A 115,343-nucleotide genomic window follows, 5' to 3' on the forward strand; every position below is an offset into this window, starting at 1 on the left:
ATGGCAGCGGCTATGAGGGGTTGATCATCCGCGGCGGCGGTTTCCGCGACCGCCATCCGGACAACCCGCGCGATCTTGCGCTGGAAATGGACGGCGCGGCCATCTTCAATTTCACCATCAAACGCGTGCCGGCGCTGATCCGCGACGCGCTGGCATTCGCCGGCAAGCAGGTCGAGGACGTCGACCAGTTCGTATTCCATCAATCCAATCGTTTCATCATCAAGCACCTGGCCAAGAAATGCGGACTGCCGGACGAGCGCGTGCCGATGACCATCGAGGACACCGCCAACTGCGGCGGCCCGTCGGTGGCGGTGACCTTGACCCGCTGCTCGCCGCAGCCGCCAGCGGCACAGACGGTGATGCTGGTGGGTTACGGCGTGGGGCTGTCGTGGGCTTCGGCGCTGCTGACGCTGGAGGCGCAGGCGCCGTTGCTGCATGCCGTGTACAGCGGCGAAGGGGTTCGCGCATGAGCGCCGCAAGGATCACCATTGCCGAGGCGGTACAGATGCTGGCCGACGCCTTCGCCGAACCCGCCGATGAACTGGCGCCGGAGCGAAGTCGCGACGACATCGGCGGTTGGGATTCGATGGGCGCGCTGATGCTGATGGCGGAGCTGGACGAACGCTTCGGCCTGCAGCTCGATGCCGAGCAGTCCAAGGCGATGCGCAGCGTCGGCGATGTGTTGGCCTACCTGCGCGCGCACGGTGTGCTGGATGAGTAGGCCGATGGACAGCGGGCCCGTGCGGACGCCGGAGTTCGAAACCACCACGCGGTTGTTCGCGCGTTCGCTGGGGTGGACCCCGCAAGCGCTGCTGGAGGCCTTGCGTCCGGCGGTTCCGGAAGACCTGCCTGCGCTGGTCGCTTTCCGTGCCCGCCGCGGTTGGGACGACGAGGCCTACCTGCGCTGGCGGTACGGACTGGATTCGGCGGACGGCAATGGCCATGGCCGGTTGTGGCTGCTGCGGCGAGCGTCGTCGGTGATCGCGGTCATCGGCGTGGAGAAACAGCCGATCCGCTATCGCGGTGCCGTGCACGATGGCCAGCTGTTGATGGACGTGCAACTGGACTCCGCCGCGGAAGGGGCGGGGGGCGGCGTGTGGCTGAACCAGGCGATGTTCCGCAAGGCCCCGATTACCCTGGCGGTCGGCGCCAATACGCATTCGCTGGGACTGGTCCGGCGGTTGTTCCTGCCATTGCCGCCGCGCAGCTACTACGTGCTGCCGCTGGATGCCGGCGCGATGCTGCGCCAGCATGGCGTTCCCGGACTGCTGGCGGGCGTGGCCGGTCCGGTGATCGGCGGTGCCTGGCGACTGCGTGCCGGCTTGTCCGGTCCGCGCGATGACGGCGGCACCGAGGTCCGCGAAATCGCCGGCTTCAGCGATGCGTTGCTGCAACCGCTTTACGCCGGGTTGGAGGCCGATGAGGCCAGCATCGCGCCAGCGGCGGCTCAGTTGAACTGGCGATTGCAGGACAATCCGCGCGCGCAATACCGTGTGCTGGCTGCCTTGCGCGATCGGCGCTGCGTCGGCTATCTGGCCATGCGGCGGCTGGTCGACGCCAACGGCATGACAGGCATGCATATCATCGACTGGAAAACGGTGGCCGAGCGTGCGGACGACATTCTTGCCTGCCTGCTGCGCCAGGCGGTGGCGATGGCAAGGCAGGAGCGTTGCCAGCGCCTGTTCACCACCGCGCTGGATCGGCGCGCCGGTCCGTTGCTTGGGCGCATCGGCTTTCTGCGCGGGCGGCCGAGCGAGCACCTGCTGACCGGTATCCGCACCGAGCTGCCGCTTCCCGGCGCGGGAGCGCCCGGCAGCTGGCGCATCACCGATCTGAGTTTCGACAACGATGGCTGCTACTGAACCGCGTCATCCGTTCGTGCAGGCAGGATCGCCATGTGCGGTATAGCCGGGATCATCGCTGCGGCATCGGCGGCGCCTCCGGAGCAAAGCGAACTGCGTTCGATGATCGCGGCCTTGCATCATCGCGGGCCGGACGGCAGCCGGATACGTGCGGATGGGCAGGTCGGGCTGGCCCACGCGCGGCTTTCGATCATCGACCCGGAAGGCGGCTGGCAGCCTATCCATAACCCGGGCCGCGATGTCTGGGTGATCTTCAACGGCGAGATCTTCAACCACATCGAGCTGCGGACGGCGCTGGAACGCCAGGGGCACCGGTTCTACACCGATTCGGATACCGAAGTGATCGTGCATCTGTACGATCGCTACGGCGAGGCGTTCGTGGAGCATCTCAACGGACAGTTCGCGATTGCGCTGCACGACATGCGCCGGCAGCGCATGGTGTTCGCGCGCGACCGCGTCGGCATCCGGCCGCTGCACTACCGGCGCCTGCCCGGACGGCTGGCGTTCGCATCCGAAATCAAGGCGCTGTTCGCGTTGCCGGGCCAACACCGCGCTTTCGATGTGCAGGCCTTGGGCGAGATCTTCAGTTTCTGGGGTACGCTGGACTCGCGCACCGTGTTTCAGGACGTGAGTCAGCTGCCGCCAGGCCACCGGATGGTGGTGGACCTGCGCGATCCGGCGCTGCAGCCGCGCATCGAGCGCTATTGGGCCTGGCAGCACCTGTCGGCAGACGAGCCGGGCCGCAGCGAGGACGATTACGCCGCGGAGTTGCATGCGTTGCTGATCGATGCGGTGCGACTTCAGTTGCGCGCCGATGTGCCGGTCGGCGCGTACCTGAGCGGCGGTCTGGATTCGGCGGTCATCGCCACCCTCATCGCCCGGCATACGCAGACGCCGTTGCGGACGTTTTCGCTGGGTTTTTCCGATGCCGAGTTCGACGAGCGCATCCATCAGCGCACGCTGGTGGACGCGCTGGGCACCGAGCACAGCGAGATCCTGGTCGACCGGGCAGATATCGCCGCCGCCTTCGCGCAATCGGTCTTCCACGCCGAGTCGCCGCTGGTGCGCACCGCGCCGACGCCGCTGATGCTGCTGGCCGGGCATGTGCAGGATGCCGGCTACAAGGTGGCACTGACCGGCGAGGGCGCCGACGAAGTATTCGCCGGCTACGATCTGTTCAAGGAAGCCAGGGTCCGGCGGTTCATGGCGCGGCAACCCGGCAGCCGCTGGCGCGGCCGCATCCTGGAACGGCTGTATCCGTACCTGGATCATTCGCCGGTGCGTTCGCCCGGCTTTGCCGAACGTTTCTTCCGCGAGGGCGCCGAGCAGCAGGCACAACCGTGGTTCGCGCATCTGCCGCGCATCCGCAGCACGCAGCGGGTACTGCGCTTCCTGCATCCGGATCTGCGCCGGCAGTTGCAGGGCTGGCGCGCCGAAGATGCGCTGCAGGCGGGATTGCCGGCCGGGATCCGCGACTGGCCGCCGCTGGCCCGCGACCAGCAGGTCGAAGCGACCACCTTGCTGCCGGGCTATCTGCTGTCCTCGCAGGGGGACCGCATGAGCATGGCGCGTTCGGTGGAGGGGCGATATCCGTTCCTGGATCACCGGGTTGTCGAATTCGGCAACCGGCTGCCGGCACGTTTCAAGCTGCGCGGCCTGTGCGAGAAGTACCTTCTCAAGCGGGCGATGCGCGACGAGTTGCCGGCATCGATCCTGCAACGGCACAAGCAACCGTACCGGGCGCCGGACAGCGGCTGCTTCTTCGCGCAGGGCCAGCCGCTGCCGTGGGTGGCAGCGGCGCTGGCGCCGGATCGCCTGGCCGCCAGCGGTCTGTTCGATACGGCCGCGGTTGCGCATCTGGTCGAAAAATGCCGCAGCGGCCGCGCCATAGGCTTTCCCGACAACATGGCGTTCGTCGGCATCCTGTCCACCTTGCTGCTGCACGAACGGTTCGTGCAGACAGCGCCGGGAGCGTAGTGATGCTGCTGCACAGGCTGTTCGACGCCACCGTGCAGCGCCAGCCGGACAGGCTGGCGCTGGTATGCGCCGATGCGCGGCTCAGCTACGCGCAGCTCGACCGGCGCAGCCGGCAACTGGCCCGGCACCTGCGGGAACAGGGCATCGCGACCGGCGAACGGGTCGGCCTGTTCCTGGACAACGGTCCCGACATGGTCGTGGCCATTCTGGCGCTGCTGCGGCTGGGTGCGGTCTGCATGGCCTTCAATCCGCAGACCAAGGCCGGCAAGCTGGGGGCGGTGCTGGCCAGAACCCGCGCCTCGGCGTTGCTGACCCAGGCGACGCTGGCAACGGTGTGGCGCCAGGCTGCGGCAGCCGCACCGGAGCTGCGTCTGCAACTGATCAGCGGCCATGGCTGGCAACCGGCATCGGCCCGCGAGCTGCCCTGGCCCGACGGCACGGTCGATGACGGTTGCGAACCGCCCGATATCGACGCGGACATCGATGCGCACGCATTGGCCTTCATCAGCCATACCTCCGGCACCACCGGACTGCCGAAAGGGGTGATGCTCACGCACCGCAACCTGGCCAGCATCACCGGTACGATTGCCCAATACCTGGCCCTGCGCCAGGACGATGTGATCCTCAGCGCGCTGCCGCTGAGCTTCAACTACGGACTGACCCAGTTGCTGACCGCGTTCGCCACCGGCGCCACCCTGGTGCTGGAGCGTTCCTTCGCGTTCCCGGCCAAGGTGCTGGAGACCTTGTCGCGCGAACGTGCCACCGTATTTCCGGCGGTGCCGACGATGTACGCGATGCTGATGGGGCTGCAGGATCTGTCGCGCTGGGATCTGTCGTCGCTGCGGCTGATGACCAGCGCCTCGGCACCGCTGCCGCAACCGCTGCTGCAGCAGTTGCGGCAGCGGCTCCCGTCCGTGCGGCTGTATGTGATGTACGGGCAGACCGAGTGCACCCGCATCAGCTACCTCCCGCCCGAACAGTTGGACAGGCGGCCGGACAGCGTCGGCCGCGGACTGCCCGGCCAGGACTGCTGGCTGATCGACGAGCACGGACAACGGCTGCCGCATGGCTCGAGCGGCGAACTGGTGGTGCAGGGCGATCATGTCATGGCCGGTTACTGGGACGACCGCGAGCGGAGCGCCGAGAAACTGTTCCGCGACCCGGCCAGCGGCCGTATCGCGATGCGCACCGGCGATCTGTTCCGCAGCGATGCCGACGGCTGGCTGTACTTCATCGCCCGCAAGGACGACATCATCAAGACCCGCGGCGAGAAGGTCAGTCCGCATGAAGTGGAGCAGGCGATCCTGGACATCCCCGGCGTGCGCGAGTGCGCGGTCAGCGGCGTTGCCGATGCGCTGCTGGGCCAGGCCATCCAGGCGCATGTGGTGCTGGAGGAAGGCGCCACGCTGGGCGAACGCGACATCATCCGCCATTGCCTGGCGCGGCTGGAAAGCCACATGGCGCCGAAGCATGTGGCCTTTCTGGATGCCTTACCACGTACTGATAGCGGCAAGGTCAGCAAACATCTGCTGGCGTGATCCTCTCCTTCGACATGGAACCACAGATGCAGGCAATCAAGACCTCCGTCCGCCAGTACATCCAGGACAACTTCCTGATGGGCAGCGCCGAAACCTATGCCGACGATGCCTCGTTCATGGATGCGCAGTTGCTGGATTCCACCGGCTTCCTCGAACTGGTCCATTTCCTTGAAGACAGCTACGGCATCAAGGTCGAAGACGAGGAAATGATGCCGGAAAACCTGGACTCGCTGGACGCGGTGGCGCGGTTCGTCATGCGCAAGCAGGCCGCATGAACGCGCTGGGTCCGCAGGTACTGGACATCGATCTGGCCGCCGAAGCCGACCGCATCGCCGGCTGGATGCGCGGCACCACCCGCCAATTGCGCCGGCGCGGTCTGGTGATTGCGATGTCCGGCGGCATCGACAGCTCGGTCTGCGCAGCGCTGGCGGTGCGCGCGGTCGGTGCGGACAAGGTATTCGGACTGCTGCTGCCCGAGCGCGATTCCAGCGGCCAGTCCAGCCGGCTGGGAAGGCTGCTGGCCGAACACCTGGGCATCGCCCATGAACTGCACGACATCGCGCCGGCGCTGGACGCGCTGGGCTGCTATCGCGACCGCGATGCGGCCATCCGCCAGGTATTTTCCGACTACGGCGATGGCTGGAAGAACAAGATCGTGCTGCACGGCGGCCTGCAGGGCGGCATCAACTATTACAAGCTGGTGGTGCAGTCGCCGGAGGGAAACATGCAGGAGGCGCGGCTGCCGTTGCAGGCCTATCTGCAGATCGTCGCGGCGACCAACCACAAGCAGCGCCTGCGCAAGACGCTGGAGTACTACCACGCCGACCGGCTCAACTATGCGGTGATCGGCACACCCAACCGGCTCGAGTACGACCAGGGCTTCTTCGTCAAGAACGGCGACGGTTCTGCCGATCTGAAGCCGATCGCGCACCTGTTCAAGAGCCAGGTTTATGCGATGGCGCGGCAGTTGGGATTGCCGGAGGAAATCTGCGCCACCACGCCGACCACCGACACCTACAGCCTGCCGCAGGGGCAGGACGAGTTCTACTTCGCATTGCCGTATGCGGCGATGGATCTGGCGCTATGGGCGCACGACCACGACCGGCCGGCGGCCGAACTGGCGGCTGCGTTGCAGATGCCGGTGGCGCAGGCCGAGGCGGTGTACGCGGATATCGCGGCCAAGCGCCGCGCCGCCGTTTACCTGCACGCACCGCCGGCGAGGATGGAGCCGCTCTGAAAAGGTTCTTCTCCGAACGTCGACATGGAAGCCGATGGCCCTAGCGTTGCGGGACACGCTGCAAATACTCGCTACGCGGGGCCGGCCCGCCATCGCAGATGGCGAGCGTTCGGCTGCCCGCGAAGCGGTGCTTCGCAAGCGCTTGCCTCACCCATGTAAGCTCTTACGCGGCGTCCATGCCGCGTACGGTCCCGCAACGCTGGGGCCATCGGCTTCTGGACAGGTTACCGGCGTGCGGGCAAAAAATTGTGGGAGTGGCGTCGGCATGCCGGCGCCGGTGAGTCGCGATTGAGCGTTACAAGGAAACGCTCTACTCGCGTTCGTGTTCGTAAAAAGCGACGACGCTTTCAGAAGCCGCTGCCTTGAATCTGGAAAACCAAAAAGATCAGCTCAGCGCAGCCACTCGTCTGCGGCTTCCAGCATCGCCTTGCGCGAGAACAGGAAATCCCAGTAGCTGCCGCCCAGTTGCCGCCACAGTACCGCCGAACGCACCGCCGCCAGCAGAATCGCGCGGATTTCCGCGACCACCCCGGGCTGGCCCAGGTAGTGCGGATTGCCCTGGACCATCACCCGCGGGCGCAGATGGCTGATGGTGTCGGCGTACAGGCCGCCAAGCGCGGCCAGCACTTCCGGATGGGTGCTGCCCTGGGCCTGCGCTTGCGGCGCGATTTCGCTGATACCCGAACCGACCGCGTTGACGGTATTGGTTTCGCGGACGAAACGGCGCTCCAGTTGCAGCACCGACAATGCCAGCTTGGGCAGCGCTTCGTCGCGCGCCTCGTTGCCCAGGTAGCTGCGCAGCAGCCGCAGCCCCGAAGAGACACCGGCGACCTGTCCGTAGACCTCGATAGGCGAAGCCGCGTCGATGCGGAACACGCTGTCCAGCGAGGCCTGCACCACGGCCGCTTCCGACTGGCCGGTTTCGGCGATGCGCCTGACCTGTTGCAACGCCTGGGCCAGGCCGGCCAGCGCCAGTACGCGTTCGGAAAATCGGTTGCTCAAGCTGCTTGCTCCGCGATACGTCGTTCAAGAGGGGCGTCGGTGCGGGCGATGATCGCACCGCCCAGACATTGTTCGCCGTCATACAGCACCAGCGATTGGCCGGGCGTGACGGCGCGCTGCGGGCGCGGGAAGCGCACCGCCAGCGTGCCGTCGTCGGCCACCGTCACCGTGCAGGGCTCGTCGCTCTGGCGGTAACGGGTCTGCGCCGTGCATTCGAACGCCCGCGCCGGCGGCGCGCCGGCAACCCAGTGCGCGGCTTCCGACCACAGCTGCTGCGATTGCAGGAACGGGCTATGGGTGTCCTGATCGACGTACAGCACGTTGCTGGCCACATCCTTGCCGACCACGTACCACGGCGCGGCCGGGCGTCCGCGCACGCCGCCGATCTGCAGGCCTTCGCGCTGGCCCAGGGTGAAGTAGAAAACCCCGGGGTGCTCGCCGATCTTGTGGCCCTGCGGGTCGCGCATCTCGCCCGGCTTGGCCGGCAGGTAGCGGCCCAGGAACTCGCGGAAATCGCGCTCGCCGATGAAGCAGATGCCGGTCGAGTCCTTCTTGTCGTGGGTCGGCAGGCCGGCCTCGCGGGCAATCCGGCGCAGGTCGGACTTCTGCAGATCGCCAATCGGGAACAAGGTCGCCGACAACTGCGACTGACCCAGTTGGTGCAGGAAATAGCTCTGGTCCTTGCTGCGGTCCACGCCGCGCAGCAGCCGCCAATGGCTGCCGACGCGCGCCACCCGCGCATAGTGGCCGGTGGCGATCTTTTCCGCGCCCAGCTCGCGTGCAGCGTTGAGAAAATGCTTGAACTTCACTTCCCGGTTGCACAGCACGTCCGGATTGGGCGTGCGGCCGGCGGCGTATTCGGCCAGGAAATGCTCGAACACGCCTTTCCAGTATTCGGCCGAAAAATCGCGGAAATGGAATGCGATGCCCAGCTTGCCGCAGACCGCGACCGCATCGCGGCGGTCGTCTTCGGCGCGGCAGTCGCCGCTGGCCTGCGCATCGCCGTCGTCGGCCCAGTTCTGCATGAACAGGCCCGCCACCGATTCGCCGGCCTGGACCAGGCGCAGCGCCGCCACCGACGAATCGACGCCGCCGGAAACACCCACAATGATCCGAGGGCTGGACGTCATACGGTCACCGCACCGCTTGCGCAACCGGACCCGCACGGCGCCAACGCACCTCCCCGGCATGCGAAGGAGGTAGGGCGGGGCCGTCGTCGGAGACCAAGCAGCCTCATGCCAGGTGCTGCAGCATCGACAGCGGGTAGCGGCGTCCGGCCAGGAAATCCTGCACCGCCTGCCAGACCAGCGGGCTGCGATGGCGTTCGCGCTGGGCCTGCAGCTCGGCCGGGGTCAGCCACAGCGCCTGCACGATGCCGTCGTCCAGCGGCCGCGCCGGATCGTGGCTGACCGGCTCGGCGGCGAACGCGAAGCGCAGGTAGTGGCGGCCGTTGCCGCCGTCGGCGCTGCCCTCGGCCTGCCACTGGTAGGCGCCGACGAACCCGGTCAGGCGCACGTCCCAGCCGGTTTCCTCGCGGGTTTCGCGCAATGCCGCGTCCTGCAGGCTCTCGTCCGGTTCCAGATGCCCGGCCGGCTGGTTGAATACCAGCCGGCCATTGGCGCGCTCCTCTACCATCAACAGCCGGCCGTCGCGCACCACCACGGTCGCCACGGTCACATCCGGCTGCCAGAATCGGCCTTCGCGGTAGGTCATCGGCGTTGCGCTCAGAACTCGTCGGCGGCCGGGTCGGCGGCCAGTTCCAGTTCCATCTCGTCGGCGGTGGCGACCGCCGCGCCGATGGCCTCGTCCAGCACCTGTGCGCCCGCATCGGCCGGAAGCTTGATCACGAACACCGCGCTCTGGCCCTGCTTGACCCAACTGCCCAGGATCAGATTGTGCGATGCCTCCAGCAGGCGGTTGGCGACCAGCGCCGGGAACGATTCGCCCGGGGCGCGGTAGGCATACGACCATAGCTCGCGGATCTTCATCTGCCCGTAGGTTTCCACCGCCGAGCGGATGAATACCAGCTGGCTGCGTTCGTCGTCCCCGCCCACGGCCATCAGCAGCTTGTAGTCGCCGTCGTCGTCCACCTCGTACTCGTATTCCAGTTGCTTGAGCAGCATCGCGATACCCGGATCCGGCGCCACTGCAGCTTGCGCCGGCGCCTCCTGGGCAGCGACGGGGAGGATCGCCCCGGACAGGGCAAGCAGGGCGGCGAGCAGGGCTGGTTTCATGGAAGTATCCGTTGACTGGAACGTGAATTGTGCGGGCAGCAGCCCAGCCCGTCCAATCCGTATAATTGCCGCATGCCCCGCAAGCACGAAAACGAACGCGACCACGGCGTGATGGTCGAGACCGGCAAGCCCGAGGTCGCGCCGCCGCCGCTGTACCAGGTCCTGCTGCTCAACGACGATTACACGCCGATGGATTTCGTGGTGGTGGTCCTGCAGCAGTTCTTCGCCATGGACCTGGAAAAGGCCACCCAGGTGATGCTGCATGTGCATACCCGCGGGCGCGGCGTCTGCGGCGTCTACACCCGGGAGGTGGCCGAATCCAAGGTCGCCCAGGTCAACGAGTTCTCGCGGATCAACCAGCACCCGCTGCTGTGCACCATGGAAAAATCCTGACCGGTCCGGCCCCTGGAACGAGTTATACCTAGTGGGGCAAGTGCGAAAAACGCTGCAGCGGCGCCAGGCTCGCCTTGGAACGGCGCCGGCGGCCATGCTGCGCCGGCGCGCAACGCATCTCGTCCCGGAGTTCATGACACGCTGCAGGTGAGGGCCGTTGCTGCCGGGACAAGGCAACACCGGCTGAACAGTGAAATTCATCCAGGAGATGGAATTTTCACCCGCAAGCCGCATATTGTTGGCATCGGCCCCGGAGGCGAACCATGTTCAGCAAAGATCTCGAGCAAACCATCGGCCAGTGCTACAAGCGCGCCCGTGAGGCGCGGCACGAGTTCATGACAGTGGAGCACCTGCTGCTCTCGCTGCTGGAAAACCCGTCCGCGCAGGCGGTGCTGAAGGCCTGCGGCGCCGATTCGGGCCGCCTCCAGCACGAACTGGAACAGGCCATCGAGGCCTCAGTGTCGCGCCTGGCCGAAGACGACGGCCGCGATACCCAGCCGACGCTGGGTTTCCAGCGCGTGCTGCAACGCGCGGTCTACCACGTACAGTCCTCGGGCAAAAAGGAAGTCACCGGCGCCAACGTGCTGGTGGCCATTTTCGGCGAGAAGGACTCGCATGCGGTCTATTACCTGACCCAACAGGACGTGACCCGGCTGGATATCGTCAACTACCTGTCGCACGGCATCGCCAAGCAGGGCGATGAGCACGAGGCGCAGGGCCAGGCGGACGGCGAGGGCAAGGCCGAGGGTGGCGACGGCGACGGCAAGGGCGATGCGCTGGCCGAGTTCGCCAGCAACCTCAACGACCTGGCGCGCCATGGCCGCATCGATCCGCTGGTCGGCCGCGGCGACGAGGTCGAGCGCACCATCCAGGTGCTGTGCCGACGGCGCAAGAACAACCCGCTGTACGTCGGCGAAGCCGGCGTCGGCAAGACCGCGCTGGCCGAAGGCCTGGCCAAGCGCATCGTCGACGGCGACGTACCGGAAGTGCTGCTGGACGCCACCATCTATTCGCTGGACCTGGGGGCGCTGGTCGCCGGCACCAAGTACCGCGGCGATTTCGAAAAGCGCCTGAAGGCGGTGCTGAGCGCAATCAAGAAGCACGATGGCGCCATCCTGTTCATCGACGAAATCCACACCATCATCGGCGCCGGCTCGGCCAGCGGCGGCACCATGGACGCCAGCAACCTGATCAAGCCGGCGCTGGCTTCCGGCGATCTGCGCTGCATCGGGTCGACCACGTTCCAGGAGTACCGCGGCATTTTCGAGAAGGACCGGGCGTTGGCGCGGCGCTTCCAGAAAATCGACATCGTCGAGCCGACCGTTGGCGAGGCCTTCCAGATCCTGCAGGGCCTCAAGCCCAAGTACGAGGCACATCACGGCGTCACTTACGCCGACGAGGCCTTGCAGGCTGCGGTCGATCTGTCGGTCAAGCACATCGGCGACCGCTTGCTGCCGGACAAGGCCATCGACGTGATCGATGAAGCCGGCGCGCGTCAGCGCCTGCTGCCGGAAAACGTCCGCAAGGAGCTGATCGACGTCGAGGAGATCGAGACCATTGTGGCCAAGATGGCGCGGATTCCCGCCAAGCAGGTGTCCTCGTCCGACAAGGACGTGCTGCAGCACCTGGAGCGCAACCTGAAGATGGTGATCTTCGGCCAGGATCCGGCCATCGAGACGCTGGCCTCGGCGATCAAGCTGGCCCGCAGCGGCCTGGGCAATCCGGACAAGCCTATCGGCAACTTCCTGTTCGCCGGCCCGACCGGCGTCGGCAAGACCGAGGTGACCAAGCAGCTGGCGCTGCAACTGGGCATCGAACTGGTCCGCTTCGACATGAGCGAATACATGGAGCCGCATTCGGTCAGCCGCCTGATCGGCGCGCCCCCGGGCTATGTCGGCTTCGACCAGGGCGGCCTGCTGACCGAGAAAATCGTCAAGACGCCGCACTGCGTGCTGTTGCTGGACGAGGTGGAAAAAGCGCACCCGGACATCTTCAACATCCTGCTGCAGGTCATGGACCGCGGCGTGCTGACCGACACCAACGGCCGCGAAGCGAACTTCAAGAACGTGATCCTGGTGATGACCACCAATGCCGGCGCCGCGCAGGCGGCGCGCCGGACCATCGGCTTCACCCGCCAGGACCACTCCACCGATGCGATGGAAGTGATCCGCAAGAGCTTCACCCCGGAGTTCCGCAACCGCCTGGATGCGGTGGTGCAGTTCCAGGGCCTGGGCTTCGACCATATTCTGCGAGTTGTCGACAAGTTCCTGATCGAGCTGGAAATGCTGCTGCAGGAGAAGCACGTCAGCCTGTCGGCCACGCCGGCCGCGCGCGACTGGCTGGCCCAGCACGGTTTCGACCCGCTGATGGGTGCCCGCCCGATGGCGCGGCTGATCCAGGACAAGGTCAAGCGCCCGCTGGCCGACGAGCTGCTGTTCGGCAAGCTGCTCGGCGGCGGCCGCGTCAGCATCGACGTCAAGGACGGCGAGCTGGTCGTCGAAGCGCAGGCCGAACCGGAAAAGCTGCTGCCGGCGACGGTGTGATTGCGCCAACAGCATCAGCGAAAGGAGCGGGGAGCTGATGAGGCTCCCCGTTTTTTTGTGTCTCCCAGGAGAGGGAACGTCCAGAGGGAAGCCGGTGGCCACGGCCGCTGGCTTCTGGGCAGGCAGTCGGCATTCGGGAATGCCATCCATGGTCGCGAACAGCCACGCTGGCGAAAGGCGACGGCTCCTTCCGAAACCGCTATCCCCGGAAATCGGAGAAGAACCTGTCTTGCGCTCCGGTAGCGTCCAGTGCGTGCGGCCCGAACCGGCGGCCATTGATGGTACGCCCTAGCGATTGGCGCGGGCCTGGCGGCGCGCGAAATCTTCGGCGCTGATGGTCGTGACCTGATCGACCCTGCAGATTTCCCGGTTGGTTTTGACCTTGCTGCCGCTGGGGCACAGGCGGTTGGCGTTGCCGTCGGTGCTGAGTTCGATCTTCGAAGCAATCGCCAGCGAGCCACAGCCCCGGCCCAATCCGATCCGGTAATGGTTGTCGCCATCCTTGAGGTAGAACTGCTCGCTGCTGCCGGCCCGGACGATCTGCTGGTGATTGCCCAGAGCCACGCATTCGGCCAACTCGGTTCCATCCGCGGCCGACGCATTGCCGGCAACCAGGGCGAGCGACAGGCTTGCCGCGGCAAGGGAGAGGAAGATTTTCATCGATAGCCTTCGGGTTTGGCCCGTCATTGGGCCAGCGAACCTTATGGCTGCCGCATCCACGGCGAATCTGGCGAAAGTCCGCGTGACCTGCGTCATGCGTGACTTCTGGCGTGCGACGTTTTCGCGTACGCGCGCATCGAACAGCCCGCCTGAGAAGTAGGCTGCGTCAGCGGACCCAAGAGGTTTCCAGAGCAAACCCCGCGGGGAAGCTGGCGGCCAGGCAACACGGGACACGCGGTGATGCCGCTATGCGGGCCTGGCTTGCCACCGCAGGTGGCCGGCGCGTGAAGCCATGCTTTGCCAGCAGCTTGCCTCACATGCAGCTTGATACGCGGCGTCCTGCCGGGAAGGTCCCGCACCGCATGGCCACCGGCTTTGGGACAGAGGTTGCAGGCGCTTCGGGGAGTCGCCTCCGAATCGGGTCTACTGCAGGAGTGGTACCGGAGCCGGCACGGTTTCTGCATCCGGTACCGCACTCTCCCCGCAAATCGGAGAAGAACAAAAAGGCGGCCAATGGCCGCCTTTTAAAACAATTATTTACATGAATTACTTCATGCGATAAGTGATTCGACCTTTGGTCAAATCGTAGGGCGTCATTTCCACCTTGACCTTGTCGCCGGTGAGGATACGGATGTAGTTCTTGCGCATCCGGCCGGAGATATGGGCAATGATTTCGTGCCCGTTCTCCAGCTTGACCCGGAACATGGTGTTGGGCAGCGTCTCGGCGACGGTGCCTTCGAATTCAATGGAATCGTCTTTCGACATGTAGACCTGTGGGTTGCCGCGGGAAGGCCGAAGCCATAAAACGGGGATTGTACGCCTGAGTGGACCGGCGTGCAAAAAACCCGTTAAGGCGGACGCACCGCCGCCAGCTCTTTCGCCGCCATGGTACCGAACGACCGCGTCCAGGCGCCGACCGGGGCAGGTTGGCCGACCAGCGCGCGGGTCTCGGCCAGAAAGCGGCTGCGTGGCCAGCTTTCCGCACCCAGGCTGAGCAGGTGCGGGTTTTCGACCTGGGCGTCGATCAACGGCCAGCCCCAGCCGGCCAGCCGCCGCGCCAGCGCCGACAGCGCCGTCTTGGAACCTCCCGAGGCGGCGCTGAACATGCTTTCGCCGAAGAACATGCGGCCAATGGCGACCCCGTAGATGCCGCCGACCAGCCGTTCTCCATCGAAGACTTCCACCGAATGCGCGTATCCGAGACGGTGCAGCTCGCAATAGGCGCGTTGCATGCCGGCGGTGATCCAGGTGCCGTCCTGGCCCGGCCGCGGCGAGTGCGCGCAGGCAGCGACGACATCGGCGAATGCGCTGTCGGCGCGGATACGCCAGTCGCAGCCGCGCAGCCAGCGGCGGAAACGCGAGGAAAGATGGACGCCATCGGTGCGGAACACGATGCGCGGGTCCGGCGACCACCACAGCGGCGGCTGGCCTTCCGAGAACCATGGAAAGATGCCGGCCCGGTAGGCATTGAGCAGGCGCTGCGGCGACAGATCTCCGCCGATGGCCAGCAAGCCGTCGGGATCGCGCAGCGCATGCTCCGGCGATGGGAAGGGCGCATCGGGATCGGGCGGCAGCAGGAAAGGGCGTCTTCGCATCGCGGCAGCATATCCAATCGCTGCCGGGTATTCGTTGCCGTTGTTTCCTTCAATTGCTGGTAGGAGCGACGCAAGTCGCGGAGGCTTTACCGGTGGCGCCTCATCGCGACTTGACCAGCCATTCAGCTGTTGAGAGCCGTCGCTCCTGCAGGAAGAGAGCGGCCGCCTGCCTTGAACGGAGAATGCGCGGCCAGCGTGGCGGCGTAGCGCTGCAGCGCACGGGTCTCCTCGGCGCACCAGGGCCCCAGCGCTGCGGCAAAATCGGGGTCGGCGATCCAGTGCCGGCTGCGGACGAAAGCCGGCAGGAAGCCGCGTGCGATCTTGTGCTCGCCCTGGGCGCCGGGCTCGAACACCCGCAGGCCTTCGCGCAGGCAGTAGTCGATGCCCTGATAGTAGCAGGTTTCGAAATGCAGCCCGGGCAGGGACTGGTCGGCGCCCCAGTAGCGCCCGTACAAGGTATCGCCGCCGCGCAGGCAGAGCGCGCCGGCGATCGGCCGGCCTTCCTGTTCGGCCAGAAAAATCACCAGCGAGCGCGGCATTGCGGTGGCCAGATGGCGGATGAACCCCAGGGTCAGCGCAGGGGAATTGCCGTAGTCGAGGAAGGTGCGCAGGTAGAAGCCGAACATCGCCTCCAGGTCCGCGTCGCTGGCCTCGTCGCCATGGAGCACCCGGAAATCCACCCCGGCGCGCTGCACCTTGGCGCGTTCCTGGCGGATGTTCTTGCGGTGCTTGTGGTCGAAATCGGCCAGAAAGCCGTCGAAATCCTTCCAGTGGCCCGGGTTGCGCCAGTGGTACTGGATATCGCTGCGGGCCAGCCATTCGGGCCCGAAGCTGGGGTCCTCCTCGCTGGTGTGGAAATTGACGTGCGCCGAGGACAATCCCAAGCCGGTCGCCTGAGCGGCGATGGCCTGCAGCAGCGCTTGCCGGTGGGCCGGATCCGGCGCCAGCAGGCGCGGCCCGGTCACCGGCGAGTAAGGCACCGCGCCCAGCCACTTGGGGAAGTAGTCCAGGCCGTGGCGCGCGTAGGCGTTGGCCCAGGCGTGGTCGAACACGAATTCGCCATGCGAATTGGTCTTCAGATAACCCGGCGCGGCGGCCACCAGCGCGTCGCCTTCCCACAAGGTCAGATGCTGCGGGGTCCAGCCCCAGTCCGGGCGCAGGCAGCCCTGCATTTCCAGCCCGGACAGGAAGGCGTGGCGGACGAACGGATTGCGGCCGTCGTGCAGGGCGTCCCAGTCCGCCGCCGCGACAGCGGACAACGATGCCAGCGGTCGCGCTTCCAGGCTCATGCCGGGGTGGGGCGGCGATACACGTCCGGGTCGTGCTTTTGCATGTGCTGCTCTGGCTGGGCGAGTTCGCTGAAACCGAGTCCGCGGTAAAGCTGATGCATGTCGCGGGTGACCAGATGCATCCGCCGCAGCCCCTGCAAGCGCGGATCCGCGAGCAGGGCCTGGACGATGGCGCGGCCATGGCCCTGGCCGCGGAACTCATCCAGCACAAACACGTCGGCAATGTAGGCGAAGGTGGCCTGGTCGGTCACCGCGCGGGCGAATGCCACCTGGCGCTCGCCCAGGTAGCCGCCGATGCAGAGCGAGTTGGCCAGCGCGCGCTCCAGCGTCGGCCGCGGAATGCCCGCGGCCCAGTACGAATGGCGGCCCAGAAAATCGTGGATCAGCACGACATCCAGGTCGGCCGGATCCGTGCTGAATCGCAGCATCAGGCGTCCTTGTCGAGGAAGCGTTCAGCGTCCAGCGCGGCCATGCAGCCGAAACCGGCCGAGGTGATGGCCTGGCGGTAGTGCTGATCGGTGACGTCCCCGGCGGCGAACACGCCCGGGATGGTGGTTGCGGTGGCATTGCCTTCCAGGCCGGAACGGATCTTCAGGTAGCCGTTGCTCATGTCCAGCTGGCCTTCGAACAGGCTGGTATTGGGCGTATGGCCGATGGCCACGAAGAAGCCGTGCACCGGCACATCGCGGGTGCCGCCGTCCTGCACCGACTTGACCCGGATGCCGGTCACGCCGGCCTCGTCGCCGAGCACTTCGTCGACGGTGTGGTGCCAGATGGGTTCGATCTTGCCGGCCTGGATCTTGGCGAACAGCTTGTCCTGCATGATCTTCTCCGCGCGCAGGGTGTCGCGGCGGTGGACCAGGTAGACCTTGCGGGCGATGTTGGCCAGGTATAGCGCTTCCTCGACCGCGGTATTGCCGCCGCCGATCACTGCCACGTCCTGATCCCGGTAGAAAAAGCCGTCGCAGGTGGCGCAGGCCGATACGCCGCGGCCCTTGAACGCTTCTTCCGACGGCAGGCCCAGGTACTTGGCGGTGGCGCCGGTGGCGATGATCAGCGCATCGGCGGTGTACTCGCCGTTGTCGCCGATCAGCTTGAACGGCCGCTGGGACAGGTCGGCGGTATGGATGTGGTCGAAGATGACTTCGGTCTCGAAGCGTTCGGCGTGCGCCTGCATCCGCGTCATCAGGTCCGGGCCCATCAGGCCATGCGCATCGCCGGGCCAGTTGTCCACCTCGGTGGTGGTCATCAGCTGGCCACCCTGCTGCAGGCCGGTGATGACGACGGGCTTGAGGTTGGCACGGGCGGCATAGACGGCGGCGGTCCAACCAGCGGGGCCGGAGCCCAGGATCAACAGGCGGCAGTGCTTCGAAGTGCTCATGTATACTCGCGAAAAGTGGGAGATGGCCCCGCGAGCGCACCACAGGGTCCGTCATCGCAGGCGCATAGAGTGGCGGTGCGGCTGGGTTGGATCAAGGCACGCGGATGGAATGCGCTGATGCGAAACGAACAGAACAAGGCTCCGGAAGCGCCGCCGCGGTTGCGGCGTTTTTTCTGCGGCCCACCCGGGAAACGGCAATAGCCCCTGGCCAGGGCGGGCTGCTTGGGCCAGCGCTTGTTCCGATGCTGAAATCAGGTGCGGACTCGTTTACTATCAAAGACTAACGAAATATTCCTAAGGTCTGGTCGAAAGGTGGCAAAACAGCTTCCGGAAAGCGGCAAATCCAAAGGCGCCAATGCGGCCGCCCGCAAGCAGGCGGCGCCACCGAACCCGCGCCGGCAGCGGCTGTGGCGAGATCTTGCGTTGATCGCCATCGCTCCGTTGCTGCTGTATCTGCTGGCCAGCCTGTTCACGTTTTCGCCCCAGGACCCGAGCTGGTCGCAGGCCGGCAGCCTGACCGCACCCATCCACAATCTTGGCGGACGGGTCGGCGCATGGCTGGCCGACATGCTGTTGTACCTGTTCGGTTATGTCGCCTTCCTGCTGCCGGTGGTGCTGGGCGCGGTGGCCTGGATCGCGCTGTTCGGCATGGACAGCGATGGCGATGGCGAAGCCGACCTGGGCCCTGCATTGCGGCTGGTCGGCATGGTCGGTTTCCTGATTTCGGCCACCGGGCTGCTATACCTGCGCGGCGTGCCGGCGGCGCATTTCTCGGCCGGGCCCGGCGGCATCCTGGGGACGCTGGTCGGCAAGTCGCTGCTCAGCGGCTTTGGCAGCCTGGGCGGCAACCTGTTCCTGCTGGCGCTGTTTCTGGTCTCGGTGACCCTGGCCACCGGCCTGTCCTGGTTTGCGGTGATGGAACGCATCGGCAAGTACGTACTGATGATGCCGGCGCTGTTCCGCCGCGGCAGCCAGCAGGCCAACGAATGGCAGCAGACCCGGGCCATGCGCGAGGAGCGCGAGATCGTCCGCAAGGTCGAAGCGGTGGCGCGCGCCAAGCGCGAGCCGGTGCATATCGAGCCGCCGCCGGCGCCGATCATCGAAAAGAGCGAGCGCGCCAAGCGCGAGCAGCAGATTCCGTTGTTCCACGGCACCGGCGGCGACGATTCCGGCATCCCCCCGTTGTCGCTGCTGGACGATCCCAAGCCGCAGACCAAGGGCTATTCGGAAGAAACCCTGGAAACGCTGTCGCGCCAGATCGAATTCAAGCTCAAGGATTTCCGCATCGACGTGCAGGTGGTCGGCGCCTATCCGGGCCCGGTCATCACCCGTTTCGAAATGGAGCCGGCGCCCGGCGTCAAGGTCAGCCAGGTCAACTCGCTGGACAAGGACATCGCCCGCGGCCTGAGCGTGAAGTCGGTACGCGTGGTCGACGTGATCCCGGGCAAGTCGGTGATCGGCCTGGAGATTCCCAATACCAGCCGCGAGATGATCTACCTGAGCGAGCTGCTGCGCTCCAAGGAATACGACAAGTCGCCCAGTCCGCTGACCATCGCGCTGGGCAAGGACATCGCCGGCCGGCCCACGGTGGCGGACCTGGCGCGCATGCCGCATCTGCTGGTGGCCGGTACCACCGGTTCGGGCAAGTCGGTCGCGGTCAACGCGATGGTGTTGAGCCTGCTGTACAAGGCCAGCGCCAAGGATGTGCGCATCCTGATGATCGACCCGAAGATGTTGGAACTCTCGGTCTACCAGGGCATTCCGCACCTGCTGGCGCCGGTGGTCACCGACATGAAGGAAGCCGCCAACGGCCTGCGCTGGTGCGTGGCGGAGATGGAACGGCGCTACAAGCTGATGAGCGCGGTGGGCGTGCGCAACCTGGGCGGCTTCAACAAGAAGGTCAAGGACGCGCAGGACGCCGGCCAGCCGCTGATGGACCCGCTGTTCAAACCGAACCCGGACCTGGCCGAAGCGCCGCGGCCGCTGGAGCCGCTGCCGTTCATCGTCATCTTCATCGACGAGTTCGCCGACATGATGATGATCGTCGGCAAGAAGGTGGAGGAGCTGATCGCACGGCTGGCGCAGAAGTCGCGCGCCGCCGGCATGCACCTGATCCTGGCCACCCAGCGTCCGTCGGTGGACGTGATCACCGGCCTGATCAAGGCCAACATCCCCACCCGCATCGCCTTCCAGGTGTCCAGCAAGATCGACTCGCGCACCATCCTGGACCAGTCCGGCGCGGAAACCTTGCTCGGCATGGGCGACATGCTGTACCTGCCGCCGGGCACGGCCATGCCCGAACGCATCCATGGCGCCTTCGTCAGCGACGAGGAAGTGCACCGCGTGGTGGAACACCTGAAGGCTACCGGCACCGCCGACTATATCGAAGGCGTGCTGGAGGAAATCCAGACCATGGGCGATGGCGTGGTGGTCGGTCCCACCGGCCTGCCGGAGACCAGCAGTGCGAGCGGGGATGAGTCCGACCCGCTGTACGATGAGGCGGTGCGCATCGTCACCGAAAGCCGGCGCGCCTCGATTTCCGGCGTGCAACGGCGGTTGAAGATCGGCTACAACCGCGCGGCCCGCTTGATCGAAGCGATGGAAGCGGCCGGCGTGGTCACCCCGCCCGAACACAATGGCGACCGCCAGGTGCTGGCGCCGCCGCCGCCGAGGAATTGAGCGGCCTTGGCGGTCCGTGTGGGAGCGACGTAAGTCGCGATGGCGCCCCGATAACCATTCAGAGCGCGCGATGAAGAACGCGCCGCAGCGCGTCCGGATGGCGAATAGGCGGCTTCAACCGCTCTTCGGGATGCCATCGCGACTTACGTCGCTCCCACAAACACAAAGAATGGGTTATCAAGCCCGGCTGAACGCCGTCCGCCGGTTCCGCCTTTCCTCCACTCCCATTCAGTTTTTACGCGCCACACTCGCTCCAGCCTGTCCATTCCGGAAACCCGCATGATTCGCATCGCCCGCTACGCCGTCCTCGCCACCGCCCTGTTCGCCGGAACCGCGTTTGCCGGCGCCCGCGATCAGCTGAAGAGCTTCACCACGGGACTGAAGGGACTGGACGGGCAGTTCACCCAGCAGGTCTTCGACGGCGGCGGCAAGCTGAAGGAAAGCTCCAGCGGCCGGGTCGCACTGTCGGCGCCGCGGTTGTTCCGCTGGGAGTACGTCAAGCCATATGAGCAGCTGATCGTCGCCGATGGCAGCAAGGTGTGGGTGTACGACCCGGACCTGCAGCAGGTCACCGTGCGCGAGCAGGGCGTCGAGGAACAGAACAGCCCGTTATCGGCGCTGATCGACCCGGGCAAGCTGGACCAGCAGTTCAACGTCAGCGACGGCGGCAGCCGCGACGGCCTGGAATGGCTGGCGCTGACGCCGAAGAACGAGGGCGATGCCAGCTTCCAGTCGGCCCGGCTGGGTTTCGACGGCAACGGCCTGGCGCAGATGGAAGTGGTGGATGCCGTCGGCCAGCGCACTGCGATCCGCTTCAGCGGCTGGAAGCGCAACCCCGCGTTCGCCGCGACCACATTCAAGTACAGCCCGGCCGCCGGCGTCGACGTGGTCGGCGATCTTTGATGGCGTAGGGCGGGCCCAGGCCCGCCACTTCGGGTGCGTGGCTAATACAAAGATGACCGCGATGTCGCCGTTGACTTCGCTCGTTGTCACGGTTAGCGGAAGGATGGTGATGGTGGGCCAGGGCCTGAGGTCTCCCCACGTTTTTCCGAAGATGGTCGTCTCCCCTTTGAAAAGATTCTTCTCCCAAGTGTGGGAATGTCTATGTGGAAGCCGGTGACCAGGGCAGTGCGGGACACGCGGTAAACACGTCCATGTGAGCTCTTCCGCGGCATCCATGCCGCGTACGGTCCCGCACTGCCCTGGTCACCGGCTTCTGGACACCTGGTCGGCGCTCGAAGAAGGGCCTTCCGAAGTCGCGATCTGCCATCTCGCGAAAGGCGACGGCCGGCGGGCTGGGGGTGCGGAGAGCAGGCCATGGATGGTCTGCGGCCCGACGTAAAGACACGACGTCGTCAGGAGGGCGGAGCACCCCCAGCCCGCCGGGCGGCGGCTCCCGTCGACGCCGATCCCGCCGACGCCGACATCCCGAAAAACGGGAAAAGAACCTTTGAGAAATGGAGGAAATGCAAGCGTGGCGTCAATTTGTTGAATATCTGAAAGAATTTGTGGGGAGACCTCAGGCCAGGGCCTGCCCTACGAATCCTCGTGAGCGGCCGCGTTAGAATGACGCGTGGCCAAAGCCAAGACCCGACTCCCTGACGAAGCCGATCTGCTCAGTGTGGATCGCGATGCGATGCGACCGCTGGCCGAGCGCGTGCGCCCGCGCACGCTGGACGAGATGGTCGGCCAGCGCCGGTTGCTGGCGCCGGGGACCGCGCTGCGCCGCGCGGTGGAATCCGGGCATGTGCATTCGATGATCCTGTGGGGGCCGCCGGGCTGCGGCAAGACCACGCTGGCGCTGCTGCTGGCGCAGTACGCCGACGCCGAGTTCAAGGCGATTTCCGCGGTGCTGTCCGGTTTGCCGGAGGTGCGGCTGGTGCTGGCCGAAGCCGCGCAGCGATTCGCCGGCGGGCGCCGCACGGTGCTGTTCGTCGATGAGGTGCACCGCTTCAACAAGACCCAGCAGGATGCCTTCCTGCCGCATATCGAACGCGGCACCATCCTCTTTGTCGGCGCCACCACCGAGAATCCTTCGTTCGAACTGAATTCGGCGCTGTTGTCGCGTTGCCGCGTGCATGTGATGGAGGCCGTTTCCGGCGAGGACATCCGGGCCGCGCTGCAACGCGCGCTGGAGGACGAGGAGCGCGGACTGGGCGGGCAGGGCCTGAAGGTTTCCGACGAAGCGTTGGGCGAGATTGCCGGCGCTGCCGATGGCGATGTCCGCCGCGCATTGACGTTGCTGGAAATCGCCGCCGAACTGGCGGCCGACGAGGGCAACGAAATCACCGCGCAGACGCTGGTGCAGGTGCTGGCCGACCGCACCCGCCGTTTCGACAAGGGTGGCGAGCAGTTCTACGATCAGATCTCGGCGCTGCACAAGTCGGTGCGCAGTTCCAATCCCGATGCCGCGCTGTACTGGCTGACGCGGATGCTCGATGGCGGCTGCGATCCGGTGTATCTGGCGCGGCGGATGACCCGGATGGCGGTCGAGGATGTCGGCCTGGCCGATCCGCGCGCCCTGCAGATGGCGATCGAGGCCTGGGATACCTACGAGCGCCTGGGCAGCCCCGAAGGCGACCTGGCATTGGCGCAGCTGGTCATCTATCTGGCCAGCACCGCCAAGTCCAATGCCGGCTACAAGGCCTTCGGCGCGGCCAAGCGCGACGTGCGCGAATACGGCACCCAGGAAGTGCCGATGCATCTGCGCAACGCGCCGACCAAGCTGATGAAGGAACTCGGCTACGGCACCGGCTACCAGTACGACCACGACAGCGCCGGCGGCATCGCACTGGACCAGACCGCGTTTCCCGATGCGATGGGCGAGCGGGTCTATTACGAACCGGTCGAGCGCGGCATGGAGATCAAGCTGAAGGAAAAACTGGACCGCCTGCGCGAGGCCAGGCGCAATGCCCAATCCGGAAAACCGCGCAAGGGATGAGCGGCCTCTGGCTGCAATGGCTGATGGTGGCGGCCGGCGGTGCGGTCGGCGGTGCGTTGCGCTACTCGGTGTCCGGCTGGTTTGCCCGGCGCATCGGTGAGACCTTTCCGTGGGGAACCCTGATCGTCAACGCCAGCGGCGCGGGCCTGCTGGGCGCGCTGATGGGCGGGTTGGCGACAGGCTCCCCCGCCACCGACGGTCTGTGGTTGCTGTTGGCAGTAGGCGCCATCGGCAGCTACACCACGGTTTCATCGCTGAGCTTGCAGACGTTGCTGCTGCTCAAGGACCGGCAACGGCCGCGTGCGCTTGCCTACCTGGGCTTGTCGCTGTTCGCCGGCCTGGGCGCAGGCGCGCTGGGTCTGTGGCTGGGCGGCTTGTGAGCGGTCCGCGCCTACCGATGGTCGCGTGGGTGGCGCTGGGCAGCGCACTGGGCGCGTCGGCACGCTGGGGGCTGGGCCACCTGCTGGGAACCTCCGCGCAGGTGGGCTTCCCGTGGGGCACGCTGGCGATCAACATCATCGGCTCGGCGTTGATTGGCTGCTACGCTGCCATCGTGTCCGCCGACGGCAGGTGGCTTGCTTCGCCACAGCAGCGGAATTTCGTGATGGCCGGTTTCTGCGGCGGCTTCACCACGTTTTCGTTGTTTACCGCAGAAGTATTGGCCAGCATCGCCAGCGGAAAGCCGCTGCTGGCCGCTGCCATCATCGTGTTGTCCGTGCCGGCCTGGCTGGTTGGCGTCTGGGGTGGTTATCTGGCTGGCCAGTATTTCAACCGGGTTGGTCCGCGTCATCGAGGAGATCTGCCATGAATCTGCCAGAGTCGGCCATGCTGCTGCGAATCCACATCGGCGAAAGCGATCGGTACGGCGATCGCCCGCTCTACGAGGCCATCGTGCTGAAAGCCCGCGAACAGCAGATGGCCGGCGCCACGGTGCTGCGCGGACCGATGGGGTTCGGACGATCCAGCCGTCTGCATACGGCCAAGATCCTGCGGCTTTCCGAGGATCTGCCGATCGTGGTGGAACTGATCGATTCGGAAGAGAGCATCCGCCGTTTCCTGCCGCTGCTGCAGGACATGGTCGGCAGCGGCCTGGTCACGCTGGAAAAGGTCCAGGTGATCAGCTACGGCGATGCGCAGCAGCCATAGGCGGACGGTCGCCGGAATACCGGGCCGCACCTCCCCGTGAACATCAATACCGGGTAACGACAACTATGTAGGCCACTGTTTTCGGTGCGTTTTTTCCGATGCAGACGAGCGGTTTCTGTTTAACGAATTTCAAACAATTCTCCCTCGGTCGGATAACAAAGGCCGTGCAAATGTGACGCGCGTCTTATTTTCTGGGCCTCCCCTGGGCTCCGGGAAGACGCGCAGGAGAATAAACATGTGCATTAGAAAAACGCTGATTGCATCCGCGGTGCTGGTGGGACTCGGTCTGACGGGACAGGCATTCGCGCAGGCAACCAATACGGAAAACGGGCCAGGTGCAGATACGCTGACGGCCATCGATCTCGAACTCACGTTTACCAATACGGACAGTAGCGACAACAGCGACAACAGTACGCACGACGGCGACAACCGCGACAACCGCGGCCGAGCCAACGCCGATGGCTTCGGCACCGCGGCCGCCAACAACGGCGGAACCGCAACATCCAGCTTCTCCAATTCTTTCAACCACAGCAAAGCGGTTGCGGAGACCACGCTGAGCGGCAGCGTATCGGGCATCACGGTCCATGACATCGGCAACGTCGCCAACAACTGGGGCGACGCCAGCGGTGGCAGGGGTGGACAGGGGGGTGATGGCTACGGTGGCGACGGCTACGGTGGCGACGGCTACGGCGGCAATGGCGGAGATGGCGGCAACGGCGGCAACGGCGGTAATGGCGGCTCGGCCAACAACGGCAGCGCCATGGCCGGCGATTCCAGCAACGGCAGCGCTTCGATCGGCGACGCTGTCGCCGGTAACGGCGGCCGTGGCGGCGACTCCGAACGCAATCGCGGCGGACGCGGCGGCGATGCCGTCGGTGTTGGCGGAGCGGCCGGCGGCCTGAGCGCTGCGGCCGGTGGCGACGGCAGCAGCGGCAGCAGCGATGCGGGCGCGCTGGATGCGGCGGCCGGCGGCGATGCGAGCACCGGCAATGGCTTCGTCCTGGGCAACGCGGATGCGGCCGGCGGCGACGGCACCTCCGGCGGTGCCAGTGCGACCGGCGGCGCCTCCAGCGGAACCGGTGGCGACGGCACGGCCGGTTCGGCCACTGCCAGCGGCGGTGCCGGCAGCGGCAACGGCGGCGAGGGCGGTGCCCTGGCCAGTACCGGTGGCGACGGCGGCGATGGCGGTTCGGCCAGCAACGGCGATGCCAGCAATGGCAGCGCTTCGTCGATGGCATCGAATGGCAGCGCCAATGCCGGCGATGGCGCGGTAGGTGCGGTCGGTGCCGACGGCGGTGTGGGCGGCGACGGCAACGGCGGCGTCGGCAATGGTGGCGTCGGCAACGGTGCGACCGGCGGAGCCGGCGGCAACGGCGGTACGGTTGGCAACAGCGCCGGTGTGTTCGACATGTCGAGCAACATGACCAGCGTCGGCCAGTCGGCCGCGGGCATCATGGTCGCCGCGCAGAACAGCGGATTCGCTTCGCTGATCCAGCAGGGCGTCACCGTGCAGGCCAACCTGACCGTAGGACCGTAAAGCGTCCGCGCTGCGCCGGGCTGAGGTTTCATCCCGGCGCATCACATGCGAAGGGGCGGCGGTCCAGCGGATGGGCTGCCGCCCCGGCAGCGTGGCACCGCAGGGAAGGGAGAAGATCATGCGTAGCCATTCATCGGGCATGCCGCGGGCGACCGCGGCCGCCTTGCTGTTCGCCGTTGCCGCGGTAGCGGCGGCAAGCGAAGCCGGGCAGCAGCCAATCGATAATTTTCTGACGTTTACGGCATCACCCGTCGAAATCCAGGCATCTTTGCCGCCGGCGGACGACAGGCTGGCGGCCTCGGCATTCGGGACTCCGTTGGATGCGGTTCGTCTGCATCAACTGCGCGGCGGCGACAGCCAGGTGAACAACGACATCCTGGTGGACGGTGCGGTCAACGACAACACCGCCGACCGAATCGTCAGCGGCGCCAACACCATCAATGGCGGTTCGTTCGCCAATGCCAGCGGCATCAACACGGTGATCCAGAACACCGGCAGCAACGTGCTGATCCAGAACGCGATGATCGTCAACGTGCAGTTCGCGGACCCGGGCCCGTGAAACGCGCCGCGTCGGTCGCCGCCGCGGTTGCCGGCCTGGTATTGGGGCTGGCGCCGGTGCTGGCCTGCGCCGCGGATATCCGCGTGCCGCACGGCGGCAGCTACCGGCTGGCGGTGACCAGCCTGAAACAGGCGCGCTTTGCCACCACCATTCCCCAGCAATACGACTTCAGCTGCGGCTCCGCGGCCACCGCCACGTTGCTGACCTACCAGTACGGGCTGGCGGTCAGCGAGGCCGACGTGTTCGTGCAGATGTACAACAACGGCGACCAGAGCAAGATCCGGCGCGAAGGATTCTCGCTGCTGGACATGCGCCGCTACCTGAATTCCAAGGGCTTCGAGGCCGACGGTTTCGAACTGCCGCTGGACAAGCTGCTGGAAGAAGGGCTGCCGGCGATCGTGCTGCTCAACGATCGCGGCTACCGCCATTTCGTGGTGGTCAAGGGGCTGCGCAACGGCCGCGTGCTGTTGGGCGACCCGGCGCGCGGCACCCGGGCGATGCCGCGTTCGCGTTTCGAGGCGTTATGGGACAACCGCGTGCTGTTTGTCGTGCACAACCGGCGCGAGATGGCGCGGTTCAATCACGTCAGCGACTGGCGTACCGCACCGCCGGCGCCGCTGGACATGGGCATCCAGCGCGACGGACTGCGCAATATCGCCATGCCCAAGCGCGGGCCGGGAGACATCTGAAGCCATGGACATCCGAGGACTCTCTTCGGCGCTCTTCATCTGCCTGGCGATGTCGCTGCCGATGGCCGGTGCCGCCTTCGCGCAGCAAGCGCCGGTTTCCGTGCCGGCTCCGGCGCCGTTGGGCAACGAATGGACAGCGATCGACCCGGCCCGGTTGGAACGGATGCGCGGCGGCTTCGAACTTCCATCAGGATTGTCGCTGTCGTTCGGCATCGAACGCGTGGTCTACGTCAACGGCCAACTGGTCGCCAGCGTGGTGGTCAATATTCCGGACATTGCGCGCATGACTGCCGAGCAGGCCCAGCATCTGGCCGATTTCAAGCGCGGCATGACCGTGCAGATCGGCGGCGGCAACCATTTCGACGCCAGCGGCGCCGGCTCCGGCGCGCTGGTGATCCAGAACACCCTCAACGACCAGGATATCCGCGCAGCCACCCGGCTGAGCATCGGCGTGGACACTCTGGGCGCGTTCCAGAACCTCAATACTTTTTCCGCGCTGGGCGATGCGCTGAACGGCGCGCCCGGTTCGCCGTGAACCGATGATGGCTTTATGAGGAATCGCCAATGAAAAGGACGTCGATTGCCGCGCTGTCGCATATGGCGCTGGCTCCCTGTCTGGGCATGGCGCTGGCCGGGCCGGTGCTGGCGCAGGAAGTCCTGCCGCAGGTGGATGCCGAGGGCGCTCGCCTGGATGCCCTGCAGCGGGAAATCAACCAGCAGACCGCGCAACTGCAGCAGATGCGGCAGTCGCTGGAACAACAGCAGCAACGCATCTCGCAATTGCAGCAGGCATTGAACGAGGAACTGCTGGCCAATGCGCGCGCGCGTGGCGCAACGGCTACGCCGTTGGCGCCGTTGCTGGCGCAGCAATCAGGCGGCCAAGCGGTGGCGCCGCCACAAGCGCCACAGCCATCGCAACAACCGCAACCGGTAGGGCAGGCGCCTGAGTCGGATTCGCGCCCGCCGGAAGTCGCGCAGATCTTCGACCAGCCAGGCGTGCTGACGCCGCGCGGAAAATTCGTGCTGGAACCCTCCCTGCAGTACGGCTATTCGGCCAACGACCGCGTCGCGTTGGTCGGTTACACCATCATCCCGGCGCTGCTGATCGGGCTGATCGACGTGCGCCAGGTCAAGACCACCACTGCCACGGCTACGTTGACCGCACGCTACGGACTGAACAACCGGTTCGAGCTGGAAGCCAAGCTGCCCTATGTGTACGTCAACAGCGATACGGTCAGTCGCGAAATCTTCACCGGTTCTGCGGTCGACAACGTCTTCAACGCCAACGGCAACGGCATCGGCGACGCGGAAGTCACCGCCCGTTACCAGATCAATCGCGGCGGGCCGGACAAGCCGTTCTTCGTCGGTTGGCTGCGCTACAAGAGCCGTACCGGCAAGGACCTGTTCGAAGTGGTCACCGACTGCGTGACCCGCTGCGTGGCCAATACCACCGGCACCGGCCTGCCGCTGGAACTGCCCACCGGCACCGGTTTCGAGGCCATCCAGCCGGGCCTGACCTGGCTGTATCCGTCGGACCCGGTGGTGTTCTTCGGCAGCCTCAGCTACCTGCACAACTTCAAGCGCAGCAACGTCTCGCGCACGCTGCTGGGCGGGGTGACGGAATCGCTGGGCGAGGTCGAGGCCGGCGACATCATCGGCTTCAACCTGGGCATGGGACTGGCGCTCAACGAGAAGGCCGCCATCAGCCTGGGCTACGACCAGAACATCGTCGGCAAGACCAAGCAGAACGGCGAGGAAGTCGCCGGTGCGGTCCGTGTCACCCTGGGAACGCTGCTGCTGGGCGGCACTTACCGCTTCAACGAAAAGGTGTCGCTGAATGTCGCGCTGGGCGTTGGGGTGACCCGCGATACGCCGGATGTGACCTTCACCGCGCGGGTGCCGGTGACGTTCTGAGAGGCTGGCCGGTTTCGGCCAGTGCCAGTGCGGGGTAGGTAGTGGCCAGCTGGATCATCAGTCGCGCCAGTGTCACCACATCCTGATCGTTGTGCTGCAGCACGCGGCACAAGTTGCGCGCCGAACCGCCGCGCAGATAATCCAGCCATGCCGCCGGCGCCTGCGAGCCCGGCAGATCGTCTTCGCGGACGATTTGCAGCAGCTGCCGTTCGATGGTGGCAAGCCGGCAGTTTTCCCATACGCCGCGGTAGCGGCGGCGGGTCGGATACAACAGGTCCACATGGGTCAGCCCCGCCAGCGGATTGTCCATCCGGCACAGCCGGTAGCGCGTGGCCAGCAGCGGGGCGTCGTAGCTTTTGCCGTTGTAGCTGGCAAGCATGGTGTCCGGCGTCAGCCAGTCGCGGAACAGCTCCAGCATCGCCCGCTCGCCGGACATTGCGGTCAGGTACAACTGGCGGATGCGCAACTCGTCCGCGACCCAGTCGGCCGCGCCGATCATGAAGGCACGGGTGCCGGTGCCGCCGGCCAGGCCGGTGGTCTCGGTGTCGAAGAAAAGCAGCCGCTGGGTATCGATGGCATCGCGGCGGTCGAAGGCGCCATCCAGCAGCGCCGGAACATCCGCAGCGGGCAAGGTCCGCTGCACCAGTCGCACCGCCGGCGCGATTTCGATGCCGGGCAGTTCGCGTTCGGCCGCGCCGGCGCGCACCGTCGGCGTTGCCGGGCGTGCCCGCAGCAGGCGCCGCAGCATTTCCAGCGAAGTTTCGCCGCCTGCCGCGGCAACGGGAGCGACAGCCGGTGCAACACCGCCGGCCTGCGCCTTCAGCCGTTGCAGTCGTGCCAGCGACAGGCTCATGCGCTTCTCAATGCCGCCAGCACCTGCAGTGCGATCTGCCGCGGCGTGATCGCGGCATCCTCGTCGGCCGCCAGCACCGGCCCCACGCAGGCCGGGCAACCGGCCCTGCAGTCGCAGCGCTGCACCAGTTCGGCGGCGTGTTGCAGCAGTTCCTGTTGGCGCCGCCACAGCGGTTCGCTCAGGCCGACGCCGCCGGGGAAGTTGTCGTACAGGTAAATCGTCGGCACGAAGCGGTCGCCTTGCTCGGGATCGAGCAGGCTGCCGTCGGCGCTGCGCAGCTGGCCGCGGCCGCGGCCATCGGCGGTGGCGAACCAGGCGCCGTTGCCGTCGCCGACGGCCTTCTGCAGATCCGCCGCATCGGCCATCACCGCCACCTTGGCCACCACCTGCAGCGCGTAGCCGGCGCCGAGGAAGCCATCCAGCGCCTGCTGTCGCGAATCGAACAGCGCGGCCAACCGGTCCTGCGGCAGCTGCCACCAGACGCTGGTGGTGTGCAGTTCCTGGTCCGGCAACGTCACCGGGCCGTAGCCGATGTTCTCGTGCGTGTAGTAGCGGATCTTCTTGTAGCCGGCCACGCGCCGGACCACGTGCACTTCGCCGTGATGGCAGGTGCCGTCGCCGGCGATGGCGCCGTCGAAGCGCTCCAGCACCTTCAGCTTGCTGTAATCGATGGCGTCGGTGTAGTAGTCCGCGTGGGTGCGGGTGACATAGGCCTTGCGGCCTTCCCAGTCCAGCCGTTCGACCTGGAACGGCAGCGACTGCACCATGTAGATGGCGCCTTCGTACAAGGTCAGCGGCGCGGAGGTGAAGTCGACCTCGGCGATGATGGTCTGCCGGCCATCGCTGCGATCGACGACGACGAAGTTGCCGTCGGCCACCGAGCGCAGGCTGACCGCGTTGGCCGGGTAGCTGTCGGCCACCCATTCCCAGCGCTGGTTCTCGGCATGCACCACGCCGTCTTCGGCCAGCAGTTGCAGGTACACCTCGGGATCGACCGGGCCGAAGCGCTCGCCCTGCTGGAACGCCAGTTCGAACGCGGCGCAGCGGATGTGATCGAGCAGGATCACCGGCTGATCGGCATGGATGCGCGCGTGCTCGGGCGAGGCGGCGGCGAAGAACTCCGGATGGCGGACGATGTACTGATCCAGCGGGTCCGAACTGGCCACCAGCACGCCCAGCGATGGCTGCTGGCGGCGGCCGGCGCGGCCGACCCGTTGCCAGGTGGCGGCGATGGAGCCGGGATAGCCGTTCAGCACCACCACGTCCAGGCTGCCGATGTCCACGCCCAGTTCCAGCGCCGAGGTCGCAACGATGCCATCGATGCTGCCGGCGCGCATCGCCCGTTCGGCCTCGCGCCGCTCCGTGGGCAGATAGCCGCCGCGGTAGCTGCGGATGCGTGCCGGCTTGCGCGGGTCGTGATCGAAGACGTCCTTCAGGTATTTGGTCAGCACTTCCACCATCAGCCGCGACTGCGCGAATACCAGCGTCTTCAGGCCGCTGCGGATCGCCAGCCGCGCGATCAGGTTGCTTTGCGAACGCGCCGAGGCGCGCAGGCCCAGATCCGGATTGACTACCGGCGGGTTCCACAGCAACAGATGCTTGTCGCCGGTCGGCGCGCCCGACTCGGTGATGGCGGTGACCTCGCGTTCGATCAGCGCCTCGGCGTGCGCCTGCGGATTGCCGATGGTGGCCGAGCACAGGATGAACTGCGGCCGCGAGCCGTAGAACGCGCAGACGCGTTGCAGCCGCCGCAGCACGTTGGCCACATGCGAACCGAACACGCCGCGGTAGGTATGCACTTCGTCGATCACCACATAGCGCAGGTTCTCGAAGAACTGCGCCCACTTGGTGTGGTGGGGCAGGATGCCCTGGTGCAGCATGTCCGGGTTGCTGACCACGATATCGCCGTGCAGGCGGATGGCCTGGCGGGCATCGCCGGGCGTATCGCCATCGAAGGTGAAGCTGCGCACGCCAAGCCCGCCGGCCTGGTTGAGCTCCAGCAGTTCGGCCACCTGGTCCTGCGCCAGCGCCTTGGTCGGGAACAGGAACAAGGCCTTGGATTGGCGGCTCATCGTCGCGGCCAGCACCGGCAGCAGATAGCACAGGCTTTTGCCGGAGGCGGTGGCGGTGGCGATTGCAACGTCTTCGCCGCGCTGCACCGCGTCCCAGGCCTGGCCCTGGTGCGAGTACAACTGCTCGATGCCGCGGCTGCGCAGCGCCTGTGCGATCTGCGGCGGCAGCGCCGCCGGCAGCGGCACCCTCCGCGCCGGCCGCCCCGGCAGCAGTTGGCTGCCGGTCACGCGTGAAACGAATTTGCGTTCCAGTTGCGCGGACAGCCGGGCGCCGTCCAGCCGGGCCGGCAATGTTTCGGTTTCGGCTTCGAACAGGCGGGCAGGACCAGGCGCAGGCATCGGCAAACTCCACAGGCAGCGCCGTGTTGTACGGGCTGGCGGTCTCAGCGGGTGAGACCGCGCGAACCCTCAAGACGGGCATTGCGATATTCTTTGCGCTCCGCCGCCGTGCGACCGTGGCTGCCGGATCCTGCCTTTCGCCTCAGGAGAACCTGTTTGCTGGCCATTCGCATTCGGCGCTCAAGCCGATATCGCCTGATTGGGCTTGCGCTGTTTTTTGCCGCCATCTCGCCGGCGGCAGCCATGAACGCCGCTGCCGAAGCCGCCAGTACCGCACAGGTCAGCACCGATGATGTGACGCGCTTCTTCCGGGTCTACGATGCCGCCAACGGCAAGCCCTCGGTCGTGCAATTGCAGACGCAATATATTGAAGCCGGCAGCGCCGGCCTGCGTCAGTTCGCGGCCTTGCGCATCGGTTCCGCGGAAAGGCTGGCGCAGAAGATCGCCGCCGACCCTGCAATGTTCGAGGATGCGCGCCGCTGCGCCAGCGCGCTGCCAGAAATCCGCAACCGCATCGGAGCATCGCTGGACAAGCTGGCGGGACTTTATCCGGCAGCCTCTTTTCCGCCGGTCACCGTGCTGATAGGACGCGGCACCACCGGCGGCGTGACCACGCCGGCCGGCGTGATCATCGGGTTGGAAATGTTGTGCAGGGCCGACTGGCTGCAAGCCGATGTCAGCGACCGTTTTGTCCATCTGGCCACGCACGAGTACGTGCATGTCCAGCAACCTGGCGCCGCGGTCGATACGCCCGATGCGAGCCTGTTGTATCAGGCCCTGCTGGAAGGCGGCGCGGAATTGGTCGGCGAGCTGATTTCCGGCCAGGTGGCCAACATCCATTTGCACCGATGGGCTCAGGGGCGCGAGTGCGCCATCGAACGAGAATTCCAGGCCGATGCAGATGCCACCGATCTGTCGCGCTGGCTCTACAACGGCCGGGGCGATGCCGAGCGTCCCGGCGATCTTGGCTACTGGGCGGGTTACCGCGTAGTGAGTGCCTACTATGCGCAGGCAAAGGACAAGACCCAGGCCATTGCCGACATCCTCGACGTCACCCCGGAAAATGCCAGGCAACTGCTTCAGGCCAGCGGCTGGCAACCGGCGTGTCCGCCATAGGGATCGAAGGCACCGCGTGCCATTGCACGATGCTTGCGGAAGGCTTGCACCACGGGGCGATCTGGTCGTTCAAGCCACAGATGCCTTCGTGTCCACGGCTGGCTCGCCCTGGCAGCTGGCGAGCCAGTGCCTGAACTTCTGCATCGCCGGCGTTTCGGCCTTCGAACGCAATCGGGTCAGCCAATAGCGTCCGACATCGACCTCGGTATCGAACAGCCGCACCAGCCGCTGCGCGGACAGATCCTGCTCGAACATCGCAAACGGCAGCAGCGCCACGCCGGCGCCGGATGCGGCGGCGCTGGCGATGGCCAGCGACGAATCGAACATCGGCCCGCGCGCGCCGAAGTGCGGCAGGCCCGCCGCATCGCACCAGCGCGGCCATTCGTCCGGGCGGTAGGAGCGCAACAGCGGCACGCCGGCCAGGTCGCCGGGCTGGCGCAGGCGCCGGGCCAATGCCGGCGAGCACAGCGGCGTGAACGGCGCCGCCGCGATCTCCGTCGCCTCGCATCCCTGCCAGACGCCATCGCCAAAACGGATGGCGAAGTCCAGCCCTTCGCCGGCCAGATCGATGCGGTTGTTGTTGGTCAGCAGCCGCAGGTCCACCGTGGGGTGGGCGGAAGCGAAATCGTCCAGGCGCGGCAGCAGCCAACCGGTGGCGAAGGTGGCGACGACGCTGATGGTCAGCACTTCATGAAAGCGCCCGCCGGCAAACCGGTCCAGGCTGGCGCCGATGCGGTCGAAGGCCTCGTTGAGCACCGGGAACAATGCTGCACCTTCATCGGTCAGCGCCACCCCGCGCGGCAGCCGCCGGAACAGCACCACGCCCAGGCGCGCTTCCAGTCCCTTGATCTGATGGCTCAATGCGGCCTGGCTGACGCACAGCTCCAGTGCCGCACGGGTGAAATTGAGGTGCCGGGCGGAGGCCTCGAAGGCGCGCAGGGCGTTGAGCGGCAGTTGCGGACGAACCATTTCAGCAATTAGTAAAATTTATGGCTTGGATTAAATATCCTCGTTTGTGGACGAGCGTCAAGCGGCCAATACTCGCCTGAAACAGGAGGCACGACATGATTGAACGACGGGATTTTCTGCGCGCGGCCATCGCCGCGTTGGCGTTGGCTGGATTCGGCGCAAAGGCAGGCGCAGCCAGGGAAAAGGACGGGTCGGCATTGCCGAAGCGGCTGCGCGCCATCGAGAAGGACAGCGGCGGCCGGCTGGGCGTGGCGGTGCTGGACAGCGGCAGCGGCCAGCAGGCGAACTGGCGCGGCGATGAGCGCTTTGCGATGTGCAGCACCTTCAAATTTCTATTGGCTGCCGCCGTGCTGGCGCGGGTCGAGAAGGGCGAAGAGGCGCTGGAACGGCGGATACCGATTCTGGCCTCGGACCTGGTCAGCCATTCGCCGGTGACCGAAAAGCTGGTCGGCGGCGAAGGCGCCAGCATCGCCCAGTTGTGCGAGGCGACGATGATCGTCAGCGACAACGCCGCCGCCAACCTGTTGTTGCCGCTGGTGGGCGGACCGGAGGGCCTGACCCGATTCGTGCGCACGCTGGGCGACACCCGCACCCGGTTGGACCGCACCGAGCCCAGCCTCAACAGCGCCATTCCGGGCGACCCGCGCGATACCACCACGCCGCTGGCCATGCTGCACAGCATGCAGCGGCTGCTGCTGGGCGATGCGCTTGCCGATGCATCGCGTCAGCAACTGCTGGTATGGCTGCGCGGCAACCTCACCGGCGACAACCGCCTGCGCGCCGGGTTGCCGGCCGGATGGCAGGCCGGCGACAAGACCGGCACCGCCAACAACGGCAGCAACGGCACCAGCAACGACATCGCCATCCTGTGGCCGCCGGGCAGGGCGCCACTGCTGCTGACCTGCTACCTGACCGAGTCGCCGCTGGCCTCTGCAGCGCGCGACGGCATCCACAAGGCCGTCGCCGCGGCAGTGGTGGAGGCGGTCGCATGAGCCACCGGCGTGATCAGATCCTGGGAGCCTCCTCTGCGCGGCTTATGCCGGATGTGCGGATGGGCGCGTCGATCCACGGTTGCATTGCCGCAAGCAGGTTGCCCTGTGCGGCGGAGAACTGCATCGGTCCGCCAGCGGGCGCCGGTGCCTGCCAGGTGGGATAGCGCGCAGGGGTGGCCGCATCGGCAACGTTGTTGGCCAGGGCCGCCAGGCGTGGATGCGGCTGGATGGCCGTCAGCGAGGTATGGCGAACGCCATGGGCGAGGGCATCGGCCACCAGCGATTCGGGCATTCCGCGTTCGCGCCAGCGTTCGGCCAGGCGGCTGCGCTCGGATGGCGTGACCGGCGAACCGCGCTCGCTGGCCAGCAGGACCGAGCCGCGCAGGCAGCCTTCGGCCAGGCACATCGCAATCTCGCGCGCATGCTCGCGCGCTTCGGTGCTGGACAACGGGCAGCCCAGGTAGCGCATGGCATCGGTCAGGCCGATCACGCCGATCGACAGGGCAACCGGCAGGCGTGCGGAGGAAAACAGCGTTAGCGCGTTGTCCAGAAGATGCACCGCCAGCCCGGCCGTTGCCATGAAGCTGTCCCGATCGAACCGGGCAAGGCCGGTGAGCGGCGAGGACACGAACGCGGCGACGTTCAGCACGGCGGCAGGACTGTCCAGCTCTTCGATACGCGTGTCGGTGCCGGCGTACTGCAGCAGGCGCTCATCGGGCAGCAGCGACCAGCGGCAGAAGGCGTTGACGAGGTGGCGCACCAGCAGCGGAGAGAACGGACCCTCCACGACGGCCAGCGCGTTGGCCACGCGCCACCATGTGGCATCGATGTCCAGATCGCGCAGGCCGCTGCCGTCGCGCCACCGGAACCACGAATCCCAGGCTTCCACCGCGGCCGGATCGGTGAATCGGGTGGTCGGCAACATGCGTGAACTCGGCGAAACGGGTCGCGCCGTAGTGTGTTGGCCCCCGGTGGCGGCTTTATTGATCGGCGTCAACATGCCTGCGCTTTGTTACACAGTGTTACCAAGTGTTGCGCAACTATCGTCGTGGGAACGCCTACCGCGGTTACCGTGGCTGGCATTCCCGCCGCAGGCCGACAATCATGTTCGACGCAGCCGAAAGCCCTACCGAATCCGCGCCGTCCCCGCTGCTGTGCGCCGGCGGTTCGCAGCCTGCCACCAGCCACCGCCTGGAATCCCTGCTCAGCGGCCTGCCGCTGCAGCGCCGGCGCCTGCGCAGCCGCCAGTACGTTTTTCATGCCGGCCAGCCCAGGCAGCACCTGTACCTGGTGCACGCCGGCTTCTTCAAGACCTGCCTGGGCAGCGAGGACGGGCGGGAGAGGATCACCGGCTTCCGGATGCGCGGCGATCTGCTGGGTATCGATTCGCTGGACCTGGCGAGCCACAGCTGCGACGCGGTGGCGCTGGATTTCGGCGAAGTCTGGGAGATCCCGGTCGCCCAGTTGCAGAACGGACTGCCCGGTTTCCAGGAATGCCTGACCGCGGCGCTGGCCAATGAAATCCGGCGCGACTGGAGCTGGATGCTGGCGCTGGCCACCTTGAATGCCGAACAGCGTGTGGTCACCTTCCTGCTGGATTTTGCGGTTCAGATGGAACGGTTGGGCTTCAGCCCGCGGTGCCTGCTGCTGCGGATGTCGCGTGCCGACCTGGCCAATTTCCTGTCGCTGCAACTGGAAACGGTTGCCCGGGTGCTGTCGCGGTTGCAGGGCAGGGGATTGATTGACGTGGCCAGGCGCGAAATCCGTATCGAGGATCGCGCCGGCATGCTGGCGCTGCTGTCGGGCCTGCACTGACGCCGGGCCGGATAGATTGTTGTAATCACTCCGGCACCAGCACGGCGGCTCCCTGGAAACGGCCGGCGCGCAGTTCGGCCAGGGCCAGGTTGGCGTCCTGCAGCCGGAACCGCCGGACCTGGGTATGCACGTCGGCGCGGCCGGCCGCTTCGAAAAAGCCCGCGGCGTCTTCACGGGTCAGGTTGGCCACCGAGACCAGTTGCCGTTCGCCCCACAGCAGGCGGTAGGGAAAAGCGGGGATATCGCTCATGTGGATGCCGGCGCATACCACCCGGCCGCCCTTGCGCACCGCGGCCAGAGCGACCGGAACCAGTGCGCCGACCGGCGCGAACAGAATGGCCGCGTCCAGGCTGACGGGCGCGGCCTGATCGGAACCGCCGGCCCAGCAGGCTCCCAGCGAGCGCGCGAAGGCCTGGCTGTCCAGATCGCCCGGGCGGGTGAACGCATGGACCTGGCAACCCTGCCAGCGGGCGATCTGGGTTGCGATGTGCGCGGCCGCGCCAAAGCCGAAGATTCCCAGGCGCTGGCATGCGCCCGCGGCGCGCAGCGCACGCCAGCCGATCAGTCCGGCACACAGCAGCGGCGCGGCTGCCACCGGGTCGCTCCAGCGCGCATCAAGCGCAATGCAGTAGTCGGCCGCGGCCACGACGTGGGTGGCGTAGCCGCCGTCGTGCGTACAGCCGGTGAATTCGGGCTGATCGCAGAGGTTTTCCTGGCCGTGGCCGCAGAAAAAACAGTGCCCGCAAGTGTGGCCCAGCCACGGTATTCCGACCCGCATGCCAAGCGTAAGCCGGGGCGTTGCCGGTCCCAGCGCCTCGACGATGCCGACGATTTCGTGCCCCGGCACGATCGGGTAGCGGGCCTGGGCAAGTTCGCCATCGAGCAGATGCAGATCGGTGCGGCAGACGCCGCAGGCCTCCACCCGTACCCGCACCTGGCCAGCGCCGGGGACCGGGAGCGGGCGCCGGGTCGGAACCAGCGCCGAACCGGCATGCGGCAGCAGCATCACCAGATTTTCGTCACCCATGGTAGGCCAACCCCAGCGCCGCGCGTCTGCCGGCGATGGCCGGTGCGCTGCTGCGCATCGGTTGCTTACAGGCCGGCAGGACGGGTGTCCGGCAGTTCATGCGCCATCCAGCGTCCGGCGACTTCCCGCGGCCCCGTCGCAGCGGTACGGTCCGGATGGTTTCCATGGTGGGCGCATGGCGGGCAGACATTCGACTGAACCTTGCTTCTCGGCGGTGCGATGCCACATCAAGTGTCGCGGGTAAACGGACAGGAACCTTGATGCAGATCAACGGGCGCTCCGGCAACCGGCGCATCGTAGCGACAGGGTGCGATGCGGCCATTGGCCGCAAAACGCAACAGGAGGTGCACCATGCCGCTACTGCCATTCCGGGACCGCGAAGAAGCCGCCCGTTATCTGTCCGAAGCGCTGTCCCGCTATCGCGGCCAGCACCCGATCGTGCTGGCCATCCCGCGCGGGGCGGTGCCGATGGCGCGGAGGGTCGCCGATGCGCTGGAAGGCGAACTGGACGTGGTGCTGGTACGCAAGCTGGGCGCTCCCGGGAATCCCGAACTGGCCATGGGATCGGTGGACGAGGCGGGCAGGGTGTGGCTGAACGACATCGCAGAGCGGATTGGCGGCAGCGATGCCTATGTCCGGCAAGAGACGCAGCGACAGCTGGCGTTGATCCGCGAACGCCGCCAGCGCTACGCGGCTGGCCAGCCCGGGCTGGATCTGGCCGGACGGATCGTCATCGTACTGGATGACGGGCTGGCCACCGGCGCCACGATGACCGCCGCGCTGCGCGCTGCCCGCAGCCAGCGGCCTGCGCGCCTGGTATGCGCGGTACCGGTGGCTGCGGCCGACAGCCTGGCCGAAGTGGCCGGCCTGGCCGACGAAGTGGTCTGCCTGGAGACGCCTTCCCCGTTCTATTCGGTAGGCCTGCACTACCGCCGTTTCGATCAGGTGACCGATGACGATGTGGCCAAGGCGCTCGGACCGGTGCGGACCGCAAACCCGGCCGCAACGGCGGCGCCCGGCTATCCGGTCCGGATTGCCTGCGCAACGGTAGCGATGGAAGGCGAGGTGCGTTCGCCGCCGTCGCCGCGCGGAATGATCGTCTTTGCGCACGGCAGCGGCAGCAGCCGGCACAGCCCGCGCAACCGCGCAGTGGCGGAGGCGTTGAACCGGCGGGGTTTTGCCACGTTGCTGTTCGATCTGCTGACGCCAGCGGAAGACCGCGACCCTGCGTGCCGCTTGGATATTCCGCTGTTGGCGCAAAGGCTGGACGCGGCGGTTGCCTGGGCGCAAGGCGAAGCGGCCCAGCGCGACATTCCGCTGGGATTGTTCGGCGCAAGCACCGGTGCCGGTGCGGCGATGGCGGTCGCGGCGGCCCGTCGCGGCGAGATTGCGGCGGTGGTTTCCCGCGGTGGCCGGCCGGACCTGGCCGGCCGGGCAACGTTGACGAATGTCAGGACGCCGACGCTGTTGATCGTAGGCGGCAACGACCCGGAAGCGCGTTCCTTGAACCGACTGGCGGAAGTCATGATGCGGCCGTGGGCGGTGATTGCCACCGTCCCCGGCGCCACCCATCTGTTCGAAGAACCTGGCGCGTTGGAGCAGGTGGCAAAGCTGGCAGCCGACTGGTTCGACCGCTGGTTCGCCAAGGACGCCATGCATGGGCGCGACAACGGGAACGCATCAGGGGCGCGATAGCCGCAGCTTCCACCTCCGCCATCGTTGCCGTTGCCGTTGCCGTTGCGTCAGCGGAACTCGAAGAGTTCGTGGCGAAGGCGGCTGTCCGGCACGCCGGTTTCCCGCATCAGCTCGCGCACTTGCCTGAGCAGGCCCCTGGGGCCGCAGAAACTGATTCGGACCTGCGCAGGCCCTGCCTGGGCAACGACCTCGGCGAAACGGTGACGGAACTCCGGCGCGCCGGGGCCGGTGGCGATGTTCGCCAACGCCACGCCGCGCCGGTCGGCCAATGCCTGCAGATCGATCGCCTCGGGCAGTTCGCGCCCGGGAGTGAAGAAGTGGAAGAACGTCACCTGGCCGGAGCGGCTGTCATTGGCCTCCTGCAGCCAGGCGAGAAAAGGCGTCACTCCCACCCCGCCGGCGATCCAGATCTCAGCGCCGCCGTCGGCCGTACGCTGAAAACGCCCGAACGGCGCATAGACCTCTGCCATCAACCCGGGCCCGGCTTCTTTCACCAGGCGCGCCGTGTAGTCGCCCAGCGAACGGATCATGAAGGCGATGCTGCCGTCCTCATTGGCGGCGCTTGCGATGGTGAAAGGATGCGGCTCGCGCAGGCCGTCGCGCTTGAAGGAAACAAACGCGAACTGGCCTGGAACGAAGGGGATCTTCCTGCCCACCGGCATGAGCTGGAGATGCACGGCGCTGGCATTGGCGGACACCGCCTGCAGGCGGTACTCGGCGTGCTGCGACAGCAGGGGATACAGCAGCAGCTTGTACGCGGCCGCAATCACGCCCAGGGCTGACAGCGCCGTCAGCCATATGCCCGCCGGGCTGACCAGCGCGATGGGCGATTTGAAGCTCAACCAGTGCGCGATGACTATCAGGAACAACGGCCCGGACAACTTGTGCCACCAGCGCCAGACGCGGTAGGGGATATTGCGGTTCAGCGCCAGCACGACGATGAGCATCAGCGCCACGAAGCTCAACTGCCTGACCAGCCGTGTTGCCGGGCCCAGGGTCACGATGGCCGCGGTCTGCCATTGCGCGTCCCCGGCCTTGAAGACGAAATGGATCGAGCCGAATACCAGCGCCCAGACGCCCAGCCATTTATGCGTTTCGTAGATCCTGTCCAGACCGCCGAAAACCGGCTCCATCCACTTCCAGCGCGCACCGAGTATGGCCGCCATCGCCATCAACGAAACCGCGGCCACGCCGGAACCAAGGCTGAGCGCTGCCGTGCTCCACCAGGTGCCGGCTGGTATCGCAGGCAGCAGCGCCGCGAAACTCGCCAGGACCAGGAAAACCACCAGCGGGCCGGTACCGAGTCTCAAGGGGCTTGCCGCAATCGATAAGTCCGTACCATTTTTCACGATGCTCCACCTTGCCTGTCGGCTGCTGCCGTCGCGTCGCAAAACGCGGTTGATCGCGTTCGGAGCGACAGCCGGAGGCCGCCCGCGCGGTTCCATGGGCCCAGTTTGCGCCAATGACCCGTTCTTTCATTGATCGCAGTCAATTGCCGGGACCGGTCAGGCGCCCGCAGCGGGCGCCGCTGCAACGGCGCTGGCGCGCAACGCATCTCATCCCAAAGGTCATAACACGCTCTATGCAAGCCCCGCCGTGCCGAACAGCTTGCCGATGCCTGCGGTAATCGCCATCGCCAGCGCGCCCCAGACCATTACCCTCAGCGCGCCGCGTACGATCGAGGCCCCGCCCATGCGGGCCGCAGCACCGCCCAGGATTGCCAGCAGCAGCAACGAAACCAGCGCGATGACCAGGGTGACGCTGCCAGTCCAGAATGCCGCCACCAGCAGCGGCGGCGCAGCTCCCACGCAGAACGACCCCGCCGATGCCAGCGCGGCCTGCAGCGGACGGGCCTGCGTGGCTTCGTGGATGCCCAGTTCATCGCGCAGATGCGCCCCAAGCGGGTCCGCCGCCGTCAGCTCCTTGGCCACATCCAGCGCCAGGGAAGGGCTGAGCCCGCGCTTTTCGTAGATTCCTGCCAGCTCCTGCAATTCGGCTTCCGGCTGGGTGGCCAGTTCGCGGCGTTCCTTTTCGGTGTCGGCGCGCTCGGTGTCCGATTGCGAACTGACGGAAACGTACTCGCCGGCGGCCATCGACAGCGAGCCGGCCACCAGGCCCGCCAACCCGGCGAGCAGCACGCTGCGTACGGACGCATCCGCCGCGGAGACGCCGACAATCAGGCTGCTGGTCGAGATCAAGCCGTCATTGGCGCCAAGGACGGCGGCGCGAAGCCACCCGATTCTCTGGTTCCTGTGCCGTTCTGTATGGCGCATGGCAAATTCCTGGCGGGCCGGTACGCGCGACCTGGCGTTGGCGAAAGCGCCGCACCGGTCGCCCCGGCTCCTGTTTACCCGATTCGTGCCGCTTGCGGCAGAGTGATTCTCAGTACCTGCCAGGCCTGGCGCCCGGGAACCGCCGAGCGCCACCGGAATCGCCCGGTCGCGGCAGCGCGTGCCTGCATGCAAATCATTGATCGAGCGGGCGCTAGGCCATTCGCCTTATGGCCTGGCAGGGGCCAGTCCTCCAAAGTCGGGCCGGTCCCTTCTCGTGGAGATTCCTCATGCTAACGTTGCCTGTCTACGATTGGCCTACCCGCATTTTCCATTGGCTGTTTGCGGCATTCTTCGTGACGGCCTTCGCCATCTCCAATCTGCTCGACGACGATTCAGCCGGATTCCCGCTGCATATGCTGGCGGGCATGGCGCTGTGCGGCGTGGTTCTGCTGCGGCTTGTCTGGTCCCTGGCAGGCACCCGTCATGCGCGACTCTCGGACCTCAAGCTGGGTCCGGCACAGCTGATGTCGTACCTGAAAGGAACGTTCGGCGGCACCAGCCAGCGCTGGGTTGGGCACAACCCGGCTTCCAGTTGGGCGGCGGTCGTCATGGTGGGGCTGGGAATCGGGCTGGGCACCACCGGCTATCTGATGGCCAGCGGTTCCGGAAGCGAAATCCTGGAGGATGCGCATGAATTGATGGCCAACGCATTCCTTGCCGTCGTGCTGCTGCATATCGCTGGGTTGATCGTGCACGCGCTACGGCATCATGACCGTCTGGCGGCCAGCATGGTCACGGGCAGGAAACAGGCGCTCTCCAGCGATCGGCAGGCGGTGCGTTCCCATCCGTTCGTCGGGCTGGCGTTCGTTGCGCTGACGGGGTTGTCCGTCGTTTACCTGCTGAAGCACTATGATGCGCAGACGCGTTCCTTGGACCTGTTTGGCCAGGTATTGCAACTGGGCGAAGACGAAACAAGCCACAGCTCCGGCGCAAAGGATCGGGACAGGCATGAGGGCGCGAACGAGCACGAATGAGGCCTTTGACGGGCGGGGCCGGCAGCGATGATCGAGACGAGCGATACCGCGGAAACCCCAGGCCCGGGTATGGGGGCCAAGGAGCGTGCCGTCACGGCCACCGTGCTTGTCCTGATCGCATTGCTGGCCGCGGTCGATCTTCTGATCGATCTGCGGGACGGCGTAACCGCATGGCATGTCCTGGCCGAGGCCCTGGTGGCGACTGCGGCCTGTTTCGGTGCGTTCTATCTGCTGCGCGGTGGCTGGGAACTCCGCCGCCGCCTGGATGTGCAGGCCCATGACTTCTCGGTCTTCCGGCAACAAGCCGAGGCCTGGCGCGCCGAATCGCGAAACCACGTCGAAGGGCTTTCGCGCGCCATCGCCAGGCAGTTGGATCAATGGCAGCTGTCGGACGCCGAGAAGGAAGTGGCCTTCCTGTTGCTCAAAGGCCTGAGTCTCAAGGACATCGCCGCCGCGCGCCGCACCACGGAGAAAACCGCACGGGTGCAATCCAGCGCGGTCTACGCCAAAGCCGGCCTCGCCGGTCGTTCCGAACTGTCGGCGTTCTTTCTGGAGGACCTGCTTCCGCCAGCTGCGGCTTCGTCTTCGGTCGACCGGCGCTGACGACCGCGCCCGGTTTCGGCGCCGCAAGGAAACTCTGCGCGCCGGCGGTGGCTCAGATCCGCGTCTGCATCTCGCGGACCTGTTCGCGGGTGAGGGCCTGGCCGAGCTCGCTCAGGTGGGCGCCGATTGCGCCATAGATGTCGTCGGCGGAAACCATGCCGGTCAACTCGCCAGCGGCATCGAGCACCGGCAGCCGGCGCACGCCGTTGCGCCGCATGGTGCCGATGGCATCGAAGAGATCCTGATCCTCGCCGCAGGTGGCCACTTCCCGGGTCATTACGTCCGATACCTGCAGCGTGTCCGGGTCGACCCCTTCCACGACCAGCGAAACCACGATGTCGCGGTCGGTCAGGATGCCGACCGGGGCGCGGTCTCCGTTTGCCGTGCCGAGCACGACCAATGCCCCTACATGGCGGTGGCGCATCAAGCTTGCCGCGTCCCGCACCGAAGCGGCGATATGGATGGGGTTGCTGGTGCAGATGTCGGCGATACGCATGGGCTCTATTCCTTCGCATGGCCGCGGGATGGGGCTCGCAACGGCCGTGAATGATGACCTGGCTTTCTTCGACAAACTCGATGGCCGCGCCGGAGTCCGCTACGGCGGCGGAGATGCCAGCGAATGTCGCTTGACGTCGCCGCGCTGGATCCTCACGAAGTCTTCCAGCTGCCGGCGCAAGGCCGTAAAGGCGTCGCGGACGGCCACGTAGGGGTCTTCATGGCTGCGGTCCGGCGCCGCGGTATGGCCAGCCTCGATCTCGCCGCCGGGCAGCGTCGCGTGGATGCGCACCAGATAGCGGTTGCCTTTCTGGTGCCTGCGCTCGCTCTGCTGTACGCTGACGCTGCAGGCCGTGAGCCGGGGCGCGAAGCGCTCCAGCTTGGCGGCGTGTTGTTCGATGTCGGCCTGCAGGGCAGGCGATGCGTCCATGCCTTGAAATGTGATTTTGAGTGGGAATGGCGTCATGATTTCTCTTGTCGTGCGAGGTTGATGGCGCGCGGCCCGTGCCGGCGAAGGCGCCGTTGCCTGTCGTGCGGCAGGTGTCAGTGGGAATAGAGCACCGGCAGCGGGCTTCTTACCAGCATTTCCCGGGTCATTCCGCCGGCCACCCATTCGCGCAGCCGCGAATGGCCGTAGCCTCCGATCACGATCATCTGCGCTTTCGCTTTCTGCGCGTGCTCGATCAGGATCTGGCTGAGCGGATTGTCGTGCGATGCCTTCTTCACCAGCTTGACCGCAATGCCATGGCGGGCAAGATGATCGGCGATGCCGCTGCCCGGATCCGGCGATTTGTCCGGCTGTCCGGCAGGCGCATCGATCATCAGGATATCGACCTGCTCGGCATCGCCAAGCAGCGGCAGCGCATCGTGGACGGCGCGGGCGGCATGGCTGTTGGCGGTCCAGCCGATGACGACCCGCTTCAGCGGCAACGACAGCTTGCCGCGCGGCGGCACCAGCAGCAGCGGGCGCCCGGAGCCGAACAGCAGTTCGGAAAAGAATGCGTTGGCGACCGCGTCGCCCACCGGGCTGCCGGCGGTGCCGGCCAGCACGGATAGGTCGGCGCATTGCGCAAGGCTTACCGCCATCTCCGGCGGCGGGCTGGACAGCGCTTCGACCACGCGCACTTCGGAGTCCACCGCTTCCTTTTGCAGCCGGTTGCGCAGCTTGGCCGCATTCGCCCGCGCCTGCGAGCGCAGCCTGTCGTGCACTTCGCCCATCGCCATTGCCGGCGCCAGATCCCACGGGCCGGTGACCGGCGCCTGGAGGTTCACCAGCTCGGCGATGGTCAGATGGGCCTGGTGGTGCGCCGCCAGCGCCACGGCGACATTCAACGCAGCGCCATCGGCCGGTGCGCCTGTCATGGGGATGAAAATGTCCTTCAGCATGACCTTGCCCTGGATTGCGGCCGCTGCCCGGCCGCGACCATTACAGACCTGCCCGGTAGCCGCAGCATTGATCCAGATCACAACAAGCCATCAAAAACTAGTCGTTGCCGAACATGTCGGCGCTGGCGTGCCCCAGCAGCGTGGCGATGGGGATGGCATTGGACGCATGGGCAATCGAATCGGTACTGGCCACCCGTGCGACGCCTGCGGCAAGCAGCTGCTCGTAGGCGCCCGGTGCGAACACCGCGTGGATGGCCACGCATACCGGCGCCGGCAGGTGCAGCGCTTTCAGCTGTCCCGCGGTTTCGATCATGGTCCTGGCGGAAGAGACGATGTCGTCCACGATGACCGGCGTGCGTCCGCCGATGTCGGCGATGTCGGGCGCGCCGACTTCCACTTCGCGGTCGCCGCGGCGGATCTTGTTCAGCACCAGGTACGGCACTCCGGCACGATGGGCGATATCGGAAACCCATTGCCCGCTTTCGCTGTCAGGTCCGATGACGACGGCGTCGGCAACGTTTTCGCGTATCCACCCGGCCACCGCCGGCGCCGCGGCAACGCGGCGGGCGGGAATCCGGTACAGGCTGGGGAGGTCGGGATTGCGGTGCAGATGCGGGTCGACCGTCACCAGCCAGTCGAAGCTTTCCTCAAGGAAGCGCGCGAACAGCGTTGCGCTGATCGCTTCGCCGGGATGGAAGCGCTTGTCCTGGCGCATATAGGCCAGATACGGCGCGATCAGCCCCACCGAGCACGCGCCGAATTCGCGCGCAGTCGCGGCGGCGAAGCGCAACGCCATGGCCATCTCGTCGGGGTGGTGCAGGCTGGCCAGAATGGCGACATCGGCCGCGTGCAGCGCTTCGTCGACTGTCACCAGCGATTCGCCATCGGGAAAGCGGCGCCACTGGAGCCGGCCGATGCGCGCGCCCACGCGCGGGGCCAACGCATCCGCAAGCGCGGCCTGGGCAGGGAAGGGCAGCAGTACGCGGTTCATCACCGATCCTCGATGGAGAAGATGTCCGGGTGCTCGGCGGCGTACTCCAGCGCGTACTGCAGTTCGCCGCGGCTTTGCGCGTGCACATGGAACAGCGGCTCGCCGGCGCGAACCTGCGTGCCGAGCCGGAACCGGCAATCGATGCCCGCAGCGACCGCGCGGGGCGCTCCGGCCAGCTTGGCGATCCTGGCCAGGCGGCGGTTGTCGACATCCCACAGCCGGCCGCTGCGCATGGCCAGCACCGGTTGCGTATGCGCGGCCATGACCGGTTCGGAAAACCCGCCCTGGGCCTGGCAGATGGCCATGAACTTGCGCAGCGCTTCGCCGCTGTCCAGCAGTTCTTCGGCGCGGGCGCGGCCCTGGCCGGGGACCGCGCCGGGGGCGATATCGAGCAGGGCGCCGGCCAGGTGCAGCGAGCGTTCGCGCAGATCGGCCGGCGCTTGCGCGTCGCCGCGCAGGACCTGCAGTACATCGCGCGCCTCCAGTGCCGGGCCGATGCCGTGGCCGACCGGTTGCCGGCCATCGGTCCGCAGCACGGCTGCGGTCAGCCCCAGCATCCGCGCCGTGATCGCCAGGCGCGCCTCCAGCGAATCGGCCGATTGCGGCGAACGCACTTTGGCGGTGGCTCCCACCGGCATGTCGATCAGCACATGCGAGGAGCCCGCTGCGATCTTCTTGGACAGCACGCTGGCCACCAACTGCCCGTCGCTGTCGAAGTCCAGCGGGCGCTCGATGCGGATCAGGATGTCGTCGGCAGGACTCAGGCGCACGTTGCCGCCCCAGACGATGCATCCGCCTTCGCGCTCGACCACCTGCCGCATCGTGGCCAGATCCAGCACCACCGGCGCCATCACTTCCATCGTATCGGCGGTGCCGGCGGGCGAGGTGATGGCGCGCGATGATGTCTTGGGAATGCGATGCCCGGCCGCGGCCACGATGGCGACCACGATCGGCGTGGTGCGGTTGCCGGGCAGTCCGCCCACGCAGTGCTTGTCCAGCACCGCGCCGCCGCCCCAGTCGATGCGCTGGCCAACCGCGACCATGGCGCGGGTCAGGCCTATCGTTTCCTCATGGTCCAGCCGTTCGCCAGCGCATGCGGTGACGAAGGCCGCCAGTTCGATATCCGACAGCCGGTCATCGACCGTGTCGCGCATCAGGCCGAGAAGATCGCGATCGCTCAAACGCTGGCCGAACACCTTGGCGCGCAATGCCTGCGTCGAGGCGGGCGGGTCTGGGTGGCTGAACACGGCCCACGCATCCGGTTCCGGTTGCAGCGCCGCCCAGGCCTCGTCCGACAGCGCCGCAACGTCCAGCCCCAGCCAGTCGCCGGTGACCACGTTGAGGGTGGCGACCAGTTCGCGGCCACCGCTGCTCACCAGGATTCGGGTCAGCGCGGTGAAGCCTTCGGACCGGCAGATGTCGCAGTCGCGGTGCATGTAGACCACCGGCTGCTGGTAGGTGTCGATGCCGGCCGGGACCAGCCGCATCCGCTTGTGGCCGTCCAACGTCATCGTTGTGCGTCTCCGGTGGCGGGCGCGTTCGGGGCGGGGAGCTTGTCATCCGGATTCATGGCGGAAGCATGCGCCAACGTCCTTCAGCGTCCTTGATCTGAATCAATCAAAGTCGGAACGGGACGGCGTAGATTCCATTCCGTTCCCGCATTCCCTGCGCCATTGCAGGCGCCCCAGGAGTAGTATCCGCCTCATGCCCCGACGTACCCGCCAGCGCATGCGCATCGCCCTAGCGGCGATTCTGTGCCTGCTGTTCCAGCAGTTGGCGATGGCGGCCTATGCCTGCACGTTGACCCAGGCGCCGCCGGAGCCGGCAGCGGCTGCGGGGCACTGCGCCGAAATGGGCATGGCGCAGCAGCAGGACAATCCGGTGCTGTGCCAGAAGCACTGCAATCCAGACCGGGTGGTCGCCGCCGACATCGTCAAGCTGTCGGTGCTGCCGCTGGCGTTGCCGCCGGCGCCATTCGGGCCCGTCCTGGCGCAACCGCTTTCCCATGCGACCGTACAAACCCGGGCCGCCGCCGCATGTGCGGATCCGCCCCCGCGACTGCGCTACTGCAGTCTGCTGATCTAGACCCCGAAGCGATCTGACCCATCCGCGCCGGCGCGCTTGCGCTGCGGCGCCTGTTCGGTTGTCGTTTCGGAGGTCGCAATGTTCTTCCATTCCCTAGCCGGCGCCATGCGCACGGCTGTGCCATGCCTGATCGCCGCGGCGCTCGCGGCGCCCTTCGCCACCGTTGCCGCGGAGGTATCGCTGCAGGAGGCGGTCCAGCGTGCGGTCCAGAGCGCGCCGCTGCTGGAGGCTCGCCGCGCCGCGGTCGAATCGGCCCGGCAGGAGTCGCAACGTGCCGGCGCCCTGCCGGATCCGATGCTCAGCGTCGGTATCGACAACCTGCCGGTCACCGGCGCCGATGCGTTCGATACGCGCATGGACGGTATGACGATGAAGAAGATCGGCCTGCGCCAGGACATTCCCGCGCGCGCCAAGCGCGATGCCCAGCGGGCCCTGGCCGGGCGCCAGGTCGATGAAGCGCAGGCGCAGTCGCAGGCCGAAGCGCTTGCGGTGCGCCGCGCGGCGGCCGAAGCCTGGATCGACCTGTGGGCCGCGCAGCGCGAACTCGCCGCGCTGCAGGCATCGGGCGAGGAAGCGGCGCTGGCGGCAAGGCTGGGCAAGGCCCGCGTTGCCGGCGGTGCCGGAACGGTCGGCGATGCGCTGGCGGCCGCGGCCGCAGTGCTGGAACTGGACAACCGTGTCGAAGCCGCGCTCGCCAGCGAGCAGGCAGCGCAAGCGGCGCTGGCGCGCTGGCTTGGCGGGGGAGCGGTCCATGCCGGTATCGGCATGCCGGATTTCGATTCGTTGCCGATAGCCGCGGAACGCCTGCTGGCCGCGGTCGAACGCGTGGGCCCATTGCTGCCGGCCAACGCACAGGTGGAATCGGCGGCGGCGGCGATCGACGCCGCTCGCGCCGACAAGCGGCCGGACTGGAGCGTGGGCGCATCATATGGCCAGCGCAGCGGCAACCGCAGCGACATGCTGATGCTGGAGGTCGGCATCGGACTGCCGTTGTTCGTGCGCAACCGCCAGGACCGCGGCATTGCAGCCCGCGAGGCGGAGTACCGGGCGGCCCTGGCCAGTCGCGAAGACCTGCGCCGGCAGGAAACCGCACGCATCCGTGCCGACGTGGCGCGCTGGGAAGCGCTCAAGCGGCAGGCGGCGCGGTACGGCAGTGGGCTGTTGCCGCTGAGCCGCGACCGCAGCGCCGCCGCGCTGGCGGCCTATCGCGCCGGCGGCGAACTGCAGCCATGGCTCGACGCGCGCCGCGACGAACTCGATACGCAGGTCGCGTACGCCCGTTCCTTGGGCGAACTCGGCCGCGCCTGGGCCGCGTTGGCCTTCCTGTTGCTGCCGGAGACCCAGCCATGAACCGCAGTTATCGCATTGCCGCCCTGCTCGCATCGCTGGCGGTGGTTTCGGCCGCCGTGGCACTCGGCTACCGATGGGGCCAGTCGCGTGCGGCCGCGTCACCGGCTGCCGCCAGCGCGGACATGCCGGAAGAACGGAAAGTCCTGTACTGGTACGACCCGATGGTGCCCGACCAGCGCTTCGACAAGCCCGGCAAATCGCCGTTCATGGACATGCAACTGGTGCCGAAGTATGCCTCGGACTCCGATCCGGGGGACGCGGGCGAGGTGGGTATCGCCATCGACCCCGGACTGCGCCAGAACCTGGGCGTGCGCACGGTGGTGGTGGAACGCGGCCGGCTGGCAAGCACGCTGCGGGTACCTGGCACCATCGGTTGGGATCTGCGCCAGGAACATGTGGTCAGTGCCCGCCTCGACGCGATCGTCGATCGTCTGCACGTCAAGGCGCCGTTCGAGCCGGTGCGCGCCGGGCAGCCGTTGGCCACCATCCTGGCACCGGCATGGAGCAGCGCGCTGGCCGAAAGCCGCTCGCTGGGTCGCGCGCAATCGGCTTCGGCGCGCGAGCTGCAGGCCGCCTCGCAACAGCGGCTGCGTGCGCTGGGCGTTCCGGCCGGCGCTACCGGCAACGGCCGCATCACATTGACGTCGCCCATCGCCGGCGTGGTCAGCGAGATCGGCGCGCGCCAGGGCCAGGCCGCGCCCGCCGGCATGACCCTGTTCCGCATCAACGGCACCGCCACGGTCTGGCTGGAAGCGGCGATTCCGCAGGCGGCCGTTTCCACGGTCGCCGCCGGCACGCCGGTGGAAGCCATGGTCGATGCGCGGCCCGGGCAACTGTTCCGCGGCCATGTCGAAACGTTGCTGCCGCAAGTGGATGCCGGCAACCGCACGCAGCCGGCGCGGATCGTGCTGGAAAACCCGGACGGCGCACTGGCGCCGGGCATGTTCGCCCAGGTCGCGCTCACGCCGCGCGAAGGCGACGAATGGCCATTGGTGCCGTCGGATGCGCTGATCGGCGGCGGCGCGCAGGCGCGGGTCATCGTGCTGGGCGAGGACGACCGCTTCCGTCCGGTGCAGGTGAAAACCGGCCGCAGCGGCAACGGCATGACCGAGGTGATCGCCGGCCTGCAAGGCGGCGAACGCATCGTCGCATCGGGGCAGTTCCTGATCGATTCGGAGGCCAATCTTTCCGGTGCGCTGCAGCGCATGGATTCAGGCGCCGCCGCGCTGCCGGCTGCCGCGGCCGAAGACGGATCGCATGGCGCGCATGACTCGCGCGGGTCGGACGATGCCGACGCGGACGGCAGGCCGGCAGCGACAAAGAGCGAAACGCCGGCGCTCCCGCCAGCACCTGAACCCGCACCCGCATCGGATCAGCGGTCCGCACCGCCTGCAGCGCGCCGTTGCCCGGTGCTGTACTGGTACGACCCGATGGTTCCGGAGCAGCGGTTCGAGCAGCCGGGCAAGTCGCCGTTCATGGACATGCAACTGGTGCCGAAGTTCGCCGCCGATGCCGATCCCGGCTGCACGATCCGCGATGTATCCGCCGCCGCTGCGGAGCAGCAGCCATGATCGCCGGCATCATCCGCGCATCCATCGCCAACCGGCTGTTCGTGCTGGTTGCCGCGCTGGCGCTGGCGGTGGCCGGCGTCTGGTCGGTGTCGCACACGCCGCTGGATGCCTTGCCGGATCTGTCCGATACCCAGGTGATCATCCGCACCGAATGGCCCGGGCAGACCCCGCGCATTGTCGAGGATCAGGTGACCTACCCGCTGACCACGACCATGCTGTCGGTGCCGGGCGTAAAGGCCGTGCGCGGCTTTTCGTTCTTCGGCGATTCGTTCGTCTATGTGCTGTTCGACGACGACACCGACCTGTACTGGGCGCGCTCGCGCGTGCTGGAATACCTGAGCCAGGTGCGCGACCGCCTGCCGGCGCAAGTCAGCCCGTCGCTGGGACCCGACGCCACCGGGCTGGGCTGGATCTACGAGTACGCGCTGGTCGACCGCAGCGGCAAGCACGACCTGGGCCAGTTGCGGGCGTTGCAGGACTGGTTCCTGCGCTACGAGCTCAAGACGGTGGCCGACGTGGCCGAGGTCGCCAGCATCGGCGGCATGGTGCAGGCCTGGCGGATCGAACCGGATCCGCAGGCGCTGGCAGCCCGCGGCATCGGCATCGAACAGCTGGTGGAGGCCATCCGCGATGCCAACGGCGCCACCGGCGGCTCGGTCATCGAGCAGGGCGAAGCCGAGGTGATGGTGCGCAGCGAAGGCTATCTGCGCACGCGCGAGGACTTCGAGCGGGTGCCGGTGGCATCCGCCGGCAATGCGGTGCCGGTGCTGTTGCGGGACGTGGCCAGCGTGGGCCGCGGCCCGACCTTGCGGCGCGGCATCGCCGAACTCGACGGCGAAGGCGAAGTCGCCGGCGGCGTGATCGTGCTGCGCTCGGGCAAGGATGCGCTGGCGGCCATCGAGGCGGTCAAGGCCAGGCTGGAGGGTCTGAAGGCCAGCCTGCCGGCCGGCGTGGAAATCGTGCCGGTCTACGACCGTTCCGAGCTGATCCGCGAAGCGGTGCGCAACCTCACCGGCAAGCTCGGCGAGGAATTCCTGGTCGTGGCGCTGGTATGCGCGCTGTTCCTGTGGCATCTGCGCTCGGCGCTGGTGGCGGTGGTCAGCCTGCCACTGGGCGTGCTGGCGGCCTTCATCGTCATGCATTACCAGGGCATCAGCGCCAACCTGCTGTCGCTGGGCGGCATCGCCATCGCCATCGGCGCAATGGTCGATGCGGCGGTGGTGATGATCGAAAACGCGCACAAGCATCTGGAGCACTTCCATGACCAGCACGGCCGCGAGCCCGACGGCAACCAGCGCTGGCAGCTGATCACGCAGGCATCTGCGGAAGTCGGACCGGCGCTGTTCGTCAGCCTGTTGGTGATCACGCTGTCGTTCGTGCCGGTATTCGCGCTGCAGGCGCAGGAAGGCCGCCTGTTCTCGCCGCTGGCCTATACCAAGACCTACGCCATGGCCGCTGCCGCCGGCCTGGCGATCACGCTGGTGCCGGTGCTGATGGGCTATCTGATCCGCGGCCGCATCCGTCCGGAGAAGCACAACCCGCTCAACCGCGGCCTGATCGCGCTGTACCGGCCGGCGCTGGAGGCGGTATTGCGGTTCCCGAAACTGACCCTGGCGCTGGCCGGCGTGGTGCTGCTGGCCAGCCTGTTGCCGATGTCGCGCCTGGGCAGCGAATTCATGCCGCCGCTGGAGGAAGGGACGCTGCTGTACATGCCGACCGCCTTGCCGGGGCTGTCGGCGGGCAAAGCGGCCGAACTGCTGCAGCAGACCGACCGCATGATCATGAGCGTGCCGGAAGTCGCGCACGCGTTCGGCAAGGCGGGCAGGGCGGACACCGCGACCGACCCGGCGCCGCTGGAGATGTTCGAGACCACGGTGACGTTCAAGCCGCGCGACCAGTGGCGGCCCGGGATGACGCCGGAAAAGCTGCGCATGGAACTGGACCGTGCAGTCAAGGTGCCCGGCCTGACCAACCTGTGGGTACCGCCCATCCGCAACCGCATCGACATGCTGGCCACCGGTATCAAGAGCCCCATCGGCATCAAGGTATCCGGTCCGGACACGGCGGTGCTGGCGCAGTTGGGCGATCGCATCGAACAGGTCGCCCGCACCGTGCCCGGAGTCAGTTCGGCGCTGGCCGAACGCATCGGCGGCGGCCGCTATCTGGATGTCGCCGTGCGCCCGGAGATGGCCGCGCGCTACGGCCTGAGCCAGGCCCAGGTGCAGCGGCTGATCGCCACCGTGGTGGGCGGCGAACCGGTGGCCGAGACCATCCAGGGCCGCGAACGCTACCCGGTGGTGGTGCGCTATCCGCGCAGCATTCGCGATTCGCCGGCCGCGCTGGCGCAACTGCCGCTGATCGCCTCGGGCGGGGTGCAGCTGACCCTCGGCCAGGTCGCCGATCTGGCCTTCAGCGAGGGGCCGCCGATGCTGCGCAGCGACGACGCGCGACTGAGCAACTATGTCTATGTCGATGTGGCCGGGCGCGACCTGGGCTCAGTGGTGGCGGATCTGCAGCGCGAGGTCGGCGAACAGGTGGAGTTGCCGCCCGGCTATGCGGTCGGCTGGTCGGGACAGTACGAGTACCTCAAGCGCGCCAGCGAGCGCCTGCGGGTGGTGGTGCCGGCGACGCTGGCGATCATCTTCGGCCTGATCTACCTGGTGTTCCGGCGCGCATCGGAGGCGGCCATCATCATGCTCAGCCTGCCGTTCGCGCTGGTCGGCGGCCTGTGGCTGATCTGGGCAATGGGCCATGCGGTGTCGGTGGCCACGCTGATCGGTTTCATCGCCCTGGCCGGCGTGGCGGCGGAGTTCGGCATCATCATGCTGCTGTACCTGCGCCAGGCATGGGAACGGCAGCTGGCGCTCAATCCGGATGCCGGTCCGCTCGAACTGGATGCGGCAATCCGCGATGGCGCGGTGCAACGCGTGCGGCCCAAGGCGATGACGGTGGCGGTGATCCTGGCCGGCCTGTTGCCGATCCTGCTCGGCGGCGGCGCCGGCGCCGAGGTGATGCAGCGCATCGCCGCGCCGATGGTCGGCGGCATGCTCAGCGCGCCGCTGCTGTCGATGCTGGTGATCCCGGCGGCGTACCGGTTGTTGCAACGGCGTCAGCTGTCGCGCCCGCACCGGCCTTCATCGCCGTAAACGGGGGCGGCAGGATTGAGCGCCCAGAAGGAGAGCAGGTGATAACCGACCGCCAGCCACGACCGCAGCAATGCCGGCGAGGGATACCCAACGTCCGGGATTCGAGGTGCCAGGAGCACAACCGCGATCATCGCGAACGTAGCCGCGTCCAGAACGTTCTGCAATGGCCATATCGCTGGTTGTAGACGGCTAAGACTTCAAAGGACCACGCCTGCGTGAAGGGAAGCTTCATCTCCGGAGCCGGCAGTGATGGCGATACGATTGTCCCTGGCTTCGGACTCCCAGCCTCGACTCAGATGGGCGACGGCGTCTTCGGCGGGAATGGATTTCCCATGTGCAAGCTAGATCAGCACGGCTTGCATCGGACGCCGCAGCGAGCGAGGCATCAGCTGGCCGCGGCCGAAGCGCACAACCAGATCCGCCCTGCGCTCGCCGATACCAAGAAAGCCGCCGAACTGCGGCCGCAGCGCTGCAACTTCGACGGGCTGATTGAGGAACGCATTGCGAATGCCGAGCGCCGTGGCTTGCAGCGCAAAGCGCTGATAGCAACGTCCGGCTTCGATCCAATGCTCCCTATCATCGTGCTCGGAAACAAAAACGGCGATTACCGCCGAGCTACGCACCTGCGCTGCGTACTTGTCGTTTTCGCGCTGCGGCGTAAGGAATAGATCGAACAGGCGGCTGCCCAGCCAGCGTGGCGCGGTCGGATTTCCCGTCGCGCCGGTGAACAGGCCATCGCCGGTGCGTACCGCCTCATCTTCGTTGAACCGTATCCACGCCTTCAGTTCATCGATGAAGGCGGGATCATGCATCTGGGCAGTGTTGCCCTGAACGACGTAGTCCAGGATGTTGTCCGTGGCGGAGCTTTCGGTAAAGAGCAGGACCTGCACGCCTTCGCCGCTGCCTGCGAGCTCGAGCTTCGTCAGCTCCGGGCCGGAGAGCGGCGTTCCGTCGTACGGCGAGCGCGTGCATTGGCGCTCTGGAATAGCCTGGAACAACGGCGAGACGATGGCGCGGGTCGGCATCAGCGCGAAGTCGAGCGCGCCGTCCAGTTCCGAACGGAAGCGGCTTTCGGCCATCAGGCCATGGGCCATCGCCGCCTGCGCCAGGTTTTCTGCGGCGCATCCGAGCGAGACGAAGAGGTGATGATCGTCTGGGTCGACGGCAGGACACCGTCGCGAGAAGTCCGGCAGTATTGCCACTGCGCCATCGCCGATGCTGAACTTCCAGCATTGCGTGTTGTGACTGGAAGGCGCCAGCGTCGCATAGCGGACGAGCTCGCGTAGCACGGCAGTGGGATCGCCCGGATGCCCATCGCGGTGGCGCCAGGTTCGCTGGACTGCGGCGTCGTAGCTTTCGCTTTCGCTTTTTACCGTGCAGCCGGATGCCGCTACCGAAGCGGCTGCTGCGGCGGCGTTACCAAGAAAGAGTCGTCTGCTGAGCATCAGTGGCTCCTTGTCCGGCAAGAGCGGATGTCCGATCGTCGGACGATAGTGTCTGGCTTACCATGGCGTGTCCTTGATCTCGCAGCTCTAGGGCAGCGGCTCGTGGCAGCCAGGGCGGTTATGGAAAGGCAGGCCTGGGCCTGCGGAGATTTCGACCGTGCATGACCAGCATTGGCCGACCGGGGCCAGACGATCGTCGTGGCGTAACGTCGGGACCTCTATTCCCAAGGCGCGCAAGGCCTGCAGCACGCTCAGGCCGGCCGGGAACTCGCGTTCCTTGCCGTCGACCACGACCTTCAGCCGTGCCACGTTCATGCAGGCATCTTAGCGGCGTATCGTTTGCCGAACCGTTGATCCCGATCAACATCGCGGCGGTGCAGGTGCCCGCAGTGGGTGCGCGTGTTGTCGGGATCCACGCCGCGAATCGGCTGATGTCCCGGCGGCGTACCGGCTGCTGCAGCGGCGTCAGCTGTCGCCTCGACGGGACGCCTCGCCCGCGCCAACGGTGATGCCAAGTTAGTGGCCCGATGATGGTGGCGCCGCTTAGTTCTGCCGCAGCCGCTGCCCCGGTTGCGCCAGGTCCGCAAAGAACTGCTCGCGCACCAGCTGCCGGCCAGCTCCTGGCATGCGCAGGATCGCCGCCGGGTGCCAGGTCGCCATGGCCTGCGCGGATCCACGCGGCTGCCAGCTGCCACGCTCCTGAGTCAGCCGCAAGCATAGGCGTGCAAAGTGAACGCTTTCGCCACCTCACTGCCCATAGCGATTCGTTCACACCGTCTTGCCGCTACGGTGGCAAAGCTTGTTGCGTGCAACTCTGGTTCAACGCCCCTACGACAGGTTTTCCCGCGACGACATGAACGCCACAACGGCCAGCGCTGTTTCCGCCGAACGCACTGCCGCGACAGCGGTCGGGCGCATGGATGCGGTGGATCTGGCGCGCGGCATCGCGGTGGCGCTGATGATCCTCAGCCATGGCGTCAACGGGCTGCTGCCATTCGACGATTTCACCGACTGGGGGTTGGTGCCGGTGCATGCGGTCACCAAGGTCGCCTCGACGCTGTTCTTCATCGTGTTCGGCGTTGCGCTGGGGATCGCGTTCGTACCCAAGACCAACCGGCCCGACTGGGCGCAGCGCCGCAACCGGCTGCTGCTGCGCGGACTGTTGATACTGTTCTGGTACAAGGCGCTGACGGTGATCGAGATGTATGGCCAGCACAGCCGCGGCGAGATCGCCGACACCTTGCTGTACCGCGATTTTCCTTCCTATGTCGAGGTTCTTGGCTTTTACGCCGTTGCGCTGCTGTGGCTGCCATGGCTGCTGCCGCTGTGGGCGCGCACGCCGGCCTGGTTGCGCTGGAGCAGTCCGTTGCTGCTGGCGGGGCTATCGTGGTGGCTGCTGCGTCATTTCGATTTCTGGGGAGTGCCGCAACTGCAGGCACTACTGGTCGAGCATCCGGACTACTACACCTGGGGGCAGCTGGCGCGCGGGCCGCTGGTGCTGCTGGGCCTGCTGATAGGCGGCCTGTTGCTGCCACGTTACCGGGATGCCGGCCAGCGGATCGCATTGGCGGGGGCGCTCGCGGCGATCGGTGCCGTGCTGCTGGTGCTGTTCCAGCAACTGGCGGGCGCCGGGCGTGAGGAGGTGCTGCAGAGCATCGCCCGCAATGCCGGCAAGCACCCGCCGGAGCTGATGTTCATGCTGTTCAGCATGGGCGGTGCGCTGTTGTTGCTGGCCTTGTCCCTGGCCGGCGGGCAGGCGCTGGCGCGGCTGCTGAGGCCGCTCACCATCATCGGCACCAACGCGCTGATGGCGTTCATTTTCCACATCACCGTGATCTTTGTGCTGTTCCGCGATGCGCTGGGCTACCTGCATGCGGTTTCCTACCCGTATGCGCTGGCGTTGACGCTGCTGCTGATCGCGGCGACTTCGCTGTGGATCTGGTTGTGGGAGCGGATGTGGGCGATGTGGCGGAGGAAGCGCTGATGCTGCGGTTCTGGCTGCGGGTTTCGCTGGCGGCATGGCTGCTGACCGGAACATCGCCGGCAGGGCAGGCCGCGCAGGCGCCTGCGCCGCCGGCCAGGCCCGCGGACGACAGCGCCGCAATACTGGCGCCGTCGTGGGCACCGGCGCTGCAGGCGCGGCTGCAGGCGGTTGAAAAGCGCTTCTCCGGGCGGATAGGGGTGTACCTGCACCATCTGGGACGCAACGAATCTCTGTCCTACCACGCCGATGAGCCGTGGTATCTGGCCTCCGGCGTCAAGGTGCCGGTTGCGATCGCGGTACTGCGTGAAGTCGAACAGGGCAGGCTGGCACTGGATACGCGCGTGCGCCTGCAGGAAAGCGACTTCGTCGATGGCGCCGGCCAGACCAACAGCTATCCGGCAGGCACCCGGCTGCGGGTGTCGTTCCTGCTCGAGCAGATGATCATCCACAGCGACAACACCGCAAGCGATGCGTTGATCCGGACCGTTGGCCTGGACCAGGTCAATTCGGTCGCCACCGAACTGTTGGCCACCAACAAGCTGATCGTCACTTCGCTGTCGGACGTGCGCCGGCTTACCTATGCCATGTTCGATCCGCGCGCGGCCGGACTGAGCTCGCAGCAGCTGCTGGCATTGCGGCGTACGCCCGCCGGGGAAGCCAGGGTGCGGCAACTGGCGACGATACTGGGCGTGTCGGCCGAGGACTTTCTGCTGCCGGATCTGGACAGCGCGTTCGAGGCGTACTACGCCACCGAGGTCAATACCGCTCCGCTCAGCGATTTCGGCCGCATGCTGGCGACGCTTTCCGATGGCCTGGCGCTGAATCCGGAAGGTACCGCCTATCTGCTGAACCTGATGTCGCGGGTAAAGACCGGCGAGCAGAGAATCAAGGCGCGGCTGCCGGTGGCGTCGCGGTTCGCCCACAAGACCGGCACCCAGCACCGCCGCGTCTGCGACCTGGGCATCGTCGCCACGCCGGTGGGCCGACGGCAGGAACGCGTGGTCATCGCGGCATGCGCGCGTGGCGGTACGCAGGCTGCAGGCGAACGGGCGCTTCGCGAAATCGCCGCTGCTGTGACCGCATCCGGTCTGTGGACGCTGCCCAGCCCCACTGGGCGGGTGCCGCGATGAGCCGCTGGCTTGGCCGCACCGTCGCCATCGCGCTGATGCTGGCGCTGGTTTCGACCGCCTGCCAGCGCCAGGATCCGGCGCAACGCGAGGCGGTGGCAACGGATGTTCCGGCCGATGCGCCGGCGTGGGTGGCAGCGCTGGCGGAGCGGGTCGAACGCATCGATCGAGCCATGCCGGGCGAATTTGGCGTCTACGTGAAACGTCTTGGCGAGAATGATGGCATCCTCGACCGCGGTGGCGACCGCCGCTGGTATCTGTCCTCGACCATCAAGGTGCCGGTGGCCATGGCCGTGCTGGAGCAGGTGGATGAAGGCGAGCTGGCGCTGCAAGACCAACGCGTGCTGGCCGAGTCGGACTTCGTTGACGGCTCGGGCGACCTGATCTGGCAGAAGCCCGGCAGCCGCTACACGGTCGCCGACCTGCTGGAAAAATCGTTGCAGGACAGCGACAGCACCGCCACCGACATGCTGATCCGGCTGATCGGACAGCGCCGACTGAACCAGCGCGTCCAGGCCTGGAGCGGTGGTGGTTTCGGGCCGCTGACGACGATCCAGCAGGTTCGTTACGACGTCTACGGGGCGGCACATCCGGGCGTGGCGAAACTGTCGAACATGGATCTGGTCAGGCTGCGCAATGCCGAGGCCGGCGAACCGCGGCTGCAGGCGCTGGCGCAGGCGCTGGGCGTGCCGCGCAGCGAACTCGATGCTGGAACGCTGGATGCGCTGTTCGAAAACTACTACCGCCGCGGCGACAACTCGGCCACGCTGAGGGCATTTGCGGCGGTGCTGGAGCAACTGGCCGCCGGCCAGTTGCTCGGCCCCGAATCGCGCCAGCGCGTCCTGGGCCATATGCGCCGGATCAGTACCGGTGCGCGGCGCATCCAGGCGGGTCTGCCGGAAGGCGCCGATTTTGCCCAGAAGACAGGTACCCAGATCGGACGCGCCTGCAATCTGGGCATCATCGATCCTGACCGTGGCCGCGATGGCGCGGTTGTCGTCGTCGCCTGCGCCGAGCGCTTCGATGCCCTTGCCGAGGCCGAACAGGCTTTCGAACAGCTTGGAACCGCGTTGGTTGACGTTGGGCTGGTGCAAGCCGGCGCAAGATAGCGCTGCTGTTGTCCATGGCTGGCCTGGCGCCGGCCACCGCGGTTGCATCGAACCTTTGCGCTCAGGAAGCAACCGCCAAGCGCTTCGCGACCGTCCCCGGCTTTGCCGGGGACGGTCAGCGGCTTTGCTGGGCTCAGTGGGCAGGCGCTGCGCCGGGCAGGCGGAAAACCCAGGCGTAGGCGTTGGCGGTCTGCTTGCGCAGCGATGCCGGGACCTCGACCACCGTCGCATCGCCCTCGCGTCGCCACGCCAGCGGCGCGTCGCTGCCGAGCAGTTTCACTTCCGCGCCGGCGGCAGGTGCCGGGCCCGGAATGCGCAGCGTCGCCGGCAACCTGGTTTCATCGGCATCGGGCAGGTAGAACGCGTGTACGGTGCCGTCCTTCAGCCGCGTATAGCGGAACTTGCCGTCGCGGTAGGGGGCGATGGAGCGGCTGGCGTAGACCGCCTCGCCGTTGACCTTCATCCATGCGCCGATTTCCTGCAGGCGCTGCACCGCGACCGGCGGCAGCTCGCCGTTGGCGTCGGGGCCGACGTTGAGCAGGTAGTTGCCGCCCTTGGCGATCACGTCGACCAGCATCTGCACCACGCTGCGCGCGGATTTGTAGTTGTCGTTGGGCGTGTACGACCACGAGTCGCCGAGGGTCATGCAGGTTTCCCACGGGTAGGGCAGCGGCTGGTCGGGTATCTTCTGCTCCGGCGTGCGGTAGTTCTCGTAGCGTCCGCCCACTGCGCGGTCGACGACGATCAGGCCGGGCTGGTGCTTGCGCGCCATCGCCGCCAGTCCCGGCATGTCGATGTCCTGCGGCCACGGCACGCCGGCATTGCCTTCGGCTATGTTGTCCAGGGTGTCGGTCGGGCGCACCCAGCCGCCGTCCAGCCACAGGATGTCGACCGGGCCGTATTGCGAGGTCAGTTCGCCGATCTGCGCATGGGTGAAATCGACGAAGCGCTTCCACATGTCCGGATGCTTGCGCGTGTCGTAGTTGTTGTGGCGGTTGGGCGTGGCCCAGCGCGGCGACCAGTAGTCGTCGTTGTGCCAGTCGGGCTTGGAGAAATAGGCGCCGATGCCGAAGCCTTCGGCGCGGAACGCATCGAACACCTCGCGGGTGATGTCCGCGCGCGGGTTGGCGTGGAAGGGCACGTTCGGTGCGGTAATCCTGTAATCGCTCTGGCGCGTGTCGTACATGTTGAAGCCGTCATGGTGCTTGGTGGTGAACACCACGTACTTCGTTCCCGCGTCCTTGGCGATTTGCGCCCACAGCTCCGGGTCGAACTTGACCGGGTTGAACGTCTCCGGCAGCCGTTCGTAACGTTTGACGTAGTCGACATAGGCTTCGCCCTCCGGGCGCTCGCACCACTCCACGTCCTCGGAGCAGATCGACCACGATTCGACCACGCCCCACTGGCTGTACGGGCCCCAGTGCATCATGAAGCCGAACTTCCAGTCCTGCCATTGGTCCAGCTTGCGCACCACCAGCGGGTCGGTTTCCGGTACGTACTCGCCAGGGCTTTCGGCATGCGTGGCGGAGAATGGCGCCGCGCACAGCAGCGCGGCCAATACGAGTCGTAGTGGGGTCATTCGTCGTTCTCGATTGGTGGATTGTTTTTGCCGCAAGGCTGGACCGGCCCCGCAGGATCGTTGTCTGCAACCGCAACAGCGGCGCTGCCGGCTTGCGCCTCTTCGCCGACGAATGCCGCAGGTAATGGCATCATCGTCATCCGAACCAGAACCGGGAGCCGGCACGTCGTGGGAGCAACCTCAGTGGAACAGGAACGCGCCAAAGCGTACGTCGTCGAGATCGCCGCCAATTCGCTTGCCTCGGCGCTGGCCGCGCAGGAGGGAGGCGCTTCGCGCATCGAACTGTGCACGGCGCTGGAACTTGGCGGCCTGACCCCGTCTCCAGGGCAGATCGCACTGGTGCGCGAGCGCCTGTCCATTCCGGTGCATGTGCTGGTGCGGCCGCGCGCCGGCGATTTCGCATACGCGGACGAGGAGCACGCCACCATGCTGGCCGACATCGCATACTGCGCCGCCGCCGGCTGCGACGGTGTGGTGGTCGGTGCGCTGACTGCCGATGGCCAGGTGGATGTGGCGCGTTGCTGGGAAATGGCCGCCGCCGCTGGCGGGCTCGATCTCACGTTCCACCGCGCCATCGATGTCTGCCGCGATCCGGCGGCGGCGCTCGAGGCCATCATTGGCCTGGGTTTCACCCGCGTGCTCAGTTCCGGCGGCGCCGCCAGCGCGATGGACGGCAGCGCCAATCTGCGGCGCCTGGTCGAGCAGGCCGCCGGTCGCATCGAAGTCATGCCCGGTGCGGGCATCGACGCGGACAACGTCGCCTCGCTGATGGCCGCGACCGGCGCGCGCCAGTTCCATGCCTCGGCCAAGCGCGCATTGCCTTCGCTGATGCGGTTCGCCCCGGCCAGCGCACTGGGCATGGCCGGCGGCGAGACCCGCAGCGATGCCGCCGAGGTGCGCCGCCTGGTCCAGGCGCTGGATGCCGCCGCCAGGGCGGCATGAGCATGCGGTAGTTGCCGCGAAAGCAACGGCCCGACACCGCCGCCGACCGCAATCCGCCGCGCCCGCTTGGCGTCGGGTGCGGGCGGCGGTGAGGCGCGGGCAGCTACCCAATGCATGACGCGCCCTAGGCTTCCACCGCAACGGCGCCCAGCAGCGCGCTCGCTTCCAGATGGGTCGGCAGCGCGGCGAATGCGCCATGCCGGGTCACTGCCAATGCGCCGCAGGCCGAGGCATAGCGCAGGCAGCGTTCGAGTTCTGCCGGCTGGCCCAGGAATGCGTCGAAGCTGCGCGCATCCACCCGTTCGCGCTGAAGCTGCGACAGCAGGCCGCCGATGAAGGCATCGCCGGCGGCGGTGGTATCGACCGCCTTGACCTTGAACGCCGGCAGCTCGCCGCTGCGACTGCGCGTGAACCAGCGCAGCGGCGCGGCACCGTCGGTGACCAGCACCAGTCGTGCGCTGCGCAGCAGGCGGGCGACGACGTCGCGGTCGCCAAAGCGGCCTTGCTCCTTCAGGTATTCCAGCTCCTCGCGCGCCAGCTTGATCAGGTCGGCGGCCTCAAGCGCCTGCCATAGCACCGGCAGCGCAGGCGTCGCGTCCGGCCACAGCGCAGGACGCAGGTTGAGGTCCAGGCTGACCAGCGCACCGGCGGCGCGCGCGCGGGCCATGCCGGACAGCGTGGCCGCGGCGATACCGGTATCGGTCAGGCTGTTGCTGCAGGCATGGAACACGCTGGCGGCGGTGAAGCAACCGGCGTCGAAATCCGCATCGCGGAACAGCAGGTCGGCGGCAGGCGGGCGGTAGAAGCTGAAGCTGCGTTCGCCGTGCGCGTCCAGCGAGACGAAGGCCAGCGCGGTCTTGGCCGCGGCGGTGCGGCGCACGTAGCGTACCCCTGCGCCGGCCTCGCTCAGGCTGTGCAGCAGGAAGTCGCCGAACATGTCTTCGCCAAGCATGCCGACGAATTCGCAGCGGCCCCCCAGTTTCGCCACCGCGACTGCGGCGTTGGCCGGAGCGCCGCCGGCGAACTGGCGGAATGTGCGCGCTTCGCCCGGTGCGGGTTCGCCGGCAAGGAAGTCGATCAGCGCTTCGCCGAAGCAGAGGATCGTGCTGCTGTCCGCGCTCATCGAACGGCGGCCAGAAGCTGCGGACAAGGGGATTCAGGCGCTCGGCGCATGCGGGGTGCTCTCTCGTTCGGTCAGCAGCACGGGCACGATGATCGACTGTCGTGGCGACGACGGTGCGGCGGCGCGCTGCAAAAGAAGTTCGGCGGCCTGACGTCCGCGCGCGCGCGGGTCGGCGTTCAATGTGGTCAGCGGCGGGACGCCGACCGCGGCTTCAGGAATATTGTCGAAGCCGGTAATGGCGAAGTCCACGCCCGGATGGCGGCCCAGGCGCGCCAGTCCCAGCATCAGGCCCAGCGCCACCGCGTCGTTGTAGCAGACCGCAGCGGTAGGCGCCGTGTCGGCGGCGAACAGCTCCGCGGCGTGCGCGTTGGCCTCCAGCCGGGTAGGCGCGGTTTCGATCATCCAGTGTGGTTCGACCGCGATGCCGGCTTCGGCCAGCGCGTCCAGGTAGCCCAACCGGCGCTCGCGGCAGGAACTGGAACTGGCGTGGCCGCCGTAGAAGGCGATACGGCGGTGCCCCAGCGCCAGCAGCCGGGCGGTCGCGGCGCGCGCGCCGGCGCGGTTGTCCAGGCCAAGGAAGTCGTATTCGAAACCCGCAACCGGCGCGCCGGTCAACTCGCGGTTGAACACCAGCAATGGCGCATGCCGGCCGATCGCCAGTTCCACATCGGCGATGTCGCTGTTCTCGGCCGGCGACAGAATGATTCCGGCCGGATGGTGCTCGATCATCGAACCCAGTACCTGACGCTGCCGGGCCGGCGATTCGTTGCTGCTGCCGAGCAGGGTGACGAAGCCTTTTGCGCCGAGCGCTTCGTCGACGCCTGCGGCAAACTCGGCGAAGAACGGGTTGGACAGATCGTTGATGACCAGCGCCACCGTGGAGGACACGCGCTGGCGCAGGTTGGCGGCGGCGCGGTTGTAGATATAGCCTTGGCGCTGCATTTCCGCCTCGACCCGGCGACGCGTTTCGGCATGCACCAGCGGGCTGCGGCGCAGTACCAGCGACACCGTCGCGCGCGAAACCCCGCAAGCGCTCGCGATGTCGGTCAGGGTGATCCTGCGTGGCTTTTCCAAGGCGTCACCAATCCGGTTTTAGATCGATCCAACCGCCATATCCTGCGGCAAAGCGGACATACCTGCAAGTCGCAAAGCCTCGCTTTCTGCAATTGCGCGCCGGGTGCGCATGTGGCGTGCGCCATCGGCCAAACGGGCCGCGCGTGGCCGGGCCCGTCGGCAAAGCATAACTGCCGGCCGGGTCTTCGCGCATGAGCGCGCTACCGGTCATCCGCCCTCCGACGCCGGCGATGGCAACCAACGCGGGTCCAGCACCACATGCTTGATCCGCTGGCGCTTCCAGGTGTAGCTGACATGCACCCGCCCATCGCGCGTCTGGATCACGGCCGGATAGGAGAACTCGTCCTTGGGACTGTTTTCCAGCGTCAGCACCCGCCGCCATTGCACGCCATCGTCCGACAACGCCACCGCCAGCACACCACGGCCGTCCCACCAGTCCCTGCCGGCGACGGCCGGGTTGTAGACCAGCAGTGCGCGACCATCGTGCAGCATCACCGCATCGGTGCCGGCGTTGGGGTTTTCGATATCCAGCAATGTCATCGGCTCCCAGTTGGCGCCGCCATCATGGGAGAACGTGCTGAACACCCGGTTCTGCCTGCTGCGCCCCAGTGCCTGCAAGCGCCCATCGCGGTGGCGCAGCAGGCTGGGCTGGATGGCGCCGATCTGTGCCGGGTCGTTGAGCGCGGGGCCCGTGCGCCAATGCCCGCCGCCGTCGTCGCTGTACTCGATGTGCACGCGCCAGCCGTCGCTCTCGTCTTCGCGGCTGCTCGGGGCCAGGATACGGCCATCGGGCAGTTGCAGCGGTTTGTTCTTGATCGGGCCCAGAACGCCGTCGGGTAGGCGCCGGGGCGTGGACCAGTGCATGCCGCCGTCGGAGGAAACGGCGCGCAGTCCCCACCATTGCCGCGGATTGGGACCGGCCTTGTAATACAGCTGCAAAGGGCCGCGCGCGGGCTGGAACAGCACCGGGTTCCATGCCGGTTGCGGGCGCCCGTCATGCTGGCCGCCATCGGCCACGCGCCGCGGCGGTTGCCAACCTTCCGCATCGCGGCGGGCAAGCCAGATGCCGACATCGGCGGCGCCTTCATGTTCGCCGCCGAACCACGCCGCGAGCAGGGCGCCGTCGCGGGTTTCGACCAGGGTGGAAGAATGGCTTTGCGGCGTGGGCGGATTTTCGGCGACGAATTCCTCCAGCACGACCGGGTCGCGGTTGGCTGGGACATCGCAGGCGGCGACGGCGGTGGCAAGCAGCAGGGCGGGCATGGCACGGGTTGTTGCTGAGGGAAGCAGATGGAAATCCGGACTGCGCGGCGGCGTCCGGTTTAGTGCATTGCGGCGTGGCGCGTTCATCATGTAGTCCGGTTCCTGCCGGCATTGCCCGTCCACGCTGCGGCGGTCGGCGTCGAGGCAAGCGCCGGCTTCGCCAGCGGCTGCAGCGGCAATGGGAGGCGATACGACATCGGGCACTACCTCAAGGGGGAAGGCGCGGCCATCGCCGCACGGCTGGGAAAGCGGATGGGAAGCGCAGTCCTGCGGGCATGCCTCCGCTGTCGCCCAGGGTGCGGGGCGGAACTCACTCATGTCCGCCGCCGCTCCAGCGCGGATCCGGCACGCCGCGTACGCCGGCGGCGTTGGCGCTGTCCAGGTCGAACACCACTACCAGGTTGTCGCCTTGCCGTTGCCAGGGGGCCGGGAAGTACAGCGTGCGCTGCGGGCCGATGTTCCAGTGGCGGCCGAGGTTGCGGCCGTTGACCCAGGCAAAGCCCTTGCCGAAGGCCGCCATGTCGAGCCAGACGTCGGCCGGGGAAGCGATGCGCACGTTGCCGCGATGGAATGCCGGGCCTTCGATTCTGGCCGTGGTCCAGCCCTGCAGGCTGTCGGGCGAACGCATCGGCAGCGGGAACGCCTGCCAGTCCAGCAGTTGCTCGCCATCAAGCAGCACCGGGTCGACCAGCCCGGCGCGGCCGTCCGCCATGCGCGGGCCGTAGTTGATGCGCCCGCTGTTCTCCACCAGCACATCGAGCGTGTGTTCTCCCGCTGGCACGTCCAGTGTCAGCGACACCTGCTGCAAACGGCGCTCGACGCTGCCGGCAAGCTTGCGGTCGAGATAGACGCGGGCGTAGTCGCGCACTTCGCCCAGGTAGAGATCGCCCTTGCGCGGGCCGGTCACGGTGGTGCGGTACAGGATGTAGCCGTAGTCCTGGCCGTAGGCTTCCATCGGCAGCGGCGTGTCGCTGGCGATGGGCGCGGGCAGGTTGTCCCATAGCGAGGCCGATTCGCGCAGCGTGGCCTTGGGCAAGGCGGAAAAGCGCAGCGGTGCCGGCAGTGGCGGCGGCTGCACCCCGGTTGCGCGTGCGATGGCATCGCGGAACAGGGCGAACTTGGGCGTCGGCCGCCCGGCCTCGTCCAACGCCGCGTCGTAGTCGTAGCTGGTGGTCTGCGGTGCGTAGTGGTCGCTGGGATTGCCCTGCAAGTTGGCGCCGTTCATGAAACCGAAACTGGTGCCGCCGATGAACATGTACAGGTTCACCGAATGTCCTTGCCGCAGCATCCATTCCAGTTCCTCGGCCTGCTGGCTGGCATCGGTGCTGGCGTGCGGCTTGCCCCAGTGGTCGAACCAGCCGGCCCAGTATTCGCCCACCATGCGCGGCCGGTCCGGCTGAAACTTCTCCAGCTTCCCGAATGCGCTCTTGGCTTCGCCGGGGGCGAAGTTCACCACCGCCAGCGTGTCGGGCAGCGCGCCGTTGGCCAGCATGTCGGCGCCGTCGGAGGTGAACAGCAGCGCTTTGCCGAAGCCGGCCTGCACGAACAGGTCGCGGTTGGCCTGCATATAGGCATGATCGTCGTCGTAGGAACCGTACTCGTTCTCGACCTGCACCGCGATGATCGGGCCGCCGTTGCCGTTGAGCAGCGGGCGCACCTGTTCGGCGACAGCTTGCAGATAGGCGCCGCTGGCGGCCAGGAAACGCGGATCGCGGCTGCGCACGCGCATGCCCGGCACGGCGAACAACCAGGCCGGATAGCCGCCGGCTTCCCATTCGGCGCAAACGTAGGGGCCGGGGCGAAGGATGACGTTCAGACCCTGCGCGGCGGCTTCGCGCACGAAGGCGGCAATGTCGTTGTCGCCGGTGAAGTCGAATTCGCCGCGGCGCGGTTCCACCAGGTTCCAGAAGACGTAGGTCTCCACGGTATTCAAACCCAGCGCCCGCGCCTTCTGCAGGCGGTCTTTCCAGTATTCGCGCGGTATGCGCTGGAAATGGATCGCGCCCGAAACGATCTGGTAGGGCTCGCCGTCGCGGGTGAAGTGGGTGGTTTGGGTGGAGAAGACCGGCCAGGCGTCTGCAGCGATGCCATCGACCGGTGCGATTGGCGCGAGCGCGATGATGAGCGAAGCGAAGATGTTGCGAAACATGGGAGTCTCTTTGATGTATGGCGCCAACAGGAGCGCGGTGCCGAACTTTGTCTCCTTCTCCCTCCGGGAGAAGGTGGCGCGCAGCGACGGATGAGGGCGTGAAGCTTCCGCTTGTAATGAAGTCGGCTTGCGGCTCATTGCCATTCCCTCATCCGCCCTTTGGGCACCTTCTCCCAAAGGGAGAAGGGAAATGCAGACTTTGACGATTCCAGATTCCCCATTCTCGTGTCCATGCCATCAAACAAACGACGGCGGCAGATCTTCTTCGGCTGCGCCGAATGCAAGGTTGGGTTTCGGCCCCATCTCGAACTCCAGGGTGCCGCCCGCGGCCAGATCGGCGTGGCGTATCCAACTGCGCGTGTACGGTTGGCCGTTCCAGCGCACGCGCTGCACGTAGACATTCTTCGCGCTGGTGCGGCGGGCAACGATGCGCAGCACGCGGCCGCCGCCGACGTCCAGTTCGGCACGAGGAAACAGCGGGCTGCCCAGCACGTAGTTGCCGCTGACAGGATCGACCGGGTAGAAGCCCAGCGCGCTGAGCACATACCAGGCGCTCATCTGTCCGCAATCCTCGTTGCCGGACAGTCCGTCGCGGGCGTCGCGGTATTGCTCGCGCAGCAGCCGGCGCACCATGGCCTGGGTCTTCCATGGTTGTCCGGCGTACGCATAGAGGTAGGCCACATGGTGGCTGGGCTCGTTGCCGTGCGCGTACTGGCCGACCATGCCGTCGATGTCCGGCGGCGCGCCGGCCGGTAGCTCGGAGCTGGCGCTGAACAGTTCGTCGAGCTTGTCCACGAAACCGTCGCGGCCGCCAAACAGATCCATGTAGCCGTACAGGTCGTGCTGGTTGAGGAAGGTGGCCTGCCACGCATTGGATTCGGTGAAGTCGTGCCAGCACTTCATGTGGCCGAGCGCGCGCGGGTCGAACGGGGTGGCCCAACTGCCATCTTCCCGCCGCGGCTGGATGAAGCCGCTGTCGCGGTTGAACAGATGGCGGTAGTTGCGCGAACGCTCCCGCAGAACGCGGTAGTCGTCCCCGGCGCCGGCCGCACGCGCCAGATGCGCGCAGGCCCAATCGTCGTAGGCGTACTCCAGGGTGCGGCTGGCCGCTTCGCTGACCTTGTCGCTGGGAATGTAGCCGAGCCGGCGGTAGTACGGCAGGCCGTGGAAATCGTCGTCCATCGCGCGCTTGCGGAACAGCGGCCAGGCCGCGGCGTAGTCGATGCCTTCGAAGCCCTTGCTGTGCGCCTCGGCCAGCGCAACCGCCGAGTGGTAACCGATCATGGTGTCGGTCTCCACGCCCTGCAGCGGCCAGATGCCGACGCCGTCCGGGCATTCGGCCGCGCCGCGCACCAGGCCCTGCATCAGATCGGGGACGCGCTCTGGCTGCACCAGGGTCAGCAACGGGTGCAGCGCGCGGTAGGTGTCCCACAGCGAGTAGGTGCTGTAGTTGCGGTAGCCCTCGGGCAGCGTGTGCACCTGCAGGTCCATGCCGCGGTAGCGGCCATCGACGTCGCTGAACAGCGTCGGCGCCAGCAGACTGTGGTACAGGCCGCTGTAGAAGATGCGTTGCTGGGCCTCGTCGCCGGTGTCGATACGCACCCGCGCCAGTTCCTTTTCCCATGCGGCGACCGCTTCGGCATGCACGCGGACGAAATCGAAGTCGGGCAACTCGGCATCCAGGTTGGCCAGCGCGTTCTCGGCACTCACCGCGGAGATGCCTACCTTGACCAGCAACGGCGCATCGCCGGCGTCGGGGTAGTGCAGGGCGAGTTTGAGCCGGGTGGCATCGCTCGCCTGGCGCGCGTCTTCGGCCAGCGGCTGATCGTCGGCGTAAAGCTGCGCGCGCGCGAACGGACGCGACAACCGCATCGCGAAGAACAGATAGCGCCCCTTGGCCCACTGGTAGACGCGCCGGCCGCCGACCACGGTGCGCTGATCGACGATGCGCAACTGCGCGTCGCTGAGCCGCGTCGGCGTGGACGGGTTGTCCTGGTAGCCGTGGCACAGGTCCAGCAGCAGGTGGCCGGGCTGGCCATCGGGAAAGCGATAGCGGTGCAGGCCGGCGCGCGCGGTGGCGGTCAGTTCGGCATGGATGCCGGTGTCCTTCAGCAGCACCCGGTAGTAGCCGGGGGAGGCGGCCTCGTCGGCGTGGTCGTAGCGCGAACGGTAGCCGGTGTCCGGCGCATCCAGGGCACCCGGTTGCAGTTTGACCTCACCGGTGCGCGGCACCACCAGGAAGTCGAGCATGTCGCCGATGCCGGTGCCGGACAGATGGGTATGCGAGAAACCCATGATCGAGCCGTCGGACTCGTGGTAGCCGCTGCACCCGTCCCAGGTGGTGTTGTTGGTGTCCGGGCTCAGTTGCACCATGCCGAACGGCAGTGTGGCGCCGGGGAAGGTATGGCCATGGCCGCCGGTGCCGATGAACACGTCGACATGGCGGGTCAGGTCGGCCTTTGCGCGCGCGTCGGCGGGCAGCGCGAAGTTGCCGGCGCGTGCGAACGCGAGGCCGGGCAGACCGCCGCTTCCGAACAAGGCCAGGGCAATGGCGCCTTGCAGGAATCCGCGTCGGGAGGGGGCGAAGCCGGGACCGGAGAAGGGCGCCATAGCTGTCTTGGTGTTGGAACGATCATTGGACATGCAGCAAATTCCCGATTGAATGCGCCGGATGCGAAGCTTTTCCGGTCCCCGGTCCCCAGTCCTTACAACAGATGCGGCTTGCGCTGCGCCAGATCGACGATCAGTTCGCCGAACTGGGTATTGGCCCAGGCGAACCAGTCGCGGGTGAATTTCGCCGGGTCGTCCTGATCGAAGGCCTCGTGCATGAAGCCGGTGCCGGCGTGCGTCGTCTTGAGCCAGTGCAGGCATTGGCGGATCTGCGCATCGTCGTCGCTGGCCATCGCGTACTGGATGAGCGCCATCGGCCAGATCGTGCGCAGGCCGGTGTGCGGACTGCCTACGCCCTCGGCGGCGCGGCCGCGCCAGAAGTAGGGATTGCGCTCGCTCCAGGCCAGTTGGCGGGTACGCCGGAATACCGGGTCGTTGCGATCGCAGCAGCCCAGATAGGCCAGACTGAGCAAACCCGGCGCGTTGGCATCGTCGATGAACAACTGGTTGCCGTAACCGTCCACCTCGTAGGCCCAGAATGGTTGGCCATCGGCATCGCGCATCAGGCCATGCTGGCGCGTGGCTTTTTCCACTTCATCGGCAAGCGCGATGCAGTCGGAAGCGAAGTCGATGTCGCGGTGGATGGTCCGGCTCATCTCGGCCAGCAGCCGCAGCGCCGCTACCGCAAACAGGTTGGCCGGCACGAACAGCGGGAACAGGCAGGCGTCGTCGGAAGGCCGGAACATCGAGTGGATCATGCCGTTGGGCCGGGTCGGCTGGCCGTAGCCGCCCAGCACCAGGGTTTCGGTGGCGAAGGGCGAGGGCCGCTGGAATTTGTACGGGCCGCGGTCGTGCAGGCGCTGCTGTTCGCGGAAGGTGCGCAACACGGCGCGCATCGCCTCGCGCCAGTCGTCATCGAACGGCGCGACATCGCCCGTTGCCCGCCAATAGCCGTGCGCCAGGCGGATCGGATAGCACAGCGAATCGATTTCCCATTTGCGTTCGCCCACGCCGGGCTTCATCTCGGTGATGTCGTTGACCGACCACTCCAGCAACTCGGTCACGCCGTCGGGCAGAAAGGCGTTGGCGTAGGGGTCGAGCCGGATGCAGTGCGCCTGACGCCGGATCAGGCCATGCAGCATCCGCCGCAGCGCCGGGTCCTGCTTCGCCAACGGCAGATAGGGATGCACCTGCGCGGAGGAGTCGCGCAGCCACATCGCGTCGATGTCGCCGGTGACGATGAAGGTGTCCGGCTTGCCGTCGCGGGTGCCGGTCTGCACGGTGGTGTCCAGCGTGTTCGGGTAGCAGTTCTCGAACAGCCAGGCCAGTTCCGGATCGCCGATGCGTGCCTTGACTTGCGCCAGCTGGCGTTCCACCGCCGCACTGACGAACTTGCGTTGCGATTTGGGCGGGCGGCGGCTTGGAAAAGCGGCGGTACCGGCGGCAAAGGCGGGCAGCGTGGTGGCGAGCAGGCCGGCGCCAGCGCCGGCACCGAGGAACTGGAGGATGTCGCGGCGCGTAAAGCCGGGACCGGGGACCGGCGACCGGGGACCAGGGAAAGGCGCCTTGGCGGCCCTGGAGTAGAAACGATCATTGGACATTCAACAAACTCCCACACGTGCGAATAAGGATGATGCTTTTCCCCGGTCCCCGGTCCCCGGTCCCCGGTCCCCGGTCCCCGGTCCCCGGTCCCCGGTCCCGGCTTCATTTCGGCAGCGGCGCGTGGCCGATGATCGAGAACGCCGCAGCCTCGCCCGGCGCACCGGTGCCGGGCTGGCCGCCGCCGACGAAGAGGCGATAGTCGCCGGCCTCGACCGCACGCTGGCCGGCGCGGTCGACGTTGCTGAGGCTGCGCGCATCCAGTTCGAACCTCACCTCACGCGATTGGCCGGGTTTCAGCGTTATCCGCCGGAATCCGACCAACGTGCGGATCGGCGGCTGCTGCTGGTGGGGCGCCAACTGCGGCCGCTGCTCCGTAGCGTTCGGCTCCAGATAGACCTGCACCACTTCATCGCCGCTGCGTGAACCGCTGTTGCGCACCCGCACGCTGACGCGCAGCGGCTCGCCCGCTTTCAGCATCTGCGTCGACAGCCGGGGCGTGTCGTAGGCGAAGGTGGTGTAGCTCAGGCCGTGGCCGAACGGGTACAGCGGCGTGCCGCTGAAGTAGCGGTAGGTGCGCCCCTGCATGTCGTAGCTGACGTAGGGCGGCAGATCCTTGGTGGAGCGGTAGAAGGTTACCGGCAGGCGGCCGCCGGGATTGAAATCGCCGGCCAGCGCCTGCGCGATGGCGGTGCCGCCGGACTGGCCGGGGTACCACGCGGCGAGGATCGCGTCGGCGTGTTCCTGCGCCCAGTTCAGCGCCACGGCGCTGCCGCTCATCAGCACCACGATCAGCGGCTTGCCGCTGGCCTTGGCGCGTTCGAGCATGGCCTGTTGCATGGGCGGCAAGCCAATCGCATTGCGGTCGCCGCCGTCGAAACCGAGCACGTCGACCTTCAGCTCCTCGCCTTCCACATCCGGCGACAGGCCGACGAACGCGACCACCGCGTCGGCCTGCGCCACCGCGCGCTCGGCTTCGGCCAGTTGCGCCTCCGCCGGCGCCAGCCATTCCAGGCGCAGCCCCTGGTCCTGGCCCTGGTGCTCGATTTCCAGACGGATGCGCCGCGGGCGCGCGTCTTCAAAACGCAGCTGAGCTTCGACATTGCGGCCATCGGCGTTGTGCACGCCGGCGGCAACCCGCCTGTCTTCGGCGTTGCCGGCAATCACCAGTTGGTCGTCCACGTACAGACGTACGGGGTCGTGGCCGCTGCAGTCGAAACAGCGCGCCACGCGCACCGCCAGGGTGTAGTCGCCAGGACCGGGCGGCAGCAGTTCGCCGCTCCAGCGCACCGAGTAGCGATCCTTGTCCACGCCTGCTGCCGGCGCCACCTGGTCCCAGTTGAAGCTGACCACGCGGTCCTGGCGCACCACGCGCGGGGTGCCGGCCAGATCCGGGTTGTCGAAGTACTCGCCCTTCAGGCCGGGCTGCCCGTCGCTGCGCAGCGCGGTTTCCGGAATCGTGACCGGCACTCCGGCCGACAGCGGCGCGCCCTGGGCATAGCTGATGCGGTCGCTGCCGAAGCGCTGGCGCAGGCCCGGCAATGGCGTCACCGGGTCGACCGAAGTGCCCTGGTAGTTGGCTTCCAGCGCGGCAAGCGCATCGGCATTCGGGCCGATCACCGCCAGCCGGGTGTCCGGCTTCAGCGGCAGCGCCGCATCCTGGTTCTTCAGCAGCACCAGCGATTGCAAGGCGGCCTCCAGCGCCAGCTTGCGGCTGGCAGGCGTGCCGATGTCGTTGGCACCCAGGCGCGCATAGGGGTCGTGCTTCGGCCGCTGCAGTTCGCCCAGGCGGTAGCGCGCGGCGAACAGCCGCACCAGCGACCGGTCCAGCCGCGCTTCGTCGGTTTCGCCGCGGTCCAGCGCCTCGCCGAGCTTGCGGTAGGTGTTGCCGCAGTTGAGGTCGTGCCCGGCATTCAGTGCGGCGGCGGCCGAGCCGGCTTCGTCGGCCCGGAAATAATGGAAATAGGTCATGTCGTACAGCGCGTCGCAGTCGGACACCACGAAGCCCTTGAAACCCCAATCGCCGCGCAGGCGGCCGTTGAGCAGCCAGTCGGCGGCGCAGGCCGGGGTGCCGTGCAGCGAGTTGTAGGCGCACATCACCGCACCGGCGCCGCCGTCGACCAGCGCCGCGCGGAACGCCGGCAGGTAGGTGGCTTCCAGATCGCGCGGGGAAACGTCGACATCGAAGCCATGGCGGCCCGGCTCCGGGCCGCTGTGCACGGCCAGGTGCTTGGGTGTGGCGATGGTGCGGAGGTGTTGCGGGTCATCGCCCTGCAGCCCGCGGATGAAGCCCACCGCCAGTTGCCCGGTAAGGTAGGGGTCCTCGCCGTAGGTTTCCATGCCGCGGCCCCAGCGCGGGTCGCGAAAGATGTTGATGTTCGGCGACCAGACGGTCAGCCCGTGATAGCGCTTGTGATCGCTGCCCGGGCCGCCGGCCAGGTTGAACTTGGCGCGCGCCTCGGTCGAGGTCACCGTGCCGACCTGTTCCAGAAGATCGGTATTCCAGCTCGCCGCCAGCCCGATCGCTTGCGGAAACACGGTGGCGTGGCCGCTGCGGGCGATGCCATGCAGGCCTTCATTCCACCATTCGTAGGCCGGCACGCCCAGGCGCGGGATGGCCGGCGCAGCATTCATGGTTTGCGCGATTTTTTCTTCGCGGGTCATCTTGGCCACCAGCGCGGCGGCCTTGTCCTCGGCTTCATCTGCGTGGACAGGCGCGATAGCCGCCATTGCAACCAATGCCGTCATGACCAGCCGTCCGGCTGTTGAAAAAGCGCTTCCGGCGAACGCCGGGACCCGTTGCCTTTTGTTCTTCCCGCGCGCAAAGCCGCTGGGTCCCGTCGTTCGCCGGGATGACGGATAGACCATCACTTTGCCTCCTCAGGTTCGGCCGGGGCGCCGGCAAGCGTCGTGGCGAGATCGCGAATTTGCAGCGCCGCGCGCAATTGTTCCTGCGTGGCCTGGCTATCCACGCGTACGGTCAGCGGTTCGCCCGGCAGCAGGTCGAAGGCGTTGTCGGAGAGCTGCGCGTCGAGATCGCCGAACGACAGCCAGACATCGCGTGCCAGCGCGTCGCTGGACAGGGTCAGCGCAAGACCGTCGCCGTCGTTGTTCCATTCGCTGCGGACCTGCGGCGCGGGCAGGGCGAGCTGCTTGGCCGCATCGAAGAACACCAGCTGGCGCGACAGCACGCCCGCGCCATTGAGGCGCTCGCCGTCGAGCAGTTCGAACACCGCAAAGCTCCGCTTCGGGTCGGCGCCGCTGAGCAACTGCGCGTCGCTGAACCGGCCCACGCGGGTGCTGCTCAGCGGCGGCAGCGTTGTCTTCTGCTCGCGGCGACTTAGCTCTCTTCCGTCGAAGTCCAGCACACGCAAGCGCCACCGCGCGGCCAGCGGCGCGGTGCGGTCGGAGACCAGCGACAGCGTGGTCGTGCCGTCCTTGCGCAGCGCGGCAGCCAGTTCCGGCGCGTAGAAGCGGCGCGCGTGGTAGTTCAGCGCCTTCCAGCGGCCGTAGTAGTCCACGCTGGACCACGAGGCGCCCGGCCACACGTCATTGAGCTGCCAGTACAGCGACCCCATCGCCTGCGGACGCGAGGCGCGCAGGTGCGAGGCGGCCAGGCCGATGCCCTCGGCCTGCATCAGCTGGCTCAGATAGACGAAGCTCTCGAAATCCTTCGGTTCGCCGAATTCGCGACGGATGTACAGCAGCAGGCGCTGATTGCCGTTGCCGTTGTCGAATTTCTGGTGCGCGCGCATCACCGCCGATTCCGCCTGCATGTCCTGCGGCTGCGCGAAGGCGCGGATGGTGCGCATGTCGGGGAAGGACTGCAGGCCGTACTCGGACAGGAAGCGGGTATCGACGTCCAGGTAGGCTTCGGCCGGTTTGGCGTCGCCGCCCCAGACCTGCCAGTAGTGCATGTCGCCGTCGTCGCTCACGTCCGCATCGCCGTCGAAGTCGGTGCCCGGCGAGGTGGCCCAATACGGCACGTCAGGATGGTAGCGGGCGACGACCTCGCGAAACACGGTACCGAACAGCGTCACCATGCCGCGTTCGATGCGGCTGCGCTCCTCGGGATCCAGCGAGCGCTTGAAGTTGACCCGGTCGCCCCAGTGCTCCCAGCCGGTCTGCACTTCGTTGTTGCCGCACCACATGACGATGCTGGGGTGATCGCGCAGCCGCTTGACCTGTTCGATCGCCTCCTGGCGGGTGTTCTCGCGGAACGCCACGTCGTAAGGCGGAATGGCGCCGCCGAACATGAAGTCCTGCCAGATCATCACGCCCAGCTCGTCGGCCAGCTCGTAGAAGCGGTCGTCCTGGTAGTGGCCGCCGCCCCACATGCGCAGCATGTTCATGTTGGCATCGCGCGCGTCCAGCAGCGTGCGGCGCAGGCGCGCCTCGTCCACGCGGGTGGAGAAGCTGTCCAGCGGGATCAGGTTGGCGCCCTTGGCAAAGACAGGAATGCCGTTGATCACGAATTCCATGCTCTTGCCCCACCGGTCCTTCTGGCGCCGCAGCTCAACCGTGCGCAGACCGGTGGTGCGCTGGACCGCGTGCGAGTCGCCGCCTGCCTCGCGCAGCGTCGCGGCGAAGGTGTAACGGTCCTGGGCGCCATAACCGTACGGAAACCAGCGCTTCGGGTTGGCGATGCGCAGCGGCAGGTCGATGCGGTTGCTGCCGGGGTCGACCACCGCATCGCGTTCGATCCGCGCCACCGTGGCGCCGTCCGGGTCGCGCACTTCCAGCACGACCTGCACCGGCCCGCTGGCGCTGGCCTCGAGTTCGATCTGCGCTTCGAGCTGCGCCGCACCGGCGTCCACCCGTTGCTGGGCGATGTGCAGGCTTTCCACGCGCACGGTGTCCCAGGCTTCCAGGCGCACGTTCTTCCAGATGCCGGCGGTGACGATGCGCGGCCCCCAGTCCCAGCCGAAATGGTAGGGCGCCTTGCGGACGTAGGTGGTGCTGAGCCGTCCGGCCGGTTCGTCGCCGAACGCCGAGTCGTAGCCGCCGGGCAGGGCATACGGTTGCTGCGCCAGCCACGGCTGGATCTTCTTGATCGGCGAATAGAACGTCACTTCAAGCACGTTTTCGCCGCGCCTGAGCAGCGGCTTGGCGTCCACCCGCCAGCGCCGGAACATGTTGTCCGCCTGCAGCAGCGGTTTGCCGTTGAGGCGGACGTCGGCGAAGGTGTCCAGCCCGTCGAACACCAGTTCGATGCGTTTCCGTTTCAGGGTGGCGTCATCGACCTTGAAACGGCCGCGGTACTGCCAGTCGCTCAGGCCGGCCCATTGGATCGCGCCTTCGTTGCTGGCCACGAAAGGATCCGGTACCAGCCCGGCGGCGATCAGATCGGTCTGCACCGTGCCCGGCACCTGCGCCGGCAGCCACGCGGCCGCCTTGGGATGTTCCTTCGCCTGCGGCTGTCCCGGTACCAGCCGGATCTGCCAGCCCTGGTCCAGGTCGATCGAGGTGGGCGGCGCGGCCCAGGCCGGCATGGCCAGGACAAGCAGCGCGATCAGCGACGGCAGCGGGACCAGGCAAGAGAGGCGGCAGAAACGGGAACGGCGGCGTGGCGGGAACATACAGACTCCTTTCAGCGTTGAACGGGTGGCGACTGCGCGGTGGCTTCGATCAGCTGGACGGCGCCTATCGCGTACAGCGGGCCATCGATGGCTGCGGTGAAGCGCAGGCACAGATCATGGACGCCTTCGCGCGGCGGCAACGGGACTTCCAGCTCGAACTGTTCGCCCAGCGCCGAGCCTTCCGGCAACGGCATCTGGGCCAGCATCTCGCCATCGCAACCGCGCAGCACTTCAAGCTCTCCAAGAGCACGTTCGCCCCGGGGCAAACTGGAAGGATACTGATGCACCTTGGACTGGTCGTGCGCCAGGCCGTAATTGCGAGCCAGCCGCGCGGCGTCGATCCGGATTGCTGCAATACCGTCCAGCCGCGCCTGCGGGTAGGTCCAGCACGCGTAGAACAGATCCACGTTGTAGACCGGCGTGTCCATGCCGGGCATATCCGGCAGCAGCGGTACGCGCAGACCCAGCGGACCGCCATTGTGGCAGTTGCGCAGGCCCTGGGTGTCGACGCTCAGCAACGTCTGACGATCGAAGTGGCGACTGCGCGTGGCGGCCAGCGGTTGCCCGTCTTCGGTGAACACCGCGGCCTTGACCGTCACCGGCAGCGTCGCCGCGAACGGCTTCTGGTAGCGTAGGGAATCCAGCGTCGGCTCGCTGCCGTCGGTGGTGTAGCGGATCTGGCCGGCGCCGGTCTGGTTGCCCAGCGCGATATTGGCCTTGCCGCCGTCCAGCGCCGTGTGGGCGCCGCCATCGATCCCGATGTCGGCGGCGAAAGCCCCGTCGCTATAGCCGATTCCCAGCGCCTGGTAGCGCTGCAGTTGCGCCGGCAGCCGCGCAAGGAAGCCGTTCCAGTCACGCGCAGCCATCGGCGACCAGGCCACTTCGGCCACCGCCGCCAGGCGCGGGAACAGGGCATGGTCGATGTGGCGGCGCGAGGGAATGTATTCGCTCCACAACGCACCTTGCGCACCCAGTACATGCCGGGCCTGTTCGGCAGTCAGTTCCGCCGGCACCGGATCCAGTTCGTAGACGCGCGACAGCGGCAGTACCGCCAGACGGCCATTCGGCTCGTCGCTGCGTTCGGTCTGCAGATTGTCCAGATACATCCAGCCGGCCGGCGCCAGCACCACGTCATGGCCCAGCTTGGCCGCGGTCACGGCACCGTCCACGCCGCGCCAGGACATCACCGATGCGCTTGCCGGCAGTCCGCCTTCCAGTATCTCGTCCCAGCCGATCAGGCGCCGGCCCTTGCTGGTCAGGTAGTCCGCCAGTTGCTCATTGAACCAGCCCTGCATGGCATGCGCGTCCTTGACGCCGAGCCGCTGCATCTGCGCGCGGACAGCCGGCGACGCCTCCCACTGATCCTTCACCGCCTCGTCGCCGCCGATATGGATGAAAGGCGAGGGGAACAGTTCCAGTACTTCGTCGAGCACGCCGCGGATGAAGGCCAGGCTGCGTTCGTCGGTATCGAACAAGTAGGGATTGACGCCCCAGTCCACCGCCACCGGCGGACGTTCGCCGGTCACGCCGATTTCTTCCGGATAGGCCGCCACCGCCGCCTGCGCATGGCCGGGCATGTCGATCTCGGGCAGGATGGTGATGTGGCGTGCGGCGGCATAGGCCACCAGTTCGCGGATCTGATCCTGCGAGTAGTAGCCGCCGTAGCGTTGCGGCGTGCCGTGGCGGCCTGCGCCCGGCGGGGTGCGCCAGGCGCCGATCCCGGTGAGCTTGGGGTAGCGCTTGATCTCGATGCGCCAGCCCTGGTCGTCGGTCAGGTGCAGGTGCAGCACGTTGAGCTTGTGCTGCGCCATCGCGTCGATTACATGCTTGACCGTATCCACGTCATGGAAGTGGCGGGCCACATCCAGCAACTGGCCGCGCCAGCCAAAACGCGGCCAGTCGCGGATCGTTACCACCGGTATGTCGATGGCACCGCCTTCAACGCCATCGCGGCCGGTGTCGGCGCCCGCCAGTTGCCAGGCGCTGATTGCGCCGTAGAACAGGCCGGCGGCGTCGCGCGCGCGGATGCGCAGGCCCTGCGCATCCGCGTCCAGCGCATAGCCTTCGGTTTGGCTCACCGGCGACTGGGCATCCAGCTGCAAACGGATACTGGCCGGCGACGGTGTGGTTTCCTCGCGTACGGAAAGGTCCAGACCACGCGTATCGCGCAGCAGCCGGACCAGGTGATTGGCGGCATCGCGCGCCGGCTCATCGCCCGGCGCGATCGAAACGATGGTTCCGGCGGCGATCCGGAACCGGCCTTCGCCGCGCTCAGCCTGGACCGGTGCGGGAATCAGCGGCAGGGCTTCGGCGGATGTGGCGGCGGCCGTCGGCGCAGTGCGCTCGGCGCAGCCTGGCAGCGACAAGACGGCAACCAGCAGCGCGAACGCGCGCACCAGCGTGCCGATGCGTGTGGAACGGGCAGGGGGCGTGATCATTCAGTCGCTCTCTTCGTCGTTCTTGTAAGGGCCAACGGCAGACAATCGCCAGGGCCGGTATCGGTTGCGCATGTCAGGGGTCCGCGTTGCCGGGCATGCCCGGCGTTGGAGCCGGTCTCTGTCTGTCGCAGGAACAATAGCGTGACCGCGGTCTGCGCAGCGGGCGCCCCTGCCGCGGTGGCGAAAAAGGGGAGAAGTGCGGGCAGCGATGCCGGCATTCGACGCATGGCTGAAGCATGGCCGCGCAGCGGAACTGCCGTGCGACAGCGGCTATCGGACGTCATCGGGTACAGCACTGGCGCTCCTTGTGGAAAAGTTGCGGGGCCGCCTATCGCGGCCCTGCAAAAAAGACGGGCCATCGTGGAGAGAACGATGGCCCGCCCGTACCGCATCAGAACTTGAAGTTCAACGTCACCTGGTAGCCGCGACCGGTCTTGTACGTGCCCAATGGCGCGTACTTGACCTGGTTATACCAGTAGTACGTCGAGTCAAGCAGGTTGGTCGCGCTGAAGTTGATCCCCATCCAGTCGTTGACCTGGTAGGCTGCGGTGAAATCCAACTGCTTGTAGTAGTCGGTGAACACGTTGGAGTCCAGCCGGCCGACCTGAGTGAAGTACTCGGAGCGATAGCTGTAGTTGAGGCGGGCGCTGAACGGTCCATTCTCGTAGTAGGGGATGAAGTTGTACGTGGTCTTGGACACGTACGGCAGATTCAGTCCCTCGCTGGTGTCGGTATGGGTGTAGGTGTAGTTCGCCTGCACGCCGAAGCCGTAGGCGATGTCCTGCGTATAAGACAGCGCCAAACCGCTGACCTTTGCATCGGCCACGTTCACTGGTGAGCTGACCTGGTAGAGATCCGTATTTCCGGTGACGGGATCGGTCAGCCGTTGTTCGGTCGTCGTGTTGACGATGTAACTGCCGATGTCGCGGTAGAACACCTCCGCCGCCAGCATGCTGGACGGGGCGAAGTACCACTCGAAGCTCAGTCCGTAGTTGGTAGCCTCGTACGGATCCAGATCCGGATTGCCGCCGCCTGCAGTCTTTGTGGTGGTGTCGAGAGTGACTGCACCAGCCAGATCGCCGTAACGCGGACGCGCGATTACCTTGGCTGCGGAGAAGCGGGCCACCTTGGTGTCATCGATGTCGTAGGCCAGGTTGAAGCTCGGCAGCGGCTTGTAGTAGCTCTTCTTGTCCATGGTCAGGACATAGCCGACGCCGTCGACATTGCGCCAGTACAACGACTTGTCCATCGTGTCGACATAGCGCACGCCCAGATTACCGCGCCACTGGCCGGACTCGAAGTTCAGCTGTGCGTATAGGTTGTTGGTGATTTCCTTGACGTCGAACTGCTGGCCATATTTTGTCTCGAACTCGCCCTGCGGCTGCGACTTGAGGTAGGCCAGGATCGAATTGAGATCGGCGGTCGGCCAGCCGATGAGGTCGCCGCTGGCACCCAGACCGTCGTAAAGACCGTTCGGCGCGGTGCCAGGGTTGAACTGCGTCAGTAGAATCGGATCGGTGGCATCGATGCGGTTGCCGCGCGAACTCTGGCCGTTTTCATGGTTGATGTACTTGTAGCCCACCAGCAGCTTGCTCAGCGGGCCCCAATCGAGGTCGCGCTCGGCGTCGAACTGGAAGTATTTCTCCCGATCATCGGTGGTGGTGTACTCGATGCCGCCGGCCTGCTGGCCGGTCGCCAGCCCCCAGTTGGAGGCGCTGCCATCGTCGTAGTGCACGCTAGCGTTCTTTCCGTCGTAGCTGAAATCGTAGCCGCCGGACTGAAGCAGGAACTTCATCAGGTACTCAGGATCCTTGCCGCCCTTGGCGCTGGTGGTGCCGGCCTGGGTGGTGAAGGTCCACTTGTCGCCGAAGAAATCGTGGCGGAGGTTGAGGCTCTTGGTTTCCACCTCGCTCATGCGGTAATTGGCGTCGAACTGCGCATAAGCATCCCCGCCCACGGTACCGGAAGTGATGTAGCCATTCTCTATGGTCACATCAGTGAAATTGCCGACCGAGCAGCCTGGGCAAACGTAGCGCGACTCGCTGAAATTGTTGTATTTGCCCTTGACGTAGAGACCCGTGAGGTTGAATTCATTACGGTCGTTCGGCCTCCATTGCATTGCTGCCTGGATGCCATCGCGCTCACGCTCCTGCTGGAAGAAGGCGCTGTTTTCGCCGAACGGATAGAGCGCTTCGTTGGGGTCGCCGCTTCCGGTAACGTTAACATCGTCAGGCAAACCTCCCTTGGCATAACCCCAGTACTCGATGCCGGCGCGCCAGATTTCCTGCTTGTCGTGGGTGGCCGTAGCCAGGAAACCGAACGTCTCGTCGGCGTTCTTCCAACTCCACAGCACCGACCCGCGCGGGTTGCCCTGCTCGGAACGGTCGTTGTAGCTGTAGCCGAGCGAACCGCGCAGCGTATTCGCCGGCAGGTCGAGCGGTTTGCGCGTATGCACGATCACGGTGCCGCCGATGCTGCCTTCGTCGATGCGCGCTTCCGACGACTTGTAGACTTCCATCAGGCCGATGATTTCCGGCGACAGCAGGGTGTAGTTGAACGTACGGCCGCTGGTATCGGTGGGATTGCCGCCCCAGTCGCCTGAAGCGATGGTCTGGCCATTGATCAGGATCCGGTTGAGCGCCGGGTCGGTGCCGTTGATGCTGACCTTTTCGCCTTCGCCGAACTGGCGATCCACGCTGATGCCGGGCAGGTGCGAAAGCGATTCGGCTGCATTGGTGTCAGGGAACTTGCCGATGTCCTCGGCGCTGATTGCGTCGACGATGGCGTTGGCCGAACGCTTGACTATCTGGCTGCGCTCCAGCGAGGCGCGGTAGCCGGTAACGGTGATGGTGTCCAGTTGCGTGGCGTCGCCCTGGCTGCCGGCTTCCTGCGCGTGGGCGCTGAACGCGATGCTGGCGACGATGGCTGCCGATAGTGCTGACTTGCGGTATTTCATGCCACTCTCCCGATCAATACTGTTGGTTGCTGCGTTGGTTGTGGTGTCCCTGAGCGGTTGTTGCGTCCACGATTTCTCCCCTGGTGCCGCGTGCGCCCCCTTGGCTGCGGTATTGCGTTGCGAAAAGCCTGTATTGCCTAGTTCAGATACCAATGCGCTGCGCCGACCACGCCAAGCTGGCCGTGTTCGACCAGCCGCACCGGAATGCGCTCCAGCGCCGCGCGCATCGGCCCCTTGTTGAGGTAGCGCCCGACGAAAGCGCTGTTGAGCAGGAAATCGCGGATTTGCGGCAGGATGCCGCCGGCCAGGCGGATGCCGCCCTGCACGCCGTAGGTCAGCGCCATATCGCCGACCACGCTGCCAAGGAAGCCGCAGAAGATTTCCAGGGTTTCGCGCGCCAGCGCATCGTTGCCGGCCTGCGCCGCCGCGGTGATCTGGCTTGGCGTGGATAGCGCCGGTCTGGCGCCACGCAGCGCTGCGAGCGCGCGGTACAGGTTGAGGATGCCGGGACCGGACAGAACGTGCTCAATCGTCACATGCCGGTGCTGCTTCAGCAGTTGCGCCAGCAGCGCCAGTTCGAGTTCGTTGTTGGCCGCCAGTGCGGCCTGGCCGGCTTCGGTGGCCAGCACGAACGGGCGGTCGTCGCGGGGAATCCATAGCGCCGCTCCCAGGCCTGTACCTGGGCCCAGCACCAGTACCGGCCCATGCACCGCGGCCTGGTCCGGCCCGGTGATGCGGACGGTTTCGGCAACGGGCAGGGCGGCCGTGGCATAGGCCACGGCTTCGAAGTCGTTGACCAGGCGCAGGTCGGCGAAACCGAGTTGCTCGCGGGTCTCGCGGATCGACAGCGGCCAGGGCAGGTTGGTCGTGATGACCGTGCCGTCGTCCAGCGCGTAGCCGGCGCTGGCGACGACTCCGCGGTCCACGCCGCCGCCGCCATGCGCGGCCAGGAAGTCGGTGATGAAGTCCACCAGCGACGGGTGATCGGTGCAGTCGTACTTGCGGAAGGCCAGCACTTCAACCGGCTGCCCCGCGCGTCCGGCGCGCACCAGGGCCAGGCGCGCGTGCGTGCCGCCGACATCTGCGGCAAGGAACGGCATGCCGTTCACCAGTGAAGCCGTTGTAGCTGGACCGACCATTGCGAACACATCCCTCCCATACGCTGTATCCGCCGTGGCGCCGGGTAGGCACCTCGATATGGCTCGAGTTTGGATCGATCTAAACAACGTTGTCAATCGATCGTCACCGGAGTGTGCTAGCCCCGCCCAAATAAGCGACAGCCCCTCCTGTTCAGCTTGGCAAAAGTCCTGGATTAGCGCCAATTTTGTTGGTATTTTGCCAATTTGGAACGTTCCAAACGGCATCTGTGGCGCCGGAGGGGCGGTGAAGCGGACGGGCGTTGGAGGAGGGTCAAAGCGGGTGAATCCGGGAATCCATGACAACGCAAGCCAGGTCCACCCTGCCGCGGCGCTCCCGCGTGTCCTGCCGCGCGCAGCGGCACTGCCTGGGCAGCCTCGGGAGCCGGTTGAACGCACGCTCGCATGCGGCAGCGACCGCGTGCCGTTCCTGCGGCATTCCTTCCGGCCAGAACGGCAGCATGGTCCGCGGCCGGCGTTCCTGCTGCGGACCTATGTGCACATCCTTCACACCGTGCCCGGCCATCGTGCCGTCGTGCGCGCATGAACCGAACAGGGAGGCAGAACGACGCCATGCGCAGAGCAACCATCAAGGACGTCGCCGAACGCGCCAATGTCTCGTTGAAGACCGTGTCCCGGGTGATCAACAACGAACCGTCGGTGGCGCAGGCCACGCGCGCGCGGGTGACGCAGGCTATCGCCGAACTCGACTACGAGCCCGATCCTTCCGCGCGCAACCTGCGCAACGGTTTGTCGTTCGTGATCGGGCTGGTCTACGACAACCCCAACCCGCATCACATCATCGCCATGCAGAAAGGCGTGCTGGCGGCCTGTCGCGAAACCGGCTTCGGTTTGCAGATCCAGCCGGTGGACTCGACTTCGCCGTTGCTGGCCGACGAACTGGCCGAGTTCGTCCAGCGTTCGCGCCTGGCCGGACTGGTGCTGACTGCGCCGATGTCCGAGCGCAAGGAATTAGTCGATGCGCTGGCCGAACGCGGCATCGCATTGGTGCGGATCATCGCCGCCACCGAGGACCCGGACGACGGCCTGCCGTGCGTCTACGTCGATGACCGTGGCGCCGCCTACGAGATCACCGAGCACCTGATCCAGCTCGGCCATCGGCGCATCGGTTTCCTGTGGGGCGGGCCGCAGCACCGTTCCAGCAGCGAGCGCTATGCGGGTTACGAAAAGGCGCTGAAGGATTACGGCATCACCGTCGATCAGCACCTGGTCGTGCCGGGCGACTACACCTTCGACGAAGGTTTCCGCGGCGCGCGGCGGCTGCTGGCGCTGCAGGAACCGCCGACCGCGATCTTCGGCAGCAACGACGAGATCGCCGCCGGCGTGCTGGCGGCGGCCAAGTCCGCAAGCGTTGACGTACCGTATGAACTGTCCATCGCCGGCTTCGAGGACAGCCCGTTCTCGCGCCAGTCATGGCCGCCGCTGACCACCGCCAAGCAGGCCACTGCGGATATCGCCAGGCAGGCGACGCGCCTGCTGATCGCCGGCCTGCGCCAGTACGCCTACGTCGACAGTCCGACACCTCCGCGCAACCAGGGCTTTCTGCCGCAACTGGTGGTGCGCGGTTCGACCGCGCCGTTGCGTCCGCGCTAGCCTGCTACCGAGCTCACGAACATCCCGATTGAATCGGTTCCATGAAGCTGGTTCACTGGCTCCTGACCAACAAGATGGAGTCGTGCGGTGATGAGACCTCAGGAAGCTGGCCAAGCGCCGCTGTTCCATGCTTCAACCTGCAGGAGCATGCCGCTGCGAACCGTTGGGGATTGCGGGTACGGCCGCCGGGTCGCCCGCCAGCGGAGACCCGCATGACCACGCGCCGCCAGTTTCTGCAATCGTCCCTGTTGGCTGGCGGTGCGTTGGCGCTGCCGTCGAGCGCCAGTGCCGCAATCGCGCCGCCGCGCCTGCGGGTGGTGTCGACCTGGGACTTCGGCGTTGGCGCCAATCAGGCGGCGTGGCCGGTGCTGACGCGCGGCGGCAGCGCGCTGGATGCGGTGGAAGCGGGTGCGCGCTGGGCCGAGGGCACGCTGTGCAACAGCACCGTGGGCCGCTGCGGCTACCCGGACCGCGACGGCGTGCTGACGCTGGATGCCAGCATCATGGATGGCGACGGCCGCTGCGGTGCGGTGGCGGCGCTGGAAGATATTGCGCATCCGGTTTCGGTGGCGCGCGCAGTGATGGAAAAGACGCCGCACGTCCTGCTGGCCGGCGATGGCGCGCAACAGTTCGCGGTGGAGCAGGGCTTCGAGAAGAAGACGCTGCTGACGCCGGCGGCGGAACAGGCGTGGCGCGAATGGCTGAAGGATGCGGAGTATCGGCCGCAGATCAACGCCGAACGCGCGAAGCTGCCCGGCAACCGTGAAAACCACGACACCCTCGGCATCCTTGCGCTCGACGCCGATGGCCGTCTCGCCGGCGCCTGCACCACCAGCGGCATGGCCTGGAAGCTGCACGGCCGGGTCGGCGACAGCCCGATCGTCGGGGCCGGGCTGTATGTCGACAACGAGGTCGGCGCCGCAACCGCTTCCGGCGTGGGCGAAGAGATGATCCGCAACGCGGCCAGCTTCCTGGTGGTCGAGCTGATGCGCCAGGGCCGTTCGCCGATGGACGCATGCCGCGAGGCAATCGAGCGCGTGGTGCGCAAGCGCCCGGAGGCAAGCAAGACCCTGCAGGTGTGCTTCCTGGCGATGAACAAGGCCGGCGATGTCGGCGCGTTTGCGCTACATCATGGCTTTGTCTATGCGGTGTGCGATGCCGACAGCCAGGACGCATTGCTGGATGCGCGATCTGTTTATGGCGCGAAGCAGGGGTGAGCTGGTCGGCCTCCGTCTGTTGCCGGAGCGGCCGGCCGCCCGCCGCCGGTTTTTCCCGTCGGATCGCGCGGGAAGCGAACAGCGGTTGAAATCTATCGTTCGCCCACTGGACGCGCCGCGGCGCGTTCTTCACCGCGTGCACTGAGCAACGGTCGGAGGTGCGGCGCGGCCTGCGGTTTCTTGCTGCCCGGTTGCGACGGACGCCAAAAATCCGCGCCGGGACGGCGGGGCGCTGCAGGTACCCGTGGCCAAGCCGTAACGGCCGATGGGCCTTCGATTCGTCGCCATCGCCGGCGGAGCGAAGACGCAAGGACGCATAGATTGCTTGGGTTGTCTGTATACGCCGCGTGACGGGACACGGCGGCGCCGATCTGCGAAATATCCCTGATTTGGATCGTTCCAAAAAAGTGATGCGAGCCACATCTTTGCATCGATTTTGTCGCGTATGGTCCCAGCGAGGCCATCGATGTCATACGGCTTCATATCTCGGCACGCCAAGCGAACGCGCTGGTTACGGGAGCGCAATCGGCTCATCGCGCTTGGACCATCAGGCCTATTCAACGACCGGAGAGGGGTACCCATGCAGCAATCAGTCTTTCACCGCAATGTCCTGGCGAGCGCGCTCGCGCTGGCGATGTTTCCGCCGCTTGCGGCGTTGGCCCAGGCTCAGGACCCGCCGCCTGCGGAACCGCCCAGCCCATCCGGGACCGCTCAGGGCGCCAAGACGCTAGATGCGATCAGCGTGACCGGTTCGCGCATCAAGCGCGCGGAGGTCGAGGGTCCGGCGCCGGTAACCATCATCACCGGCGATCAGATCCGCAAGGAAGGCTTCACCACCATCTACGAGGCGCTCGGCTCGCTGACCGAGGTCACCGGCACCGTGCAGAACGATTACGACTGGGGCCAGAGCTCGGTCAACGCCAGCCCGCTCAACCTGCGCAATCTAGGCCCCGGCCGCAGCCTGCTGCTGATCAACGGCCACCGCGTGGCCGACTACCCGCTGCCGTACCAGGGCAAGAGCAACTTCGCCAACTACAACAATATCCCCACCGGCATTGTCGACCGGATCGAAGTGCTCTCCAGCGGCGCTTCGGCGATCTACGGTTCCGACGCGGTGGCCGGTGTGGTCAACGTCATCCTGAAAAAGGACATCGAAGGCGATACCTTGCGCGCACGCTACGGCACCACCACCGAAGGCGGGCGCTCGGTGCGCGATGTCTCCTGGTCCGGCGGCCGGCACGGCGAGGACTGGAGCGTGGCCTATACGCTGCAGTTCTTCGACCGCGAGCCGCTGTGGTCGCACGAACGGCCGTTCATGGATGAGGAGAACGATGCGCCGCGCCGTACCTGGAGCTACGGCGGCGTGCGGGAAGGCGGCGCGACGAACACGCCGCAAGTCGGCATCCGTCTCTTCGACGTGACCAACAATGTACGGATCCGGCCGCCGACCGGCGCCTGCGATCAGTTCGGCGGCGCCTTCTACGAGCACAACCGCATCCTGTACAACGATTTCAATGGCGCGCAGACCGACACCGGTTGGCAGTGCGCCAACCGTTCCGTGTTCCAGCACTGGACGCTGCGCAATGCCAGCAAGGACCTTTCGCTCTACCTGTACGGCACCAAGCAGTTCGGCAATGTCGAAGCCTGGGTGACCTATGGGTACTGGGATTCGACCGGCAAGAGCAATACCTTCATGCCGGCGTGGGGTAGCCAGAATTACATCGACGCCAACAGCGGTCGGGAGATGAGCCTGCTGCGCTATTTCGTGCCGGGCGAAATAGGCGGCGAAGACCGCGCACTGACCAAGTCCAAGGAAACGAACTGGGATTTCAGCGCCGGCCTGCGCGGCACCGTCTTCAGCGACCGCTTCGACTGGGAGGTCATGGCCGGCCGCGCCGAATACGAGATCCGGGAGCTTTTCCCGACCATCCACAACGCGCGTGCCACGGAGTTCTTCCTGGGTCAATCGCTGGGCACCGATCCGGCGAGCGGCCTGGAGATCCACGCCCCCGACTACAACCGGCTCTGGAACCCGGTGTCACGCAGCGACTACGAAGGCGTTCGCGCGCTTGGCGACAAGCGGGCGCGCACCTGGCTCACCCAGGCCAGCTTCGTGCTCAGCGGCGATCTGTTCGAAGGCTGGGCCGGCCCGATCGGCTTTGCCGGCGTGCTGGAAGCCGCGCAGCAGGGCTACAAGCTGAGCCCCGATCCGAACACCATGGGCACCGATCCCGCCTACGAAACGCCCTTCGGCAATATCGAGACCGGCGGTGGCGAGCGCGACCGCTACGCGGCGGGCCTGGAATTCAAGATCCCGTTGCTCGAGAACCTGACCCTGTCGGCGGCGGGCCGCTACGACCGCTACGACGCGGTCGCCGACGATGCCGCCACCACCTACAACCTGGGCCTGGAGTGGCGTCCGTTCGCCAACCTGCTGCTGCGTAGCAGTTATGCCACCAGCTTCCGCGCGCCGGACATGCATTATGTCTACGCCGAGCCCAGCGAAAGCGTGGCCGACCAGGTCGATTACCTGGCCTGCCTGACCGATCCCAACCGGCAGACCAGCAACTGTCCCGGCGGTGTGGGCGATCCGTACCACATCGACAATCCGCTGATCTCCCGGCAGGGCACGCAGGACCTGTTGTACGAAACCGGCGATTCGCTGACCTACGGCTTCGTCTGGGACGCATTCGACGGCTTCTCGCTCAGCGCCGATTACTGGCGCATCAACATCGAGAATGCGATCGACGATGTCGGCCCCGATCAGGTATTGCTGGATGAGGCCTACTGCCTGACCGGCCAGGCGCCAGCGGACAAGCCGGCCCGGACTCCGCCCAGCCAGGCGCTGTGCGATCTGCAGATCAGCCGGGTGACACGCGACGCCAACGGTATGGTCACCGGCGTCGAAATCGGCCCGATCAACCGCGCCAGGCAAAGCGTGAGCGGCGTCGATGTGGCCTCGCGCTATCAATTGCAGACCGCGCGCTGGGGAACGTTCGACTTCGCACTCAACTACACCCGCCAGCTGACCTACAAGATCGCCCAGTTCCCGGGCGATCTGTTCGAAAACACCCGCGACCAGGATCGGCAGATGCGCTATCGCGGCCGCGCCAGCGCCAGTTGGAGCCTGAATCCCTGGACCGCTGTGCTGTACGTGGATTGGACCGCGGGCACCCGCAGCGACCGCTATGGCGGCTGCACCGCGTTGCCCAACGGGTTCCGCCCGGACGTGGCCACCGACTGCACGGATCTGCGCGAGAATGCGGCAGGCGAGCGCAGCATCAGCTACGGCCAGCAGAGCGAGCTGGTGAAGTATTACAACCAGGACCGGATCTACTGGAATGCCAGCGTCGGCTACCAGGCCACCGACGCGCTGCGCCTGAACTTCTATGTCAACAATATCTTCGACGATCACTATCAGGACAAGTGGTGCGGCGGCTTCGCCTACTGCGTGGCCAATCCGGTCGGTCGTGAAGTGGCGGCGGAGGTCGTATACCGGTTCGACTGATCCGCTCGCCAGGACGGCTGTTGCGACAAGAAGGCCCGGCGCGAGCCGGGCTTTCTTGCTCTTGCGGCGGCGCTCACCAGCGCTTGGTAAGGGTCAGCCGGAGGGTCCTTGGTGGCTGGGAGTAAAGCTGCGAGAAGCCGCCGGTGATGTAGTAGCGCCTGTCGGTCACGTTGTCGATGTTCAGCAGCACGTCCAGTCCGTTGCCGAAGGCATAGCGGGCATTGAGATCGAGGCGGGTGTAGCCGGGCAGATACAGGGTGTTGGCCGTGGTCGCTGCTTGGTCGCTGGCGTGAAAGATGCCGCCGCCGACCGTCAGGCCGGACAGTGCGCCGTCGAAGGCCCAGGATGTCCATACGCTGGCCTGATGCCGGGGAATCCCGGCCAGCCGGTTGCCCACCAGACTCGCGTTGGAGTCCCTGCGGATGGTGGCGTCGATGTAGGCATAGGAGGCGACCAGCGTCCAGGCATCCACCGGCCGCATCGAGACTTCGGCCTCGGCGCCGCGCGAGCGAAGTTCGCCGGCCTGGATCACGAAGTTCCAGTCGACCGGGTCGGCGACGACAGCGTCTGTCTTGCGCAGGTCGAAGGCGGCCAGCGTCGCTTCCATCCGGCCCTCCATCAGGATGGATTTGACGCCCAGCTCGCGTTGTTCTCCGCGCGTAGGCTTGGGCGTGATGCCGCTTTCCAGCAGACCCACATCGGCTTCGTTGCGGAACGAGCGCGCCCAACTGGCGTAGACCGACAGGTCGGGATCGATCAGCCAGGTCAGGCCGGCACGCGGCGAGAACGGCGAGTCGCGCCGGGTGACCGCCGGATCGACCCCGCCGGTGTAGAACGACAGCGTTTCGGTGCGCTCCTGGCGGCCGCCGAGCAGCAGGCGCCAACGGCCCCAGGACATTTCGTCCTGCGCGTAGACGGCAAGCGTTTCGAACTCGTAGCGGCTGTTCCCGGTGTCCAGGTAGTTGTCCGGACGGCCGCTGGGCACGGGCTGGTAAAGGTCGATGGGATTGCCGTAGGAAATCTTGCCGTCCAGATAGGCCAGGCGGTCGATGGTGCGTTCGGCCCCGAACATCAGCCGGTGCTGGACCGGTCCGGTGACCCAACGGCCGTAGATCTCGGCCTGAAGCGTGCCGTCCTTCTGGCGCTCGCGATAGCTGACGAAGTTGCGGTTGACCGTGGTGCCGCTCAGGGCAGGGAAGCCGTAGTTGAAGAACTCTTCCTCCGGCACATCCACGTCGGACCAGAATGCGCCCAGGCGCAATCGCCAGTCATCCGACAGCATCCGGTTGAATTCCAGGCTGGCGGTCTTCTGCTTTTTGCGGATGCGCATGAAGTCCTCGCCGTAGTTCCGGCTCGGCGGCACCTGCAGGAACAATGGGTGATTGCCCAGGCCGCGATCGAACGCAGCGTCGCGCTCCAGATATTCCACCCTGGCGAGCAGACTGGTCCTCTCGTCGGGGCGCCACTCCAGTGCGGGCGCCAGATAGGTCTGGCGGTTGTCGATGCCATCCCGATAGCTATTGGCATCCTCATGGGCGGCATTGACGCGAGCCAGCAGCGTGCCGGCGCTGTTCAGAGGCCCTGTCGCGTCCGCGCCCAGACGGGTGTAGTCGTCCGAGCCGGCGGTCAGGTTGGCCGAGGCGGAAAAAGCCTCCTGCGGCCGTTTGGAAACGAAGTTGATGACGCCGCCTGGCTCGAACCGGCCATACAGGGCAGAGGCCGGCCCTTTGAGCACTTCGATGCTCTCCACGCCCTGCAGGTCGATCTCCGGTTGCGACACGCTTTGCCGGAAACCGTCGCGCAGCGTGCTGATGGCCTGGAAGCCGCGAATCCGGAAGCGCTGGTTGCCCGAAAAGCCCATCGTTCGCTGCACGCCGCTGATCGTTTCGGCGGCCTGGCCGATGTTGGCCACGCTGCGCAGGTCCAGCAGTTCGCGCGGCACGATGTTCACGCTGAAGGGGGTTTCCAGCACGGGCGCGCCCGACTTGGTGGCTGTCTCGCCGGGAATTCTTCCCAACGGGCGTCCGTAGACGGTGATGGTGTCCAGGTCGGTCGCGCTTTCCTGCGCGGTGGCCGGGTATGCGGCCAGCAGCGCCGTCGCAATTGCGGCAGTCAGGGTTGTTTTCATTCGCAAGGGGTAGCGGCGGATATGAATTGATATGCTATAACATACCGATAGCAATCCATAGCCGTTCCGGTTTCAACGCGAGGAAGCAGTCCCATGTCATTGCGCGCGCCGCTGTTGGGTGGACTGTTGGCGGCACTGGCCGTCACAGGGTGCCAACCCTCATCGACGCCATCGCCGGCAACCCCGAATGCCCTTGCCGGCGAGGCAATCCCGTTGCGTCATGCCAGGTTGCTGACACTGGAGCGGCACCAAGGTTTTGTCGTGGCCCGTTTGAAGGGCGCAGCCGATGGCGCGGACGCGCGCGCCAAAGCGCTGGCAGGCGAGGTCCTGGTTCTGCTGCCCCATGAGTCGCCGGTGCCGGCGCTGACGGGCGATCTGCGCGACGCGACCGTCATCCGCACTCCGGTGCAGCGCATTGCCAGCAATGCGGGCTCGGACGAAGCGTTCCTGACCCAGCTGGGTGTCGAGGAACGTCTGGTGGCGGTGGGGGGACTGGCTTCCTACGACGACGGCATACGCCGGCGCGCCAAGGCCGGCGACATCGGCCAGGTTGGCTACAACTGGCATTCGCCGCCCAACCTGGACGTGCTGATCGCCAGGCAGCCGGACGTCTTCCTGATGCGTCTGAGCGATCCCGCGCATACCCCGATGCTGGAGCGCGCCAGGACATTGGGGTTGACCGTAGTGCCGACCCTGGCCGAGGAGGAGCAAGGGTATCTGGCGCGCGCCGAATGGATTCGGCTGTACGGTCTGCTTACCGGGACCGAAGCGCGGGCCGATGCGATTTTCGCTGAAGTCGAACAACGGGTTGCCGACCTCAAGGCCAAGGTGGCGGACCGTCCCGAAGTCAACGTGCTCTGGGCCTATCCGAACGGTGCCGACCGCTGGATCGCCACCGTACGCGGCGCCGAAGCGGCCTATGTCGCCGATGCCGGCGGCATCAACCTGCTGGCACGGCCCGAGGACCCGCAGCGCTATTCGGCGGAGACGCTGTCCACCGAGGCATTGCTTCCGCTGGGCGAGCGCGCCGATGTCTGGCTGATCGGCGATATCCACGCGGTCGCACCGCGCAATACGGAGGTCGAACGCGGCTTCCGGGCCTGGCGCGAAGGCCGGCTGTTCGGCAATACCGGGCGCACGGTGGCGGCCGAGAACGCCTACGACTGGTATCAGACCGCGCTGGTGCGCCCGGACTGGGTGCTGACGGACTTCGTCAAGGCCTTGCACCCGGATCTGGTGAGCGAACCGTTCCGTTTCCTCAAGCCGCTGGAACAGGGCGAATACCGATGAGTGCGGCGGTTTCTGTCCCGTCCGGGCCGTCGTGGCACCGCACATGGCGCACCCCGGGATTGCTTGCGGCGCTGGTGGCCTTGCTGATCGTCGCCGCGATAGCCGGCCTGTGCATCGGCCAGGTGGTCCTGAGCCCGGCGCAGGTGATGCAAGGACTGCTGGGCGCGGGGGAGGGTTCGATCGAATCGCGGATCGTCGTCGAGCTGCGGTTGCCGCGCGTGGTGGCGGCCGTGACCGGCGGCAGCGCGTTGGCCTTGGCCGGCCTGTTGATGCAGGCGCTGTTCCGCAACCCGCTGGCCGATGCGTGGTCGCTGGGCCTCATGGCAGGCGGACAGCTGAGAGCGGCGCTGGTGGTGGTTGCCGGAGCGGTAGTCGGCCCGGCCGCCCTGAGCGTTCTGGCTGGATTGGAAGGCATTGGCGTGGTGTCCGGTTCGGCATTGGGCATGCTGCTGATTGCCACCGCCATGGCGGGCCTTGCCCGGCGGGTGGGAACGGTCACGCTGCTGGTGCTGGGGCTGATGCTGGGCTTCATGGCCCAGGGCCTGATCAGCGTGCTGCTGCATTTCACCAACCGCTCGCAGGCCAGGGCATTCGCGTCCTGGAACGACGCCACCTTCGCGTCGGTGGTCTGGACCGATTTCGCCACGCTGCTGCCGCCGTTGCTGCTGGGACTGGCGCTGGCAGTGGCGCTTTCCAAACCGCTGACGGCGTTGTTGCTGGGCGACACCTACGCCGAGAGCCTGGGCGTCAATGTGCCGCGCCTGCGCCGCCTGGTGCTGGTGGCGGTCATCCTGCTGGCCGCGCCGATCACCGCGTACTGCGGCCCTGTCGCATTCATCGGCCTGATCACCCCGCATCTGGCCCGGGCCGCCATGGGGTCGGCGCGCATCGGTCCGCTGGTCGCGGTCACCGCGGCGATGGGCGCAACGCTGGCCCTTGCCGCCGACCTGGTCGTGCACCTGCCGTGGAGCCAGCATTTCCTGCACCTCAACGCCATCCTGGCCATCCTGGGCGCGCCGGTGGTGATCGTGCTGCTGCTCGGCTCGCGCGCAATGCGCGAGGGAGGCTGACGTGCTGTCGTTGAACGGACTGGGTATTGGCTATGGCCAGCGGCGGCTGGCCAGCATCGCCGATACCGGCGTGCGGGCCGGCGAGTTCATCTGCCTGCTGGGCCGCAATGGCCAGGGCAAATCCACCTTGTTGCGGACCTTGGGCGGTTTCATTCCGACCCTTGCCGGCGAGGTGCGGCTCAACGGAGTCGCTGTGCGCCAGATGTCCGGACGGGCCAGGGCGCAGAGCATCGGCGTGGTGCTCACCGACCGGCCGCAGGCGGCAGCGTTGCGCGTGTGCGAACTGGTGGAGATGGGGCGGCAACCGCACACCGGCTGGAGCGGCGCGCTCAGCCGCCAGGACAGGCGCATCGCCGCGCACGCGCTGGAGCAGGTCGATGGCGCGCATCTGGCGATGCGGACGGTGGACAGCCTGAGCGACGGCGAGCGTCAGCGCGCGATGATCGCGCGTGCGCTGGCCCAGCAGCCGAAGGTGATGCTGCTCGACGAAATCACCGCGTTCCTGGATCTGCCCAGCCGCGTCACCATCATCGATCTGCTGCGCCGGATCGCCGCAGAGCAGGGCGTAGCGGTCATTCTCTCCAGCCACGATCTGGAGCTTTCGCTGCAGACGGCCGACCGGCTATGGCTGCTGCCGGGCCAGGGGCGGTTCGTGGACGGCGTGCCGGAAGACATCGTGCTGGCCGGCGAGATTGGCCAGGCCTTCGATCAGCCGAATCTGGTGTTCTCCGTCCGCAGCGGAAGGTTCGAACGCCCCGCTCACGGTGCCCGGGCTGTGCATGTGGACGGCGACGACATCGCCTCCCTGTGGCTGAAGCGGGCGTTGCGGCGGCGCGGCTTCGCCCTGGCGGGGCGTCCGGAAGAGGCCAGCCATGCGCTGATACGCAGCGGTCCCGGCGGCTGGACCTCCACCGGCGGCAGGGCTGCCCGCTCCATCCAGGAGGCCCTGGCCTTGCTCGCCTGACGCCTCCGGCCTGCCGGCCGCGCTGATTCCGCGATTTTCCACCACCTTCCAGAAGAGCATCCAATGACCATGCATGATCTTTCCCGCGGCCTCGCACTTGCCGTGGGAAGCATCGCCACGCTTCATGCCGCCGTCGCGCACGCCGGCGGCGAGGCCACCGACTTCTCCACCATCGTCGTTACCGCCACGGCGACCGAACGCAATCTGGCCGACGCGCCGGCATCGATGACGGTCATCACGCGCGAGGAACTGCAGCAGCGGTCCATCCTGGATCTGTCCGATGCCTTGCGCGGTACGCCTGGAGTGACGCTGAGCGGGGTGGGCATGACGCGCCGCGGAATCCGCATCCGCGGCATGGACAGCGAGTACACGCTGGTGCTGGTCAACGGTAGGCGCATCAATGCCGCCAGCGATGCGATCGCGCATGCCGATTTCGACCTGGGCTGGGTGCCGGTGGAGGCGATCGAGCGCATCGAAGTCGTGCGTGGGCCGATGTCCTCGCTGTACGGTTCCGAAGCGCTGGGCGGCGTGGTCAACATCATCACCCGCCAGGCCACCGATGAGTGGAAGGGAAGCCTGAGCTTCAATGGCGGCGTCGTGGATGGACGCCTGGGCGGCGATACCTATCAGGCCGGCGTCTATGCCGGCGGCCCGCTGATCGCGGGCAAGCTGGGGGTTAGTTTCTATGGCGAGAACCGCCGCAAGGATGCCGCTGCCGATGCGCTGGACGAGCGTCTGACCGAACAGGAAGGGCGACGGGCCGACAGCGGCAACCTGGTGCTGTCGTGGACGCCGGTTGAAGGGCAACGCATCGACGTCTCCCACCTGGAGGGCAACGAAAAGCGCTGGCGGAATGCACTGCAGGCCGGCGCGGTGCCTTACGTCTACGAAACCGTCGATCGCATCGACCGCAGCCAGAGTTCGTTGTCCTACCGCGGCCAATGGCAGTGGGGCGAGAGCGCGCTGCGCGCCTACCGCTCCACGCTCGATCGCAGCAACGAGCGTTCCCGCGGAACGGCCACCGGCCCGCAACGACTGACCGAAGACGCCGTCGACGGCCACGCCAGCCTGTGGTTCGGCGAGCGCCATCGCTTCACGCTGGGCGGCGAATGGCGCCGCGAACGGTTGGAAGACGTCACCGTCAATCCGGCCGGACATGACCAGGCCGTGGGGAGATCGTTCTTTCTTCAGGACGAGATGGAACTGGCGCCGCGCTGGTCGCTGGTGGTGGGCAATCGTTTCGATCATCACCAGCAATTCGGCTGGCATCAGAGCCCGCGCGCCTACACCGTTTACCGCCTCAACGATCGTTTCGCGTTGAAGGGCGGGGTGGGTAGCGGCTTCAAGGCGCCCAGCCTGAAGCAGCTCTCGCCGGGGTATTCGGCCGTCGGTGGCGGCGGGCTGTTCACCATCTACGGCAATCCCGATCTCAAGCCGGAAACGGTGACCACGTACGAGCTGGGCGCCGACTGGAACGCAGGCGAGTGGTCGCTGGCAGCGACCGCGTTCCAGAACGATCTGGAGGATCTGATCCAGACGCGCTGCGTGGCCGACTGCGGCATCCGCGGCCGCGAAGTGCGCAACTACATCAATGTCGCGCAGGCACGCCTGCGCGGCGTGGAAGTGACCGGCAAGGCCGCGCTGGCGGCGGGCTTTTCGCTGGACGCCAATTACACCTGGCTGCAGGCGCATGATCGCGTCAGCGGTCTGCCGCTGGTCGAGCGCCCCCGGCATAGCGGCGCAACGACACTGGCGTGGCAGCACGCGCGTTTCAGGGCGGCATTGCGCGGGGAATACAAGGGCACGCAACGGCAGACCTCCGGCTCCCGCCAGGTCGATCTGCCCGCCTATACGCTGTGGTCGCTTGACCTGGGTTACCGCATCAGCGACCGGGTGAGCGTGCGCGCCGGGGTGGAAAACCTGCGCAACGAGCGCCTGAGCGACAGTTCCACGCTGTACTCCTATCGAGAGGTCGGGCGCTACTACAGCGCCGGCATCAACCTGGCGTTCTGACATGCGGCCTTTGCGATACGCGCTGGCGGGCGCGCTGCTGGCAGCGGCATCTGTCGCGCAGGCGGCGCTGGCCCAGTCTCCGCCAGGGGCTGTCCAGGCGGCTGCCGAGCAGGCCGAATGCCTGCAGGTCCGCGTGGTCAGCAACGATTTCGTGCTGCCGGCCAAGGCCGCACGCCTGGATCGTTGGGGGCGCCCGTTCGGGGTGTGCGTATCGCACCGGTCGGTCGACGGCGACGATGATCCTTCGCGGTTGTTCGCCGGAGCGCAGTTGCTGGTGCTGGACACGCCGCGCCCCTCGGATGCGGCCGAGGTCAAGCAACGGCTGCAGCCTGCGCTGGCGGCAGCCGGCCTGCCGTGGGTGCAGGTGGGGGGCGGTCCTCCGGCTTCGGCGCAGTTGCCGGCAGCGGTCGCGCGCCGCATCGGCGGTTACTACGCTGCAGGCGGTGAAGCCAATTTCCATCGCTTTCTGGAGTACCTGGGGCGCTGGCATCGCGATGACGATCCCGAGCGCGTTCCAGCTGCGGAACCGCTGCCGGCCACCGGCTACTACCACCCGCAGGCCGGGCAAGCTTTCGCCAACGCTCAGGCGCTGGCGGCGTGGTGGCAGGCGCGCGGCGTGGCCGGAATGCCCCGGGTGGCGGTGCTGGTGGCAGCCAATGCCATCGGCTCTATGGAAACCGGTGTGCTCGATGCCGTCATCGACCGGGCGGCGGCGCACGGGGTGCAGGCCTTCGGACTGTGGTTCGACGCCAGCGACGAGCGCGGCCTGTCTGCTGCGCTTGAACCGCTGATGGTGGATGCCATCGTCAATCTGACCCATCTGCAGAACGGACAGGCGCGCCAGGCGGAGTTTCTTGAACTGGATGTGCCGGTGATCCAGACCTTGAGCTCGCGCCAGGGAACGGCCGAGGCCTGGCGCTCGGCCAGCAGTGGCGTGGCGCCTGCGCTGGTGGCCACCTTTATCGCCGTACCCGAAGGGTGGGGGATGAGCGATCCCATCGTGATCGGAGCGGTGGAAGAGGGCGAGCAACGGCCCATCCCGGAACAGGTGGATGCGCTGGCGGCCAAGCTGGCGCGGCTGGCGGCGCTACGACGAAAACCTGATTTGGAGAAGCGCCTGGCGCTGATGTTCTGGAACTATCCGGCCGGCGAGAACAACCTTTCGGCGTCGCATCTGAATGTGCCGCGCAGCGTGGCATTGCTGTCCGAGCGGCTGGCGGCCTCCGGTTACAAGGTCAGGCCCACGACCGAGCAAGGCTTGATCATGGCAGGGCAGGCCATGCTGTCGGCCTATCATCGCCCTGAGGTGCTGCAATCGCTGCTCGACCGCGACCTGGCCGAAGCGTTCCCGGTCGAGCGCTACCGGCGCTGGTTGCAGGCGCTGCCGGCGCTGCAACGCGAAGCGCTGCTGGCGCGGTGGGGACAGCCCGAACGCCACCCTGCCGTGCGCACGATCGACGGCGAGGCGGTTTTCGTGATTCCGCGCCTGCGCCTGGGCCACCTGCTGGTGATGCCGCAGCCGCCGCGCTCGGATCGGCTGGGGCAGTCGTCGCACGATCAGCAATCGTTGCCCAGCCACTATTACCTGGCCGCGTACCAGTTCATCCGGGAATCGTATGGCGCCGATGCGCTGATCCATTTCGGCACCCACGGCACCCAGGAGTGGACGCCTGGCAAGGACCGCGGCCTGTGGGTCAACGATTACCCGTATCTGGCGCTTGGCGATCTGCCGGTGTTCTATCCGTACATCCAGGACAACATCGGTGAGGCGATTCAGGCCAAGCGCCGCGGGCGCGCGGTCATCGTCAGCCACCAGACGCCCGCCTTCGCCCCGGCCGGCTTGTACGACGAGCTGCGCGACCTGCATGCGCAGGTCCATGAGTACATGCAACTGGACGAAGGCGGCGTGCGCGAACGCACCGCCGCGCTGATAGGCGCGGCGGCGGTCGATGCCGGCATCGCCGCCGACATGGGCTGGACGGCCGATGCCATTGACGGCGACTTTCCGGCATTCTTCCAGGCGCTCCACGATCATCTGCACGAACTCGCGCGCAGCGCCATGCCGTTGGGGCTGCATACCTTCGGCCAGCCGGCCGCGGCCGAGCACCGGCTTTCCACCGTGATGCAGCAGCTGGGCGAGCCTTACTATCTCGCGCTTGGCCTGGACCCTGCGGAGGTTTTCGCGGACGACTACGCCGACCTGCAACGCAGCGAACCCTATCGCGTGCTGCATCGCCACCTGCGCGAAGGCGTGCCGCCGGAGCAGGCGGCCTCGCCAGCCCTGCGCGAGCAGATCCAGCGCGCCCTGGAACGGGATGCCGCATTGGCGGACACGCAGGAAATCGAGTCGCTGCTGCGCGGGCTGGCAGGAGCTTTCGTACCGCCGGGCGCCGGCGGCGACCCCATCCGCAATCCCGAAGTACGCAGCGGCCGCAATCTGTTCGCTTTCGAGCCCAACAAGATTCCCACCCGTGCGGCCTATGCCGCCGGCGGCGAGGCGCTGGCCCAACTGGTGGCGGCTTACCGGCAGGAACATGGCGGGCAGGCACCGGCCAAGCTGGCCTTCAGCCTGTGGTCCTCGGAAGCCATCCGGCATCTGGGCGTGCTGGAGAGCCAGGTATTGCACGCCCTGGGCCTGCGCCCGGTATGGGATGAGGGCGGCCGCGTGACCGCGCTTGAACTGCTGCCGGACGCCGAGCTGGCCCATCCCCGTATCGACGTTGTGCTGCAGGTAACCAGCGTCTACCGCGATCAGTTCGATGGTTTCATGCGACTGCTGGCCGAGGCCATCGACCGCGTGGCGAACCTGGACGACGGCAACCCGGTGGCCCGCAACCGCGAAGCATTGGCGGCGCGGTTGGTGGAGCGCGGCCTTGCATCGCCGCGCGCGCAGCAGTTGGCGGCGTTGCGGATCTTCAGCAATGCACCGGGCGAATACGGCAGCGGGCTGACCGATGCCGTACTTGAAGAGCGCGAGGACAAGAGCGACGAGGCATTGGCCGAAGGCTTCCTGGCGCGCCTGCAGTACGCCTACGGCGCCCGCGAATGGGGCCTGGGTTCGGCGGAGGCGGGCAATCTGTTCGCCGAACAGCTGCGGGGCGTGCAGGCCGCCGTCCTGGCCAGGTCCTCGAACCTGCACGGCATGCTGTCTACCGACCATCCGTTCGAATACCTGGGCGGCCTGTCGCTGGCGGTGCGCCACCTGGACGGTGCCAGCCCGGCGCTGTACGTGTCCGATCTCCGGCAGCAGCAGGGCAGGACCGCGCGCGCCGATGCGTTCCTGGCCAGCGAGCTGCGCAGCCGCTACCTCAATCCGCACTGGATCGGCCAGATGCAGCAGGAAGGCTACGCCGGCACGTTGCAGGTGCTCAACGTGGTCAACAACCTGTTCGGCTGGCAGGTCACCGATCCTTCCATGGTGCGTGCGGACCAGTGGCAGGCCGTGCATGACACCTACGTCCGCGATGTACGCAGGCTTGGCATCGAGGCGTGGTTCGACGCCAACCATCCGACCGCGCATGCCCAGCTGATCGAGCGCATGCAGGAGGCGATCAAGCGCGGCTATTGGCAACCGGACGCGCGCACGCGCGAAGAACTGGAACAGCGTCTTGGCCAGTTGACCGGCCGCGTTGCCGCCAACGCCGCGCCAGTCCTGTCCGCGGCCGGATTCGGCGTGGATCGCAATGCGACCGCGTCCGCGCAAGCCGCGCCGCCGTCAGCGCCATCGGCACCGGTGGCCGACGTGGCTGCCGCCGAGCAGCCCGTCGACTCGCCGGCCGATGCGCCGGTGCGCGGGCAGGTCATGCGCGAAGTCGACGCGCCGCCGCAAGCGTCCGCCGACGCCTTGCGCCAGTTGCCGATGCTGTTGCTGCTGGCGGCCTGCATCGCCGCCGGCGCCTGGTTCCAATTGCGGCGCAATACCGCTTCTTCCCGATGATTCCCGGAGCTGTCCACCCATGAAAGCGTTCGAAGCAGGTCTGTATGAACTGTCCCATCTGTTTATGTTTCCGGTGCTCGCGCTGATCCTGCTGGCCCTGGCCTATGCCTTTGTCGTACTGGGCGCCTTTATGGTGGAGGCCTGGCAGCGGCGCACGGGGCGCTACCGCTCGCAACTGGCCTCCTGGCATGCGCGCCACGGCGGCAGCAGCGACGACCTGGAACTGTGGATCCTCAAGCGGCTGGAGTGGCTGCGCATCACCTCGCGCACCGCGCCGATGCTGGGCCTGGTCGCCACCATGATTCCGATGGGGCCGGCGCTGTTGGCCTTGACCCGCAGCGATGCGCAGGCCGTGGGAGAGAATCTTGTCGTGGCGTTCTCCTCGGTCATCCTGGCCTTGATCAGCGCCAGCATCACCTTTCTGATTCTCACGGTCCGCCGGCGCTGGTTGCTGCAGGAGCTGAGGTCGGTGGAACGCGGTCTCCCGACGCCGGCAGGGGCTGCGTGATGCGGTTCCTGGAGCACGACGAGGCCGACGACCCCATTCTTTCGGTCGTCAATCTGATCGATCTGTTCCTCGTGGTCATCGGCATCCTGATGATCGTGATCGTACGCAATCCGCTCAATCCCTTCAGCGAAGACCGTGTGGTCGTGGTGGAGAATCCCGGCGCGGAAAACATGCGGATCACGGTGAAGGAGGGGCAGGAGCTGACCCAGTACGAATCCACCGGCGAGATCGGCGAAGGCGGCGGGGTGCGTGCCGGGGTGACCTACCGGTTGGCGGACGGAAGGATGGTCTACGTACCCGAGGCGGCGGCGCCGTAGGCCGGTCACCCTCGGCGCCGGCGGTTGGCCGGCAGGATGACCCTGCATTCAACCTGTCCGAAAGTCGCCAGAAGATGGCGCGCACCCTCTGGGCACGCGCGGTTCCGGGCGATGGCGCTGTGTTCCGACCATCCAACCCTCACGCCAACGCGGGGAGGCGGTCGATGAGCTTGTCCAACGTAATCGGATAGTCGCGCACGCGGATGCCGGTGGCATTGTGGATGGCGTTGGCGATGGCGGCGCTTACCCCGCACAGGCCCAGTTCGCCCACGCCCTTGGCCTTCATCGGCGAGGACTTGTCGTCGGTTTCATCCAGGAAGATCACCTCCTGGTGCGGCACGTCGGCATGCACGGCGACTTCGTAGCCGGCCAGATCGTGATTGACGAAGAAGCCCAGGCGCTTGTCCACCGCAAGTTCCTCCGACAGCGCGCCGCCGATACCCATCGTCATCGCACCGATGACCTGGCTGCGCGCCTGCTTGGGATTGAGGATGCGGCCGGCTGCGCACACCGCCAGCATGCGGCGGACGCGCGACTCGCCGGTGGCGATGTCCACGCCGACTTCGACGAAATGCGCGGCGAAGGTGGATTGCTGGAACTTCTTTGTGAGGTCGCCGAACTCGATGGCGTCTTCCACGACCAGTTCGCCAGCCTCGGCTGCCTGCGCCAGCGGCAAGCTGCGTCCGCCTGCGCTGACCTTGCCGTCCGCGAAGACCGCTTCCTCCGCTCCCAGGCCCAACTTCTGCGCAACGGCTTGCCGCAGTTTCATGCAGGCGGCGTAGACTCCGGCGGTGGAACTGTTGGCGCCCCACTGGCCGCCGGAGCCGGCGGAGATCGGGAAATCCGAATCGCCCAGCCGCACCACCACCTTGTCCAGCGGCACGCCCATCACCTCGGCGGCAGTCTGCCCGATGATGGTGTAGCTGCCGGTGCCGATGTCGGTCATGTCGGTTTCCACCGTGACCGTGCCATCGCCCGCCAGGCGCACGCGCGCGGCAGACTTCCTCACCAGGTTGTTGCGGAAGCCCGCGGCCACGCCCATGCCCACCAGCCAGCGGCCATCGCGGACGCTGCCAGGGGTCGCGTTGCGCCTGGCCCAGCCGAAACGTTCGGCGCCGGTGCGCAGGCACTGCACCAGTTGCCGCTGCGAGAACGGCCGTTCCGGCTTTTCGGGGGCGACCTGGGTGTCGTTGAGGATGCGCAACTCCACCGGATCCATGCCCAGCTTCTCCGCCATCTCGTCCATCGCAATCTCCAGCGCCATCAGGCCCGGCGTTTCGCCCGGCGCGCGCATCGCATTGCCCTCTGGCAGGTCGAGGGTGGCCAGCCGCGCCTGGATCATCCGGTTGGCGCCGGCATACAGCAGACGCGTCTGCTGGGTCGCATTCTCGATGCCGCCGCCGGGCAGGTCGCCGGACCAGCTTTGATGGCCGATGGCGGTAATCCTGCCATCGCTTTCTGCGCCGATGCGGATGCGCTGGATGGTGGCGGGGCGGTGAGTGGTGTTGTTGGCGATCAGCGGGCGCGGCAGGGCGACCTTGACCGGCCTGCCGGCCGCGCGCGCTCCCAACGCCGCCAGCACGGCGTCGGCGCGAACGAACAGCTTCCCGCCGAAGCCGCCGCCGATGTAGGGCGATACCAGGCGGACGTTTTCCTTCGGGATGCCCAGCGTCCTGGCCATGTCGCCGCGGCTCCAGTCGATCATCTGGTTGGACGTCCACAGCGTGAGCTTGTCGCCTTTCCAGGCGGCAATCGATGCCTGCGGTTCCATCATCGCGTGCGACTGGTCGGGCGTGGTGTAGGTGGCATCCAGTTGCACCGGGGCGGCGGCGAACGCGCCGGCGAAGTCGCCCACCGCGATATCCGGTTGCTCGCCTTCGGAGACCACGGCAGCATCCCTGGCCGCAGCCAGGTCGAACGCGCCACGCCCGCGCTGGTAGCGGATGCGCACCAGGCCGGCGGCGGCGCGCGCCTGCTCGAACGTCTCCGCGACCACCAGCGCCACGGCCTGGTGGTAATGCTGGATCTCAGGGCCGCCCAGCAACTTGGCCGTATTGAAGTTGCCCTTGCCCAGCGTACCGGCATTGGCGGCGGTGACGATGGCCAGCACGCCGGGCGCGCGGCGCGCGGCATCCAGCTCCATCGATGCGATGCGGCCCTTGGCGATGCCGGCGCCAATCACATGGCCGTATGCGGCGTTGGGCGCGGCCTGGTGCTGTTCATAGGCATAGGGCGCGGTGCCGGTGGCCTTCAACGGGCCGTCGATGCGGTCCAGCGGCTTGCCGACCACCTTGAGCCGATCGACGGGATTCTGCGTGGCGGGGGTATCGAATTTCATGGCATCACTCCTTCGCCTCGGCCAGTACCGACGCCAGCGTGCGCTCGGCCAGCAGCAGCTTGAACGCGTTGTGCTCGGTTGGCCTGGCGCCGGCGAACAGGCGGCTGGTCACGGCCTTGGCGCCGTTGGGCAGTTCGGCTTCCGCCGCTTCCACGCGCCAGGGCTTGTGCGCCACGCCGCCGACGGCGACGCGGCCGCTGCCATCGCGCTGCACCACCGCGGCCACCGACACCAGCGCGAAGGCATACGACGCGCGGTCGCGCACCTTGCGGTAGATGTGCGTGCCGCCAATGGGCCGGGGCAGGGTGACCGAGGCGATCAGCTCGCCCTTGGCCAGCACCGTTTCCAGGTGCGGCGTGGTGCCCGGCGCACGGTAGAACTCGGCCAGGGCAATGCTGCGCTCGGTGCCATCGGCTTGCACCGTCTGCACGGTGGCATCCAGCGCACGCATGGCCACGGCCATGTCGCTGGGATGGGTGGCGATGCAGGCCTGGCTGCCGCCGATCACGGCCAGTTGCCGGCTGACGCCTTCCAGCGCAGCGCAGCCGCTACCGGGCAGGCGCTTGTTGCAGGGTTGGTCGGTGTCGTAGAAGTAGGGGCAACGCGTGCGCTGCAGCAGGTTGCCGGCGGTGGTGGCCTTGTTGCGCAGCTGTCCGGATGCCCCGGCAACAAGCGCACGCGAGATCAGTCCGTAGTCGCGCCGTATGCGCGCGTCGGCGGCCAGGTCGGTGTTGCGGACCAGCGCACCTATCTTCAGGCCGCCATCGCGGGTGGGTTCGATCCGGTCCAGCTTCAACGCGTTGACGTCGACCAGATGGGTAGGGGTTTCCACTTCCAGTTTCATCAGGTCCAGCAGGTTGGTGCCGCCGGCGATGAAGCGGGCGCCGGGCTCGCGCGCGACCGCCGCGGCGGCTTCGGCAGGCGAGGCCGCACGCTGGTAGGTGAAGGCCTTCATGCGGTCCTCCCGGCAACCTCGGCGATCGCGTCGATGATGTTGGAATAGGCGCCGCAGCGGCAGATATTGCCGCTCATGCGCTCGCGGATTTCCTCGGCGGTAGGCTTGGGCGGTGACGTGAGATTTTCGCTGGCCAGGCTGGGAATGCCGTCCTCGATTTCTTCCAGCACCGCCACCGCCGAGCAGATCTGCCCGGGCGTGCAGTAGCCGCACTGGTAGCCGTCATGCTTGATGAAGGCGGCCTGCATCGGGTGCAGGTTATCCGGCGTACCCAGGCCCTCGATGGTGGTGATGCGGTCGCCTTCGTGCATCACCGCCAGCGTCAGGCAGGCATTGATGCGCCGGCCGTTGACCATCACCGTGCAGGCGCCGCACTGGCCGTGGTCGCAGCCCTTCTTGGTGCCGGTCAGGCGCAGGTGCTCGCGCAATGCGTCCAGCAGGCTGGTGCGGGTATCCAGTTCCAGCGTCTGGGCCTTGCCATTGACCTCGAACGAGACGCTGGTTGGCGGCGGCGACGGGCGCTCTGCTGCCTGCGCAAGCGCCACGGAGGGCGCCGCCACGGCGGCGGCCGAGGCGGCACCGGCCTTGAGCAACTCCCTGCGCGTGAGATTGAGTTTTGGTAAACCGTCCACGTAGGCGACTCCTTTGGCTGGCGATAGCTGGCAATGGACAAAACGGTAAGCCAACACCCGTACGGTGCGCGTGAGCGCGCAGACCTGTGGCCAATACCTGCTCCGATGTTGGCGCTGCATCGCTGACGTTCACCGGTGCGCAGCGACAGCGCCTGCGCCGGTTGCCCGCAGATGGAACAATCGCGGCATACGCCGGAACGTTGTAGCACGCACGGCTCGCTGCCCGGCTTCGGTTTGGCGCAACCGGGCAACGCTTGGTCGTATCTTGTCTGCAGGTGAGTCAAAGCCGCATCTGCATGCGATCGGAAACGCAAAGCTCGCGGGGGCATGCCGTATAGGCAGGATCACTGCAATAGCGGGTGCCGCGCCAACCAAGTGGTGAACCGCGACCAATCATGGGGAACAAGGCTCCGGGTGAGCGCCACGCAAAAACGCCGAAGAAGCGCCAAGCATGCTGGTGCCCGCGAACCATCCGCATTTCGGAATAGTTCGCGGCGAATCTTTCATTGGTCACGCATACGTCGCCATGCAATGCTGGCCCGGTTGTCTCCGTCACGGGGACAAAAACGCCACCGGCCGGTGCAGGCAGACACATTGTGATTCTGGCTGCGACCTCGGAGGGGGAATGACGCCACCGATTCGGGACCGTATGTCGCAGGCTGCCAACGCGAGTCCAGGCCGCCGCCGCGTGCCGCGACCCGAAGTGGAGCACCATCGATACTGGGAGGAACGATGAAGCGATATGTTCTTGCGCTGGCCGCATGCCTGGCGGCGGCCCCGCTTTGGGCCGGCGACGCGCTGTTTTCCGAGGTGAGCTATACCGGCGACGATGGCGGCCCCGCGGTGGCGGCTTCGCAGTTCCGCAATCCCGTGCTGGCCGGCTTCTACCCGGATCCGTCGGCGATCCGCGTGGGCGAGGACTTCTACCTGGTCACGTCGACGTTCGGCTATTTCCCCGGCCTGCCGATCTTCCACAGCAAGGATCTGGTGTCGTGGCGACAGATAGGCAATGCCATCCACCGCCCGGGCCAGATCGACTATGGCCAGAACGAGCAAATCACCCGCGGCCTGTTTGCCGCGACCATCAGCCATCACGACGGCACCTTCTACGTCGCCAATACCTGTTTCTATTGCGACCGCGGCAACTTCATCGTCACCGCCAAGGATCCCGCTGGTCCGTGGTCGGATCCCATCTGGCTGGGTTTTTCCGGCATCGATCCGTCGCTGTTCTTCGACGACGACGGCCGCGCCTGGATCGTCAACAACGACATCCCCGAAGGCGAGATGCGCTACGACGGCCATCGCGCCATCTGGTTGCAGCAGTACGACGTGACCGCCGGCAAGATGGTAGGGCCGCGCACCGTGCTGGTCGATGGCGGCGCCGACCCGGCCAGCAAGCCCGAACACATCGAAGGCCCGCACCTGTTCAAGCATGATGGCTGGTACTTCCTGACCGCCGCCGAGGGCGGCACCGGCGACATGCATGCGCAGATGGTGTGGCGCAGCCGCCAGGTGACCGGTCCCTACGAACCGTTCCCGGGCAATCCCACGCTGACCCAGCGCGACCTGGACCCGCAGCGTCCCGAGCCGGTGACCTCCACCGGCCACGCGCAGTTCGTCAAGCTGGAGGACGGTACCTGGTGGGCGGTATTCCTGGCCGTGCGCCCGTACCACGGGGATCAGTACAAGACCCAGCTCGGCCGCGAGACATTCCTGCTGCCGGTAACCTGGAAGGACGGCTGGCCGGTCATCCTGCCGCGCGGCGAGCGCGTGCCGATGGTGCTGGAGCGTCCGGCGCTGCCACGCGGCGAACAGCCGCTTGCCACCAGCGGCCGGATCGAATGGGTCGAACGTTTTTCCGGGCCGGCATTGCCGCCGCAATGGGTGACGATACATCCGCCGCAAACGGCGTGGTTCAGGACCGGTGCCGGCGGACTGTCCATTACGCCCTCGACGGTTCCGTTGGGAACCCAGGGCATCGGCGGGCCCATCCAGCCGGCCTATGTGGCGCACAGGCTGCAGCATCATCAGGCCACGCTGACGGCAACGCTCGCACGCTGGGATCCCGCGGCCGGCGAACTGGCCGGGCTGGCGCTGATCCAGAACGAAAACTACCACTACATCGTCGCGGTGGAGCGGGACGATCAAGGGCCGGCGGTTTCGCTGTACCGGCGCGCCGGCAAGGACACCGATGCCGTGGGCCAGCGGCTGGCCCGCGTTGCGCTGGCGTCGACGGACAAACCGGTCTCGCTGCGCTTCGAACTCAAGGCGCCTGGACTGGATGCGCTGTATGCGGTCGATGGCGGCGATTGGCAGCCTGTGGCCAAGGGCCTGGATTCGAGTCTGCTGAGCATCCAGACCGCCGGAGGCTTCATCGGCAATACCTTCGGACTCTACGCTTACCGGCGCCAGGACGCTTCCGCGGCGAAGTAATGCGCTTGCCTGCCGCACCCGGTTGCTTGCCGGCGTCCGCCAGCGTTGCAATGCGGCCACATCCATCCGGAGATTGAGCAATGCCCGAGACGACCCGCCGCAACCTGTTCAAGGCCGCGCTTGCGGGCGCCGTGGCGGTGCCGCTCCGCGCCGCCGCCGCGCCTGCGCCATGCATTGCGAAGACCCGGGCGCCAGGCTGGAAGCCCGGAATCGAAGGGCAGCGAACGGCCGATCTTGGCGACGGGACCTACCTGAATCCGATCATCGCAGGCGACCGTCCGGATCCGACCATCCTCAAGGACGGCGACGATTACTACATGACGTTTTCGTCGTTCTACGCCTATCCCGGCCTGGTGATCTGGCACTCGACCGATCTGGTCAACTGGGCTCCCGTCGGCCCGGCCCTGCACAAGAGCGTAGGCGTGGTCTGGGCGGTAGACCTGTGCAAGCACGCGGGCCGCTACTTCATCTATCTGCCCGCCAATCCTGATGGCGACGGGTGGAAGATCTTCGCCGTCTGGGCCGACGACATCCGCGGCCCCTGGAGCGATCCTGTCGATCTGAAGATCGATGGATGCATCGACCCCGGCCATGTCGTGGGCGAGGACGGCAAGCGCTATCTGTTCGTCAACGGCATCCGCAAGATCCGCCTGACCGACGATGGACTGGCGACCGACGGAACGCTGGAACATGCCTACAGCCCATGGCGCTACCCGGACGACTGGGTAACGGAGAACTTCGCGCCGGAAGGCCCCAAGCTGCTTCGCCGCGGACCATGGTTCTATCTGGTGACCGCGGTGGGCGGCACCGCCGGACCGGTTACCGGGCACATGGTCATCGCCGCCCGCTCGGCCTCGGTGCATGGGCCGTGGGAGCATTGCCCGCACAATCCGCTGGTGCGCACGCTGGAGGAAGCCGAGCCGTGGTGGTCGAGGGGCCATGCGACCCTGGTTGAAGGACCCGCCGGCGATTGGTGGATGGTCTACCACGGCTACGAGAACGGCTTCCGCACGCTGGGCCGGCAGGCATTGCTGGAACCGATCGAATGGACCGGGGACGGCTGGTTCCGGGCCAAGGGCGGGGATCTCTCCAGGCCGCTGCCCAAACCGGCGCGCGGCAAGCCCGGCGCCGCCGGATTCGCGCTATCGGGCAACTTCTCCGCCGACAGCTTCGGCGTGCAGTGGGCGTTCCATGACCCGCGTCCCGACGAAATGAAACGGGTGAGCCGCAGAAACGGGACGCTGCAACTGGCCGGCAGCGGCACCTCGCCCATCGACAGCAGCCCGCTGGCGTGCATCGTCGGCGACCGCGTCTACCAGGCCGAGGTGGCGCTGGAACTGGTCGGGGCAGGCGAGGGCGGCATGCTGCTGTTCTACAACCACAAGGCCTTCGTCGGCATCGGATTCACCCCGGACGAGCTTCGCGTGTTCCAGTACGCCGAGGAACAGACCTGGGCCCGGCAGAAGATGGCCAACCGGCGCCTACGCATCCGCATCACCAACGACAGCCACGTCGTGACCTACCACTACTCGCGCGACGAAGGCCGGACGTGGACGCGGCTGGACACGCGCATGGAAGTCTCCGGCCTGCACCACAACGTCTTCGGCGGCTTCCTGAGCCTGAAGATAGGCGTCTACAGTGCCGGCGACGGCGCGGTCCGGTTCAGCGACTTCAGCTACCGCGCGCTCGCCTGATCGAAAACCGCGCCGCAGTCATCGCCGGCCCGTCGTCTGCGAACGGGCCGGCGCCGGATCGTTCCCCGGCATGCGGCGCAGGTTCGGCGTCCCGCATCGGGAGCGCTTGGCAAGCGCCCTCCGGCCTGCGCTTTCTCAGGGCAAGTCGGTCCGGCGCGCATACGGCCCCACCACGGCACCGGTGAATCCGCTGGCAACCGCAGAGGTCAGCACGCGCGCGTCCGCATCGCCCAGCAGGGTGGCGAACGTTTCGCCGTCGGCGCTGTAGGCGAAATCGATTCGTGCCCTGTCGATGTCGACCTTCAGGGTCACGCCGTCGCGCACTTCCGCACCGAGGGAGCGTTCGGCCAGCACGACGCCATCGGCAGGCTCGTCGCTGCCGCGGCGGCGATGGACGCGCAGCACGGCATCGCCCCGTTCATTGGTGCCCAGGCCGAAGGCGTAGTAGAAGTCGTCGTTCTGGACCGCCAACAGCCCGGCTTCATCGCCTGTTCGGGAAGGCGAGAATTTCAGCCGGGTGGCGAAGGACGCCTTCATGTGCTGGATCCGGCGGCCGACGAAGGAGGGTTGGCCATTCCCGCCGATGCGTTCTGCCCGCGGCTGCAGGACCAGCGCGCCGCCATCGCCGCTGCTCCACCACTGGCTCGTCGGCGTCCTGGCGAACAGCCACTGGGGCGGCAGTGCGGGCGCGTCGAACTCCTCGCGCCAGCCGAAGTTGCCGGTGGTGGGCACGGCAGGCGCGTTGCCGGCCGGCAGTGCAGGCGCCTTCGGCGTCCACGGCAGCGGCTGGCCCTTGGCCAGCATCACCGGCCAGCCGTCCTCCCACCGCACCGGCAGCAGGAAGGTCTCGCGACCGGTGTGGAAGTTGCCCGGGTCCTGCGGCGGAGTCGCCAGGTCGTACACCCGCGTGCCCAGGAACACCGTCCACCAATTGCCGGCCTGGTCCTGCACCAGGTCCGCATGGCCGGTGGCGGTGACCGGATCGGGTCGCTCGTCCGGCAAGCCGAACTGGGTGAGCACCGGGTTGCCGGGATTGGCCTCGAACGGGCCGAACGGCGTGTCCGCGCGATAGAACAGCTGTTGATGGAAATATCCGGTGCCGCCACCGGCCGCGCTGAGATAGTAGCGGCCACCGACCTTGTAGATGTGCGGACCTTCGATGTAGTCGGTATGCCAGGGCTGCTTGTCGCTGCCGTCGACCAGCAGGACGTCCTCCGAAAGCGGGGCGAATGTCTTCGGATCCACTTCCATGATCCGGATCTGCGTGTGCGCGGGATACTTTTTCGCAGGCGGATCGGCATGGTGGACGATGTAGGCACGGCCATCGTCGTCGAAGAACGGCGATGGATCGATGCCGCCGATATGCGGCAACCAGATGGGGTCGCTCCAGTCGCCCGCCGGGTCGCTGGTGGTGACGATGAAGTTGCCGCCGCATCCCACGCAGGTGGTGGCCAGATAGAAAAGCCCATCGTGAAAGCGGATGGTCGGCGCGTAGATGCCGCCGCCGTTCAAGCTGACGCTCGAGCCGAACGGCATCATGTCCGGGCGGTCGATGGCGTTTCCGACCTGCGTCCAGTTCACCAGGTCCCGGCTATGGAAGACCGGCACGCCCGGGTAGAAACCGAAGGTGGAGTTGACCATGTAGTAGTCGTCGCCGACCCGTTCGATGCTGGGGTCCGGATAGAAGCCGGCGAGGATGGGGTTCTGGAAAGTTCCGGCTGGCGGCTTCTGCTCGAACACCGGATCGGCGCCGGCATATTCCACCCACTCGAAAACGGCCTGGCCCGAATCCGAACCCGAATTCGAACCCGGACCCGCGGCAGTCCCCGGGCCGGGGGCGCAAGCCGCAAGCTGGAACGGAATCGCAGCGGCGAGCAGTACGCGCGGAAGAAATTTCATGGGCGGTCCCTTCTGTGAATAATGGTCGGCCAGGGCTGTTCCAGCCTCTCCAAACATGGACATCAATGGTCGTCGCCGGACCTGCGGATCGTCCACGTCGACGTCGGATATCGCCCTGCGCGAGGGCAGGGCGGCGGCGAGGCGGGACAAGGACTTGCAGCGATGGCCGCGACGCCTGAAAACGGAACTGCAAAAGGCGACCGCGGCGACCGCCGCGACCGCCATCCGAAAGCCCGGCGTTGGAGGGCGGTCAGGGAACCTGGATGGCCCACTGCTGATTGTTGCCATTCACCCAACTCCACTGCTGGACGTTTGCGCCATCAGCCGAAGAGACGCCAGAGACATCCAGTGCAGAGCCGGTGCTGCTGGCCGGCGACAGCCGATAGAAGCCCCCGCTGGTCGCCGAGACGATCCAGCGCTGGTTATTGGCGCCGGTATAGGTGCGGACGTCCACGTTGGTTCCGTTCGTCGTGGATGTGCTCGCGACCTGCAAGGCCTTCCCGCTTTGCACGCCGGTGATCCGGTAGGTGTTGTTGCCCAGGTGAGTGAACGTCCAGCGCTGGTTGTTGGCGCCGCCATAGGTCCACTGAAGGACGTTCGCACCGTCGGCAGTATTGCCGCCGCTCACGTCGAGCGCCTTGCCGCTATGCCGGGAGATTACCCGATACGTACCGTTTGCGATGATCTGGCCGGAACTGGCGCCCCGCTTGATCGCATCGAGCGCACCGGCATCGACGACCGAGCCATTGGAACGGTTGAACAACGCAAAATTGGCCGTGCCATTGTCCCAGTAGAAGGTCTTGAGGCCATTGAGCCGGGCCGCGCGGTTGATGTATTCCAGGTAGTACTCGCGCGACTGCCGATTCATGCCCGAGCGAAGCTCGACGCCATATTCGCCGATGATCACCGGAATGCCGTTGTTCACCCACCTGGACCGGACCTGGGCGAACAGGTTGTCAACATAGCTCTCCTGGGCCCAGGAGCAGTCGCTCTGCGGGGGATAAGGCGAGCCCCAATACAGACAGCTCCCGCTCGGATCCAAAGTGTACTGGAAGGGATCGTAATAGTGGACCTCGACCATCAGCCGGTTGGCAATCGAGTCCGACGGCATATTGAAGAAGTTCAGGCCGTGCTGGATGTTCGTATTGTACGTCTGCACGATGAGCGTACGCGAAGCATTGTTGCCCCCGGTAGCGCGCACGGCATCGACGAAGGTCTGGTTGTAGGACTGCTGGACGGTGTTGTGCTCGGTGGTCGGCGCCCCGTAGTTCGCGCGGACTTCGTTGGTGCCCGCGAACAGCATGCGTTCGTTGTAGTTGCGGAACGTGTTGGCTATCTGGGTCCAATAGTTGCGCTGCTTCTGATTGTTCGCCGCCTGATGCGAGTAAAGAGGATGCTCCTCGAGCCAGCCGCCATCCCAATGGATGTTCAGGACCACGTACATGTCCTGGCTGTACGCGTAGTCCACCACCTGTTTGACGCGCGCCATCCAGGCGGGGTCGATGGTCTGCGTCTGCTGGTTGGCATGGCAGTCCCAGGCCGCCGGAATGCGGATGGCATTGAAGCCAGCGGCTTTCACGGAATTGATGAGTTGCTGCGTGACGGCGGGATTGCCCCAGGCCGTCTCGCCGCAAATGGCTTCCAGGGTGTTGCCCACATTCCAGCCGATCCGGATCTGGTCTGCGACCTGCTGGGCGGGCGGAAGCTGGGCGAATGCGGGCCCTG

The 115,343-nt window shown here is 66.8% G+C and carries 88 protein-coding genes and 1 pseudogene (2 of these 89 running past the window's edge); 47 read left to right on the forward strand and 42 right to left on the reverse strand.

What is annotated here, in order from left to right:
- The 7 genes in view from CRO39_RS03040 to nadE are tightly spaced (at most 33 nt apart) and all read left to right on the forward strand, a layout consistent with a single transcriptional unit that may run on beyond the window.
- Positions 1-470: the end of a ketoacyl-ACP synthase III gene (locus tag CRO39_RS03040; protein ID WP_202926252.1), read on the forward strand. Its footprint begins 535 nt before the window's first position; 470 of the gene's 1,005 nt are visible here — the last part of the coding sequence; its start codon lies off the left edge, out of view; its stop codon occupies positions 468-470.
- Positions 467-721 (forward strand): acyl carrier protein, encoded by a 255-nt coding sequence (locus CRO39_RS03045; RefSeq protein WP_097120378.1) that lies wholly within the window; start codon positions 467-469, stop codon positions 719-721. The genes CRO39_RS03040 and CRO39_RS03045 overlap by 4 nt, the downstream gene beginning before the upstream one ends.
- A 4-nt stretch (positions 722-725) precedes the next feature.
- On the forward strand, positions 726-1,862 hold the full coding sequence (locus CRO39_RS03050) for a hypothetical protein (RefSeq protein ID WP_097120379.1): 1,137 nt from the start codon (positions 726-728) through the stop codon (positions 1,860-1,862).
- A 33-nt stretch (positions 1,863-1,895) separates the two neighbouring features.
- Entirely contained in the window at positions 1,896-3,839 is a 1,944-nt protein-coding gene (asnB, locus tag CRO39_RS03055) for an asparagine synthase (glutamine-hydrolyzing) (RefSeq protein WP_097120380.1), read from the forward strand.
- Between the two features lie 2 nt (positions 3,840-3,841).
- Positions 3,842-5,377 (forward strand): class I adenylate-forming enzyme family protein, encoded by a 1,536-nt coding sequence (locus tag CRO39_RS03060; RefSeq protein WP_097120381.1) that lies wholly within the window; start codon positions 3,842-3,844, stop codon positions 5,375-5,377.
- Between the two features lie 26 nt (positions 5,378-5,403).
- Positions 5,404-5,652 (forward strand): acyl carrier protein, encoded by a 249-nt coding sequence (locus CRO39_RS03065; RefSeq protein WP_097120762.1) that lies wholly within the window; start codon positions 5,404-5,406, stop codon positions 5,650-5,652.
- Positions 5,649-6,614: an NAD(+) synthase gene (nadE, locus tag CRO39_RS03070; RefSeq protein ID WP_097120382.1), complete on the forward strand. Its 966-nt coding sequence runs from the start codon at positions 5,649-5,651 to the stop codon at positions 6,612-6,614. The genes CRO39_RS03065 and nadE overlap by 4 nt, the downstream gene beginning before the upstream one ends.
- A gap of 390 nt (positions 6,615-7,004) precedes the next feature.
- On the opposite strand, the gene hflD is transcribed toward nadE, so the two are convergent.
- The 4 genes from hflD to CRO39_RS03090 form a co-directional block, all read right to left on the reverse strand.
- Positions 7,005-7,616, reverse strand: a complete 612-nt coding sequence (hflD, locus tag CRO39_RS03075; protein WP_097120383.1) for a high frequency lysogenization protein HflD — start codon at positions 7,614-7,616, stop codon at positions 7,005-7,007.
- On the reverse strand, positions 7,613-8,746 hold the full coding sequence (gene mnmA / locus CRO39_RS03080) for a tRNA 2-thiouridine(34) synthase MnmA (RefSeq protein ID WP_097120384.1): 1,134 nt from the start codon (positions 8,744-8,746) through the stop codon (positions 7,613-7,615). The genes hflD and mnmA overlap by 4 nt, the downstream gene beginning before the upstream one ends.
- Positions 8,747-8,849: 103 nt before the next feature.
- Complete coding sequence (locus CRO39_RS03085) at positions 8,850-9,329, reverse strand: NUDIX hydrolase (protein ID WP_097120385.1); 480 nt, start codon at positions 9,327-9,329, stop codon at positions 8,850-8,852.
- Positions 9,330-9,340: 11 nt separating this feature from the next.
- Entirely contained in the window at positions 9,341-9,850 is a 510-nt protein-coding gene (locus CRO39_RS03090) for a hypothetical protein (RefSeq protein WP_097120386.1), read from the reverse strand.
- 72 nt (positions 9,851-9,922) lie between these two features.
- Between CRO39_RS03090 and clpS the strand changes: the two genes are divergently transcribed.
- Together clpS and clpA are read left to right on the forward strand one after the other, a co-directional pair.
- Entirely contained in the window at positions 9,923-10,243 is a 321-nt protein-coding gene (gene clpS, locus CRO39_RS03095) for an ATP-dependent Clp protease adapter ClpS (protein WP_097120387.1), read from the forward strand.
- A gap of 263 nt (positions 10,244-10,506) precedes the next feature.
- The gene (gene clpA / locus CRO39_RS03100) at positions 10,507-12,786 is read left to right on the forward strand and encodes an ATP-dependent Clp protease ATP-binding subunit ClpA (protein WP_097120388.1); all 2,280 of its coding nucleotides are present in this window, start codon (positions 10,507-10,509) and stop codon (positions 12,784-12,786) included.
- Between the two features lie 288 nt (positions 12,787-13,074).
- Here clpA and CRO39_RS03105 read toward each other — a convergent pair whose 3' ends face one another.
- The 6 genes from CRO39_RS03105 to trxB all read right to left on the reverse strand — a co-directional run bounded on the left by CRO39_RS03105 (position 13,075) and on the right by trxB (position 17,711).
- On the reverse strand, positions 13,075-13,542 hold the full coding sequence (locus tag CRO39_RS03105) for a hypothetical protein (RefSeq protein ID WP_141400691.1): 468 nt from the start codon (positions 13,540-13,542) through the stop codon (positions 13,075-13,077).
- A gap of 450 nt (positions 13,543-13,992) precedes the next feature.
- Positions 13,993-14,211, reverse strand: coding sequence for a translation initiation factor IF-1 (gene infA, locus CRO39_RS03110; RefSeq protein ID WP_055943174.1), 219 nt, complete (start codon positions 14,209-14,211; stop codon positions 13,993-13,995).
- A gap of 83 nt (positions 14,212-14,294) precedes the next feature.
- Complete coding sequence (gene aat, locus CRO39_RS03115; protein WP_097120390.1) at positions 14,295-15,041, reverse strand: leucyl/phenylalanyl-tRNA--protein transferase; 747 nt, start codon at positions 15,039-15,041, stop codon at positions 14,295-14,297.
- Positions 15,042-15,163: 122 nt separating this feature from the next.
- Entirely contained in the window at positions 15,164-16,330 is a 1,167-nt protein-coding gene (locus CRO39_RS03120) for a GNAT family N-acetyltransferase (RefSeq protein WP_097120391.1), read from the reverse strand.
- Positions 16,327-16,758 (reverse strand): GNAT family N-acetyltransferase, encoded by a 432-nt coding sequence (locus CRO39_RS03125; protein WP_097120392.1) that lies wholly within the window; start codon positions 16,756-16,758, stop codon positions 16,327-16,329. Before CRO39_RS03125 ends, CRO39_RS03120 begins: the two co-directional genes overlap by 4 nt.
- Complete coding sequence (gene trxB, locus CRO39_RS03130) at positions 16,758-17,711, reverse strand: thioredoxin-disulfide reductase (protein WP_097120393.1); 954 nt, start codon at positions 17,709-17,711, stop codon at positions 16,758-16,760. Before trxB ends, CRO39_RS03125 begins: the two co-directional genes overlap by 1 nt.
- A gap of 312 nt (positions 17,712-18,023) precedes the next feature.
- On the opposite strand from trxB, the gene CRO39_RS03135 reads away from it, so the two are divergent.
- The 12 genes from CRO39_RS03135 (at position 18,024) to CRO39_RS03185 (ending at position 29,176) form a co-directional block, all read left to right on the forward strand.
- On the forward strand, positions 18,024-20,390 hold the full coding sequence (locus CRO39_RS03135; protein ID WP_097120394.1) for a DNA translocase FtsK: 2,367 nt from the start codon (positions 18,024-18,026) through the stop codon (positions 20,388-20,390).
- Positions 20,391-20,669: 279 nt separating this feature from the next.
- Positions 20,670-21,293 (forward strand): outer membrane lipoprotein periplasmic chaperone LolA, encoded by a 624-nt coding sequence (gene lolA, locus CRO39_RS03140; protein WP_097120395.1) that lies wholly within the window; start codon positions 20,670-20,672, stop codon positions 21,291-21,293.
- A 414-nt stretch (positions 21,294-21,707) separates the two neighbouring features.
- Positions 21,708-21,890, forward strand: coding sequence for a hypothetical protein (locus CRO39_RS21060; RefSeq protein WP_217991831.1), 183 nt, complete (start codon positions 21,708-21,710; stop codon positions 21,888-21,890).
- 136 nt (positions 21,891-22,026) lie between these two features.
- A complete protein-coding gene (locus CRO39_RS03145) occupies positions 22,027-23,331 on the forward strand; it encodes a replication-associated recombination protein A (RefSeq protein ID WP_097120763.1) in 1,305 nt (434 codons plus the stop codon).
- A complete protein-coding gene (locus CRO39_RS03150) occupies positions 23,328-23,711 on the forward strand; it encodes a CrcB family protein (protein WP_097120396.1) in 384 nt (127 codons plus the stop codon). The genes CRO39_RS03145 and CRO39_RS03150 overlap by 4 nt, the downstream gene beginning before the upstream one ends.
- Entirely contained in the window at positions 23,708-24,139 is a 432-nt protein-coding gene (locus CRO39_RS03155; RefSeq protein ID WP_097120397.1) for a fluoride efflux transporter FluC, read from the forward strand. The genes CRO39_RS03150 and CRO39_RS03155 overlap by 4 nt, the downstream gene beginning before the upstream one ends.
- Positions 24,136-24,477 carry a DUF190 domain-containing protein gene (locus CRO39_RS03160; protein WP_097120398.1) on the forward strand — a complete coding sequence of 114 codons (342 nt, stop codon included), beginning with the start codon at positions 24,136-24,138 and terminating at the stop codon, positions 24,475-24,477. Before CRO39_RS03155 ends, CRO39_RS03160 begins: the two co-directional genes overlap by 4 nt.
- Positions 24,478-24,712: 235 nt before the next feature.
- Positions 24,713-26,014, forward strand: coding sequence for a hypothetical protein (locus tag CRO39_RS03165; RefSeq protein ID WP_202926253.1), 1,302 nt, complete (start codon positions 24,713-24,715; stop codon positions 26,012-26,014).
- Between the two features lie 118 nt (positions 26,015-26,132).
- Positions 26,133-26,573, forward strand: coding sequence for a hypothetical protein (locus CRO39_RS21140; RefSeq protein ID WP_238394514.1), 441 nt, complete (start codon positions 26,133-26,135; stop codon positions 26,571-26,573).
- Positions 26,570-27,262 (forward strand): C39 family peptidase, encoded by a 693-nt coding sequence (locus CRO39_RS03175; protein ID WP_097120399.1) that lies wholly within the window; start codon positions 26,570-26,572, stop codon positions 27,260-27,262. The genes CRO39_RS21140 and CRO39_RS03175 overlap by 4 nt, the downstream gene beginning before the upstream one ends.
- 4 nt (positions 27,263-27,266) lie before the next feature.
- Positions 27,267-27,797 carry a hypothetical protein gene (locus CRO39_RS03180; RefSeq protein ID WP_141400692.1) on the forward strand — a complete coding sequence of 177 codons (531 nt, stop codon included), beginning with the start codon at positions 27,267-27,269 and terminating at the stop codon, positions 27,795-27,797.
- A 29-nt stretch (positions 27,798-27,826) separates the two neighbouring features.
- Positions 27,827-29,176 carry an acetate kinase gene (locus CRO39_RS03185; RefSeq protein WP_238394515.1) on the forward strand — a complete coding sequence of 450 codons (1,350 nt, stop codon included), beginning with the start codon at positions 27,827-27,829 and terminating at the stop codon, positions 29,174-29,176.
- On the opposite strand, the pseudogene CRO39_RS03190 reads toward CRO39_RS03185, so the two are convergent.
- Positions 29,148-29,969, reverse strand: a pseudogene (locus CRO39_RS03190) (ribonuclease H-like domain-containing protein); the annotation flags it as partial. The gene CRO39_RS03185 and the pseudogene CRO39_RS03190 sit on opposite strands and share 29 nt — an antisense overlap.
- A gap of 56 nt (positions 29,970-30,025) precedes the next feature.
- Positions 30,026-32,440, reverse strand: a complete 2,415-nt coding sequence (locus CRO39_RS03195) for a DEAD/DEAH box helicase (RefSeq protein ID WP_097120402.1) — start codon at positions 32,438-32,440, stop codon at positions 30,026-30,028.
- A 243-nt stretch (positions 32,441-32,683) separates the two neighbouring features.
- On the opposite strand from CRO39_RS03195, the gene CRO39_RS03200 reads away from it, so the two are divergent.
- On the forward strand, positions 32,684-33,556 hold the full coding sequence (locus tag CRO39_RS03200) for a DUF2268 domain-containing putative Zn-dependent protease (protein WP_097120767.1): 873 nt from the start codon (positions 32,684-32,686) through the stop codon (positions 33,554-33,556).
- A gap of 69 nt (positions 33,557-33,625) precedes the next feature.
- Here the strand turns inward: CRO39_RS03200 and CRO39_RS03205 are convergent, their stop codons facing one another.
- Positions 33,626-34,525: a LysR family transcriptional regulator gene (locus CRO39_RS03205; RefSeq protein WP_097120403.1), complete on the reverse strand. Its 900-nt coding sequence runs from the start codon at positions 34,523-34,525 to the stop codon at positions 33,626-33,628.
- Between the two features lie 95 nt (positions 34,526-34,620).
- Between CRO39_RS03205 and bla the strand changes: the two genes are divergently transcribed.
- The gene (gene bla, locus CRO39_RS03210; protein ID WP_097120404.1) at positions 34,621-35,517 is read left to right on the forward strand and encodes a class A beta-lactamase; all 897 of its coding nucleotides are present in this window, start codon (positions 34,621-34,623) and stop codon (positions 35,515-35,517) included.
- Between the two features lie 13 nt (positions 35,518-35,530).
- Here bla and CRO39_RS03215 read toward each other — a convergent pair whose 3' ends face one another.
- A complete protein-coding gene (locus CRO39_RS03215) occupies positions 35,531-36,442 on the reverse strand; it encodes a glycyl radical enzyme family protein (protein WP_162125668.1) in 912 nt (303 codons plus the stop codon).
- A gap of 179 nt (positions 36,443-36,621) precedes the next feature.
- On the opposite strand from CRO39_RS03215, the gene CRO39_RS03220 reads away from it, so the two are divergent.
- Positions 36,622-37,332: a cyclic nucleotide-binding domain-containing protein gene (locus tag CRO39_RS03220; protein WP_097120406.1), complete on the forward strand. Its 711-nt coding sequence runs from the start codon at positions 36,622-36,624 to the stop codon at positions 37,330-37,332.
- A gap of 25 nt (positions 37,333-37,357) precedes the next feature.
- On the opposite strand, the gene CRO39_RS03225 is transcribed toward CRO39_RS03220, so the two are convergent.
- Positions 37,358-38,359, reverse strand: a complete 1,002-nt coding sequence (locus CRO39_RS03225; RefSeq protein ID WP_238394516.1) for a zinc-dependent alcohol dehydrogenase family protein — start codon at positions 38,357-38,359, stop codon at positions 37,358-37,360.
- Positions 38,360-38,710: 351 nt separating this feature from the next.
- Here CRO39_RS03225 and CRO39_RS03230 point away from each other — a divergent pair, with 351 nt between their 5' ends.
- Positions 38,711-40,054 carry an alpha/beta family hydrolase gene (locus tag CRO39_RS03230; RefSeq protein ID WP_097120407.1) on the forward strand — a complete coding sequence of 448 codons (1,344 nt, stop codon included), beginning with the start codon at positions 38,711-38,713 and terminating at the stop codon, positions 40,052-40,054.
- Between the two features lie 47 nt (positions 40,055-40,101).
- Here CRO39_RS03230 and CRO39_RS03235 read toward each other — a convergent pair whose 3' ends face one another.
- Together CRO39_RS03235 and CRO39_RS03240 are read right to left on the reverse strand one after the other, a co-directional pair.
- On the reverse strand, positions 40,102-41,364 hold the full coding sequence (locus CRO39_RS03235) for a ferredoxin reductase family protein (protein ID WP_238394517.1): 1,263 nt from the start codon (positions 41,362-41,364) through the stop codon (positions 40,102-40,104).
- Positions 41,365-41,634: 270 nt separating this feature from the next.
- Positions 41,635-42,327 (reverse strand): VIT1/CCC1 transporter family protein, encoded by a 693-nt coding sequence (locus CRO39_RS03240; protein ID WP_097120409.1) that lies wholly within the window; start codon positions 42,325-42,327, stop codon positions 41,635-41,637.
- Between the two features lie 287 nt (positions 42,328-42,614).
- Here CRO39_RS03240 and CRO39_RS03245 point away from each other — a divergent pair, with 287 nt between their 5' ends.
- Both CRO39_RS03245 and CRO39_RS03250 read left to right on the forward strand, forming a co-directional pair.
- Positions 42,615-43,361 (forward strand): cytochrome b/b6 domain-containing protein, encoded by a 747-nt coding sequence (locus CRO39_RS03245; RefSeq protein ID WP_274382251.1) that lies wholly within the window; start codon positions 42,615-42,617, stop codon positions 43,359-43,361.
- A gap of 69 nt (positions 43,362-43,430) precedes the next feature.
- On the forward strand, positions 43,431-43,964 hold the full coding sequence (locus CRO39_RS03250; protein WP_097120411.1) for a helix-turn-helix transcriptional regulator: 534 nt from the start codon (positions 43,431-43,433) through the stop codon (positions 43,962-43,964).
- Positions 43,965-44,016: 52 nt separating this feature from the next.
- Here CRO39_RS03250 and CRO39_RS03255 read toward each other — a convergent pair whose 3' ends face one another.
- The 5 genes from CRO39_RS03255 to CRO39_RS03270 form a co-directional block, all read right to left on the reverse strand.
- Entirely contained in the window at positions 44,017-44,460 is a 444-nt protein-coding gene (locus CRO39_RS03255) for a CBS domain-containing protein (protein WP_097120412.1), read from the reverse strand.
- 99 nt (positions 44,461-44,559) lie between these two features.
- Positions 44,560-45,072, reverse strand: coding sequence for an HPF/RaiA family ribosome-associated protein (locus CRO39_RS20810; RefSeq protein WP_141400693.1), 513 nt, complete (start codon positions 45,070-45,072; stop codon positions 44,560-44,562).
- Entirely contained in the window at positions 45,003-45,845 is an 843-nt protein-coding gene (locus tag CRO39_RS20395; protein ID WP_141400694.1) for a universal stress protein, read from the reverse strand. Before CRO39_RS20395 ends, CRO39_RS20810 begins: the two co-directional genes overlap by 70 nt.
- 97 nt (positions 45,846-45,942) lie before the next feature.
- A complete protein-coding gene (locus CRO39_RS03265; protein ID WP_097120413.1) occupies positions 45,943-46,836 on the reverse strand; it encodes a ribose-phosphate diphosphokinase in 894 nt (297 codons plus the stop codon).
- Positions 46,836-48,347 carry a thymidine phosphorylase family protein gene (locus CRO39_RS03270; protein WP_097120414.1) on the reverse strand — a complete coding sequence of 504 codons (1,512 nt, stop codon included), beginning with the start codon at positions 48,345-48,347 and terminating at the stop codon, positions 46,836-46,838. The genes CRO39_RS03265 and CRO39_RS03270 overlap by 1 nt, the downstream gene beginning before the upstream one ends.
- Positions 48,348-48,540: 193 nt before the next feature.
- Between CRO39_RS03270 and CRO39_RS03275 the strand changes: the two genes are divergently transcribed.
- The 4 genes from CRO39_RS03275 (at position 48,541) to CRO39_RS03290 (ending at position 54,988) form a co-directional block, all read left to right on the forward strand.
- Positions 48,541-48,921: a hypothetical protein gene (locus tag CRO39_RS03275; protein WP_141400695.1), complete on the forward strand. Its 381-nt coding sequence runs from the start codon at positions 48,541-48,543 to the stop codon at positions 48,919-48,921.
- Positions 48,922-48,999: 78 nt separating this feature from the next.
- Positions 49,000-50,271 carry a TolC family protein gene (locus CRO39_RS03280; protein WP_244904250.1) on the forward strand — a complete coding sequence of 424 codons (1,272 nt, stop codon included), beginning with the start codon at positions 49,000-49,002 and terminating at the stop codon, positions 50,269-50,271.
- Positions 50,268-51,842, forward strand: coding sequence for an efflux RND transporter periplasmic adaptor subunit (locus CRO39_RS03285; protein ID WP_343124851.1), 1,575 nt, complete (start codon positions 50,268-50,270; stop codon positions 51,840-51,842). The genes CRO39_RS03280 and CRO39_RS03285 overlap by 4 nt, the downstream gene beginning before the upstream one ends.
- Positions 51,839-54,988 carry an efflux RND transporter permease subunit gene (locus CRO39_RS03290; RefSeq protein ID WP_097120417.1) on the forward strand — a complete coding sequence of 1,050 codons (3,150 nt, stop codon included), beginning with the start codon at positions 51,839-51,841 and terminating at the stop codon, positions 54,986-54,988. The genes CRO39_RS03285 and CRO39_RS03290 overlap by 4 nt, the downstream gene beginning before the upstream one ends.
- A 341-nt stretch (positions 54,989-55,329) precedes the next feature.
- On the opposite strand, the gene CRO39_RS03295 is transcribed toward CRO39_RS03290, so the two are convergent.
- Together CRO39_RS03295 and CRO39_RS03300 are read right to left on the reverse strand one after the other, a co-directional pair.
- Entirely contained in the window at positions 55,330-56,433 is a 1,104-nt protein-coding gene (locus tag CRO39_RS03295; protein WP_097120771.1) for an Acg family FMN-binding oxidoreductase, read from the reverse strand.
- An 87-nt stretch (positions 56,434-56,520) separates the two neighbouring features.
- Entirely contained in the window at positions 56,521-56,748 is a 228-nt protein-coding gene (locus CRO39_RS03300; protein ID WP_097120418.1) for a 2Fe-2S iron-sulfur cluster-binding protein, read from the reverse strand.
- A 538-nt stretch (positions 56,749-57,286) separates the two neighbouring features.
- Here CRO39_RS03300 and CRO39_RS03305 point away from each other — a divergent pair.
- From CRO39_RS03305 to CRO39_RS03315, 3 genes are read left to right on the forward strand one after another with little or no spacing between them, the layout of a single operon-like run.
- The gene (locus tag CRO39_RS03305) at positions 57,287-58,417 is read left to right on the forward strand and encodes an acyltransferase family protein (protein WP_097120419.1); all 1,131 of its coding nucleotides are present in this window, start codon (positions 57,287-57,289) and stop codon (positions 58,415-58,417) included.
- Positions 58,378-59,547 (forward strand): serine hydrolase, encoded by a 1,170-nt coding sequence (locus CRO39_RS03310; protein WP_238394520.1) that lies wholly within the window; start codon positions 58,378-58,380, stop codon positions 59,545-59,547. The genes CRO39_RS03305 and CRO39_RS03310 overlap by 40 nt, the downstream gene beginning before the upstream one ends.
- Positions 59,544-60,653, forward strand: a complete 1,110-nt coding sequence (locus CRO39_RS03315) for a serine hydrolase (RefSeq protein WP_097120420.1) — start codon at positions 59,544-59,546, stop codon at positions 60,651-60,653. Before CRO39_RS03310 ends, CRO39_RS03315 begins: the two co-directional genes overlap by 4 nt.
- A gap of 133 nt (positions 60,654-60,786) precedes the next feature.
- On the opposite strand, the gene CRO39_RS03320 is transcribed toward CRO39_RS03315, so the two are convergent.
- A complete protein-coding gene (locus CRO39_RS03320) occupies positions 60,787-62,232 on the reverse strand; it encodes an alpha-L-fucosidase (protein WP_097120421.1) in 1,446 nt (481 codons plus the stop codon).
- Between the two features lie 168 nt (positions 62,233-62,400).
- Here CRO39_RS03320 and CRO39_RS03325 point away from each other — a divergent pair, with 168 nt between their 5' ends.
- Complete coding sequence (locus tag CRO39_RS03325) at positions 62,401-63,174, forward strand: copper homeostasis protein CutC (protein WP_238394521.1); 774 nt, start codon at positions 62,401-62,403, stop codon at positions 63,172-63,174.
- Positions 63,175-63,298: 124 nt separating this feature from the next.
- Here CRO39_RS03325 and CRO39_RS03330 read toward each other — a convergent pair whose 3' ends face one another.
- From CRO39_RS03330 to glk, 11 genes are all read right to left on the reverse strand, one after another.
- Positions 63,299-64,297, reverse strand: coding sequence for a carbohydrate kinase family protein (locus CRO39_RS03330; protein ID WP_097120423.1), 999 nt, complete (start codon positions 64,295-64,297; stop codon positions 63,299-63,301).
- A 33-nt stretch (positions 64,298-64,330) separates the two neighbouring features.
- Positions 64,331-65,383 carry a LacI family DNA-binding transcriptional regulator gene (locus tag CRO39_RS03335; RefSeq protein ID WP_238394527.1) on the reverse strand — a complete coding sequence of 351 codons (1,053 nt, stop codon included), beginning with the start codon at positions 65,381-65,383 and terminating at the stop codon, positions 64,331-64,333.
- A 195-nt stretch (positions 65,384-65,578) separates the two neighbouring features.
- Complete coding sequence (locus tag CRO39_RS03340; protein ID WP_097120424.1) at positions 65,579-66,634, reverse strand: sialidase family protein; 1,056 nt, start codon at positions 66,632-66,634, stop codon at positions 65,579-65,581.
- Between the two features lie 310 nt (positions 66,635-66,944).
- The gene (locus CRO39_RS03345; protein ID WP_097120425.1) at positions 66,945-68,783 is read right to left on the reverse strand and encodes a glycoside hydrolase family 35 protein; all 1,839 of its coding nucleotides are present in this window, start codon (positions 68,781-68,783) and stop codon (positions 66,945-66,947) included.
- A gap of 237 nt (positions 68,784-69,020) precedes the next feature.
- The gene (locus CRO39_RS03350) at positions 69,021-71,393 is read right to left on the reverse strand and encodes a GH92 family glycosyl hydrolase (protein WP_097120774.1); all 2,373 of its coding nucleotides are present in this window, start codon (positions 71,391-71,393) and stop codon (positions 69,021-69,023) included.
- Positions 71,394-71,488: 95 nt separating this feature from the next.
- Positions 71,489-72,994: a glycoside hydrolase family 125 protein gene (locus CRO39_RS03355; RefSeq protein ID WP_097120426.1), complete on the reverse strand. Its 1,506-nt coding sequence runs from the start codon at positions 72,992-72,994 to the stop codon at positions 71,489-71,491.
- 103 nt (positions 72,995-73,097) lie between these two features.
- Positions 73,098-75,740 carry a glycoside hydrolase family 3 C-terminal domain-containing protein gene (locus CRO39_RS03360; protein ID WP_097120427.1) on the reverse strand — a complete coding sequence of 881 codons (2,643 nt, stop codon included), beginning with the start codon at positions 75,738-75,740 and terminating at the stop codon, positions 73,098-73,100.
- 119 nt (positions 75,741-75,859) lie between these two features.
- The gene (locus CRO39_RS03365; RefSeq protein WP_097120428.1) at positions 75,860-78,571 is read right to left on the reverse strand and encodes a beta-mannosidase; all 2,712 of its coding nucleotides are present in this window, start codon (positions 78,569-78,571) and stop codon (positions 75,860-75,862) included.
- Positions 78,572-78,582: 11 nt separating this feature from the next.
- Complete coding sequence (locus CRO39_RS03370; protein ID WP_097120429.1) at positions 78,583-81,009, reverse strand: beta-N-acetylhexosaminidase; 2,427 nt, start codon at positions 81,007-81,009, stop codon at positions 78,583-78,585.
- A gap of 391 nt (positions 81,010-81,400) precedes the next feature.
- On the reverse strand, positions 81,401-83,965 hold the full coding sequence (locus tag CRO39_RS03375) for a TonB-dependent receptor (protein ID WP_097120430.1): 2,565 nt from the start codon (positions 83,963-83,965) through the stop codon (positions 81,401-81,403).
- A 137-nt stretch (positions 83,966-84,102) separates the two neighbouring features.
- Complete coding sequence (gene glk / locus CRO39_RS03380) at positions 84,103-85,104, reverse strand: glucokinase (RefSeq protein WP_097120431.1); 1,002 nt, start codon at positions 85,102-85,104, stop codon at positions 84,103-84,105.
- 570 nt (positions 85,105-85,674) lie between these two features.
- Between glk and CRO39_RS03390 the strand changes: the two genes are divergently transcribed.
- The 3 genes from CRO39_RS03390 to CRO39_RS03400 all read left to right on the forward strand — a co-directional run bounded on the left by CRO39_RS03390 (position 85,675) and on the right by CRO39_RS03400 (position 91,440).
- On the forward strand, positions 85,675-86,715 hold the full coding sequence (locus CRO39_RS03390) for a LacI family DNA-binding transcriptional regulator (RefSeq protein ID WP_097120433.1): 1,041 nt from the start codon (positions 85,675-85,677) through the stop codon (positions 86,713-86,715).
- Positions 86,716-86,927: 212 nt separating this feature from the next.
- Positions 86,928-87,932 (forward strand): glycosylasparaginase, encoded by a 1,005-nt coding sequence (locus tag CRO39_RS03395; protein ID WP_097120434.1) that lies wholly within the window; start codon positions 86,928-86,930, stop codon positions 87,930-87,932.
- A gap of 580 nt (positions 87,933-88,512) precedes the next feature.
- A complete protein-coding gene (locus CRO39_RS03400) occupies positions 88,513-91,440 on the forward strand; it encodes a TonB-dependent receptor plug domain-containing protein (RefSeq protein ID WP_162125673.1) in 2,928 nt (975 codons plus the stop codon).
- Between the two features lie 73 nt (positions 91,441-91,513).
- Here the strand turns inward: CRO39_RS03400 and CRO39_RS03405 are convergent, their stop codons facing one another.
- Positions 91,514-93,568 carry a TonB-dependent siderophore receptor gene (locus CRO39_RS03405; protein ID WP_097120436.1) on the reverse strand — a complete coding sequence of 685 codons (2,055 nt, stop codon included), beginning with the start codon at positions 93,566-93,568 and terminating at the stop codon, positions 91,514-91,516.
- A gap of 93 nt (positions 93,569-93,661) precedes the next feature.
- Between CRO39_RS03405 and CRO39_RS03410 the strand changes: the two genes are divergently transcribed.
- The 7 genes from CRO39_RS03410 to CRO39_RS03440 all read left to right on the forward strand — a co-directional run bounded on the left by CRO39_RS03410 (position 93,662) and on the right by CRO39_RS03440 (position 103,667).
- The gene (locus CRO39_RS03410; protein ID WP_097120437.1) at positions 93,662-94,858 is read left to right on the forward strand and encodes an ABC transporter substrate-binding protein; all 1,197 of its coding nucleotides are present in this window, start codon (positions 93,662-93,664) and stop codon (positions 94,856-94,858) included.
- The gene (locus tag CRO39_RS03415; protein ID WP_097120438.1) at positions 94,855-95,928 is read left to right on the forward strand and encodes a FecCD family ABC transporter permease; all 1,074 of its coding nucleotides are present in this window, start codon (positions 94,855-94,857) and stop codon (positions 95,926-95,928) included. Before CRO39_RS03410 ends, CRO39_RS03415 begins: the two co-directional genes overlap by 4 nt.
- Position 95,929: 1 nt before the next feature.
- Entirely contained in the window at positions 95,930-96,892 is a 963-nt protein-coding gene (locus CRO39_RS03420) for an ABC transporter ATP-binding protein (RefSeq protein ID WP_097120439.1), read from the forward strand.
- A gap of 69 nt (positions 96,893-96,961) precedes the next feature.
- Complete coding sequence (locus tag CRO39_RS03425; RefSeq protein WP_162125674.1) at positions 96,962-98,905, forward strand: TonB-dependent receptor domain-containing protein; 1,944 nt, start codon at positions 96,962-96,964, stop codon at positions 98,903-98,905.
- 1 nt (position 98,906) lies between these two features.
- The gene (gene cobN / locus CRO39_RS03430) at positions 98,907-102,842 is read left to right on the forward strand and encodes a cobaltochelatase subunit CobN (RefSeq protein WP_097120441.1); all 3,936 of its coding nucleotides are present in this window, start codon (positions 98,907-98,909) and stop codon (positions 102,840-102,842) included.
- Positions 102,843-102,861: 19 nt separating this feature from the next.
- Positions 102,862-103,350, forward strand: a complete 489-nt coding sequence (locus tag CRO39_RS03435) for a MotA/TolQ/ExbB proton channel family protein (RefSeq protein WP_097120442.1) — start codon at positions 102,862-102,864, stop codon at positions 103,348-103,350.
- Positions 103,350-103,667, forward strand: coding sequence for a DUF2149 domain-containing protein (locus tag CRO39_RS03440; protein WP_097120443.1), 318 nt, complete (start codon positions 103,350-103,352; stop codon positions 103,665-103,667). The genes CRO39_RS03435 and CRO39_RS03440 overlap by 1 nt, the downstream gene beginning before the upstream one ends.
- Before the next feature lie 139 nt (positions 103,668-103,806).
- On the opposite strand, the gene paoC is transcribed toward CRO39_RS03440, so the two are convergent.
- Genes paoC through paoA form a run of 3 tightly spaced genes read right to left on the reverse strand, consistent with a single transcriptional unit; the run spans position 103,807 to position 107,592 of the window.
- Positions 103,807-106,005, reverse strand: coding sequence for an aldehyde oxidoreductase molybdenum-binding subunit PaoC (gene paoC / locus CRO39_RS03445; RefSeq protein ID WP_097120444.1), 2,199 nt, complete (start codon positions 106,003-106,005; stop codon positions 103,807-103,809).
- A gap of 4 nt (positions 106,006-106,009) precedes the next feature.
- Entirely contained in the window at positions 106,010-106,960 is a 951-nt protein-coding gene (locus CRO39_RS03450; protein ID WP_097120445.1) for an FAD binding domain-containing protein, read from the reverse strand.
- Complete coding sequence (paoA, locus tag CRO39_RS03455) at positions 106,957-107,592, reverse strand: aldehyde dehydrogenase iron-sulfur subunit PaoA (protein ID WP_238394523.1); 636 nt, start codon at positions 107,590-107,592, stop codon at positions 106,957-106,959. The genes CRO39_RS03450 and paoA overlap by 4 nt, the downstream gene beginning before the upstream one ends.
- A gap of 732 nt (positions 107,593-108,324) precedes the next feature.
- Here paoA and CRO39_RS03460 point away from each other — a divergent pair.
- Positions 108,325-110,025: a glycoside hydrolase family 43 protein gene (locus CRO39_RS03460; protein WP_097120447.1), complete on the forward strand. Its 1,701-nt coding sequence runs from the start codon at positions 108,325-108,327 to the stop codon at positions 110,023-110,025.
- A gap of 80 nt (positions 110,026-110,105) precedes the next feature.
- On the forward strand, positions 110,106-111,719 hold the full coding sequence (locus CRO39_RS03465) for a family 43 glycosylhydrolase (protein WP_097120448.1): 1,614 nt from the start codon (positions 110,106-110,108) through the stop codon (positions 111,717-111,719).
- Between the two features lie 135 nt (positions 111,720-111,854).
- Here CRO39_RS03465 and CRO39_RS03470 read toward each other — a convergent pair whose 3' ends face one another.
- Positions 111,855-113,618: a glycoside hydrolase family 43 protein gene (locus tag CRO39_RS03470; protein ID WP_162125676.1), complete on the reverse strand. Its 1,764-nt coding sequence runs from the start codon at positions 113,616-113,618 to the stop codon at positions 111,855-111,857.
- 250 nt (positions 113,619-113,868) lie between these two features.
- Positions 113,869-115,343, reverse strand: the 3' portion of a protein-coding gene (locus CRO39_RS03475; RefSeq protein WP_238394529.1) for a cellulase family glycosylhydrolase. Its footprint extends 28 nt past the window's final position; the window shows 1,475 of its 1,503 coding nt (coding positions 29-1,503); the start codon falls outside the window, past its right edge; it ends in the stop codon at positions 113,869-113,871.

The sequence above is a fragment of the Pseudoxanthomonas wuyuanensis genome (assembly GCF_900215535.1).
GTDB lineage: Bacteria > Pseudomonadota > Gammaproteobacteria > Xanthomonadales > Xanthomonadaceae > Pseudoxanthomonas_A > Pseudoxanthomonas_A wuyuanensis.

Coding starts and splice junctions, on each gene's coding strand:
- CRO39_RS03045 (WP_097120378.1), top strand. CDS start 467: ATGAGCGCCGCAAGGATCACCATTGCCGAGGCGGTACAGATGCTGGCC.
- CRO39_RS03050 (WP_097120379.1), top strand. CDS start 726: ATGGACAGCGGGCCCGTGCGGACGCCGGAGTTCGAAACCACCACGCGG.
- asnB (WP_097120380.1), top strand. CDS start 1,896: ATGTGCGGTATAGCCGGGATCATCGCTGCGGCATCGGCGGCGCCTCCG.
- CRO39_RS03060 (WP_097120381.1), top strand. CDS start 3,842: ATGCTGCTGCACAGGCTGTTCGACGCCACCGTGCAGCGCCAGCCGGAC.
- CRO39_RS03065 (WP_097120762.1), top strand. CDS start 5,404: ATGCAGGCAATCAAGACCTCCGTCCGCCAGTACATCCAGGACAACTTC.
- nadE (WP_097120382.1), top strand. CDS start 5,649: ATGAACGCGCTGGGTCCGCAGGTACTGGACATCGATCTGGCCGCCGAA.
- mnmA (WP_097120384.1), bottom strand. CDS start 8,746: ATGACGTCCAGCCCTCGGATCATTGTGGGTGTTTCCGGCGGCGTCGAT.
- CRO39_RS03085 (WP_097120385.1), bottom strand. CDS start 9,329: ATGACCTACCGCGAAGGCCGATTCTGGCAGCCGGATGTGACCGTGGCG.
- CRO39_RS03090 (WP_097120386.1), bottom strand. CDS start 9,850: ATGAAACCAGCCCTGCTCGCCGCCCTGCTTGCCCTGTCCGGGGCGATC.
- clpS (WP_097120387.1), top strand. CDS start 9,923: ATGCCCCGCAAGCACGAAAACGAACGCGACCACGGCGTGATGGTCGAG.
- clpA (WP_097120388.1), top strand. CDS start 10,507: ATGTTCAGCAAAGATCTCGAGCAAACCATCGGCCAGTGCTACAAGCGC.
- CRO39_RS03105 (WP_141400691.1), bottom strand. CDS start 13,542: ATGACGCAGGTCACGCGGACTTTCGCCAGATTCGCCGTGGATGCGGCA.
- infA (WP_055943174.1), bottom strand. CDS start 14,211: ATGTCGAAAGACGATTCCATTGAATTCGAAGGCACCGTCGCCGAGACG.
- aat (WP_097120390.1), bottom strand. CDS start 15,041: ATGCGAAGACGCCCTTTCCTGCTGCCGCCCGATCCCGATGCGCCCTTC.
- CRO39_RS03120 (WP_097120391.1), bottom strand. CDS start 16,330: ATGAGCCTGGAAGCGCGACCGCTGGCATCGTTGTCCGCTGTCGCGGCG.
- CRO39_RS03125 (WP_097120392.1), bottom strand. CDS start 16,758: ATGCTGCGATTCAGCACGGATCCGGCCGACCTGGATGTCGTGCTGATC.
- trxB (WP_097120393.1), bottom strand. CDS start 17,711: ATGAGCACTTCGAAGCACTGCCGCCTGTTGATCCTGGGCTCCGGCCCC.
- lolA (WP_097120395.1), top strand. CDS start 20,670: ATGATTCGCATCGCCCGCTACGCCGTCCTCGCCACCGCCCTGTTCGCC.
- CRO39_RS21060 (WP_217991831.1), top strand. CDS start 21,708: ATGGATGGTCTGCGGCCCGACGTAAAGACACGACGTCGTCAGGAGGGC.
- CRO39_RS03145 (WP_097120763.1), top strand. CDS start 22,027: ATGCGACCGCTGGCCGAGCGCGTGCGCCCGCGCACGCTGGACGAGATG.
- CRO39_RS03150 (WP_097120396.1), top strand. CDS start 23,328: ATGAGCGGCCTCTGGCTGCAATGGCTGATGGTGGCGGCCGGCGGTGCG.
- CRO39_RS03160 (WP_097120398.1), top strand. CDS start 24,136: ATGAATCTGCCAGAGTCGGCCATGCTGCTGCGAATCCACATCGGCGAA.
- CRO39_RS03165 (WP_202926253.1), top strand. CDS start 24,713: ATGTGCATTAGAAAAACGCTGATTGCATCCGCGGTGCTGGTGGGACTC.
- CRO39_RS21140 (WP_238394514.1), top strand. CDS start 26,133: ATGCGTAGCCATTCATCGGGCATGCCGCGGGCGACCGCGGCCGCCTTG.
- CRO39_RS03180 (WP_141400692.1), top strand. CDS start 27,267: ATGGACATCCGAGGACTCTCTTCGGCGCTCTTCATCTGCCTGGCGATG.
- CRO39_RS03185 (WP_238394515.1), top strand. CDS start 27,827: ATGAAAAGGACGTCGATTGCCGCGCTGTCGCATATGGCGCTGGCTCCC.
- CRO39_RS03195 (WP_097120402.1), bottom strand. CDS start 32,440: ATGCCTGCGCCTGGTCCTGCCCGCCTGTTCGAAGCCGAAACCGAAACA.
- CRO39_RS03200 (WP_097120767.1), top strand. CDS start 32,684: ATGAACGCCGCTGCCGAAGCCGCCAGTACCGCACAGGTCAGCACCGAT.
- CRO39_RS03205 (WP_097120403.1), bottom strand. CDS start 34,525: ATGGTTCGTCCGCAACTGCCGCTCAACGCCCTGCGCGCCTTCGAGGCC.
- bla (WP_097120404.1), top strand. CDS start 34,621: ATGATTGAACGACGGGATTTTCTGCGCGCGGCCATCGCCGCGTTGGCG.
- CRO39_RS03215 (WP_162125668.1), bottom strand. CDS start 36,442: ATGTTGCCGACCACCCGATTCACCGATCCGGCCGCGGTGGAAGCCTGG.
- CRO39_RS03220 (WP_097120406.1), top strand. CDS start 36,622: ATGTTCGACGCAGCCGAAAGCCCTACCGAATCCGCGCCGTCCCCGCTG.
- CRO39_RS03225 (WP_238394516.1), bottom strand. CDS start 38,359: ATGGGTGACGAAAATCTGGTGATGCTGCTGCCGCATGCCGGTTCGGCG.
- CRO39_RS03230 (WP_097120407.1), top strand. CDS start 38,711: ATGCCGCTACTGCCATTCCGGGACCGCGAAGAAGCCGCCCGTTATCTG.
- CRO39_RS03240 (WP_097120409.1), bottom strand. CDS start 42,327: ATGCGCCATACAGAACGGCACAGGAACCAGAGAATCGGGTGGCTTCGC.
- CRO39_RS03245 (WP_274382251.1), top strand. CDS start 42,615: ATGCTAACGTTGCCTGTCTACGATTGGCCTACCCGCATTTTCCATTGG.
- CRO39_RS03250 (WP_097120411.1), top strand. CDS start 43,431: ATGGGGGCCAAGGAGCGTGCCGTCACGGCCACCGTGCTTGTCCTGATC.
- CRO39_RS03255 (WP_097120412.1), bottom strand. CDS start 44,460: ATGCGTATCGCCGACATCTGCACCAGCAACCCCATCCATATCGCCGCT.
- CRO39_RS20810 (WP_141400693.1), bottom strand. CDS start 45,072: ATGGGTGGCCGGCGGAATGACCCGGGAAATGCTGGTAAGAAGCCCGCT.
- CRO39_RS20395 (WP_141400694.1), bottom strand. CDS start 45,845: ATGCTGAAGGACATTTTCATCCCCATGACAGGCGCACCGGCCGATGGC.
- CRO39_RS03265 (WP_097120413.1), bottom strand. CDS start 46,836: ATGAACCGCGTACTGCTGCCCTTCCCTGCCCAGGCCGCGCTTGCGGAT.
- CRO39_RS03270 (WP_097120414.1), bottom strand. CDS start 48,347: ATGACGTTGGACGGCCACAAGCGGATGCGGCTGGTCCCGGCCGGCATC.
- CRO39_RS03275 (WP_141400695.1), top strand. CDS start 48,541: ATGCCCCGACGTACCCGCCAGCGCATGCGCATCGCCCTAGCGGCGATT.
- CRO39_RS03280 (WP_244904250.1), top strand. CDS start 49,000: ATGTTCTTCCATTCCCTAGCCGGCGCCATGCGCACGGCTGTGCCATGC.
- CRO39_RS03285 (WP_343124851.1), top strand. CDS start 50,268: ATGAACCGCAGTTATCGCATTGCCGCCCTGCTCGCATCGCTGGCGGTG.
- CRO39_RS03290 (WP_097120417.1), top strand. CDS start 51,839: ATGATCGCCGGCATCATCCGCGCATCCATCGCCAACCGGCTGTTCGTG.
- CRO39_RS03295 (WP_097120771.1), bottom strand. CDS start 56,433: ATGCTCAGCAGACGACTCTTTCTTGGTAACGCCGCCGCAGCAGCCGCT.
- CRO39_RS03300 (WP_097120418.1), bottom strand. CDS start 56,748: ATGAACGTGGCACGGCTGAAGGTCGTGGTCGACGGCAAGGAACGCGAG.
- CRO39_RS03305 (WP_097120419.1), top strand. CDS start 57,287: ATGAACGCCACAACGGCCAGCGCTGTTTCCGCCGAACGCACTGCCGCG.
- CRO39_RS03315 (WP_097120420.1), top strand. CDS start 59,544: ATGAGCCGCTGGCTTGGCCGCACCGTCGCCATCGCGCTGATGCTGGCG.
- CRO39_RS03320 (WP_097120421.1), bottom strand. CDS start 62,232: ATGACCCCACTACGACTCGTATTGGCCGCGCTGCTGTGCGCGGCGCCA.
- CRO39_RS03330 (WP_097120423.1), bottom strand. CDS start 64,297: ATGAGCGCGGACAGCAGCACGATCCTCTGCTTCGGCGAAGCGCTGATC.
- CRO39_RS03340 (WP_097120424.1), bottom strand. CDS start 66,634: ATGCCCGCCCTGCTGCTTGCCACCGCCGTCGCCGCCTGCGATGTCCCA.
- CRO39_RS03345 (WP_097120425.1), bottom strand. CDS start 68,783: ATGTTTCGCAACATCTTCGCTTCGCTCATCATCGCGCTCGCGCCAATC.
- CRO39_RS03350 (WP_097120774.1), bottom strand. CDS start 71,393: ATGGCGCCCTTCTCCGGTCCCGGCTTCGCCCCCTCCCGACGCGGATTC.
- CRO39_RS03355 (WP_097120426.1), bottom strand. CDS start 72,994: ATGTCCAATGATCGTTTCTACTCCAGGGCCGCCAAGGCGCCTTTCCCT.
- CRO39_RS03360 (WP_097120427.1), bottom strand. CDS start 75,740: ATGACGGCATTGGTTGCAATGGCGGCTATCGCGCCTGTCCACGCAGAT.
- CRO39_RS03365 (WP_097120428.1), bottom strand. CDS start 78,571: ATGTTCCCGCCACGCCGCCGTTCCCGTTTCTGCCGCCTCTCTTGCCTG.
- CRO39_RS03370 (WP_097120429.1), bottom strand. CDS start 81,009: ATGATCACGCCCCCTGCCCGTTCCACACGCATCGGCACGCTGGTGCGC.
- CRO39_RS03375 (WP_097120430.1), bottom strand. CDS start 83,965: ATGAAATACCGCAAGTCAGCACTATCGGCAGCCATCGTCGCCAGCATC.
- glk (WP_097120431.1), bottom strand. CDS start 85,104: ATGGTCGGTCCAGCTACAACGGCTTCACTGGTGAACGGCATGCCGTTC.
- CRO39_RS03390 (WP_097120433.1), top strand. CDS start 85,675: ATGCGCAGAGCAACCATCAAGGACGTCGCCGAACGCGCCAATGTCTCG.
- CRO39_RS03395 (WP_097120434.1), top strand. CDS start 86,928: ATGACCACGCGCCGCCAGTTTCTGCAATCGTCCCTGTTGGCTGGCGGT.
- CRO39_RS03400 (WP_162125673.1), top strand. CDS start 88,513: ATGCAGCAATCAGTCTTTCACCGCAATGTCCTGGCGAGCGCGCTCGCG.
- CRO39_RS03405 (WP_097120436.1), bottom strand. CDS start 93,568: ATGAAAACAACCCTGACTGCCGCAATTGCGACGGCGCTGCTGGCCGCA.
- CRO39_RS03410 (WP_097120437.1), top strand. CDS start 93,662: ATGTCATTGCGCGCGCCGCTGTTGGGTGGACTGTTGGCGGCACTGGCC.
- CRO39_RS03415 (WP_097120438.1), top strand. CDS start 94,855: ATGAGTGCGGCGGTTTCTGTCCCGTCCGGGCCGTCGTGGCACCGCACA.
- CRO39_RS03425 (WP_162125674.1), top strand. CDS start 96,962: ATGCATGATCTTTCCCGCGGCCTCGCACTTGCCGTGGGAAGCATCGCC.
- cobN (WP_097120441.1), top strand. CDS start 98,907: ATGCGGCCTTTGCGATACGCGCTGGCGGGCGCGCTGCTGGCAGCGGCA.
- CRO39_RS03435 (WP_097120442.1), top strand. CDS start 102,862: ATGAAAGCGTTCGAAGCAGGTCTGTATGAACTGTCCCATCTGTTTATG.
- CRO39_RS03440 (WP_097120443.1), top strand. CDS start 103,350: ATGCGGTTCCTGGAGCACGACGAGGCCGACGACCCCATTCTTTCGGTC.
- paoC (WP_097120444.1), bottom strand. CDS start 106,005: ATGAAATTCGATACCCCCGCCACGCAGAATCCCGTCGATCGGCTCAAG.
- CRO39_RS03450 (WP_097120445.1), bottom strand. CDS start 106,960: ATGAAGGCCTTCACCTACCAGCGTGCGGCCTCGCCTGCCGAAGCCGCC.
- CRO39_RS03460 (WP_097120447.1), top strand. CDS start 108,325: ATGAAGCGATATGTTCTTGCGCTGGCCGCATGCCTGGCGGCGGCCCCG.
- CRO39_RS03465 (WP_097120448.1), top strand. CDS start 110,106: ATGCCCGAGACGACCCGCCGCAACCTGTTCAAGGCCGCGCTTGCGGGC.
- CRO39_RS03470 (WP_162125676.1), bottom strand. CDS start 113,618: ATGAAATTTCTTCCGCGCGTACTGCTCGCCGCTGCGATTCCGTTCCAG.